Here is a 110,843-nt window from a genome sequence, read left to right as displayed (position 1 = left end):
GGTCAAGTAACTTTTGTTATGGTGATATCGCGTAGGGGACCGCTCTCGACTTGGCCGTCCGCGCGCGCCTATGCCGGAGGGCTGAAAGAGAGGTGACGGATGAAACTAGCGAGTCTGAAGCATGGCCGTGACGGCAAGCTCGTCGTGGTATCGAACGATCTCGCCTGGTGCGCCGATGCCGGCCACATTGCGCCGACGCTGCAGGCGGCGCTGGACGATTGGGACCGGCTGTTGCCGGACCTGCAGAACCTCGCGACCGATCTTGAGCATGAAGTGATCCCGCGACTGCGTTTTCACGAGCATGAGGCGGCATCGCCGCTGCCGCGCGCGTATCAATGGGCGGATGGCTCCGCCTATGTGAACCATGTCGCTTTGGTGCGGCAGGCGCGCGGGGCGGAGATGCCGGAGACGTTCTGGCACGATCCGCTGATGTATCAGGGCGGGTCCGACGGCTTCCTTGGCCCGCGTGACGCGATCCCGCTGGGGGACGAAAGCTGGGGCTGCGACCTGGAGGCCGAAGTGGTCGTGGTCACCGGCGACGTGCCGATGGGGGCGAGCCGTGAGGAGGCGCTGGCGGCGGTGCGGCTCGTCGGGCTGACCAATGACGTGTCGCTGCGCAACCTGATCCCGGGTGAGCTGGCCAAGGGTTTCGGCTTCTTCCAGTCGAAGCCGGCGTCGGCCTTCTCGCCCGTGTTCGTGACGCCGGACGCGCTGGGCGACTGGTGGCAGGACGGCAAGCTGCATCGCAAGCTGATGGTCGACCTGAACGGTGAGCCGTTCGGGCGCGCCGAGGCGGGTGAGGACATGACGTTCGATTTCGGCACGCTGATCGCGCATGCGGCGAAGACCCGCGCGCTCGGGGCGGGGACGATCGTAGGGTCGGGTACGGTATCGAACCGAGATGCCGATGGCGGGCCGGGCAAGCCGATCGCGCAGGGCGGGGTCGGGTATTCCTGCATCGCGGAGGTGCGCACGATCGAGACGATCGCGGGTGGCAAGCCGGTGACGCCGTTCCTGAAGAAGGGCGATACCGTCCGCATCTGGGCCGAGGATGACCGGCATCATCCGATCTTCGGCGTGATCGAACAGACGGTGGGTTGATCGATCCGGCATGGGGCGGGGAGGACCCACCCCATGCTGGTCGCGCCGCGTCAGCCGCGCGGCAGATCGTGGCGGACGGGATCGCCGGCAGGATCGGTGATCGCCAGCATCCGCCCGATTGCGACGGGGCGGTTGGGATCGCCCTGATGCGCCTCCAGATCGAGGGTGATCGCGCGGCGGCCGATGCGGCGGGGCACGACCCGCGCGATCAGCGGCAGCGTGGCGAGCGCCGGCGCGAGAAAGCGGATTTCGATATCGAGCGGGCGGAACGCTGCATCGACCGACGACACGCCGGCATGTTCGAGCAGGCCGGCGATGACGCCGCCATGATAGGCGGGCAGCGGCGCGCCGACATGTTCGACCCGCGGCTGCATGACCAGGCCATCGGGCGTCGCCTCTGCACCGAGATAATCGGCGAAGCAGGGCGCGGGCGATGGCGGCAGCACGTCGTGCCGTTCATCCATCCGGCCAGGCGTGCCGCCGGGCATCGACCCGATCAGATAGCGCGCGACGGCGGCACCGATCGGCCTGCCTTCGGCAACCAATCGGCCGCGCGACAAGGCGAGATCGCCCTCGCGGGTCACTTCGTCGATGACGCAGCTGATGGCGGCGGCGGGGAGCGGGCCGAACCAGTCGACGCGAAGGTCCAGCGTCATCATCGGCGTGGGGCGTGACAGCGTGGTGAAGACGCCGCCGGCGGTCGCCTGATCGGCCAGCACCAGCGCGGCGCCGCGCGAGACGCGCCCGTCGGGATCGAACGCCGCCGGCAGAGCGGCGTCGAGCGACGTCGACACCGGCTCGCCCACGGTGGCGTGTTGCCACATGCCAAGCGCGGCACAGGCCGGAATGGTGCGCAGGTGCTGGTTCGGCTCGGTCCCCGGAAAGCCGGGGTAAAGTTTCTCGGGGTCGTGTCGGCTCACTTGGCGCGGTACCGTATGGGAAGGTGTTTCATGCCGCTGACGAAGCTGGCGCGGGTCCAGGACGGGTCGCCGGCAAGCTCGAAATCATCGAAGCGGGCGAGGAGTTCTTCGAACAGGATACGCATCTCCAGCTTGGCGAGGTGCTGGCCCAGGCACAGGTGCGGGCCATAGCCGAACGCCAGGTGCTGCCGCACGTTCGCGCGGTCAACCCGGAAGGTGAAGGGATCGTCGAAGACGGCGGTGTCGCGGTTGGCCGACGGATAAGCCATGACGAGGCCGTCGCCGGCCTTGATCGGCACGCCGCCGACCTCGGCATCCTTGGCGGCGGTGCGGAAGAAATGTTTCACCGGGCTTGCCCAGCGGATCATCTCCTCGACCGCGTTGGGCAGCAGGGAGGGATCGTCGCGCAGCTTCTGCATTTCCGCGGGGTTACGGATTAGTTCCAGCAGCCCCGCGGAAGTGGAAGAGCTGGTCGTGTCATGCCCTGCAGCGGCGATGATGAGGTAGTAGCTCATCGCCTCCATATTCCCCATCGGCGAGCCATCGGTGAGCGTCGCATTGGCGATGATGGTGGAGACGTCTTCGCGGGGGTTGGCCTTGCGGTCGGCGGTGATTCGATCGCACCAGGCGTTGAATTCGGCGATGGTGGCGAACAGCCCGCCCATCTCCTCGGGGCGCATGTGATCGAAATCCTGCGCGCCGAACACTTCCTGCGTAATCTTCATCAGGAACTGTTCGTCCTCGCGCGGGGCGCCCAGCGTCAGCATGATGACGCGCAAGGGAAACCAGATCGCGACTTCCGCGGCGAAATCGCATCGATCGCCGAGCGCGGCCATATGCTCCACGCTGTCGCGGGCGAGGGCGCGGATATCCTCTTCCAGCTGCTTCATGTGCTTGGGCGAGAAATAGCCCTGTGTCATGGCGCGGAAGTGCTTGTGGTCGGGATTGTCCATGCTGACGAGGTTGCGCGTCAGCTTGTTGCCGCCGGTCAGCGCCATGATGCGCTCCTCATCTGCGATGGTGGCGAGCGTCAGGCGCGGATCGTTGAGGAAGGTTTCGTTGTCGAGTTCGACGCGGCGGATGTCGGCGTGGCGAGACACCGTCCAGAACGGGCGATAGCCTTCCGGTTCGCACCAATAGACCGGGGCTTCCTCGCGCAGATATTTGAAGATCGCATGGTAGCGTTCCTCGTTGGCGTAGCTGTCGGGATCGACGATCGCGGCGTCGAACGCGGCCTTGTCGGTCGGCAGCGGGACGTGCGCGGTCACGCCGATCTGGGGCTCGCGGCTGAGGGCGGCGGTGGCCATGCGGTCTCTCCTATCCATCGCCGGTCGGTCGCCGGCTGGGGGCAAGCCTAAGCCGATCGCTTTACCAAGATCAATGGAAGTCGTGGCTGCGGATCGGAATCACGTCCTCCGGCCAGTCCCGATAGTGCCCGTCTCTGTAATGATAGTCGGTGCGGTTGCGCGGCTTCCACCCGGCGTCGCCGCGATCGGGCGCGCCGGGGTGGGTCGCGCCATCGCCGCGGGCCACGAGAGAGGGTAGGTCGATCTCCCCCACTTTGCGCAGCATCCAGGTAAGATCGGTGATCAGATCGGCGACGACATGGATCACGATCCCTTCCTTTTGCACGCGGCCGCGGATGCTGACCATCGCGGAGGACATGACGGTGCGGCGCTGCGCCTCGAACCGGTCGGGCCAAAGGATGCCGTTGGCGACGCCGGTCTCGTCCTCGATGGTGATGAACAGCACGCCCTTCGCGCTGCCCGGCCGCTGGCGGACGAGGATGATGCCGGCGACGTCGACCAGCGTGCCTTCCTTGATGGTTTTCAATTCTTCACAGCAGACGCAGCGGCGTTCACGCAGGCGATCGCGCAGGAAGGTGAGCGGGTGCTGGCGCAGCGTCAGCTGGGTGGCGCGATAATCCTCCACGACTTCGCGGCCCGCAGTGAGCGCGCGCAGGTGGACAGGATCCTCCTTCGTCTCGATGGCGGCGAGCAAAGGGAGCGGGGTGTCGCCGAGGCCGCGGATCGCCCACAGCGCCTGTCGCCGGTCGAGCCCCATGCCGGCAAAGGCATCCGCCTTGGCGAGTTTCTCCAGCGCGGCGAGCGGTACGCCCGAGCGGCGCCATACATCCTCGACCGAGGTGAAGGGGCGGGCAGCACGGGCGGTGATGATCTTGCCGGCATCGGCGGCGGAAAGGCCGTGGACGATGCGCAGGCCGAGGCGGAGCGGCTTTTGCGCCCTGCGATCCTCCAGCAGCGCCGTGTCCCACTCGCTGGCCATGATGCACACCGGCAGGATCTCGACGCCATGCGCGCGGGCATCGCGGACGATCTGTGCCGGGGCGTAGAATCCCATCGGCTGGGCATTGAGCAATGCTGCGCAGAACACGTCGGGATGATGGCATTTCATCCATGACGAGGCGTAGGCGATCTTGGCGAAGCTGGCCGCGTGGCTTTCGGGGAAGCCGTAGCTGCCGAACCCCTCGATCTGCTTCACCAGCCGTTCGGCAAAGGCCTGCGAGATGCCGTTGGTGCGCATGCCGGCGATCAGCTTTTCGCGAAACTCGCCCACGCCGCCGGTCATCTTGAATGTCGCCATCGCGCGGCGCAGCAAGTCCGCCTCACCCGGGGTAAAGCCGGCACCGATGATCGCGACCTGCATCGCCTGTTCCTGGAATAGCGGCACGCCAAGCGTCTTCTGCAACACCGCTTTCAAGGCATCATTGGGATATTCGACCAGCTCCTTGCCCTCTCGGCGCTTCAGATACGGATGCACCATGTCGCCCTGGATCGGGCCGGGACGGACGATCGCGACCTGGATGGCGATGTCGTAGAAATTCCTCGGCTTCATCCGCGGCAACATGCTCATCTGCGCGCGGCTCTCGATCTGGAAGACGCCGAGCGTATCGGCCCGGCGGATCATCTCGAACGTCGGTTCATCATCGTCCTGCAAGGGCTCGCTCGCCATCGTCATCGCGATCCCCTTGTGCTGACCCAGCAGATCGAACCCGCGCCGCATGCAGCCGAGCATGCCGAGGCCGAGGATATCGACCTTCATGAAGCCAAGATGCTCGATATCCTCCTTTTCCCATTCGATGACGTGGCGATCGACCATCGCGGCCGGCTCGATCGGGACAAGATCGTGGAGCGGATCGCGCGTCAGGACGAAGCCGCCGGGGTGCTGCGACAAATGGCGGGGCGTGCCGATCAGCTCCTTGGCGAGCTCAAGCGCGAGCGCGAGGCGTGGTTCGCCGGCGTCCAGGTTAAGCGCCTGTACGTGGCTGTCGGGAACGCCCTCGTTCGACCAGCCCCACACCTGGCCGGCGAGCGCGGAGGTCATGTCCTCGGGCAGGCCGAGCACCTTGCCCACTTCGCGGATCGCGCCGCGGGTGCGGAAGCGGCTGACCACCGCGGTCAGCGCGGCATGATCCCGGCCATAGGTTTCGTAGATCCACTGGATCACTTCCTCGCGCCGCTCATGCTCGAAATCGATGTCGATATCGGGCGGTTCGCGGCGTTCCTCCGAGACGAAGCGTTCGAAGAGGAGCTGGTGCTTGACCGGATCGATCGAGGTGATGCCGAGGACGAAGCAGATGACCGAATTGGCCGCCGAGCCGCGGCCCTGGCACAGGATCTCGATCGAGCGGGCGTAGCTGACGATCGAGTTTACGGTGAGGAAATAAGGCGCGTAGCCCATCTTCGCGACGAGCGAGAGTTCGTGTTCGAGCTGCCGGGTATAGGGCTCCGGCGGCGCGCCATCGAAGCGATCGGCGAGTGCGTTGCGCGACAGGCGTTCCAGCGCCTCCTGCGCGGTGCGGCCGGACATGATGATCTCGTCGGGATATTGATAGTCGAGGTCGCGCAGCGAGAAGGTGCAGCGTTCGACGATCGCCTCCACCGCGGCGAGCGCATCGGGGTAAGCGGCGAAGCGGCGCGCCATTTCGTCGGGCGGCTGGAGATGGCGATCGGCATGGCGTTCGCGGCGGAAACCGAGCTCGTCGACCGTGCATTTCTCGCGGATCGCGGTGACGACGTCCTGCAACATCCGGCGATCGGGCTTGTGGTACAGCACGTCGCCGGTGGCGAGCGGGGTGAGGCCGTAGGCGGCGGCGGCCTGCGCGGTCTCGGCAAAGCGCCGCCGTTCGCCCGGGCGGCGCCAGGGGGTGAGGCAGAGGTGGCCGCGCCGGCCGAAGATGTCGGTAGTGGCGGCCAGCGCGGTCGGCGCCGCGCCACTGCGCCCCGGCACCAGCGCGGCGACGAGGCCGTCCCCATGCGCGGCGACATCCTCCCAGTGGAGGAAGCATTGGCCTTTCTCGCCGCGCCGCGCGTCAGCGCGCGACTTGCCGAGCGTGAGGAGGAGGGTGAGCCGGCTCCAGGCGGCGCGATCCTCCGGCCAGACGAGGAGGGATTCGCCGGTGACCAGATCGAGCCGGCAGCCGGGGATGGAGCGGATGAGGAGGCCGTGCTTCGCCTTCAGCTGCTCGCACGCATAGAGCGCGCGGACCACGCCGGCGACCGAGTTGCGATCGGTGATGCCGAGCGCCGGCATCCCCATCAGTGCGGCGGTGGCGAACAGCTCCTCGCAGGAGGACGCGCCGCGCAGGAACGAGAAGTGGGTCGTGACCTGAAGCTCGCTGTAGGTCACGCGGCACCATGCGGATCATGCAAAGGTGCCATGGATGTACCAGCTGAGATCGCCCGTTTCCGCGCGCTCGCCATCACCGCGGCGGAACAGCCAGAAGCGGTGGCCCTGTTCGTCCTCGACGCGGAAATAATCGCGCACCCCGTCGCGTTCGCCCCGGCGCCGCCACCATTCGCCGGTGATCCGCTCCGGCCCGTCGGAATGGGTGACTCGGTGCGGGCGGCCGCGCCAGGTGAAGCGGCGCGGCGCATGATCGGGCATTTCGGCCATGACGTGGTCGATCGGCTCGGGACGGCGCAGCAATCGTGCGGGGCGCGGCCAGCGCGGGTGCCAGGGGTGATCGGGCGTGCGGCCGTCGAGCTGGCGCACATCGTCGCGCTTCAGGCGGGTGGCGGCGGTGGCGGGGGGATCGAGGGGCGGCAGCGGGGCGACCGAGCGTTCGGGGACGTCGCTTTCGATCGGCTGGTGCCGCCACAAACGCGTCGGGCCGATGCGGTTGGCGAGCGTGTCGACCAAAGGGGCAAGATCGGGCGCCTGCTGTTCGGCAAGCGCCGCGCCCAGCGTTTCGGGACCGAGCGGGTCGGCGCGGACGAGGTGAAGCGTCAGCGCGTCGAGGCCGTAGCCGACGTCGATTTCCTCGATCCGGCGGGCGATGAGACGCAGCAGGTGCGACGGTTCGCGGCTGGCGCGCGCGAGACCGATGCGGATCACCTGATCGGTCGAATCGACACGCGCGGCGACGAAGGCGAGCGCGCGGGCGCCGACCCCTGCGTTGGCCAGCGCTGCCGCCAGATCATCAACGAGGCCGGCGAGCCAATGGCCGATCGTATCGGCGGTGGCGATCGGTTCGGCGAAGCGGCGGGTGACGGCGATCGGCTGCACCGGGATGATCGGATCGAGCGGTTCGGGCAGGGCGCCGGTCGCCTGGTCGAGCCGCTGCGCGATCGTCTTGCCGAAGCGGCGGACGAGCGGGGCGCGGGGCATCGCCATGAGCTCGCCGATCGTCTCCACGCCGAGCCGGGCGAGCAATTCGCGCGCGCCATCGGCGAGGCGGAGCGCGGTGACCGGCAGCGGGACGAGCGCGGCGACATGCGCGCCGGGGGGGGTGATCGCAGCGGGCGCAGCCTGACGGGCGAAGGCCCAGGCGGCGCCCGCGGTGTCGGCGATCGCCAGCTGCGCGGTGATGCCGAGCCGGGCGAGCAGGCGCAGCAGGCGGCGCGCCATCGCTTCCTCGCCACCGTGGAGGTGCGCGGTGCCGCTGATCTCCAGGAACAGGCCATCGCTGTCTGACAGTGCGACCACCGGGCACCAGCGACGGGCGAGCGCAGTGGCGAGGCGGTGCAGATCGGCGAGGTCGCCGGCGGCATCCGCATCACGCACGTCGATGTCTGGGACGGCGGCGCGCGCCTGAGTCAGCGCCATGCCCGGCGTGAGGCCGAGGGCGCGTGCCTCGGGCGAGGCGGCGGCGATTTCGATGCGGCTGCCGATCTTGTGGACGGTGATCAAGGGCGGCGGAAGTTCTCGAACATTGCGCTTGTGAGGTTTGGGGGCGGGATGTTGGAGATTGCTGGCGCGGGCGACGGTGTTGGCGAGGGTGCGGCCGGTGTCGAAAAAGGGTGCGACGCCGGGGACCCGCGCGCCGGCATCATTGGAGCCGCAGCGGGCGTATTTGTCGGGGTGGGGTCCCTCGCCGGGGTAGCGGACGCTGGGCATGGCGTTCCACCGTGCGAGCGCGGCGGCGGCGCGGTCGTCGGCGTTGGGATCGAGGCCGTCGAAGCCGCGCCAGCGGGTGTTGGGCACGTCCTCCGGATCGGGACGCACGGGTAGCGTCGTGGGCACGGGGCGCGCGCCTTCGTCCGGCGGCATGGCGCGGAAGGGATGGTCGGCGGCCTCGCTGCGGCGGCCCATTTCGCGCATTGGCGGGCGCTGATGCGCGGGCATCGCCTCCACCTGGCGTGCGACATCGGCGCGCGTCGATTGCGACCAGCGCTTCTCAACAGGCGCAGACGCATCGCTGCGCGCCCAGCGCGCGCCGGGGCGCCAGCCGGTGTTCTTCGGCGCGTCGCATTGCAGCACCTGTTCCTCGGCCACCGCCGCCGTTAGCGGCGCGAGATCGAGCGGCCCTGAATCGAGCGAATTGCCCGGTTCAGGCCGCGGCGTTGGTGCGCGGCGACGCTCGGCCCGGCGCACGCGATCGATCGCCCAGTGCGGCAGGTAGAGCGAGACGACCCGTGTCATCGCAGGCCTCCAGCAAAGTGTCGAAAGGGTCGCCGCCGCGTTGCCGCACCAGCGAGACGGCCCAGCGCGGGCGGCCCATGCTGCCGCAGCGCAGGGGAACGGAGGGGGCGGAAGCGATCCGCCAGCGGGTGAGCGCCGCGGAGGGCGGGGCCAGCGGATCGGCATCCTCGCGCGCATGGCGGCGCAGGAGGAGCGCGATCGTGCGGCCCCCTTCGGCGGCGAGTTGCAGCCGGCGGGTGGCAGGCATGGCAGCGCGCTTCACCTCGCCGATCACCGCGCCAAGACCGCGGTGGCGCAGCCCTTCCTCCATCAGCGCGAGCACTTCGGCATCGTCGCGCGCCTCGGCATAAAGGACGCGTTCGGGGGAGAGGCCCGCCTGGTAGAGGCCGGGGGCGAACAGATCGCGCCGGCGCACGACCCACAGGATCGGACCCCAGGCGCGCGCGGCAATCCCCGCCATGAACAAGGTGGCGGCCGAATCATCGCACATGTCGGCGCCCTTCGCCGCGACCTCGTGCAGCCCATCGAGCCGCAGCCCGCCGTCGGCGAGCCGCGAATCCATATCCGCCACGCCGAAGGGCAGCGTCTCGCGCCGGCGATGGCCGTCGCCCTCAATGGCGCGGAGCGTTTCTCTCAGCTCGGCAATGGTGGCAGGGGATGGCACGGGCACGACTCACTCAAAACTCACGTTCCTCTTTTGTTCCTACAACCGGCGGAGTCAATCGTGCGACTCGAAACCATGATCCATGGCGGTTTCGGCGGACGAAAAGGTCGTGTCACATTTCCTTGCATCGCAGACGCTGGCGCTGTGCGTTGAAATTTTATAACAAGGATTCGATCTGCTCACCGGCGCGTTGTCCGGTGCAACAAGTAACCGGAGAAACTATGGCGGACGCCGCCCGCAGCAATCTGCCCCCGCTCGCGCTGCATGTGCCCGAGCCCAAGTTCCGCCCCGGCGACACGGTCGATTTTTCGGATGTGGAGATCCCCGCCGCGGGATCGGTGCGCCGCCCGGACACTGCCGAGGACGCGCGCGGGTTCACCGACCTCGTCTATACGATGGTCCGCGTGCTCGATGACGACAATCGCGCGGTCGGCCCGTGGGATCCCAAGCTGTCGCCCGATACGCTGCGCCGCATGCTGCGCCATATGGCGACGGTGCGCGCGTTCGACGAACGCATGTTCCGCGCGCAGCGGCAGGGCAAGACGAGCTTCTACATGAAGTCGCTGGGCGAGGAGGCGGTGGCCGTGCCGCAGGCCTATGCGCTCGACGCCGACGACATGTGCTTTCCGTCCTATCGCCAGCAGGGCCTGCTGATCGCGCGCGGGTGCCCGCTGGTCGACATGATGAACCAGATCTATTCGAATGCGGGTGACAAGCTGCAGGGCAAGCAGCTGCCGATCATGTATTCGGAGAAGCGCTTCAGCTTCTTCTCGATCTCCGGCAACCTCACGACGCAATATCCGCAGGCGGTGGGCTGGGCGATGGCGTCCGCATCGAAGGGCGACACGCGCATTGCCGCCACCTGGTGCGGCGAGGGATCGACCGCGGAGGGCGACTTCCACTCCGCGTTGACCTTTGCCACCGTCTATCGCGCACCGGTGATCTTCAACGTCGTCAACAACCAATGGGCGATTTCGAGCTTTTCCGGCTTTGCCGGCGCGGAGGCGACGACCTTTGCCGCGCGCGCGGTTGGCTATGGCATCGCTGGCCTGCGGGTCGACGGCAATGACGCGCTGGCGGTCTATGCCGCCACGCAGTGGGCGGCGGAGCGTGCGCGGACCAACCAGGGCCCCACGCTGATCGAGCATTTCACCTATCGCGCCGAAGGGCATTCCACGTCCGACGACCCGTCGCAATATCGCAGCGCGGGCGAGCCGACCGCATGGCCGCTGGGCGACCCGATCCGCCGGCTGAAGGATCACCTGATCACCATCGGCGAATGGGACGAGGAGCGCCAGGCGGCGATGGACAAGGAAGTCGCCAACGAGGTGAAGGCCGCGCAGAAGGAAGCCGAGAAGAACGGCATCCTTGGCCATGGCCTGCACCAGCCGCTCGACACGCTGTTCGACGGCGTGTTCGAGGAGATGCCGTGGCATCTGCGCGAACAGCAGGCGCAGATGATCGCCGAGGAAGAGGAAAGCGGGCGACCGTGGGCGCGCAAGAAGTGAGCGCTGCGACGGTGAGTGCCGCCGCCCCGACGGCGAACAGCCACGGCCGCGCCCCCGGCGGCTCTTTCGACATGATGCGTTTATGGATCCCCGCCTGCGCTGGGATGACGGAGTTGGCCTGGTGAGTGACGTGATCGAGACGAACGCGGAAAATACGGCGGTGGAGACTGACGCCGCCGGCGCCACCCAGCGCATGAACATGATCCAGGCGATCAATTCCGCCATGGACGTGTTGATGGCGCGCGACCCCGACGTCGTGGTGATGGGCGAGGACGTGGGCTATTTCGGCGGCGTGTTCCGCGCGACGGCCGGCCTGCAGGCGAAATATGGCAAGACGCGCGTGTTCGACACGCCGATCACCGAGATCGGCATCATCGGCGTCGCGATCGGCATGGGCGCGTACGGGCTGCGCCCGGTGCCCGAGATCCAGTTTGCCGATTACATCTACCCCGCGCTCGACCAATTGGTGAGCGAGGCGGCACGGCTGCGCTATCGCTCGGACGGGGAATTCACCGCGCCGATCACGGTGCGCTCGCCGTTCGGCGGCGGCATTTTCGGCGGGCAGACCCATTCGCAGAGCCCGGAGGGGATCTTCACCCACGTCTCCGGCCTGAAGACGGTGATTCCGTCGACGCCCTATGACGCCAAGGGGCTGCTGATCTCCGCGATCGAGGACAATGATCCGGTCATCTTCTTCGAGCCCAAGCGAATCTACAACGGCCCGTTCAACGGCCATTGGGATCGCCCGGCGGCGAACTGGTCCAAGCATCCCGCAGGCGAGGTGCCGACCGGCTATTACAAGATCCCGCTGGGCAAGGCGGCGGTCGTGCGCGAGGGCCAGGCGGTGACGATGCTGGCCTATGGCACCATGGTTCACGTCTGTGCCCAAGTGGTCGAGGATACCGGTATTGACGCCGAGATCATCGACCTGCGCACGCTGGTGCCGCTCGACATCGAGACGATCGAGGAGAGCGTGAAGAAGACCGGGCGCTGCCTGATCGTCCATGAGGCGACGCGCACCGGCGGGTTCGGCGCGGAGCTGTCGGCGCTGGTGCAGGAGCGGTGTTTCTATCACCTGGAGGCGCCGGTGGAGCGCGTGACCGGGTTCGACACGCCGTATCCGCACAGCCTGGAATGGGCGTATTTCCCCGGCCCCGTGCGCATCGGCATGGCGCTGAAGAAGATCATGAAGGACTGACACCCAGTCCCACCCGCCCCGTCCGTCCCGCGCGAAGTCGAGGGGCGGGGCTTCGCGAGACAGTGTCTCGACTTCGCTCGACACGAACGGATTTGGATCAGGCTATGGCGCGTTTCACCTTTAAGCTGCCCGATATCGGCGAAGGCATTGCCGAGGCGGAGATCGTCGGCTGGCATGTCGCGGTGGGCGACCGGATCGAGGAAGACCAGAATATCGCCGACATGATGACCGACAAGGCGACGGTCGAGATGGAATCGCCGGTGTCGGGCGTGGTGGTCGAACTGGCCGGGGAGGTCGGCGACCAGATCGCGATCGGCGCGATGCTGGTGGTGATCGAAACCGACGCCGATGCGTCGGTCGAGCCGGAGGGCGAGACCGCGGCGGAGGTCGAGCAGAAGCTGGGCGGCGCGCACGAAGCCGCGGCATTCGAGGCGGAGAATCCCGGCGTCGAGGACGTGGTGGAAGCGGCGCCGGCCACTCCGGCTCCGGCTCCGGCTCCGGCTCCGGCTGCATCGGTGGCTGCTGCGCCGGTTGCCGAGGTGGCGCCTGCCGCGGCGTCGGCGGCTCCTGTTCTGGCCTCCCCGGCGGTGCGCGCGCGGGCGAAGGATCTGGGCGTCGACCTCTCGCAGGTGAAGGTGTCGGAGGGTGACCGCATCCGCCACGCCGACCTGGACGCCTATCTGCGCTATGCCGGTGGGCAGGGCTATCATGCGCCGCATGCCAGCCGCGCGCGCGAGGACGAGCAGGTCAAGGTGATCGGGATGCGTCGCCGCATCGCCGAGAACATGGCCGCGTCGAAGCGCAACATCCCGCACTTCACCTATGTCGACGAAATCGACGTGACCGCGCTGGAGGAGATGCGCGCCGACCTGAACGACAATCGTGGCGGGCGGCCGAAGCTGACCATGCTGCCGTTCCTGATCGTCGCGATCTGCCGCACCTTGCCGCAGTTCCCGATGCTCAACGCGCGCTACGATGACGAGGCGGGCGTGGTGACTCGGTCGGGCCGGGTGCACCTGGGCATGGCGGCGCAGACCGATGCTGGCCTCACCGTGCCGGTGATCCGCGATGCGCAGGACAAGAATGTCTGGCAGCTGGCAACCGAGATCGGGCGTCTCGCGGAAGCGGCGCGCACGCAGAAGCTGAAGCCGGAGGAACTGGGCGGCGGGACGATCACCGTCACCTCGCTGGGGCCGCTGGGCGGGATTGCGACGACTCCGGTGATCAACCGGCCGGAAGTGGCGATCATCGGGCCGAACAAGATCGTCGAGCGGCCTGTATTCCGCCCTAATGGTTTTGGGGGCGACGACATCGTCCGCGCCAAGCTGATGAACCTGTCGATCAGCTGCGACCATCGCGTCGTCGATGGCTGGGATGCGGCAAGCTATGTCCAGGCGGTCAAGAAGCTGCTCGAGACGCCGGTGATGTTGTTCGCCGACTGAGGCGGGGACGCGTCACCCCGGGACGGATCCCGGGGTGATGCCACCGGATCTAGACGCGGCGGCCGGTGAAGAGCTGCACCAGCCCGACGATCAGCGCGATCACCAGCAGGATGTGGATCAGGCCGCCAGCGACATGCAGGCTGAAGCCGAGGAGCCATAGGACCAGCAGGATGACAACGATCGTCCAGAGCAAAGCGCGTTCCTTTCCCAAGTGATATATGGTGAACGATGCCGCGGGCGGCCCGTTCCGACCTTCTTGGCAACATTTTGAAACATTGCCGGCGCGACTGATCAGGGAAGGGCAGGGGGGGATTGCCCCTCATCGCATCCCGATCTATATTGACCGTGCTTTCTCTTACATCGCCAGATGCAAGGGGTCGCGGGGCAGGGCTCCGCGGCGGCAACAACCTGTGTGTATGTGGAGACCCGATGGCGGATTTGGCCGCACTGACCCAGATGATCGAGACCGAGGCCAAGGCACTCGGGTTCGACCTCGTGCGTGTCGCGCTGTTCGGCAAGGGTGACGAACGCACGCTGCAGGTGATGGCGGAGCGGCCCGACACGCGGCAGCTGACGATCGACGATTGCGCCGACCTGTCGCGCCGGATCTCCGACGTGCTCGACGCGCTGGAAGAGGAAGGGCGTGACCCGATCGAGGGCGCCTATCGCCTGGAAGTGTCGAGCCCCGGCATCGATCGCCCGCTGACGCGCCTGTCGGATTACACCGACTGGGCCGGACATGAGGCGAAGCTGACGCTGGACGCGCCGCTCGACGGGCAAAAGCAGTTCCGCGGCGAGATCGTCGGCGTCGAGGGTGAGGAAATCACCATCCGCAATCGTACCGGCTCGGTGGCCAACGTTCCCTTCGCGCGGATCACTGACGCGAAGCTGGTGCTGACCGACAAATTGATCGCTGCAACCGTCCCGCTCTCCGTCGAGGGCGCGGAAGAAGAAGAAATCGAAGCAGAGGAAACCGAGTAATGGCTACCGGCGTCACCGCGAACCGTGCGGAACTGATCGCGATCGCCAACAGCGTCGCCAGCGAGAAGATGATCGACAAGGCGATCGTCATCGAGGCGATGGAGGATGCGATCCAGCGTGCGGCGCGTACCCGCTACGGCCAGGAAATGGACATCCGCGCAAAGCTGGACCCCAATAACGGTGACCTTCGCCTGTGGCGTGTCGTCGAAGTGGTCGAGCAGGTCGACGACATCTACAAGCAGGTCGACGTCAATGGCGCGCAGAAGCTGCAGAAGGGCGCGACCGTCGGCGACTTCCTGGTCGATCCGCTGCCGCCGATCGAATTCGGCCGCATCCAGGCGCAGGCTGCCAAGCAGACGATCTTCCAGAAGGTTCGCGATGCCGAGCGCGAGCGCCAGTATGAGGAATTCAAGGACCGCGCCGGCGAGATCATCACCGGCGTCGTGAAGCGCGTCGAGTTCGGCCACATCGTCGTCGACCTGGGCCGCGCCGAGGGCGTCATCCGCCGCGACCAGCAGATCCCGCGCGAAGTGGTGCGTGTGAACGACCGTATCCGGTCGCTGATCCTGAAGGTGGTGCGCGAGAACCGCGGGCCGCAAATCTTCCTCTCGCGCGCACATCCGGACTTCATGAAGAAGCTGTTCGCGCAGGAAGTGCCGGAGATCTACGACGGCATCATCGAGATCAAGGCTGCCGCCCGCGACCCGGGCAGCCGCGCGAAGATCGGCGTCATCAGCCACGATTCGTCGATCGATCCGGTCGGCGCATGCGTCGGCATGAAGGGTAGCCGCGTTCAGGCCGTCGTGCAGGAAATGCAGGGCGAGAAGATCGACATCATCCCGTGGTCGCCGGACATCGCGACCTTCGTCGTTAACGCGCTGCAGCCGGCGAACGTCAGCCGCGTGATCATCGACGAGGAAGAGGAGCGGATCGAGGTGGTCGTTCCCGACGACCAGCTGAGCCTTGCCATCGGGCGTCGCGGTCAGAACGTGCGCCTGGCGTCGCAGCTGACCGCCAAGGCGATCGACATCATGACCGAGACCGATTCGTCGGAGAAGCGTCAGCAGGAATTCGTCAGCCGGTCGGAAGCGTTCCAGAACGAGCTGGACGTCGACGAGACGCTGGCCCAGCTGCTGGTGGCCGAAGGCTTCACCGAGCTGGAAGAGGTCGCCTATGTCGAGCTGGACGAGCTGGCGGCGATCGAAGGGTTCGACGAGGATCTGGCGCAGGAGCTGCAGAGCCGTGCGGCCGAGGCGATCGAGCGCCGCGAGCAGGCCAATCGCGAAGCGCGCCAGGCGCTGGGCGTGGAGGATGCGGTGGCGCAGCTGCCGCACCTGACCGAAGCGATGCTGGTCACGCTGGGCAAGGCCGGGATCAAGACGCTGGACGATGTTGCCGACCTCGCCACCGACGAACTGATCGAGAAGAAGCGTGCCGAGCCGCGCCGCCGCAACGAGGACGCACCGCGCCGTCCCGAGCACAAGGGCGGTGTGCTGGGCGAATATGGCCTGACCGAAGAGCAGGGCAATGAGATCATCATGGCTGCCCGTGCGCATTGGTTCGATGATGAGGAGGCCGCGGCGGCCGATGTTGCGACGGAGGAGTCGGAGGCCTGATGCCGTTCGTGTCGATCAGACTGGCAGGCTCCGCATCCAAGGAGCAGAAGGCGGGGATCGTGGCTGACGTCACGTCCTCGCTGGTCACGCGGCTGGGCAAGAATCCGGCCGCGGTCCAGATCGTGATCGAGGAAGTTTCGACGGAGAATTACGGTGCCGGCGGCGTGCTGATCGTTGATCGCGACTCGCCTGCCGCACCGAAAGAGGGAGACGCGCATGCGGAACCCTCACAATGATCGGCTAACGATCCGCAGCGCCAACCAACATCAGGCCGGCAGCCACCAGGTTGCCGGGCGGGAGGCGCGCATGAGCGATCCTGTCCGTACCTGCATCCTGTCGCGCGAGGAAGCGCCGCGCGACGGCCTGGTCCGGCTGGTGCTGGCGCCTGACGGACGCGTGCTGCCCGATGTGCGTGCCAAGGCGCCGGGGCGCGGGGCGTGGATCGGCGTGACCGCGGCAGAGCTTTCCGCCGCCCAGGCGAAGGGCAAGCTGCGCGGGGCGCTGGCGCGGGCGTTCAAGGCCGGCGAGATGATCATTCCCGATGATCTGCCCGCGATGATCGCCGCCGCGCTGGAGCGCCAGGCGCTCGACCGGCTGGGGCTGGAATCGCGCGCGGGCACCGTGCTGACCGGATCGGACCGCATTGCCGAGGCGGCGCGCGCCGGCCGGCTACACGCATTGTACCATGCCGCGGACGCGAGCGAGGACGGGCGGCGCAAGCTGGCCCAGGCGTGGCGAGTCGGATCGAACCGCGAGGGCAGCGGACTGGGGGGCTTGGTTCTGCCGATACCACGCCCCATATTGTCGATGGCGCTGGGCCGCGAAAACGTGGTACATATCGGCGTCACCGACCGCATGGCGGCCGGCAGGTTGAGCGACGCGCTCGATCGCTGGCGCCGCTTTATCGGCCCTGATAGCCCAGAAGCTCATCAAAGTGATACTTTGGTGGGTGGTCTGACCTCCGCACCTTGCGCAACGGCCGCGCAAGGCGCATCGGCGCCCGAGCTTTCCGGGCATGTACCGGCCGTGACGACACACGAGGAATTTGAGTGAGCGAGACCGACAACGATAAGCCGAAACTTGGCATGCGCGCGCCTCTGGGCGTCCGACGCACCGTCGAGACCGGCAAGGTGAAGCAAAGCTTCAGCCACGGCCGCTCCAATACGGTGATCGTGGAAACCAAGAAGGCCCGCACCTTCCGCAAGCCGGGTGACCCCGCGCCGACGGAGCAGGTTGCCGCGCCGGCACCGGCGGAAGCCGAGGCGCCCGCCGCGCCCGCACCGCGCGCTGAGCCGCCCGCACCGCCGCGCGCCCCGTCCAACGAGACCCCGCAGGAGCGGCAGGCCCGCCTGCTGCGCGAGGCCGAGGAGCAGCGCATGCGTGCGCTGGAGGAACAGCGGCACCGCGAGGAGGCCGAGCGTGCCCGCGCGGCGGAGGAAGAAAAGCGCCGCGCCGAGGAGCGTGCCGCTGCTGCGGCCGAGGCTGCGCCTGCGCCCGGGCCTGCTCCGGCGGCACCCGAGCAGGTGGCTGAAACCCCGGCGGCTGCACCGCCCGCGCCCCCGGCCGAAGAGCCGCTGATGGTGCGCACGGGTGCGCCGATCATGTTCCGTCCGGTGGCCCCGCCGCCGCCGCCTCCCGCGCCCGAGCCCAAGGCACCAGTCGTCGAGGCGCCGGCTGCGCCGACGCCGGCACCGGCCGCGCCGGTAGCGGCCCCGCCGCCGCCGCCCGCGCCCAAGCCGACCCCTGCGCCGCCGCCTGCACCCCCGGTGCTGGGCCGCGACCCGTCGATGCCGGCGCCGCGCCGCTTCTCGCCGGTGGCACGTCCTGAGATTCCGAAGCCGCAGCCAAAGCCCGAGCCGAAGCCAGCGCCGGTCGCGGCAGCAGCCTCGACAGCCAGCGGATCGTCGGCCGGATCGTCCTCGCCGCAGCAGCGCAACCTGCCGTCGGGGCAGGCGACGCCGCGCAACAATGCGGCGCCGGCGCGTCCGCAGCAGCGCGACCGCAAGGGCGACGAGCGTCGTGGCGGCAAGCTGACGGTCACCCGCGCGCTGAACGAGGATGGCGCACGCGCCCGCTCGCTCGCCGCGCTGAAGCGTGCGCGCGAAAAGGAAAAGCGTGGCTGGACCGGCCCGCGCGAACCGCAGGCCAAGCAGGTCCGCGACGTTCAGGTGCCGGAGGCGATCACCGTCCAGGAGCTGGCGAACCGCATGGCGGAACGCGGCGCTGACCTGGTGAAGGCGCTGTTCAAGATGGGTTCGCCCGTCACCATGACACAGACGATCGACCAGGATACGGCCGAGCTGCTGGTCACCGAATTCGGCCACAATGTCGTGCGCGTCAGCGACAGCGACATCGATCTGGTGCTGGATACCGCGCCGGACGCCGAGGCCGATCTGAAGCCGCGTCCGCCGGTCGTGACGATCATGGGCCACGTTGACCATGGCAAGACCAGCCTGCTCGACGCGCTGCGCGGCACCGACGTGGTGCGCGGCGAGGCCGGTGGCATCACGCAGCATATCGGCGCCTATCAGGTGACGCTGAAGGACAAGTCGAAGATCACCTTCCTCGACACGCCGGGCCACGAGGCGTTCAGCGCCATGCGTGCGCGTGGTGCCGACGTCACCGATATCGTGGTGCTGGTGGTTGCCGCAGACGACGGGCTGATGCCGCAGACGATCGAGGCGATCAATCACACCAAGGCGGCCGGCAAGCCGATGATCGTGGCGATCAACAAGATCGACAAGCACGATGCCAATGCCCAGCGCGTGCGCGAGCGCCTGCTGGAGCATGACATCCAGGTCGAGGCGATGGGCGGCGAGACGCAGGACGTCGAGGTCTCCGCGCTGAAGAAGACCGGCCTCGACGAGCTGATCGAGAAGATCCAGCTGCAGGCCGAGCTGATGGACCTGAAGGCCAACCCCGACCGCGATGCCGAAGGCAGCGTGATCGAGGCGAAGCTGGACAAGGGCCGTGGCCCGGTTGCCACCGTGCTCGTCACCCGCGGCACGCTGAAGGTCGGCGACGTGTTCGTCGTCGGCGCGGAAAGCGGCAAGGTGCGTGCGATGGTCGACGACAAGGGTCGCCAGCTGAAGGAAGCGGGCCCGTCGACGCCGGTCGAGGTGCTCGGCATTTCGGGCACGCCGTCGGCTGGTGACCAGCTGCAGGTGGTCGAGAGCGAAGCGCGGGCACGCGAAGTTGCGGAATATCGCCAGGGCGTGCTGACGCAGAAGCGCACGACGGCTGCGCCGGCGAGCCTCGAGAGCATGTTCTCTGCGCTGGCAGCGAACAAGGCGATCGAATATCCGCTGGTGGTGAAGGCGGATACGCAAGGGACCGTCGAGGCGATCGTCGCCGCGATCAACAAGATCTCGACCGACGACATCCGCGCGCGCATCCTGCATTCGGGCGTCGGCGGCATCACCGAGAGCGACGTGAACGCGGCTGCGGCCTCGGGCGCGCCGATCATCGGCTTCCACGTCCGTGCCAATGCCAAGGCGCGCGAAATCGCCGAGCGGCACAAGGTGGCGTTGAAATATTATGACGTCATCTATGACCTGATCGACGAGATCCGCGCCGGCATGGCGGGCGAGCTTGGCCCCGAGGCGTTCGAGACGGTCGTTGGCCGCGCGGAAATCCGCGAGGTCTTCTCGGCCGGCAAGCACGGCAAGGCGGCCGGTCTGCTGGTGGTCGAGGGTGTCATCCGCAAGGCGCTCAAGGCCCGCATCACGCGCAACGACGTCATTATCTACAATGGCGAAATCGCTTCGCTGCGGCGCTTCAAGGACGACGTTCCCGAGGTTCGCGCGGGTCTGGAATGCGGTGTGACGTTCACGCAGAACTTCACCGACATCCGCCCGGGCGACTTCCTCGAAACGTTCGAGGTCGAGCTGCGCGAACGCACGCTGTAAGGACATGAACCCTCTCCCCCATGCGGGGAGAGGGGAGTCTCACGATGACCGATCAACCAGAAAAATCCGTCCGTACCCTGCGCGTTGGCGAACAGGTGCGTCATATCCTGTCGGAGATCCTGCAACGCGGCGACGTGCATGACGACGTGCTGACGACTCACCTGGTGAGCATCACCGAAGTGCGCATGTCCCCCGACCTGCGCCATGCGACGGTGTTCGTGAAGCCGCTGCTGGGCAAGGACGAGGAAGCGGTGCTGAAGGCGCTGCGTACCAACACCGCCTATCTGCAGCGCGAGGTCGCGCGGCGGGTGAAGATGAAATATGCCGCGCGCCTGAAGTTCCTGAGCGACGAGAGCTTCGACGAGGGCAGCCATATCGACCAGCTGCTACGATCGCCCACCGTGGCGCGCGATCTGGACGCCGGCGGGGAATAAACCGCCGGCTGCCGCTCAGCAGCCGAGCTTCTCCGCCAGGTCGATGAGGCTGTCGGCGGACCATTCCCAATCCTGCGCCAGCTTCGCATCGGGGGCGGGGCGGCCGCCATATTCCATCGGGCGTGACACGAAGGCGGTCTTGAGCCCGCAGGCGCGCGCGGCCGCGAGGTCGCTGTGGTGGGCAGCGACGAGGCACACCTCCTGCGGCGACAGGCCGAGGATCTCGGCAGTGCCGAGATAGGCGCGCGGATCGGGTTTGTAGGCGCGAGTGACTTCGGCACCCATGATCGCATCCCAGGGCAGGCCGCCGCGCCGCGCCATGTCGAGCATCAGCGCGATATTGCCGTTCGACAAGGTGACGATCGGGAAGCGGCCCTTGAGGCGCGTCAGCCCCTCAACCGAGTCGGGCCACGGCGTGAGGCGGCGCCAGGCGAAGGTCCAGTCCTGCAGCAATGCCTCGTCGAGCGTGGCGGGATCGACGCCCGCATCGTTCAGCGTTTCGTCCAGCATCTCGCGGTGGAGCACATCGAGGATGGTGAAGTCGCGGCCCGACTTGGCATAGGCCGCCATGCCGGTGAGATAGCGGCGGCGCCAATTGTCGGTGAAGGTGGCGGGATCGAGGTCGGCGCGGCCGATGCGCGCGAGGAAATCGGCGGATTCGGCGGTGATGCTGGTGCGCCAGTCGACTACCGTTCCGAACACGTCGAACGCAAGCACCTTCGGCAAATCGGACCCGGCCATGTATCCTCCCGTCTGTTTCGCCGGGTGCTACGAGTGATGCCCCCCGTGGACAAGCCGCGTTGATCGGGCCACTCACGCGACCGGCAACAGCAAGGCGGTGCGGCATGGCGTTCACGGCAACAATCCTTCTGCTCGGTTCGGGCGAGCTTGGGCGCGAGTTCGTGATCTCGGCCAAGCGGCTGGGCTGCTATGTCATCGCCTGCGACAGCTATGACGGCGCGCCGGCGATGCAGGTGGCGGATGCGCGCGAGATATTCTCGATGCTCGACGCGGACCTGCTGCGGGCGGCCGTGGAGAAGCACCGGCCCGATTTCGTCGTTCCCGAAGTGGAGGCGATCCGTACCGAAGTGCTGGCCGAGCTGGAGGCGGCGGGGACGACGATCGTTCCGTCGGCGCGCGCGACGATGATGACGATGAACCGCGACGGCATCCGCGAGGTCGCGGCGGTCGATCTGGGGCTGCGCACGTCGCGTTATCGCTATGCCGAGACGCTGGACGAGGTGCGCGCGGGGGCGGCGCACACCGGGCTGCCGTGCGTGATCAAGCCGGTCATGTCCTCATCGGGCAAGGGCCAGAGCACGGTGCGCGAGGAGGGCTCGCTGGAGGCGGCGTGGGATTATGCCGTGGCCAATATGCGCGGTGACCGGGCGCGGGTGATCGTCGAGGAGTTCGTCAATTTCGACTATGAGATCACGCTGCTGACGGTGCGCACGCGCGACGGCGTCGTGTTTTGCCCGCCGATCGGGCACCGGCAGGAACGCGGCGATTATCAGGAAAGCTGGCAGCCGGCCGCCATGTCGGACAAGGCGATTGCTGACGCGCAGGACATGGCGCGCAAGGTGGTGGACGATCTGGGCGGTTATGGCCTGTTCGGCGTGGAGTTCTTCGTCAAGGATGACGAGGTGATCTTTTCCGAATTGTCACCGCGCCCGCATGACACGGGCATGGTGACGCTGATCTCGCAATCGCTGAGCGAGTTCGACCTGCACGCCCGCGCGATCCTTGGCCTGCCGATCCCGACGCTGACCAGCTACGGCCCGTCCGCCTCCGCAGTGATCCTGGCGGATCGCGCGTCGGACACGGTGCGCTATGACGGCATCGCCGAGGCGCTGGCTACACCGGGGGGCGACGTGGACGTGCGGATTTTCGCCAAGCCGACGACACGGCCCTATCGCCGCATGGGCGTGGCGCTGGCGCGCGCCGCGACCACCGACGACGCCCGGCGCATTGCGGCCGAGGCGGCGTCGAAGGTTCAGCTTAGCTACGATCCGGCTTAGGCGGCGCGCTTGACGAGGCGCGGGTCGGCGGCGGCGACGCCGGTGGCGAGCACCAGCGCATCCTCGACGAAGCCAGTGGCGGTCTGGCCGTAGCGGCGAAGCGCGGCCATGCGGATGCGCCAGCCGACGTAGGAACTGGCGAGCGCGGTGCCGAGCGCGACCGCGGCGCCGGTCACCCGCTGCCCCTTGGGCGCCAGCGCCGCGCCGGCATAGGCGGAGGTGACGCTGCGCACGGCAAGGCCGATCGGCACGATCCGGTCGGGTGCGGTCTTCTGCTTGTCGCCCGCCATTTCCGCGGCGCTGAAGGCGACGGCGCCCCAGGCGATCAACGGGTTCTTGAACAATTTGGCGAGCGGCATGTCATCGGGCAGCGCGCCGCGACGGCCAGCGGCGGCAAGCGCGGCGAGCGGCACGATGCCGCGCTGACCCGCGGCCAGCCCGATGAGGTAGGAACGAAGCATCGGCGAATTCCTCGTGTGGTTCGCGCGAACAATCGTTGGGGGCGGCTTCGTATCCCGCGGGGGCCGTAAAACGGGGCGGCAGGAAAATAGTGGCGCGGCGCGCGCCGATGGGGAACAGCAACGCGATGGCCAAGCTCTATTTCTATTACGCCAGCATGAATGCGGGGAAATCGACCAACCTGCTGCAGGCCGATTTCAACTATCGCGAGCGCGGCATGGCGACGATGCTGTTCACCGCGGCGATCGACGATCGCTTTGCGGCGGGCACGATTACCTCGCGCATCGGCCTGTCGGCGCCGGCGACGATGTTCGACGCGAGCACCAACATCGCCGCCTGCGTGCTCGATCGCCATGCCGAGGAAACGGTGGCGTGCGTGCTGGTGGACGAGGCGCAGTTCCTGACCGCGGCGCAGGTCGACCAATTGGCGCGGCTGGCGGATGTCGATGGCATTCCGGTGCTGGCCTATGGCCTGCGCACCGATTTCCGGGGGGCATTGTTCGAGGGATCGGCGCGGCTGCTGGCGCTGGCCGATGCGCTGATCGAGATAAAGTCGGTCTGTGAATGCGGGCGAAAGGCGACGATGAACCTGCGCGTCGACGCCGAGGGGCGGCCGGTGGCGGCGGGCGCGCAGACCGAGATCGGCGGCAACGACCGTTATGTCGCGCTGTGCCGGCGGCATTTCACCGCCGCGCTGGAGCGTGGTGCGACGGGGGATGCCTGAGGTCCGGGACCGCTGGCGCTCGCTCGCCCGCCCCCCTATCTGGCCGGCATCATGACACCCGACAATCCCATCTACGCCGCGGCGGTGTGGATCATTCCGCTGATCATCGCGATCGTCTTTCACGAGGTGGCGCATGGCCTGATGGCGCGTGCGCTCGGCGATCCGACCGCGGCGCAGCTCAACCGGCTGTCGTTCAACCCGATCCGCCATGTCGATCCGATCGGAACCGTGATCCTGCCGCTGGGCCTTGCGCTCGCCAAGGCGCCGGTGTTTGGATGGGCCAAGCCGGTGCCGGTGGATGCGCGGCGGCTGCGCAATCCGCGCTGGGGCATGGTGGCGGTGGCGCTCGCCGGGCCGGGGATGAACTTCCTGCTGGCGGCGGTCGCGGCGATCGCGATCGGCGTGCTTTATGGGCAAATGAGCGGGCCGCCGGAGGGCGTCAGCCAGTTCATCTTCGCCAATCTCGTCAACTTCCTGCTGATCAACATCTTCCTCGCGGTGTTCAACCTGCTGCCGCTGCCGCCGTTTGACGGCGGGCACGTGGTGGAAGGCGTGCTGCCGCGTCGGCTGGCGGTGGAATGGGCGAAGCTGGCGCGTTTCGGCTTTCCGCTGATCATCGTCCTCCTGGTGGTGGTGCCGATGATCTGGCCGAGCGCGAGCATCGTGGGCAAGATCGTCGGCCCGCCCGCCGACTGGCTCGTGCGCCAGTATCTCGCCTTTGCGCAGCTGTTCGCCTGAGGACCCCTGACATGCATGGATGGCTGATCCTCGACAAGCCGCTGGGGCTTGGATCGACTCAGGGCGTGAGCGCGGTGAAGCGGGCGCTGCGCGAGGGCGGATATGGCAAGGCGAAAGTGGGGCACGGCGGCACGCTGGACCCGCTGGCGTCGGGCGTGCTGCCGATCGCGCTGGGCGAGGCGACGAAGCTTGCCGGGCGGATGCTCGACAGCGACAAGGTGTACGACTTCACCATCCGCTTCGGGGAGCAGACCGATACGCTGGATGCAGAGGGGAAGGTGATCGCGACCAGCGATGTGCGCCCGACGCGCGAGGCGCTGGCCGCCGTGCTGGCGGACTTCACCGGGCCGATCGAGCAGATGCCGCCGGCCTTCTCCGCGCTGAAGGTCGACGGGCAGCGTGCCTATGACCTGGCGCGGGCGGGCGAGGAGGTAGTGCTCAAGACCCGGGCGGTGACGGTATTCGCGCTGAGCGTCACCGAGGCGGCCGACGCAGGCGCGCTGGAGGAGGCGACGCTGAGCGCGCATGTCTCCAAGGGCACCTATATCCGCAGCCTCGCGCGGGACATTGCGCTGGCCCTTGGATCGGTGGGGCATGTCACCTATCTCAGAAGGACGAAGGCGGGGCCGTTCGGCCTTTCGCAGGCGATATCGCTGGACAATTTGAGCGAAGCCGCTAAGGGGCGCACCCTTGAACATATTCTCCTGCCGTTGAGGGCGGGGCTGGACGACATCCCGGCTCTACCCCTCACGCCCGACCAGGCAGGGGCGCTCCGCCAGGGGCGTGTTCTGGCCGGGATCGTTGCCGACGATGGCCAGTATTTTGCCTGCCTGCACGATGTGCCGGTAGCGCTGATCGAGGTCCAGGCCCGCGAGGGTCGTGTCGTCCGCGGCTTCAACCTGTAAAGATGTCGAAGGAAAACACATGTCGATCACTGCGGAACGCCGCCAGGAACTCATCAAGGATCACGCCCGCGCCGAAGGCGACACCGGTTCGCCGGAAGTTCAGGTCGCGATCCTGACCGAGCGGATCCGGAACCTGACCGAGCACTTCAAGGGCCACGCCAAGGACAACCATTCGCGTCGCGGCCTGCTGATGATGGTCAACAAGCGTCGTTCGCTTCTCGACTATCTCCGCAAGAAGGACGGGGATCGCTACCTCGCCCTCATCGCGAAGCTCGGTCTTCGCAAGTAATAACGGAAGGGCGCCCTTGCGGCGCCCTTCTCGCATATGCGCTTCGCGTGTGACGCGAGCGTCCAACGCCAGCGGGCAATAAGGCCCGACTGGCACGAGCCAAGACTGGCTCAAGCAGGCCCCGGCTGCATAGGGCGGCCGGAGTGAAGGAAACGAAATGTTCGACAAGAAAACGGTAAGCATCGAGTGGGGCGGCAAGACCCTGACGCTCGAGACGGGCAAGGTTGCCCGCCAGGCCGACGGCGCGGTGATCGCGATGCTCGGCGAGACGGTGGTGCTGTGCGCCGTCACCGCGGCCAAGACGGTCAAGGAAGGGCAGGATTTCTTCCCGCTCACCGTCCACTATCAGGAAAAGTTCTCCGCCGCCGGTCGTATCCCGGGCGGCTTCTTCAAGCGTGAGCGCGGCGCGACCGAGAAGGAGACGCTGGTCTCTCGTCTCATCGATCGCCCGATCCGCCCGCTGTTCCCGGAAGGCTTCTACAACGAGATCAACGCCATCGCTCAGGTGCTGAGCTATGACGGCGAGAACGAGCCGGACATCCTGGCGATGGTTGCGGCGTCGGCCGCGCTCACCATCTCGGGCGTGCCGTTCATGGGCCCGATCGGCGCCGCGCGCGTCGGTTATGTCGATGGCGAGTATATCCTGAACCCGACCGACAAGCAGGTCGAAGAGGGTCAGCTCGACCTGGTCGTCGCCGCCACCTACGACGCGGTGATGATGGTCGAATCCGAAGCCAAGGAGCTGTCGGAAGAGATCATGCTGGGCGCCGTGCTGTTCGCGCACGACGCCTGCCGCGAGGTCGTCAAGGCGATCGTCAAGCTCGCCGAGCAGGCCGCCAAGGATCCGTGGGAGCTGGCGCCGGTCGACGACAAGTCGGCGACGCTCAAGAAGCTCGAGAAGGCGATCGGCAAGGATATCGCCGCCGCCTACAAGCTGACCGACAAGCAGCAGCGCCAGAATGCGCTGAACGAGGCGCGCGCCAAGGCGCGTGAGGCATTCGCTGACCTGAAGGAAAGCGATCCCGCCCAGTATCTCGGCACGCTGAAGCTGGTGAAGAAGCTGGAGGCGAACATCGTCCGTCAGGCAATCCTGAAGGACGGCAAGCGCATCGACGGCCGCAGCACCACGCAGATCCGCCCGATCGAGGCGGAAACGCACTTCCTGCCGCGCGCGCATGGCTCGGCGCTGTTCACGCGTGGCGAGACGCAGACGATCGCAACCGCGACGCTGGGTACCCGCGATGCGGAGCAGATGATCGACGGCCTGAACGGCCTGTCGTACCAGCACTTCATGCTGCACTATAACTTCCCGCCGTACTCGGTCGGTGAAGTGGGCCGCTTCGGCGCGCCGGGCCGCCGCGAAGTCGGCCATGGCAAGCTGGCGTGGCGTGCGCTGCACCCGGTGCTGCCGACCAAGGAAGAGTTCCCCTACACGATCCGTCTGACCAGCGACATCACCGAGTCCAACGGTTCGTCGTCGATGGCGTCGGTGTGCGGCGGTTCGCTGGCGCTCATGGACGCCGGCGTGCCGATCAAGCGCCCCGTCTCGGGCATCGCGATGGGTCTGATCCTGGAAGGCAAGGATTTCGCGATCCTGTCCGACATCCTGGGTGACGAGGATCACCTCGGCGACATGGACTTCAAGGTGGCCGGCACGTCCGAAGGCATCACCACGATGCAGATGGACATCAAGATCGCCGGCATCACCAAGGAGATCTTCGAGGCGGCGCTGCACCAGGCCAAGGAAGGCCGTGCGCACATCCTGGGCGAGATGAACAAGGCGCTGGGTGAAACCCGCACCGAGCTCAGCGCGCACGCACCGCGCATCGAGACGATCACGGTCGACAAGTCGAAGATCCGCGACATCATCGGCACCGGCGGCAAGGTGATCCGCGAGATCGTCGCCACCACCGGCGCCAAGGTCGACATCGACGACGAGGGCGTGGTGAAGATCAGCTCGTCCGATCACTCGCAGATCGAAGCCGCGATCAACTGGATCAAGGGCATCGTCGAAGAGGCGGAAGTCGGCAAGATCTACACCGGCAAGGTCGTCAACATCGTCGACTTCGGTGCGTTCGTGAACTTCATGGGTGGCAAGGACGGCCTCGTCCACGTCTCCGAAATGAAGAACGAGCGGGTCGAGAAGCCGGGCGACGTCGTGTCCGAAGGCCAGGAAGTGAAGGTCAAGGTCCTCGAGATCGATCCGCGCGGCAAGGTTCGCCTGTCGATGCGTGTCGTGGACCAGGAGACCGGCGCCGAGCTGGAGGACACCCGTCCGGCCCGCGAACCGCGCGAGCCGCGTGGTGACCGTGGTCCGCGTCGCGACGGCGGCGGTGATCGCGGTGGCCGTGGTGGCGACCGCGGCGGCGACCGTGGCGATCGCGGCCCGCGCCGCGACCGTGGCCCGCGTCGTGATCGTCCGGAAGGCGGCAACGGCGGTGGCAACGATGACGGCCCCGCGCCCGAGTTCGCCCCGGCGTTCCTGACGAACGACCGCGATCGCGACTAAGCGATCCGTCGGCTTCGGGTGATACAGGAAGGGCCCCGGCAGTGATGCCGGGGCCCTTTCTCTTTGTCCGTGCGGGCGGATGGCCGGTAAGGGAGCCGCCGCTATCGTCCCCGGTGCCCCAAACGACATCACCCCGGAGCATGGCCCCGGGGTGACGGTAGATCAGCGCTGCTGGCGCGTATCGATGCGGCTGGCGCGTCAGGCGCCAACAGGATGGATCAGGCGGCGGCCTTCACCTTTTCGACCGCCAGCGCCATGCGGTTCGACACCGGCTGGGCGACCTCGCCCGCCAGCTTCAGCGCCGATTCGGTCGAGCGCGAGGCATGCGCCATGAACGCGTCGAACGAGGTGCGCGCGAATTCGTTCTGCAGCTTGAAGAAGTCGGCCGGCGAGGTCACCGAACCGAGCGAGCGGACCGCGCCGGTCGCCTGTTCGTAGGACGACTTCACATAGGCCGCGGCGTCCTGGCCCATCTGCTCCAGGCCCTTCGCAGCGATCTTCGAGGATTCCACGACGGCATCGACATTGTCGCGCTGAAAGACGTGCATGTCCTCGAACGCCTTGGAGCCCTTTTCAAACTGCGTGCGGGCATGGTCGTTGGCCTCGGCAAACAGGGCGCGGGTCTTTTCGGTCATCGCAGAGATCGCGTCGATCATCGTCGGCTCCTTGGCGGTGCACGGCATATCCACAGACATGGTGCATGCTCATCTTATGCTGCACTGCAAAATAAGGGCCGCAGTAGGCTGTTGCAAGGACTTTGTGCGCCGCAGCAAAAGGTCTCTGCTGTTACCTTATCGCGCGCGAACATAACGACCGGGCGCATCGTCAAGCGCCGGCAGCTTGCCTGCGCCGGGGATGCGCGCACCCGCCGCTTCGACCATCGTGTCGTCGTGACCGCGCAGCCAGGCCAGCCAGTCCGGCCACCAGCTGCCCTCATGCTCGGTTGCGCCCGCCACGAATTCGGCGAAGGATCCGGCCGGCGCATCATTCGTCCAGTGACGATATTTGCGCGCCGCGGGCGGGTTGACGACGCCTGCTATGTGCCCCGACCCGGCGAGCACGAAGCGCAACGGGCCGCGGAAGTAGCGGGTGATTTCCCAGACGCTTTCTGCCGGCGCGATATGATCCTCCCGCCCAGCCTGGACGAAGGTGGGCGTTTCCACCTTGGCGAGATCGAGCGGAACGCCGTCGATGGTGATGGCGCCGGGCTTCACCAGCAGATTGTCGCGGTAGAGATCCGCCAGATAGCTGCGGTGCCAGCCGGCCGGCAGGTTGGTGACGTCGCCGTTCCAGTGAAGAAGGTCGAACGGCGTGTATTCTTCCCCCAACAGGTAATTGTTGGTGACGTAATTCCAGACAAGGTCGCGGCTGCGGAGCATGTTGAAGGTCGCCGCCATGTAGCGACCGTCGAGGAACCCTTCGGGCGAAAGCGTGTCGATCCGGTCGAGTAGTTCGTCGGTGATCAGCGCGGAAAGATCGCCTGCGCGAGCGAAATCGACCTGGGCGGTGAAGAAGGTGGCGCTGGCGACCTTGTCCGCCTCGCCGCGCGCGGCGAGCAGCGCGAGCGTCGCGGCCAGCGTGGTGCCCGCCACGCAATAGCCGATGGCGTGGACAGCGGGCACGTCGAGCAGGTCGCGCACGGTGTCGATCGCCTCGACCTGCGCCGCGATGTAGTCGCGCCAGCCAATGTCCTTCATGCTGGCGTCGGCCGACTTCCACGACACCATGAACACGCTGATCCCCTGATCGAGGCACCAGCGGATGAAGCTTTTCTCCGCGGTCAGATCGAGGATGTAGAAGCGGTTGATCCACGGCGGGAAGATGACCAGCGGGGTTTGCAGCACCTGCGGCGTCGTCGGCGCATAGTGGATCAGTTCAAAGAGCGGGGTGCGCAGCACGACCTTGCCGGGGGTGGTGGCGAGGTTGTGGCCGAGCTCGAACGCGCCGAGCGGCGTGTGGGTCATCTGCCCGCGCGCCATGTCGTCGAGCATGTGCTGCAGCCCCTTGCGCAGATTGTCGCCGCGCGTCTGGAGCGTCCGTTCGATCACCTGCGGATTGGTGAAGGCAAAATTGGTCGGGCTGAGCGCGTCGACGAAATTGCGCATCGCGAAGCGGAATTGCGCGCGCTGGCGATCGTCGACGCCCGGCATCGTTTCCACGCTGCGCATGAGCTGTTCGCCGATGAAATCATAGGCCTGGCGCAGCGCGGCGAAGAAGGGGTTTTGCTGCCACGCCGGGGCGGCGAAGCGCTTGTCCTGCGAGGGCTGCTGCTGCTCGGGCGGCAGGGTGGCGGCGATGAATTGCTGCCAGGCGGACAGTCCTTCGGCCCACGGATCGCGCGGGGCGGCGTCAGTGCCAGGGGTCGCCCCTGTGCCCTTTTCCTTGCCGGCATCCAGCGCCGCCACGCTCTGTTCGAGCATCATCTGCTGGGCGCGACCGATCATCGCCGTCCATTGCTGCAGATCGGCCAGGCTTGGCGGCAGGGGACTGTCGGTCATTCATTGCTCTCCGCCCGTCAGCATAGCGTGGCTATGGGCGCGCGAAAGCCCCGCCTGCCTTTCGCCGGGTGCGCGCCCGGTCTATGTTGCGCCGTTCCACCATCGAGGTTCGCATGTCCGAAGAGTTCTACCGCATCAAGCGCCTGCCGCCCTATGTCATCGCCGAGGTGAATGCGATGCGGGCCGCGGCGCGCGCGGCCGGCGAGGACATCATTGACCTTGGCATGGGCAATCCCGACCTGCCGCCGCCGCCGCACGTCATCGACAAGCTGGTCGAGGTGGCGAAGAAGCCCGATGCGCATGGCTATTCGGCGTCCAAGGGCATCCCCGGGCTGCGCCGGGCGCAGGCCAATTACTACGGCCGGCGCTTCGGCGTGGAGGTCGATCCCGAGACCGAAGTCGTCGTGACGATGGGGTCGAAGGAAGGGCTGGCGAGCCTCGCCACCGCGATCACTGCGCCGGGCGACGTGATTCTGGCGCCCAATCCCAGTTATCCCATCCACACCTTTGGCTTCATCATCGCCGGGGCGACGATCCGCGCGGTGCCGACGACGCCGGACGAGCGCTATTTCGAGAGCCTGGAGCGGGCGATGGCGTTCACCGTGCCGCGGCCGAGCATCCTCGTCGTCAATTACCCGTCCAACCCGACGGCGGAGTCGGTCGATCTTGCTTTTTACGAACGGTTGGTCGCCTGGGCGCGCGAGAACCAGGTCTGGATCATCTCCGACCTCGCCTATTCGGAGCTGTATTACGACGGCAACCCGACGCCCTCGATCATGCAGGTGAAGGGCGCGAAGGACGTTGCGATCGAGTTCACCTCGCTCAGCAAGACCTATTCGATGGCCGGCTGGCGGATCGGCTTTGCGGTCGGCAACAAGACGCTGATCGCGGCGATGACGCGGGTGAAATCCTATCTGGATTACGGCGCCTTCACGCCGATCCAGGCGGCGGCGTGCGCCGCGCTCAACGGCCCGCAGGACATCGTCGAGCAGAACCGCAAGCTGTATCACAAGCGCCGCGACGTGATGGTTGAGAGCTTTGGCCGGGCCGGGTGGGGGATCCCAAGCCCCAAGGCGAGCATGTTCGCCTGGGCACCGTTGCCTCCCGCGCTGGCGCATCTGGGGAGCCTGGAATTCTCCAAGCAATTGCTGACCCAGGCCAAGGTCGCGGTCGCGCCGGGCGTCGGCTATGGCGAAAATGGCGAGGGCTATGTGCGCATCGCCATGGTCGAGAACGAGCAGCGGCTGCGCCAGGCGGCGCGCAATGTGAAGAAGTATCTGGCCAGCATGGGTGTGAACGTGCCGGCCCGGAACGCTGGTTGAACCAGCCGCACGGTTCATCGCGGGGGGTGTTCGTTGGACGCCTATAACCCGCTCTATTCGCTCGCCGGCGTGCTGGTGGGGATATTGGTCGGCCTGACCGGCGTCGGTGGCGGATCGCTGATGACGCCGCTGCTGGTGCTGGCGTTCGGCTTCCACCCCGCCACCGCCGTCGGCACCGACCTGCTCTACGCATCGGCGACCAAGACGGTGGGCGGCGCGGTGCACGGCCTGCGCGGAACGGTGGACTGGCGGGTGGTGCGCCGGCTGGCGCTCGGCAGCATTCCCGCAGCGCTGGTGACGCTGCTCGCGCTCAGCCGCATGAGCGTCCATGGCGCGGATACCGGCGGGCGCATCGCGCTGGCGCTGGGCGTGACGCTGGTGGCGACCGCGATCGCCACCTTCTTCCGTGCGCGGATCGTGGCGCGGGTAGAGCCGTTCTTCGAAGGGATGCGGCCGCGCACGCTGGCGCTGCTCACCGTCGGATTAGGCGCAATCCTGGGCGTGCTCGTCTCGCTGACCTCGGTCGGGGCGGGTGCGCTCGGCATGACGGCGCTGCTCGTGCTGTATCCACTGACACCGGTGAACCGGCTGGTCGGATCGGACATTGCCCATGCCGTGCCGCTGACGCTGATCGCCGGGATCGGCCATTGGTGGCTGGGGTCGGTCGACGTGATCCTGCTCGCCTCGCTGCTGGCCGGATCGATCCCGGGTATCGTGATGGGCAGTATCATTGCCTCGCGCGTGACCGACCGGCTGTTGACCCCGATCCTCGCCACCACGCTGGCGGTAGTCGGACTGAAGCTGATATTCTAAGCGCCTGTCGCTTGTGCATCCGCGTTCAAGGACATCGACGTGACTCGTCCCGGTTTCAGTTTTTCCACCAGCTTCAAGGTCCGCTACGCCGAGATTGACGGCCAGCGGGTCGTCTTCAACTCGCGCTATCTCGAATATGCCGATGTTGCGGTGAGCGAATTCTGGGAATGGACCGGGATCGGCGAGGCGCTGAAGGACGCATGGCTCGACATGGAATTCCATGTGCGCCGCGCGACGGTGGACTATCTGAAGCCGCTGATGCTCGGCGACACCGTGGAAGCATCGGTGCGGATCGAGCGGATCGGCAATTCCAGCCTGACCAAGCGGTTCGAGCTGGCCAATCAGGACGGTGATCTGTGCGCGGTGATCGACATGGTCAGCGTCAACGTTCACCTGCCGACCGGCCGCCCGGTGCCGATCGCCACCGACGTGCGCCAGTTCCTGGAAGCGCTGATGGTGGCGCAGCCGGACCGCGTGGCCTAAGGATCGACCATGCTGGAGATGCGCCCCGATTGCGAGCGTTGCGGAACCGATCTTCCCGCCGATGAGGGCGGGGCGTTCATCTGCTCGTTCGAATGTACCTTCTGCGCGGATTGCGCCGATGCGATGGATGAGCGCTGCCCCAATTGCGGGGGTGAGTTGCTCGACCGTCCGGCGCGGGTCGGAGACGCGCTGAAGAAGCATCCCGCATCGACCAGGCGGCATTTCGTGCCGTCCGATGCCAAGCGCTGACGCGCAGTGACGGGCGCAGCGGCGGCGGGGTGGCGATGACCCCGCGTATCCTGATCGTGGCCGGGTCCGATTCGGGCGGCGGCGCGGGCATTCAGGCGGATATCCGCGCCGTCACGATGCTGGGCGGCCATCCCATGACCGCGATCACCGCGATCACCGCGCAGAACACGCTGGGCGTGTCGGGTGTCCACCCGATCCCGCCGGAGATGGTCGCGCAGCAGATGCAGGTGTGCATCGACGACATTGGCGTCGATGCGGTGAAGATCGGCATGATCGGCAGCGCTGCGACCGCGCACGCCATCGCCGATGTGATCGAGACGTTGCGCAACGTGCCGATCGTGTTCGATCCGGTGATGATCGCGAGTTCAGGGGCGGTCCTCGCCGACGATGATACGACGGCGGCGTTCGGGCGGCTGATGCGGCTCGCCACGCTGGTCACGCCCAATTGCCCCGAACTGGTGGCGCTGGGCGGCGAGCAGGCGGTGCTGGCGACCGGAGCGACGCTGCTGGCCAAGGGCGGCCATGCGGAAGGCGATATCATCACCGATCGGCTGATCGGCCCCGACGGCGAGATTGCGCGATGGTCCGGCACACGGATCGAGACGCGGCATACCCATGGCACGGGGTGCACGCTGGCGAGCGCTATCGCGGAAGGTCTGGGTCGCGGGCTGGCGCTGCCGCCGGCGGTCGAGCGTGCGCGGCTGTTCGTTCGCGAGGCGTTGACCAAGGCGCCGGGGCTGGGCGCCGGGCACGGGCCGATGGGGCATCATCTGGTGCGCCCCAAGGACTGGCCGGGCGTCTGACGCGGCATACCGGTTGCCGCGACAGGCCTGCCGCGGCGGTCAGTAGGCGTTCAGCGCATCCTGAAGATGGTCGCGGATCGCCAGCAGGGCGCCCATCGGCACGCTCTTGCCGGCTGGTGTCGGGGCCGCCGCCGCCGCAGGCTCGGCGCTGCCGCCGCGCGTTTCGCTGGCGAGCAGTTTCTGCACTCCCTTCACCGTATAGCCCTCCGTACCCAGCAGGCGCTGGATCCGCTGGACGAGTGCAACATCCGCCGGCCGGTAGTAGCGCCGGTTACCGGCACGTGTGACCGGGCGGAGTTGCGGAAAACGGGTTTCCCAATAGCGCAGGACATGCGGCGCGACGCCGGTCGCGCTGGCGACCTCGCCGATCGTGCGGAACGCGCCCTCAGCCTTTTGGGAGTTGCTCACGCCTGGGCAGCGACGATGCGATCGCGCATCATCTGGCTGGCGCGGAAGGTGAGCACACGGCGCGGTGCAATTGGCACTTCGACCCCAGTCTTGGGATTGCGCCCGATCCGCTCGCCCTTGTCGCGCAGGACGAAGGTGCCAAAGCCGGAGATCTTCACATTCTCCCCGCGGGCAAGCGCGCCGCACAGGGATTCCAGGATCTGCTCGACCAGGCGTGCCGAGTCAGCCCGCGACAGACCTACCTGGCGATGCAGCGATTCCGCCAGATCCGCCCTAGTTAACGTCCCCGCATCACTCATTTGCACTACAACTCCCCACTCCGATTGCTGCAGGTTAGCATCCGCGAGGGCGTGGTGAAAGATTGATGTGGCGGCTTGCCGTGTTTCAGTACCGGACGACGGCGGCGCCCCAGGTGAACCCGCCACCCATCGCTTCCAGCACGACAATCTGCCCGCGCTGGATGCGCCCGTCGCGCACCGCGGCATCGAGCGCCAGCGGCACCGATGCGGCGGAGGTGTTGGCATGCTGATCGACGGTCAGCACGACCTTCTCCGCCGGAAGGCCCAGCTTGCGCGCGGTAGCATCGAGAATGCGGGCATTCGCCTGATGCGGCACGACCCAGTCGACCTGGTCGGCGGTGAGGCCGGCGGTTTCCAGCGATTCCTGCATCACGGTGGCGAGGTTGACGACCGCGTGGCGAAACACCTCGCGTCCCTTCATCCGAAGCTTGCCCACCGTGCCGGTGGTCGACGGGCCGCCATCGACATAGAGCAGTTCGTTGTGCCGCCCGTCGGCGTGCAGCTTCGACGCGAGGATGCCGCGGCCCTCGGGGCCCTCGCTTTCCTGCGCCTCTAGTACGATTGCGCCAGCACCATCGCCGAAAAGAACGCAGGTGGTGCGATCTTCCCAGTCGAGGATTCGGCTGAACGTCTCGGCGCCGATCACCAGCGCGCGGCGGTGGGCGCCGGCGCGGATCATGCTGTCCGCCACCTGCACCGCGTAGAGGAAACCCGAGCAGACGGCGGCGACGTCGAACGCGACGCAATCGTCGATGCCCAGCATCGCCTGCACCTTGGTGGCGCTGGACGGGAAGGTCTGGTCAGGCGTCGCGGTGGCGAGCACGATCAGGTCGATGTCCTGCGCCGACACGTCGGCCGCAGTCAGCGCCGCCTTGGCCGCGTCACGGGCGAGCGTGGCGGTGGTTTCCTCCGGCCCGGCGATGTGGCGGAAGCGGATGCCGGTGCGCTCGACGATCCACTCATCGGTGGTGTCGACCATCTCGGCCAGTTCGGCATTGGACACGCGCCGCGCCGGCAGCGCCGATCCGGTGCCGGTGATAACGCTGCGAATCATGCCGTCTCCCTCTCGAACCGGGTGAGATCATCCGCAATGCGTCGCGCGAGATCCGCCTTCACCATCTTTGCTGCAACGCCAATCGCCGTTGCGACGCCGACCTCGTTGGCGCCGCCGTGGCTCTTCAGCACGAGGCCGTTCAAGCCGAGGAATACGGCGCCATTGTGGTTGTTGGGATCAAGATGGTCGCGCAGCAGCTGCGTCGCCGGCCGCGAGATCAGGAAGCCGATTTTCGAGCGGACCGAGCTGGTGAAGGCGCGCTTCAACAGGTCGGCGACGAATCGGGCGGTGCCCTCGGCGGTCTTGAGCGCGATATTGCCGGAGAAGCCGTCGCACACGATCACGTCATGGTCGCCGCGCGAGAGCCGGTCGCCCTCGATGAAGCCGGTGAACTCCATCGGCAGGTGCGGCGCAGCGCGCAGCGCGGCAGCGGCATCGCGGATCTCCTCGGTGCCCTTCTGATCCTCGCTGCCGATGTTGAGCAGCGCGACGCGCGGATTTTCCAGATCCATGGCCACGCGAGCATAAGCCGCGCCCATGACCGCGAACTGAACGAGGTTCTTGGCCTCGACCTCGGTATTGGCGCCGAGATCCAGCACGACGACGTCATTGGTGCCAAGCGTCGGCAGCAGCGCGGCAAGGGCAGGGCGATCGATGCCCGGCATGGTGCGCAGCGCGAGCTTCGCCATCGCCATCAGGGCGCCGGTGTTGCCCGACGAGACGGCGGCGCCGGCACGACCCTGCTTCACGCAATCGATGGCGATACCCATCGACGTCGTCTTGGCACGGCGCAGCGCCTGGCCGGCCTTTTCGTCGCCGGCGATGACGTCGGGCGCATGCACGATCTCGGCATGCTGGCTGAGGTTCGGATGCTTTTTCAGGCCTTCGCGAATCGCCGATTCGTCACCGACGAGAAGGAATTTCATCCCCTCGAAGCGATGACGCGCGCGTGCGACGCCCGCCAGCATGACCGCCAGCCCCTCGTCGCCGCCCATCGCATCGACGGCGATCCAGGAACTGTCGGCCATGATAAGACGGACTCCGTAAACCTAATCTGCAATGCCGAAGCGGCAGCGGCGCGCGTCCGCGCGCCGTGCCGGCAGCTGAATCAGCCTTCGACCGAAAGGACTTCGCGGCCGTTGTAGTGACCGCATGCCGTGCACAGGTTGTGCGGGCGACGCAGTTCGCCGCAGTTCGGGCATTCCTGGAACGCCTCGACCGACAGAGCGTCGTGTGCGCGGCGCATGCCACGGCGGGAGGGGGAAGTCTTTCGCTTGGGGACGGCCATCGCGGCACCTTGATCTTTTATTGTTCGAAATAAATGCGATTAGCCCGACGACGATCGATGCGAACCGGATCACCGGTCGCACCGGGTAGCCGGGCGCATCGCGAAGCCCCGCGCCTATAGCTGATCGGGCGGCCGTTGCAACCCGAATGGCGCGCTGGCAGGCTTCTCCATCAACGAAAAGGGGGAGGAACCATGGTTCTGCCGGTGACCCTGACGATTGCTGCGGCCTGTGCGGTGATCAACATCTGGCTCGCGATCCGGCTGGTGCGCGGGCGCGTCAGGGGCAAGGTGATGGTCGGCGACGGGGGCGATCCGGGCATGCTGGCAGGGATGCGCGCGCACGCCAATTTCGGCGAATATGCGCCGATCGTCCTCATCCTGATGGCGCTGATCGAGCTGGCGCGCGGATCCCTGGTGGCGCTGTGGGTGATCGGGGTATTGTTCGTGCTGGCGCGGCTGGCGCATCCGCTGGGCATGACACGGGCGGCGCCCAATCCGCTGCGGGCAGGCGGGGCGGTGGTAACGTGGATCGTCACGCTGATCCTCGCCGGATGGGCGCTGGCAATCGCGGTGGAGCGGACCAGCAGCGGCACGATGACGATCGTGCCGGTCGAGGGGGCGCCGCGCGCCTGAGCCGATTCGCGGCGCCGCGGGGGATCAATCCTCGCGGCGGGTTGCGTCCAGATGTCGTTCCAGCCGGGCAGTTTCGGCCTTGATCGCGTCACGTTCGGCCCGGGTGCGGCCGAACGCCAGCCTGTTGGCGGCCGCCTGTTCGGCGGCGGCGGCCCGTACGCGCGCCTTGCGTGCGCGGTTGAGGTTGATCAGGTCGCCCACGTCAATGGCCCCGTCTCAGGGGCGAACCTCGCGCGCGATCGCGTCGAGCAGGCCGTTGACGAAGCCAGCCTCGCGCCGTTCGTAAAAGGCGTGGGCGACATCGACATATTCGCTGATCACCGCGCCCTTCGGCACATCGACACGCGACAGCAGTTCGTAGGTGCCGGCGCGCAGGATCGCCTTCATCGGCTTGTCGAGACGGTCGAGCGTCCAGCCGCTGGCCAGCTTGCTTTCGATCAGGCGGTCGATCTCGCCCGCGCGGGCATGCGCGCCAGTGACGATATCGTCGAAGAAGGCGACATCGGCCTCGGCATATTCGGCGCCCTCGATCGTCGCGCCGATACGGTGGGCGTGAAATTCGTGCAGGAGGGCGGACATGGCAATGCCCTCCATCTCATGCTGATAAAGCGCCTGGGTGGCGGCGAGACGCGCGGCAGCGCGCGCCTTGGTACGAGCAGCGGTACGGGACATGGCGGCGCCCCATACGCGCATAGGCTCGGAACGGCCAGCCCCCGCGGCGTGCGGGGGCGGCGCGGTCAGAGCCGGCGGGCGACCGACTGGGCGTGCGCCGGCAGCCCCTCCGCCTCCGCCAGCGCGACCGTCGCCGGGCCAAGCTTCGCCAGCGCGGCGGCATCGAGCTGGAGGAAGCTGGTGCGCTTCATGAAGTCCGTGACGCCAAGCCCGCTGGCAAAGCGCGCGCGCCGACCGGTGGGGAGAACGTGGTTCGGACCCGCGACATAATCGCCGATCGCCTCCGGCGTGTAGCGCCCGAGGAAAGCGGAGCCGGCGTGGCGCATCATGTCGAACAGCGGCTGCGGATCATCGACGGCGATCTCGACATGTTCGGGCGCGAGCGCATCGACCAGCGGCATCGCCTGTTCGAGCGTGTCGACCAGCACGATCGCGCCATTCGCCTCCCACGCGATCCGTGCGGTGTCGCGTGTCGGGAGCTCGACCAACTGGCGCTCCACGGCCGCTACGACCGAATCGGCGAAGTCGGCCGAATCGGTGAACAGGATCGACTGGGTCGTCACGTCATGTTCGGCCTGGCTGAGCAGGTCGGCGGCGATCCAGTCCGGATCATTGGCCCCATCGGCGACGACGACGATCTCGCTGGGGCCGGCGACCATGTCGATGCCGACCACACCATAGACCTGCCGCTTCGCCTCCGCGACCCAGGCGTTGCCGGGGCCGGTGACGACATCGACGCGGGCGATCCGGTCGGTGCCCCAGGCGAGCGCGGCGATCGCCTGCGCGCCGCCGATCCGCCACACCTCGTCAGCACCGGCGAGATGCGCCGCGGCGAGGACCAGCGGGTTGATCGCGCCCTTGGGCGTCGGCGTCACGACGACGAGCCGCTCCACGCCCGCAACCTTGGCGGGAATGGCGTTCATCAGCAGCGTCGAGGGGTAAGCTGCGCGCCCGCCGGGGACGTAGATGCCGGCGGCATCGACCGGGCGCCAGCGCGCACCGAGTCGCACGCCCGCCTCATCGGTGAAGTCGCTGCCGGCCGGGCGCTGTTTCTCGTGATAGGCGCGGATGCGTGCGGCGGCGAGTTCGAGCGCGTCGCGCAGCACCGGATCGAGCGCGTCGAACGCGGCGGCGCAATCGGCAAGCGGGATCGACCAGCCGCCGTCATCGAGATCATGGCCGTCGAGCTTCTGCGTCAAGGCACGCAGTGCCGCATCGCCTTCTTCACGCACGCTGCGCAGGATGTTGGACACGTCGCGCAAGACATCGGCGTCCGATTCGCGGCGGGCATCGACCAGCGCGGCGAAATCGCGCGTGAAGGACGCGTCGTGGGTGGACAGGCGAATCATGCCGCCTTCGCCTCGGCCACGGCGCGGCGGAACGCCTCCACCAGCGGGACGACGCGGCCGGCGCGCATCTTCATCGCCGCCCGGTTGACGATCAGGCGCGAGGATACCTCGACGATCGTTTCCACCTCGACCAGGCCATTTTCCTTCAGCGTGCGGCCGGAGGAGACGAGGTCGACGATGCGCGGCGCGAGGCCGAGCATCGGGGCAAGCTCCATCGCGCCGTTCAGCTTGATGCACTCGGCCTGGACGCCGCGGCGGGCGAAATGCTCCGCCGTCAGGTGCGGATATTTGGTGGCGACGCGCACATGGCTCCAGCCGCGCGGATCATCGTGCGCGGCCAGTTCTGCCGGCTCGGCGACCGAGAGGCGGCAATAGCCGATGCCGAGATCGACCGGGGCATAAAGCTCCGGGTAAGCAAACTCCCCCAGCACGTCCGAGCCGACGATGCCGAGCTGCGCCGCGCCATGTGCCACGAACGTCGCGACGTCGAAGGCGCGCACGCGAATGAGCGCGATGTCCGGATCCTGGGTCGCGAAACGCAGCGCGCGGCTGTCCTCATCGAAAAAGGCGGCCTCCGGCACGACGCCGGCGCTGGCGAGCAGCGGCTGCACCTCGGCGAGAATACGTCCCTTTGGGACGGCAATAACGAGCGGTTCGGCCATGGGCGCGGCTTTACCAGTGCGCCGCGCAGGCGCAACATCGGCCCACACGCAATATCCTGTGCAAAGGGGAAATCGGGTGGCTGACGAAGCGACGAACCGCGGCGCATTCCTGATCCAGCACCATTATTGCACCACGATGGATGCGCCGATCACGGCGCGCGTGTGCCGGGCACTGACCACCGCGATCACCCGCGACAGCGCCGCGGGACGCCGCGTGCTGGACTGGCCGGGCGAGCCGACCGTTGACGCGCTGCCGCTGCGGCTGGTGGGCGGATTGCATGCGCTGCACCGTGCCGGTGCCGACGCGGGGCTGACGCGGGTGTTTCGCGGCGAGGTGGTGGACGAGGGGGCGGTGGCGGCGATCATCGCGCAAGTGCTGGTGGCGCATGATGCGGCGCTGCTGCCGTGGCTGGACGGGCCGCCGCAGACCAACGAGCCGGGGCGATCGGCGGCGCTGATGACGGGACTGCTTCAGGTCGTGCAGCGCTTCGGCCAGCCGATCGAGCTGCTGGAGATCGGATCGAGCGCCGGGCTGAACCTGCTGATCGGCCGCTATCGTTTCGACCTGGGTGGGACGATCGTAGGGCCGGATGCGTCGCCGGTCACGATCCGGCCCGAGTGGCGCGGGGCGGCGCCGGCGCCCGAAGCGGTGCGCTTTGCGTCGGTGCGGGGGGTCGATATCAACCCGATCGACGTGCGTGATCCGGCGGCGGCGCAGCGGCTGATCGCCTATAGCTGGGTCGATGTGCCCGAGCGTGCCGCCCGGCTGGAGGCAGCGTTCGCGATGTTCGCCGCCGATCCGCCGCGGCTGGACGCCGGCGACGCGGTGGCCTGGATCGAGGAGCGGCTGGCCGAGCCACAACCGCGCGGCGTGACCCGCGTGCTGATGCATTCGGTGGTGTGGCAATATCTGGGGCCGGAGCGGCAGGCGCGGATCCGCGCGGCGATGCTGGCCGCAGCGCAGGCAGCGGATGAGGAGCGGCCGCTCGCCTGGGTGCGGATGGAGCCCACCACACAAAGCGCGGTGCAGGAAGTGTGGGTGCAGGCCTGGCCGGGCGCGGCGACGCCGGTGCGAGTCGCGCAGACCCATGCGCATGGTGCGTGGGTCGCGCCGACCGGCCCCGCCGAGACGCCGGAGGGCGGCGATTTCGTCGAGGGCGGGGAGGGATATTGGGCGAACGAGGCCACGCGCCGCCTGGCCGGGGCGTGACCGCGCCCCCGGCCAGCGACGTGCGCCGTCAGGGGTAGCTGACGGTATTGGGCTGGCCGGGGATCGGGATCCATTCAATCTCGTCGCCCGGCACGACGGGGAATTCGCGTGCCATCCATGCGCGCTTCGCCTCCTGGATGCGTTCGCGCGAGGAGCTGACGAAATTCCACCACACATGGCGCGGGGTGGCAAAGGCGTCGCCCCCCGCCAGCATCGCACGCGCGCCGCTGGCGCTGCGCAATGTCGCGGCGATGCCGGGGCGAAGGACGTAGAGCCGCTGCGGTTCGAGGGCCACGCCCTCCAGCATGGCTTCCCCCTCGACCAGATAGATGGCGCGTTCGTCGGCGGCGGCGTCGATGGGCACGCTGGCGCCGGGGGCGAGCGCGATGTCGGCGTAGATCGTGCCGGCATAGGTGGTGGTCGGCGCACGCTTGCCCCACAGGTCGCCCATGATGACGCGGGCGGTGACGCCGTCGCCCTCGATCACGGGCAGGCCGGCGGCGGGGACATGCTCAAAGGCCGGATCGATTTCCTCCTGTCCGTCGGGCAGCGCGAGCCAGGTCTGGATGCCCGACAGCGCCGGGCCGTCGCGCCGCGCCTCCTCCGGCGAGCGTTCCGAATGGACGATGCCACGCCCGGCGGTCATCAGATTGACCGCGCCGGGGCGGATCACCGTCTGCGTGCCCAGCGAATCGCGGTGGCCGATCGCGCCGTCGAACAGATAGGTGACGGTGGCGAGGTTGATGTGCGGATGCGGGCGCACGTCCATCCCCTCGCCGGGGGGCAGGTGCGCCGGGCCCATCTGATCGAAGAACAGGAACGGCCCCACCATCGTGCGTTCGCGATGCGGCAGGGTGCGGTGGACCTTGAACCCGCCGATATCGTGGGTGGCGGGCAGCAGGGTCAGCTCGATCAGGTCATCACGCGTCATCGGTCGCTTCCAGCAAAAGGAGAAGGTCGTCGGGGAAGATCGTTTCGGGCCAGCCGGCGATCTCGTCGCGGCGGAACCAGCGCCACTGCGTCATCACGCGGCGTTCGAGATCGGTGTGGCCGAAGGTGTCGACCGCGTCCGCATCGACGTTGATGCGGAACCAGCGTTCGTCGGCGGTGACCTCGACCCGTTCGATGGTGAGGAAATCGACCCAGCGTTGCGCCACTTCCGGGCCGGGATCGGCGCGGATGCCGGTTTCCTCGAACAATTCGCGGCGCGCGGCATCGGGGTAGCTTTCGCCCGGATCGCAGGCGCCGCCGGGCGTGCACCAGAAGGGCGCGCGATCATCGGGCGTGAAGCGGAACAGCAGCACGCGCGATTCGCGGTCGACCAGCAGGATGCGCGCGGCGGGGCGAAGCGCGCGGCCGATGCGGGCGGTCGCCGCCTCAGTCACCGTCGAGCTCGGGATAATGGCGGAAGATGCCGGTGGTGTTGAACGGCACGCGACGATCGCTTGCGAGATAGGCGGCGATACCGGGCAGCGCGGCCACCGCATCGCGGATGGCGACGACGCCGGGATAGTCGCGCTCCAGCGCCGCCATGCGCCGCGGGAACATGTAGCGCAGCCCCTCGACCAGCTGGAACAGCGAGGTGTCGGCATAGCTCCAGCGATCGTCGATCAGCCAGACGCCCGGATTGGCCCCGGCCGCCTGTTCGAAATGGTCGAGGAACTTGGGCAGCCGCTCGGTACGAAATTGCTGGGCGGCGCGCGCGGCCTCGGGCTTCTGATCCTCGTAATAGGCGCCGAGCTCCACCGGATGGTGGATGTTGTGCACCTCCGCGACGATGTCGGCGATGGTCAGCTGCAGTTGCAGGATCCAGTGGCGGTCGGCCGGCGCGGTGGGCGCGAGATCGTGCCGATCACCCAGATAGAGGAGGATGTTGGCGACCTGCGCGATGCGGACGCTGTCATGCTCCAGATAGGGCGGGGCGAAGGGCGCGCGATCGCCGGCGGCCATATTTTCCACCAGTGCATCGACCGAACGGGTGCGGGCGCTATCCTCATAGGCGATCCCGGCCGCCTCCAGCGGCAGGCGGACGAATTCGCCGCGACCCTGCAGGCCGGGCCAGTACCAGAGGCGATAGGTCATCGTGGCTCCCCTGGGGCGACCGTCTTCATCGCCAGTGCATGGACGTGATCGCGCAGCAGATCGGCCAGCGCCTGGTTCACCAGCCGCTGCCGCGCGACGCGGGTGAGGCCGGCGAAAGCGGGGCTTTCCACCACCACGCGGAAGTGCGATTCGCCCGAGCCGTCGTCGCCGGCATGGCCGCGATGCTGCGCGCTTTCGTTGATCACGTCGAGGTGCGTCGGGCTGAGCGCGTCGGTCAGACGAGCGGCGATTGCGTGCTGGATCGGGCCGGTGGCAGGCTGGGTCATGCCGCCTATATAGTCCGTTTTGCTGGGGATGTTCTGATTTTGGCGAAGGATCGGCCGAACGCACGGTTTCATGGAAGGATCGAAGGGGACCGGCCGTGCGAGGCGCCGGGCTGCGATGCGGCCGGGGAATTTCGCGCGCCGCCGCTGGACGGGCCAGCGCGCGATGGCCCGCCGCGGTTCCGCTGGTTCTGCCTCGACCATGTCCGCGCGTTCAATTCGAGCTACAATTATTTCGACGGGATGAGCGCGGAGGAAATCCACCATGCGCAGCGGCCGATGGCGGGGTGGGAACGCGAGACTCGCGCCTTCGCCCGTGCCGGTGGCGGCGACCAGGGGCCGCGCTGGGCCGATTTTTCCGACCCGCTGGACGCGATCGGTGCGCGCTATCGCCGCGAACGGGCGCCCGAGCGGAGCGACGGCAAGCCATTGTCGGGGCAGGACCGCGCGAGCCTGAAGGTGCTGGGGCTGGCCCCCGATGCGGACCGCATGGCGCTGCGCAAGCGCTACAGCGAATTGGTGCGCCGTTATCACCCCGACCGAAACGGCGGTGACCGCAGCCATGAAGCAATGCTACAGAAGGTCATCGCGGCCTATCAGCAGTTGCGGCAGGCACCGGCCTTTGCGTGAGGGGCGGGCGGCGCGGGTGCGGGCATGTTCGGCCCTTGCCCTTGATCCAAGGCTTGCCATATTTCGGCGGAAACAATGACCAGCATCCTGACCATGGCAGAACGTCGAGACAATGACGGCGAGGGCACCGGCGTGGGCGTGGCCACCCGCACGCGCGCCAAGATCAAGGAGCCGACGCCGTACCGCGTGCTGATGCTGAACGACGATTATACCCCGATGGAATTCGTCGTTCTATGCCTGCAGCGGTTCTTCCGCATGAACGCGGAGGAGGCGACCCGCGTCATGCTCCACGTCCACCAGAAGGGCGTCGGCGTGTGCGGTACCTTCAGCTATGAAGTGGCGGAGACGAAGGTCGGGCAGGTGATGGATTTCGCCCGCGCCAACCAGCATCCGCTGCAATGCACGCTGGAAAAGGCCTGAGCCTTTTCCCGACGCCGGCGATCAGCCGGCGACGACCCGCCAGCCCAGAGTTTCGCCGGCATGGAACGGCACAACCGACTCGGTATCGTTGCCGATCTGGTCGGGCACCGTCTGGTCGACACGCTCCAGCGTGATCGTCCCTTCGTTCAGCGGCAGGCCGTAGAAGCGCGCCCCATTTTCGCTGACGAACGCCTCGAACCGGTCGAGCGCGCCTTCCTCGTCGAACACGCGGATGTAGCTTTCCAGCGCATAGGGCGCGTTGAAGATGCCGGCGCAGCCGCAGGAGGTTTCCTTCGCGGCGACGACGTGCGGCGCGCTGTCCGTCCCCAGGAAGAACTTGGCCGAGCCTGACACCGCCGCCTTGCGCACGGCGAGGCGATGCTGCTCGCGCTTTGCCACCGGCAGGCAATAAGCATGCGGGCGGATGCCGCCGTCGAAGATCGCGTTGCGGTTGATCAGCAAATGCTGCGGGGTGATCGTCGCGGCGACGGTATCCGGCGCCTCCGCGACATAGTCCGCCGCCTCGCGCGTGGTGATATGTTCCATCACGATCTTGAGCGCGGGAAAATCGTCGACCAGCCGGCGCAGCGTGCGATCGATGAACACCGCCTCACGATCGAAGATGTCGATGTCCTTGTCGGTGACCTCGCCATGGATCAGCAGCGGCATGCCGATCGCCTGCATCCGTTCCAGCACCGGCGCGAGCGCGAAAATGTCGGTCACGCCATGCGCGGAATTGGTCGTGGCGTGCGCGGGATAGAGCTTGCACGCGGTGAACACGCCCTCGGCATGCGCGGCGGCGATCGCGTCGGGATCGGCGCCGTCGGTGAGGTAGCAGGTCATCAGCGGCGTGAAATCGGTTCCCGCGGGCAGCGCGGCCATGATCCGGTCGCGATAGGCGCGCGCGGCGTCGGCGGTGGTCACCGGCGGGGTCAGATTGGGCATGATGATCGCGCGGGCGAACTGCCGCGCGGTGTAGGGCGCGACCAGCTGAAGCATCGCGCCGTCGCGCAGGTGAACGTGCCAGTCGTCGGGGCGGCGGATGGTGAGGCGGTCGGTCATCGGACAATCCGGGAGCTTGGAATAGGGCCGGAACGCCCTAGCTTGTCGGCATGACCAACGCCACCATGCTCACCGATCGCGCCGTCCTACGCCTCAGCGGGGAGGATGTTCGCGGATTCCTGCAGGGGCTGGTGACCAATGATGTCACGGGGCCGCTGCCGGTGTGGACGGCGCTGCTGACCCCGCAAGGCAAGGCATTGTTCGATTTCCTGGTGTGGGCCGATGGCGAGGACCTGCTGCTCGATTGCGAGGGGGAGCAGGCCGACGCGCTGGCCAAGCGGCTGACGCTGTATCGGCTGCGGCGCAAGATCGCGATCGCGCGCGACGATTCGCTGGCGGTGCATTGGGCCGTGGACGGCAGCGAGGGCGTGCCCGACCCGCGGCTCGCCGCGCTGGGGCAGCGGTGGATCGCCGCGCCCGGCGAGGCGGCGGAGGGCTGGCTGGCCCACCGCCTGTCGCTGGGCGTGACCGAGGGGGTCGGCGAGCTGGGCAGCGGCGAGACATTGTGGCTGGAATGCAATGCGCGCGAGCTGAACGGCGTCACTTTCGGCAAGGGATGTTATGTCGGGCAGGAGAATACCGCGCGGATGAATTACCGCTCCAAGGTCAATCGCCGGCTGGTCGTCGCGCCGCTGACCGAAGCGGGGGACCGGACGCGAGCGACCTATCCCGCACTGGGGCTGATGGTGGAGCATCGCCGGGTCGAGTCGCTGGGCGATGCGATCATCCCGCCGTGGCTGGCCGACGCGCTCGCCACGGCACCGGCCGACTGACCGGCAGGTAACGGCTCAGGCGAGGCCGAACGGCACGACGCGGTTGGTCTGGGTATGGCCGACCTCCGCCGGGCCGAGGAACGGCACCCCCATGTCGCGGCACCAGCGGCGGATCATCGTGTCCAGCGTCTCGCCCCAGCGCGGATTATTGTCCTTGATCGCGGTGACGGCGCCGAGGCGCACACCGGCGATGCCACGCAGCTGCGTCGCGTTGGCCATGGTGAACAGCAGCCGGTCGACATTGTAGAGCGGCTCCGCGACTTCCTCGATCAGCAATTCGTGGTCGGTGAGATCGGGCAGCCAGGGCGTGCCGATCAGTGCGCCGAGGATGGCGAGGTTGAAGGCGGCAGCGGGGCGGCGGCCGAGGCCGGGCTCCAGCCCCTGCCGCTCGCCGCGCGCGATCCAGCCGAGCGAGCGGGCGACCGTGGCGTCGCCGCCGCCCGAACTGCGCAGCACGTCGACCGGCATCGGCCCGTGCGCGACCTGGCCGATGCGGCGGGCGTAAAGCGCGGCGAGCATGAAGCCCATGTCCGAATAGCCGACATATTTCTTGCGCCGTGCCGCGTCGTTGAGCTGCGGCATGACGGCGTCGAGGATTCGGTTGGAGCCATAGCCGCCGCGCGCGAACCAGATCGCGGCGAAACCGGGATCATTGGCGAATTCGAGGAAGGCGGCGGCGCGGCGCGCGTCCGGGCCGGCGAAATGACCGTCGCTTTCCCAGCATTGCGGATGGAAGACGAGCTCCACCTCCGGATAGGCGAGCGCGGCATAAGCGGTGAGCGGGGCGACCATGTCGGGGCTGGCGCTGTTCGCGGGCGCGACGATGCCGATCCTCACGCCTGCACCCTTCGTATCGGCCGCAATGTCATGTGCCTCGTCGCCTTCGCCTTGCCCAAGCCCCGCGGCGGCGATAGCCCGCGGCCATGCAGGACGGCAACATCGCAGGAAAACGCTTCTTCTTCGTCGGTGTCGGCGGATCGGGGATGATGCCGCTGGCGATGATCCTCGCCGGGCGCGGCGCGAGCGTTGCGGGATCGGACCGGGGCCTCGACCAGGGGCGGGTGCCGGCCAAGTTCGCCGACCTTGAGGCGAAGGGCGTCGCGCTGTTCCCGCAGGACGGCAGCGGGATTACCTCGACCGAGCAGATCGTCGTCGCCTCCGCCGCGGTCGAGGATACGGTCGCGGACATTGTCGCGGCGACGCGGCTGGGCTGCCCGCGGATGAGCCGTGCCGAGCTCAACGCGGCGCTGTTCAACGCCAGCCGGCTGCCGATCGGGGTGGCGGGGACGAGCGGAAAATCGACGGTTACCGGGATGATCGCGCGGATCCTGCACGATGCGGGGATGGATCCGACGGTGATGAACGGCGCGGTGATGAAGGATTTCGCCGGCGCCGACCGGCCGTTCGCCAGCGCCTTGGTGGGCGAGGGGGCGCCGTACGTCAGCGAGGTGGATGAGAGCGACGGGTCGATCGCGCTCTACACGCCGCGGATCGCGGTGCTGAACAACGTCAGCCTTGACCACAAGTCACTGGAAGAATTGAACAATCTGTTCGGCGACTTCATTGCCAAGGCGGGCCACGCGATCGTCAATGCCGACAATCCCGATGCCGCGGCGCTGGCGATGCGGGTGCCGCGGGAGCGGGTGACGACATTCTCGCTGGGCGGCGAGGCGGATCTGGTGGCGCGCGATGTGGTGGAGGAGCCGTTCGCGGTGTCCTTCACGCTGAACGGTGAAAGCGTCCGCCTGGGTGTTCCGGGGCGGCATAATGTCGCCAACGCGCTGGCCGCTATCGGAGCCGCTTTGGCCGCGGGCGTCACGCTGCCGGCCGCTCTCCGGGGAATTTCGGCCTACACCGGTTTGAAGCGCCGGTTCGACGTCATCGGCACCGCTGACGGGGTCACGGTGATCGATGATTTCGGGCACAACCCTGACAAGATCGCCGCCACGCTTGCCACGCTTCACGCCTTTCCGGGCCGGCTGCTCGTCCTGTTCCAGCCGCATGGCTATGGTCCGTTGAAGACGATGCGGCGCGAACTGGTGCAGACGTTCGTCGACGGGCTGGGCGTCGATGACCTGCTGGTGCTGCCCGACCCGGTCTATCAGGGCGGGACGGTGAGCCGCGAGGTGACCAGCGCCGATATCGCCAATGACATAACGATCAGCGGCGGCAATGCGCGCCATATCGCCGAGCGGGCGGCGGCGGCGGCGCATCTGGTGGCCAATGCCCGGCCGGGTGATCGGATCGTGGTGATGGGCGCGCGCGACGATACGCTGCCGCTGCTCGCCGCGGAGATGCTGACGCAGATCGACAGGCGTGATAAGGTCTCATGATGCGCACGACCAATCCGACCCTGTTCCGCCGCCTGTTCCTGGATCACCCCGCGTCGGTCGGGGAAAGCTATGCCGAGCATTTCGGCGTCGCGACCCGGTTCGGAATGCGGATGCTGGCGGGCGGCGTGGGCGCAGTGATCCACGGCGTGCTGCCGTTCGCGTTCAAGACCACCGGCAGCCGCACGATCGCCGAGCTGCATGCCGAGATGGTCGCCAAGCGCACCGCGAAGCGCGATGCGGAAACGCAGTTGAAGACGGTCGAATATGTGATCTGATCGCGGCGGCGCGGCGTCGCATCGCGATGCTGTCGCCTTTCGCAATCGGGCGATCGCCCCTACAGCGCGCGCGATGACCGAAGCCCAGCGCCCCCGCCTCGCCTATCACCTGACCGAGGGCGACGGCCCGACGATCGTGTTCCTGCCCGGCTATGCCAGCGACATGAGCGGCACCAAGGCGCTGGCGCTGGAGGCCTGGGCACGCGAGAACGGCCGCGCGTTCCTGCGGTTCGACTATGCCGGTTGCGGCGAGAGCGAGGGCAAGTTCGAGGATCAGTCGCTGACCGACTGGCGCGACGATGCGCTGGCGATGATCGACCATGCCGTCGAGGGCCCGGTGGTGCTGGTGGGATCGTCGATGGGCGGATGGATCATGCTGCTGGTCGCGCTGGCGCGCCCCGACCGCGTGGTCGGCATGGTCGGCATCGCCGCCGCGCCCGATTTCACCGACTGGGGATTCAGCCAGCCCGAAAAGCTCTACATCCTGCAATATAACAAGCTGGAGCGGGCCAACCCCTATGGCCCTGCGCCGACCGTCTATACACGGCGTTTCTGGCAGGCGGGCGAGGCGAGCCGGCTGATGCATGGGCCGATCGCGATCGATTGCCCGGTGCGGCTGATCCATGGCCAGCGTGACCCCGACGTGCCCTGGGCACAATCGGTGCGGCTGGCCGAGCTGATCCGGTCCGACGACGTGCAGGTGATTTTGGTGAAGGACGGCGATCATCGCCTGTCGCGCGAGGCGGACATTGCGCTGCTGACCCGAACCGTCGGGGACCTGCTGCCATGATCCTGCTTCTTGCCGCGCTTCAGGCCGCGACCCCTTCGGTGGCGCCGCCTCCGGTTGCTGCGCCATCGGTCGCGGCGCCATCCGCGACGAGCTGTGTCGCGCTGGCTGCGGAGGATCCGGTTGCGGCGGAGCGGCGAGCGTCGCTTGATCGCAGCGCGGCCGGGCGCGGCTGCCTGGGCCTGGCGCTCGCCGGGCAGAACCGTTTCCCGGCGGCGGCCGCCGCGTTCGAGGAAGCGGCGCGGGCGGCGGAACTGGCGCAGGACGAGGCGGCGGCGCGTTACTGGGCGCAGGCCGGCAATGCCTGGCTCGCCGGGCAGGATGCGGCGAAGGCGCGATCCGCGCTCGACGCGGCGCTGGCGGCGGGCACGCTGACCGGCATGGAGCGCGGCGAGGCGGCGCTCGACCGCGCCCGCGCCTTGGTGGCGATCGGCGACAGCAAGGCGGCGCGCGCGGACCTCGACATGGCGGTCAAGGATGCGGCGGACGATCCGCTCGCCTGGCTGCTGTCGGCGACGCTGGCGCGGCGCGACGGCGACCTGGGCCGGGCGCGCGCCGATATCGCGCAGGCGCTCCGACGATCGGCCGACGACGCGCAGGTGCAGCTGGAGGCCGGCAATATCGCCGCCGCGGCGGGCGACGAGGCCGGCGCCAAGGCGGCGTGGGGCGAAGCGGTGCGACTGGCGCCCGATCGGCCCGCGGGACAATCGGCGGCGCGCGCGCTGGCGCAGTTCGGCGCTGACGAACAGAAAGGCGGCGAACAGAAATGAGCATGGAGGATTGATGCGCTATCTGCACACCATGATCCGGGTCACCAACCCGGAAGAGACGATCAAATTCTTCGAGGTGCTGGGCCTGAAGGAAGTGCGCCGTACCGAGAGTGAGGCGGGGCGGTTCACGCTGATCTTCCTCGCCACGCCGGACGACATGCGCGGGCCGGGCGAGCGCGCCCATGCCGAGGTGGAGCTGACCTATAACTGGCCGCCGGAGGATGGCAGCGCGCCGGAGGAATATACCGGCGGGCGCAATTTCGGGCACCTCGCTTATGATTGCGACGATATCTACGCGACGTGCCAGGCGGTGCTCGACGCCGGCTATACCGTCCACCGCCCCCCGAGGGACGGTTACATGGCGTTCGTGAAGACGCCCGACGGCATCTCGATCGAGCTGCTGCAGCTGAACGGGCCGAAGCCGCCGCAGGAACCCTGGGCGTCGATGCCGAATACCGGGACCTGGTGATGCCCGCGCCCGCGCGACTGATCGTGAACCTCGACGTTCCCGATCTCGCGCGGGCAGAGGCTTTCTATTGCCGCGCGCTCGGCCTTCGGGTCGGGCGGCGGATCGGGGCAGGCGCGGTCGAGCTGCTCGGGCTGGAAGCGCCGCTCTATCTGCTGGAACAGGCCGACGGCAGCGTGGCGAGCGATGCCTCGCCAGCGCGCCGCGATTATCGCCGGCACTGGACGCCGGTGCATTTCGACATTGCGGTGGATGACCTCGACACGGCGCGCGCGGCCGCCATCGCGGCGGGGGCGGTGGACGAGACGGGGGTGCGTGCGGCACCCTATGGCCGGATCGCGGGCTTTGCCGATCCGTTCGGCCACGGTTTCTGCCTGATCGAATTCAATGAAAGGGGCTATGATGCCATTGTCACAGGAGAGGGTGCCGGCTGAAGCAGCGACGGGGGCGCTGGAAATCGTGCGCGTGCCGGTGCTGAGCGACAATTACAGCTGGCTGGTCCACGACCCCGCATCGGGCGCGACGATGGTGATCGATCCGGGCGAGGCGCAGCCGGTGCTGGATGCGGCGGCGGCGCGCGGGTGGACGATCACCGACATCTGGAACACGCACTGGCACCCCGATCATGTCGGCGGCAATGGTGCGATCGTCGCGGCGACCGGTGCGCGGATCACCGGGCCGGAGGCGGAGCGCGAGAAGATCGGGCAGATCGACCATGGCGTGGGCGAAGGCGATGTGGTGACGCTGGGCGCGCATCGCGCGGCGGTGATGCGGGTGCCCGGGCATACGCAGGGACATGTCGCCTTCCACTTTGCCGATGACGCTGCGATCTTCACTGGCGACACATTGTTCGCGATGGGCTGTGGCCGGTTGTTCGAGGGCACGCCGGACGACATGTTCGGCAACATGCAGCGTTATGCCACGCTGCCGCCGGCGACGCGCGTCTATTGCGGGCATGAATATACCCAGTCGAACGGCCGCTATGCGCTGGTCGCCGAGCCCGACAATGAGGCGATCCGTGAACGGATGGGCCGGGTGGATGCGGCGCGTGCGGCGGGCGAGGCGACGATCCCGACCACCATCGGCGAGGAGCTGGCGACCAATCCCTTCCTGCGCGCGGACAGCGCCGCGCGACTGGGTGAACTACGAGCGGCGAAGGATAGTTTTCGCGGGTAGAAACGTTGGTGGCGCGACAGGACAAACCTGCGCGCGAGCATGGAGGGATGACGATGGCCAGGGTGCTGACAACCTTTGCGCTTGCCGCGATGGCCGGGGCCGCCGCCGTTTCCGCCACTGGCTGTGCGACCGGGGCCGCCGCCGACCGCCCCGGCCCGCAGGAGCGCGATCGTGCGCAATTGGAACGCGACCTCGCGCGGCTGACCCCGCAGCCGCAGGTCGATTGCATCGACACGCGGTTCCGCACCATCTCGCTGCGCGCGATCGGCGACAAGCTGGTCTATCGCGAAGGGCGCAACCGCATCTATGTCAGCAATACCAACGGCGGGTGCGAGGGCGTGGCGCGCGGCGACATGCTGGTCACGCGCCAGTTCGGCCCCCGGCTGTGCCGCGGTGACATTGCGGAAACGGTCGATCGCACGGCGCGTTTCCCGACCGGCAGCTGCGTCATCGGCGCCTTCACCCCTTACGTCGCCAAATGATGGCGGGATGAGGCCACCGGCCGTAAGACTGCCGGCAAGGTGGCGATCAACCTGCCACCGACCGGAGTTACTGAATGACCAAGGAAACCGAAGCCGACCTGACCGGCGTCGCCCCGCGCGTCTCACCCAAGGCGGCGGTCGAGGAGATCGGCGGGCGCAAGCTGAAGCCGGCGACGCTGATGATGGGCCACGGCTATGATCCGGCGCTGTCCGAAGGCGCGCTGAAGCCGCCGATCTTCCTCACCTCCACCTTCGTCTTCCCCAATGCCGCTGCCGGCAAGCGCCATTTCGAGGGTGTGACGGGCAAGCGCCCGGGCGGGGCCGAGGGCCTCGTCTATTCGCGGTTCAACGGGCCGAACCAGGAGATCCTGGAAGACCGGCTGAGCGTGTGGGAAGATGCCGAGGATGCGCTGACCTTCTCCAGCGGCATGTCCGCCATCGCCACGCTGTTCCTGTCGATGACCAAGCCGGGCGACACGATCGTCCATTCGGGGCCCCTCTATGCGGCGACCGAGACGCTGATCGCGCGAATCCTGGGCAAGTTCGGCGTGAAGTGGCTCGACTTCCCGGCCGGTGCGACGCGCGAGGAGATCGACGCGGTGCTGACCGAGGCTGCGACCGGCAATGTCGCGCTGATCTATCTCGAAAGCCCGGCCAACCCGACCAACGCGCTGGTCGACGTGGAAGCGGTCGCGGCGAGCCGTGACGCGATCTTCACCGGCGAGAACAAGCCGCCGATCGCGATCGACAACACGTTCCTGGGGCCGCTGTGGGCCAAGCCGCTGCAGCAGGGCGCGGACATCGTCGTCTATTCGCTGACCAAATATGCCGGCGGCCATTCGGACCTGGTGGCGGGCGGCGTGCTGGGATCGAAGGAGCACATCAACACCATCCGGCTGATGCGCAACACGATCGGCACGATCTGCGACCCGAATACGGCGTGGATGCTGCTGCGCAGCCTCGAGACGCTGGAACTGCGCATGAGCCGGGCGGGCGAGAATGCCGCCAAGGTGTGCGAATTCCTGGCCGCGCATCCCAAGGTCGAGAAGGTCGGCTACCTCGGCTTCCTGGAGCGGGGCGAGGACAAGCGCCAGGCCGACATCTATCGCCGCCATTGCAGCGGCGCGGGTTCGACCTTCTCGCTGTACCTGAAGGGCGGCGAGCCGGAGGCGTTCGCGTTCCTCGACGCGCTGAAGATCGCCAAGCTGGCGGTGAGCCTGGGCGGCACCGAGACGCTGGCGAGCCACCCGGCGGGGATGACTCACCTGTCGGTCGCCGATGATCGCAAGGCGGCGCTGGGCATCACCGACAATCTGGTGCGCATCTCGATCGGCGTCGAGGATGCCGATGACCTGATCGCCGATTTCGACCAGGCACTGGCCGCGATCAAGGCGTAAGCCAGAAGGGCGTCGCCCCGGCCGCGGCCGGGGCGGCGCCCGAATGGTTTCAGGCGGCGGCGATTGCGGGGCGCAGCGTCATCAGGTCGCGCTGATAGCCCATCAGCTTTTCCTCGATTGCGGCTCTATATTCGGGCGTCGCCGCGCCGCGCAGCACCAGCGCATAGCCGTAGCTGACATGCGCCTCAATCTCCTGCACCTCGATCGCGCCGAGCACCCAGGCGAGCATCGCGGCGACATAGACGCCGTCGAGCGCGTGGAGCAGCGGATCAAGCTCCAGCCCCGGCAGCAGCGCGCCTTCGTTGCGCGCCTCCCCCAGGAGCGAGAACCAGAAACCGTAGCGCTGCGGCGACTGAAGCTCACCGCGCAATTCCTTGCTGTCGAAGCGCAGCGCCTCGGTCCACAGGGTGCGGTAGAAATCGGGGTCGTCGGCGAGATAGGCGATGGTGATCGACACTGCCTGGAAGATGCGGTCGACCGGGCCGACGCTGCGCAATTGCGAGAAGCGTTCGTGGAATTCGCGCACGTCCTCCAGCAAGGCGATGACGATCGCGCGTTTCGAGCCGAACAGATTGTAGGGCGTGGTGAGCGACACGCCGGCGCGCGCCGCGATGGCGCGCATCGACAGCCCGGTGTCGCCGGTTTCCTTGATCAGATCGCGCGCGGCCGCGATGATGCGGTGGCGACGCTCAGCCTTCGCCTCCTCGCGGCGGCTCATCCGTAATTCCTCTGCATGGCATCGACCCTAGGCACCCCGACCCTTAGCCGCAACGCCGCGCCGGGGCAAATTATCATAACATGTTGCAGAATCCATTTGGCTTCCGCCGGTGGCGCGGCGTAGCATCGCCGCCAAACAGGGCAGGAGGAGAGAAGAGATGGCGGGAGAGAGGATTCGCTTCGGGGCGTTCATTGCGCCCTTCCACCCGTTGAACGAGAACCCGACGCTGGCGCTGGAGCGCGACCTGGATCTCGTCGTCCACATGGACAAACTGGGTTATGATGAGGCGTGGCTGGGCGAGCATCATTCGGCCGGCTACGAACTGATCGCCAGCCCCGAATTGTTCATCGCCACCGTGGCGGAGCGTACGCGGCACATCCGGCTGGGGACCGGCGTGTCGTCGCTGCCGTATCACCACCCCCTGATGCTGGCGGACCGGATCAACCAGCTGGACCATATCACCCGCGGGCGCGTGATGTTCGGCGTCGGGCCGGGCGCGCTGCCGTCGGACGCGTTCATGATGGGCATTCCCGTCGCCAAGCAGCGCGACCGGATGGACGAGGCGATCGACGTGCTCGTCCCGCTGCTGCGCGGTGAGCAGGTGACGAAGAAGACCGACTGGTTCGAGCTGAACGAGGCGCGGTTGCAGATGCTGCCGTACAGCCGCCCGTCGGTGGAGATCAGCGTCGCGAGCCAGGTGTCGCCATCGGGCGCGACGGCGGCGGGGCGGCATGGCCTGGGGCTGCTGTCGATCGGCGCCACGCAAAGCGGCGGGTTCAATGCGCTGGCGTCCAACTGGGCGATCGCGGAGCAGCAGGCGACCGATAGCGGCACGCGCGTCGAGCGCAGCCAGTGGCGGCTGGTTGGTCCGATGCATGTCGCCGCGACGCGCGAGGAGGCGCGTGCGCAGGTGCGCTTCGGCCTCGACAAATGGCTGTACTATTTCCGTGAGGTGGCCGCGCTGCCGCTCGCCCCGGCGGATGGCAGCGACCCGGTCGACGCCTTGGTCAATTCGGGCATGGCGGTGATCGGCACGCCCGAGGATGCGGTGAAGCAGATCGAACGGCTGCGCGAGCAATCGGGCGGGTTCGGCGCGTTCCTGATGATGGACCACAATTGGGCCGAATGGGATAACAAGAAGAAATCCTATGAGCTGATCGCGCGCTACGTCATGCCGGCGGTGAACGGGGTGAATGCCAATCGCGAGGCGTCGATCGAATGGGCGGCGGCGAACCGCCCGCGCTTCATCGGCGAGGCGCAGGCGGCGGTCGGCGCGCGGCTGGCGGACCATATCCAGAAGAAGGGGACGGAGAATATCCGCCCCGAAATCCTGGCCGCGATGGGCCTCGACAAGAAATCGGAGGCGGCGGAATGAGCGGCGCGAGCGAGGGCGCGCGCGCCAATGGGCGCAAGGCGATCTTCATCACCGGGGCGGCATCGGGCATGGGGCTGGAGACCGCCCGGCTGTTCGCCCGCGAAGGCTGGTTCGTCGGCGGGGTGGACGTCAACGAGGCGGGGCTGGCGCGGCTGAAGGAAGAGCTGGGCGCGGACAATTGCCTCGTCCAGCGGCTCGATGTCACTGATCGCGCGGCGTATCGCGCGGCGCTCGACGCCTTTGCCGCGTGCACCGACGGCAAGCTCGACCTGCTCTACAACAATGCCGGGATCGGGCGGGGCGGGCCGTTCGCCGACCAGCCGTGGGATGATGTGCTGGCGGTGGTACAGGTCAATTTCATTGGCGTGCTGACCGGCATCCATCTGGCGATCCCGCTGCTGAAGGCGACGCCGGGGTCGCTGTGCTTCACCACATCCTCCTCGTCGGCGACCTATGGCATGCCGATGATCGCGGTCTATTCGGCGACGAAGCATGCGGTGAAGGGGCTGACCGAGGCGCTGGCGATCGAGCTGAAGCCCTATGGCGTGCGCGTCGCCGACGTGTTGCCGGCGCTGATCGATACGCCGATCCTGCCGGAAGGCGCGGCGGCGAGCGCGCCCAAGGCCGGCGTGTTCCGCGCCATTCCGCCACGCGAGGTCGCCGAGACGGTGTGGGAGGCGTATCACAGCGACACATTGCACTGGTACGTGCCGCGAGAGCTGGTGCGGCTGGACCATATGGCGACGCTGGAGCCGGAGCGGACGCGCGACGAGATGGCGGCGGGCAAAGTGTTTGCGACGATCGACGCCGAGGTTGCTGCCGCGACACCGATCCCGATCGGCGCCACCGCCGGATGAGGCGTGGGGCGCGCGGGCAGGCCGCGCGCCCGTGCTGCCGTCAGGCGGCGAGCATGTCCGCCTGTGGATCGAGCCCCAGCCGCGCCATCAGTTCGGGGCGGTCCGGGCCGGGGACGGGCGCATAGGCCGCGGCATTGCGCCGTCGCCCGCGCGCCCAATAGCTCAGTACCTTGCTGAGGTTGGCGGGGCGTTTCAGCCATGCCTCGGGATGTTCGAGCATGTGGAAGCCGCGCATCATCGCGCGCATCAGATTGATGTCGGATCGCGCCGCGATGGTGATACCGTCGTCGAGGAAGCTCTTGGCGAGGCGCGCCTTGACGCGCGGGCGATGGCCGGGCGTCAGCGTCGCGCGCGCGCGGCGGATGGCGGAGCGATCCTGTTTCAGCATCAGGTCGTAATAGGGCTTCACCTCCGCCCGGATGCCGCCGTCATAGACCAGCAGGCGCGCCGCCGGATCGCTGCCCGAATCGAGCGCGCGGCGCAGCACGCCAGCGCTGACCGCGGCGAGCGAACAGCCGCGGCCGTAGAGCGGGTTGGTGCGCACCAAGGCGTCGCCAATCGCGAAATAGCCGAGCACGGCCGGTCGCCCGTCCGTGACGAGGCTGCGCCACCGGCTGTGCAGGTCGCCCATGCCGATGACCTTGCCGACCGGTTCCGATTTCGCCGGATCGACCCAGGGCGCCATGCCCGGCATCGCCATGCAGATGCGCTGGAACATGTCGCCGTCCATCACCGCGCGGCGCAGGCCGTGTTCGATCTCCGGCACGCACAGCGTGATCGAGAAACGATGGTTGTCGGCCGGAAAGACGCCGAACTTCAGATAGCCAAGGTCGCCCGAGGCAGCGATCTCGCCGCGCGGCGGCTCCTCCTGCCCGTCGTGGAGGCGGTAGTGGCGCGTGAAATAGAGCACGCCCGCGGTCTCCGCCGCCTCGCCGATCGGTGCGCCGGCCTTGATCAACTGCTCGATCAGATTGGCCGCCTTGCCGCCAGCGTCGACCACCACGTCGGCGCGGATTTCCTCGCGCCCGTTGACGGTATCGGCGATTACCCCGGTGACGTGGATCAGGCCCGAGGCGTCGCGATCCTGGATCAGCTCGCGCACCTTCACCCCGCTGCGGATCGTGACGCCGGGAAGCTGCTCCACATAGCGGCGGATGACGAGTTCGATCGTCGTGCGCCGGCTGGTGATGATGGTCAGATCCTCATCCCCCGGCGCGGGCACGTAGCGCGCGCGCAGTGCGGGCGGCAGCATGTCCGGGAAGGCGATGTCGCGGCACCCGGCGGCGTAGAGATCGGCGAGCAGCTGGGGATGTTCGTCGCGGATGATGTTGCGCAGCCGGGCGAGGAAGGCGTGGCTCTGCCGCAGCTGGCCGACGCCGCGGCGCTGCCACTGGTCGAACGCCACGTCAGGGCCACCCTCCGGCGGGGCGTCGTCACGTTCCAGCAGCAGCAGCCGGCGGGTGCCGCCGCCCAGCCGCAGCGCAGTGCACAGCCCGGCAATCCCCGCGCCGACCACGATAACCTGTTCCTGCAGCCTGCCGGGCACGCTGTTGCCGACCATTCGTCCCTCCGACCATGATTGGCGGCGGGATACGCCAAATACCGATCACGTGCAATAAATACGAACATGTTATGATTATAAGGGTTGCGCCGGACGAGGGCGCGCGCCACCATGCGACGCATGATCCGCCGGAACAGGCCGGACGACAGGAGAGGGTGGCTCGCGATGCGCGCAGTGGTGAGACGCAACAAGCAATTGGTGTGTGACGAGGTACCCGATCCGACGCCGGGCCAGGGCGAGGTGCTGGTCAAGACGCTGGCCTGCGGCATCTGCGGTTCCGACCTTCATGCCGTCCATTCGTTCGAGAACATGCTGGAGCTGGGCGAGCGGACCGGCGAGAAATCGCGCACCGACCCGTCGAAGGACATGATCTTCGGCCATGAATTCTCCGCCGAGATCCTCGACCATGGCCCGGGATCGGCGAAGACGCTGAAGGCGGGGACTCGGGTCGTTTCCATGCCGATCGCGATGAAGCCGCAGGGCTATGAGGCGATCGGTTATTCGAACAATTATCCCGGTGGCTACAGCGAGCAGATGGTGCTGAGCGAGGCGATGCTGATCGCGGTGCCCAACGGGCTCAGCGACGTGCAGGCCGCGATGACCGAGCCGTTCGCGGTGGGCGAACATGCCGTCGCTATGTCGGCGGCGGGGCCGGACACGGTGAACCTCGTCATCGGGTGCGGGCCGGTGGGCCTGGCGGTGATCGCGGCGCTGAAATCGCGCGGGCTGGGCCCGGTGGTGGCGGCCGATTTCTCGCCCGCGCGGCGCGCCGTGGCGGAGAAGATGGGCGCCGACATCATCGTCGATCCGGCAAAGGAATCGCCGCATACCAAGTGGAGCGAGCTGGGCGTGCCGCGCACCTCGTCCGAGCGGATGGCCGCGATGATGAGCGGTCAGGCCGGCAAGAAGGCGATCGTGTTCGAATGCGTCGGCGTGCCCGGCGTGCTGCAGAACATCATCGAATCGGTGCCGGTGGGCACGCAGGTGATCGTGGTCGGCGTGTGCATGGAAACCGACAAGATCGAGCCGTTCCTGTGCATCAACAAGCAGATCGATTTCCGTTTCGTGCTTGGCTACACCGCGGGCGAATTTGCCGCGACGCTGGTCAATATCGCGGATGGCAGGATCGACGTGCTGCCGGCGATCACCGACGAGGTCGGGCTGGATGACGTCGCCGCCGCCTTTGCCGCGCTGGCCGACCCGGAGAAACAGTGCAAGGTCGTCGTCCGGCCGGAGTTGCGGGCATGAGCGCCGCGATGAACGATGCGATGGAAGCGCCGCGCGCGCTCGCCGAGGCGATGCCGCCGGTGCAATATGCCGACACCAACGGCATCCGCATGGCCTATTATGAGGTCGGGCCACGGGGCGAGGGCGTGCCCGTCATCTTCTGCCACGGCTTTCCCGAACTGGCGTTTTCGTGGCGGCACCAGCTGGCGGCGTTCGAGAAGGCGGGGCGCTGGGCGATCGCGCCCGACCAGCGCGGCTATGGGCTGACCAGCCGGCCGGAGAAGGTCGAGGATTATGACCTCGAGCACCTGACCGCCGACATCGCCGGGTTGATGGACGCGCTGGGCATCGAAAAAGCGATTCCCTGCGGCCATGACTGGGGCGGGATGGTCGTGTGGCAATTCGCGCTGCGTTATCCGGAGCGCTGCGCCGGCGTGATCGGGGTCAACACGCCGTTCCTGCCGCGCGGCGAGAATGATCCGATCGCCGCGATGCGCCACGTCTATGGCGATGACATGTACATCGTCTGGTTCCAGAAGCCGGGCGAGGCGGATGCCGCGCTGGGCGCCGACCCGGAACGGTCGATGCGCTATTTCATGCGCAAGCCGATGCTGACGCTGAAGGTATATGAGAAGCTGCCGGCCGAGCAGCGCACGCTGGCGCTCGGCGAGGGGCTGAAGCTGTACGACCCGGCGACCGACCAGCAGCAATTCCTGAGCGACGACGAGATTGCGGCCTTTGCGCAGACCTTTGCCGCGACCGGCTTCACCGGCGGGATCAACTGGTACCGCAATTTCACACGCAACTGGCAGGCCTCGGCGGACCTCGTCGAGAAGGTCGAGGTGCCGTCATTGATGGTGATGGCGGAAAATGACGTGGTGCTGAGCCCGGCGATGGCCGAGGGGATGGAACGCTACGTGCCGGATCTGGACAAGGTGCTGGTCGAGAAATCGGGCCATTGGACGCAGCAGGAATATCCCGACGAGGTGAACCGCGCGATCCTGGGCTGGATGGACAAGCGCTTTCCGCGCTGAACGACGGCGGGAGGAGGGGCTCCCGCCCGTTCATCTGGGCCTGTCGGCGCCGAACCGCGGCACTCCACGTCGGTTCGGATCGCCGGCAGGCTCTTTCTTGTTTTGCGCCCGGTTCTGACCGCGTCTGAGCGTCAGTCGGCGAAGCCGACGAAGCGGGCCGCCTCGCTCACCGGCTTGCGGCGCGACACGACCGCATTGGCGGGGAAGCTGTCATCGGGCCAGCCCATGGCGACACAGGTCTGAATTACCTGATCGTCGGGGATGCCGGCATGTTCGCGCACTACCGGTGATTGCATGATCCCCTGGCTGTTAATGACGCAGCCTAGCCCCCGCGACCAGGCGGCGTTGACCAATGCGGTGGTGACCGCGCCGCAATCGAACGGCGCGATGTCACTGCCCAGCAGCACGCGATCATAGGTGATGACGATCGAGACGGGGGCGTCGAACTGGCGGAAGCCGCGCAGCACCCAATCGTGCCGCTTCGCCTTGTCCTCGCGCGCGATGTCCATCGCGCCGAACAATTGCTTGGCGATTTCGATCTGCCGCTCGCGGTGGACGCCGCCATAATCCTCGCCCAGCCGGAATTCGCGCGAATGGGGCACGCCGGCGAGGTTGCGCTCGGTATTGCCCTGGCGGATGCGGTCGAGCGGTTCGCCGGTGACGACGGTGAAGTTCCACGGCTGCGTGTTGAGCGAGGAGGGGGAGCGCATGGCGAGCGCCAGCACTTCCTCGATCAGCGCGCGGGGGACGGGATCGGGCTTGAACCCGCGAATGCTGCGGCGGCCGTTCACGACGTCGTCATAGGTCTGCATTGGTGCCTCTCCCGTATGTGCCCCGACCCCTAACACAAACGCCACCGCCGCAAAGGCGCAGGATCGACGGGATCCTGCCTCCTTAGCGAGGGTGGCGTAGGTGGCGGCGCAGATGGCGGCCCGGAAAGGCCGGGCGGCGTTACGCCTTCAGCATCCGCTCTGTCACCATGCGTTCCAGGATGGTCAGCGGCATCGCGCCGTCGAGCAGCACCGCGTGGAACTTGCGCGGATCAAAGGCGGCGCCCTGCTTCTGCTTCACCGCGTCGCGCAGGCGCGCCCAGACGGTGTGGCCGATCTTGTAGCTGCACGCCTGGCCCGGCCAGACGGTGTAGCGGTCGATCTCATTCTGGCTGCGGCCGCGCGCGATGCCGGTGGTGGCGATGAAGTAATCGGTCGCCTTCTCGCGGCTCCAGCGCTTGTGATGCATGCCGGAGTCGACGACGAGGCGGGTCGCGCGGAACAGCAGCGACTGGAGATAGCCGACCTGGCCGAGGGGATCGCCCTCGTACATGCCCATTTCGTCTGCCAGCTGCTCCGAATAGAGCGCCCAGCCCTCGGTATAGCCGCTGAAGCCGCCGCGGCGGCGGATGAGCGGAATGTCCTGCGATTCGAGCGCGGTCATCACCTGCAGGTGATGGCCCGGCACCGCCTCGTGATAGGACAGGGTGGCGAGGCCGAACTTCGGGCGATCGAAGCTGTCGCGCAGGTTGATGTAGTAGATGCCCGGGCGCGAGCCATCGAGCGAGGCGTTCTGGTAATAGCCGCCAGGTGCGCCCGCCTCGATCGACTTGGGCACGCGGCGGACCTCGACCGGCGCCTTCGGGATGAAGGAGAATTGCTCGGGCAGGCGCTTCTGCATCGCGACGACCTGCGCGCTGAGCTGCGCGACCAGCTGCTTCTTGCCGGCGTCGGTATTGGGATAGACTTGATCCGGGCGCTTGTTGAGCGCGACCAGCCGCTCGCCGACGCTGCCCTGCGTCATGCCCTGCGCCTTCAGGATGCCGTCGATCCGGTTGCTGATCTCGGCCACCTGGGCAAGGCCGAGGCGATGCACTTCCTCGCCCGACATGGCGACCGTCGTCGCGGCCTCGACCGCGGCGGCGTAATAGGCCTCGCCATCGGGCAGACGCCATGCGCCCGCGTCATGGACCGCACGACCGCGCAGTTGGGTAATCAAGGCGCGCTGGCGATCGAGCGCCGGGAACACCTGCTCATTCATGATCTTCGTCGCTTCGGCGACGCGCGCGTCGGGGAGGTTCGCAGCCTTCAGCTTGCCCGCCAGCGCCGTCACCGGGACGGTCGAGGCGGCCGGCTGATCGCGCAGCCCGCCCATCAGCTTCAGCGTGGTGTCGAGGACATAATCGGGCGCGAACACACCGCGCGCGGCGTCGGCGCGCTGCCGCTCGCTATCCTGATCGATCGCCGTGGCGAAGGCGGCGACGCGCGCGACATAGGCGTCGGCGTCGGCGGCATCCTTGATACGGTGCTGCGCATCGAGGAAATCGGGCACCTCGCGATAGGCGCCGGTCAGATGGGTGAGGACGTAGGGCGTGAACCGGCCCATGCTGGCGCCGTAGGTGAACTTCTCGGCACCGGCGATGCCGCGCTGGAGCTGGTAGGAGACGACCTCGTAATCCAGCCGGGCGGCGGGGGAGAGCGAGGCGGGGTTGATCTGGCGCAGCGCGGCCAGTTCACGCTTCGCGCGCGCCAGATCCTTCTGCGCGCCGGCGGCCGAGCCGTCGTTCAGCTGCGACTTCAGCGCCGCACGCTCACCAGTGTCGAGGCCGAGCGCAGTGGCGCCCTCCGGGTTCTCGTCGATCCGCTCGTAGAAGATACGGTCGAGCAAGGTGCGCAGCTGCTGGTCGTTGGTGCCGGCGGCGGCGGGGGCGGCGGCCTTTTGCGCGGCGGCGGGAACGGCAGTCGCCAGTGCGGCAGCGCCGGTGCTGCCGAGGAAGGTGCGACGATCCATGATCATACTCCTGGGGGACGGACGTTCGCCGCCGGTGGGCGGCGAACACAAGGGGTTGCGGATGGGGTGGAGGAGGGCGCCGGGGTTACTCGGCGGCGCCATTCTCCCAGAAATAGCGGCCGCGCTTTGCCGTGCCGGTGGCGACCTCGTTGAGCGTCGCCGCATCGTACAGCCGCCCGCCGAGCATCACCTGGCGGACCTTGTCGCTGTTGCGGATGTCGGCCGTGGGATCGGCATCGAGCACCACCAGATCGGCGAGCTTCCCCACCTCCAGCGAGCCGATGTCCTTCGCCATGCCGAGCGACTGGGCCGAGACGATCGTGCCGGCACGAAGCGCCTCGAGCGGGGTCATCCCGCCGCGCACGAACGACCACAATTCCCAATGCGCGCCGATGCCGGCCTGCTGGCCATGCGCGCCGATCGACACGAGCACGCCGCGCTTGGCCAGCTTGTGCGCCTCGCGCGCATTGTCGTCGTCGACGAAATTGTTGTCGGGCGCCTTGATGCGGCGGGCGTTGTCGGCGAGCAGCCGCGTCGGCGGGGTATGCGCCTTCAGCAGCGGATGCGCGAACACATCCGTCGCCTGGCGCCAGTACGGATCGCCGGCGAGGCCGCCGTAGCTGACCACCAGCGTCGGCGTGTAATTGGTCTTCGACGCCGAGAAGAACTGAAGCACGTCATCGTAGAAGGTTTCGAGCGGGATATTGTGTTCCAGCGTCGAATTGCCGTCGGCGATGTGAGTCATGTCGAGGCCGAAGAGCGAGCCGCCCTCCGCCACGACCTGCATGTTCTCACGCCGCGATGCTTCCACCACCTGCTGCCGCTGGTCACGGCGCGGCTGGTTGTAGTTCTTCACGCTGTGGCCGCCCTGCGCCTTCAGCCGGCGGACGTGCGCCAGCGCATCGTCGAGGCTGTCGATCTGCGCGTACACATCGGCGGCCTTCGCGCCATAGACGATCTCGCCGGTGGAGAAGATGCGCGGCGCGAGGATCAGGCCGGCGCGCTGCATCTCCGCCGCGGCGAAGATCTCGCTCGAGCGGTTGGACGGATCGTGCAGCGTGGTGGTGCCAAGCGCCAGGTTCTGCATCATCGACCAGTTGCGCTGCGGCACCAGCTCATCCGTGCCGGCCGGACCGTGCGCGTGCGCATCGATGAGACCGGGGATGATCGTCTTGCCCGCGGCATCGACGGTGGTCGCGCCGGCGGGGATGGCAGTGGAGGCGCGCGGGCCGACCGCGACGATGCGATCGCCGCGGATCACCACCACGCCATCGTCGATGATGCCGCCATCCTCGCCCGCCATGGTGACGAGCCGCGCACCGGTGATCGCGACGGTGCCGGTCGGCTTGGCCGCCGCCTGCTCCATGGCGAGGCTGATGCCGCTGGTCGGCGGGGTGAAGCCGGGCGTTCCTTCGCCGCGCGGCGCGGCGGGGAACAGGCTGGCGGTCGATGCGGTGTAGAGCGTCGGCCCCAGGCTCCAGTGCAGCTGCGTGCCGTCGGTGGACCAGTTGATATAGTCGGCGCCGCCCGCGCTGACCTTCGTCACCGGCAGCGTCTTGATGTCGGGCGACAGCGACACCGTCTGCCCGCCCGGCATCAGGGGGACGACATAAGCGGCGTAGTTCTGGCGGAAGGCGACATATTCGCCGGTCGGGGAGACGATGTAATCGGTCGCGAGTTCGCCATTGGCGTGAACGCGCTTGTCCTGCCCCGACAGGTCGGTGCTGACGAGCTGGCGCACCGACGTTCCGTCCTTGCGCTCATCCTCCAGCATGAAGATGCGGTCGTTGGCCGCGCCGAATTGCGGCGAGGCGGCACCGCGCAGCACGCGGGTGACCGCGCCACCACTGGTCGCGACACGGTACACGCCCGAATCCTCGGCCCATTTCGGGCTGGTCAGGCCACCATGGCCGCTGCGCTCGAACACGATCGTCTTGCCGTCGGGCGAGAAGCGCGGGCGCGCGTAATGGCCCGGCTGGCCCGTCACGTCGCGACCCGTGCCGCCACTGGCGCCGATCACGCGCAGCCGGCCGAGGCCATCGTCGGTCCAGCTGACATAGACCAGCGACTTGCCGTCGCGCGACCAGCTGGGGAACAGTTCGAAGGCGTCATTGTCGCGGGTCAGGCGGCGGGCGGCGCCGCCGGCGACCGGCTTTACCCACAATTTGCCGAGCGTTTCGAACACCACCTGACGCCCGTCGGGCGAGACGCTGGCGAAGCGCGGCATGGCGGTGGTGAAGCGATCGGGCGCGACCGCGATTTCCGGGTGCGGCGCATCGAGGATGCCGCGCGTGTCGTTGATCGTGAAGCGGATTTCGCGCGCGTTGCTGCCATCGGCGTTGATGCGGCGGATCTTGCCCTTGGCCCAGAAGACGAGGCCCGAATTGTCGGGGAGCCACGCCATGTTGGGATAGACGCCGGTCACCGCCCAGGTTTCCTGCGAATCCTGGTCGAGATCGTCGTAGATCTTGCGCTCCTCGCCCGAGGCGAGATCCTTGACGTAGAGCTTCGAGCGGGTCGCTTCGCGGCGAACGAAGGCGATCTTCTTGCCATCGGGGGACGGCGTCGGGCGCACCGCGCCGCCAGCGCCGGTCACTGCCTTGGTCACCTCGCCGGTGTCGAGGTCATAACGCTCGATATCGAACAGGTTGGTGTTCGAATCCTGCGCATATTCGAAGATCGGGCCGGGCGTGACGTTGCGGGTGTAGAACACCGACTTGCCGTCCGCCGCATACACCGGCTCGCCCAGTTCCTTCTGGTGGGTTTCGTTGGGGCGCTTGACCAGCAGCACCCCGCTGCCGCCGGAGACGTGGTACATCCACACTTCGCCGGTGCCGAGCGAGCGCCCGGTGGTGAAATGCTTCTTGGCGACGATGAAGCGGCCGTCCTTGCTCCAGCTCGGCTGGTTGAGGAGGCGGAAATCCTCCTTCGTCACCTGCCGCTTGTCGCTGCCGTCGACGTTCATCACCCAGATGTTGTCGCCACCGCCACGATCGGAGGTGAAGGCGATGCGCCGGCCATCGGGCGAGAAGCGCGGCTGCACCTCATAGGCGAGGCCATCGGCAATGCGCGTCGGCGTGCCGCCGGCGATCGGCATGGTGTAGATGTCGCCCAGCAGCGAGAAGGCGAGCGTGCGGCCGTCGGGGCTGACGTCCACGTCCATCCAGCTGCCCTCGCTGGTGCGGATCGGCACCTCGCGAATGGTGGCGCCGGCGGGGGCGTTCACGTCCCACTTGGGCTTGGCGGCCGGAGCCTGGGCGGATGCGCTGTGCGCAACAAGCGCGACGAGAGAGACGAGCGAAGCCGCCGTGAATTTCATGATGTCCCCGGATTGCGACAATAAGATTGCCGCACCTAATGCGCGAAGGCGTCCGGGTGCAATGGCTTAGGTGCGCGCAGGAGCAATCCCCGCGCGCACCCATGCCGGTCAGATGTCGAGCACGATCTTGCCGAAATGCTTGCCCGATTCCTGGTGGCGGAAGGCGTCGGCGATCTGTTCCAGCGGGAAGTGCTTGTCGATGATCGGGCGGATGCCGTTCGCCTCGATCGCGCGGACCATGTCCTGCTGGTGGCGGCGGGCGCCGACGGTGAGCCCGATGATACGCTGATTGCCCTGCATCACGTACATCGTCGGCACGTTGCCGGCGATGCCCGCGAGCACGCCGATCAGCGCGATATGGCCGCCGATCCGCGTCGCGGCGATCGATTGCGGCATGGTGCCCGACCCGCCGATCTCGACGACATGGTCGACGCCGCGCCCGCCGGTCAGGCCCCGCGCGACCTCGCCCCAATTCTCCTGGCTCTTGTAATTGATGAGGTGGTCGGCGCCCATGCTGCGCAGCCGCTCGAGCTTCTCGTCCGAGGAGGAGGTGGCAATGACGCGCGCGCCGGCCGCCTTGGCGAATTGCAGCGCGAAGATCGACACGCCGCCGGTGCCCTGCACCAGCACGGTATCACCGGCCTTCAGCTGGCCGTTGACGACCAATGCGCGCCACGCGGTGAGGCCGGCGCAGGTCAGCGTCGCCGCCTCCGCATCCGAATAGCCCTGCGGCGCGCGGGTGAAGGAGGTGGCGGGCGCCGTCACATATTCGCGCGCGAAGCCATCGGCGCCGTCGCCGGGGACGTCGAGCATGAATTCGAGCGCAGGTTCGCCATCCATCCAGTGCGGGAAGAAGGTGGAGACGACCTTGTCGCCGACCGCGAACTCGCGGACGCCTTCGCCCACCTCGACCACCTCGCCCGCGCCGTCCGACATCGGAATACGGCCATCGGGGGTCGGGATCATCCCCGTAACGACGGCATAATCGTGGAAGTTGAGCGAGCTGGCGCCGATGCGCACGACGATCTCGCCGTGGCCGGGCGCCACCCGCTCGCTATCGGCGACCTGCAGGCGGTCGAGCCCGCCGGGCTTCTGTAACTTTATGGTGCGCATCAATCTCTCCCCCGGCGCTCCTGGCCGTTGCGCCGGGGGTAATGGGCACCGCTGACGGGTGCAACGAGATTTAAGTCGATGCGCTTAAAGTGCAGCGATGCGCGCGCCGGTCAGGGGCGGCGCGGACCGCCGCCCGACGGCTTGGTGCGCGTCGCGGAATAACGCGCCGGGCCGCCTTGCGGGCTGCCACGACCCGGCCCACCGCGATCCGGGCCACCGCGTGCGGGGCCACGGCCCGGTCCCGCCCGACCTTCGGCACGATCCGCGCTGCCGGTACGCGGCCCGGAGGCCCCGCGCGAGGAGGGTGCCTGGTCCGACACCTCGAACAGCACGTCGTCCTCGGGGCTCGCGGTCTTTGCCACGGCCGACTGGAACTTCGCAGCCAGCGCACGGGGGATCTGGAAGGCCGTCTCGTTCGGCCCGATGCGGATTGCACCGACATCGTTCTTCGTCAGATTGCCGCGGCGGCAGATCAGCGGCAGGATCCAGCGCGGATCGGCGTTCTGGCGGCGGCCGAGGTTCATGCGGAACCACACCACATCGTCAAAGCCGGGGCGGTGCTTCTCGCGCTGGGCGGCGCGATGCGCCTCCGGCGTCGCGGCGACGATCTCCTCCGGCGCGGGCATGGCGGCGCGATAGGCGCGCACGAGGGCACCGGCGATTTCCTCCGGCGTCTTCTCGGCCATCAACCGCTCGGCGAGCGCCTGATCCTCTTCCTCCACCTCGACCGGGGCGAGCAGTTGTTCGAGCAGCCGCTCGCGATCCTTGGCGCGCACGTCCTCTGGCGTCGGCGCCGGCACCCATTCGACCGGGATCTTGGCGTTGCGCAGCATCGATTCGGCCCAGCGGCGGCGCTGATAGGGGACGATGAGCACCGCGGTGCCCTTTTTCCCCGCGCGCCCGGTGCGGCCCGAGCGGTGCTGCAGCGTCTCGCCGTCGCGCGGCAGCTCGACGTGAATGACGAGGCTGAGGCTCGGCAGATCGATGCCGCGCGCGGCGACGTCGGTCGCGACGCAGACGCGGGCGCGGCGATCGCGCAGCGCCTGAAGCGCGGCGTTACGCTCATTCTGGCTGTGCTCGCCCGACAGCGCCACGGCGGCAAAGCCGCGCTCGACAAGGCTGGCGTGAAGGTGGCGGACATTGTCGCGCGTGGCGCAGAACAGGATCGCCGTCTCCGCCTCGTACAGGCGCAGCAGGTTGATCACCGCATGTTCGATGTCCGACGGGCTGACCGCCACGGCCTGGTAGCTGATGTCGCCATGGCCGCGGTCTTCCTCGACCGTGGAGATGCGCAGCGCGTCCTTCTGGTAGCGCTTGGCCAGCTGAACGATCGGCTTGGGCATGGTGGCCGAGAACAGGAGCGTGCGGCGCGTCTCGGGCGTCGCGTCGAGGATTTCCTCGAGATCCTCGCGGAAGCCCATGTCGAGCATCTCGTCCGCCTCGTCGAGCACCGCGACCTTGAGCGCGGAAAGCTCCAGCGCGCCGCGCTCGAGATGGTCGCGCAGGCGGCCGGGCGTGCCGACGACGATATGCGCGCCGTGATTGAGGTTCCGGCGCTCCTTGGACGCGTCCATGCCGCCGACGCAGGTGACGATGCGCGCGCCGGTCGGACCGTAGAGCCAGATCAGCTCGCGGCTGACCTGAAGCGCGAGTTCGCGAGTCGGCGCGATGACGAGCGCGTGCGGCTCACGCGAGGGAATGATGCGATCGTCCTCGCCCAGCAGTTCGGATGCCATCGCCATGCCGAAGGCGACGGTCTTGCCGGAACCCGTCCGGGCGGAAACGATGAGGTCGCGGCCGGCGGCCTCCGGTTCGATTACGGCGGCCTGGACCGGCGTGGGCGCCTGATAGCCGCGCTCGGCGAGCGCGCCAGCGAGCGGCGCGGGAAGTGTGTCAAATGTCATGATTGGACGCTACATGGTCCGTTCCGCGCGCACTGCAAGGTTTGTTTGTCTGCGATCGTGCTTAATGTGCACGTCGTTGTTTTCGGGTCGCGATCCTGTGGCGCAATTGCCCCGGTTTTTTGGAGAAGCGCACAATCGTGCGGATCTGATGGTTCAAACGCGCATCTTGACGCCGGGAGAACGGCGATCGGCCGGCTTCCTGCTGGTTTTTGCGCTGGCCAATGTGGGCGGCGTCATCGCGTACCAGCCGCTGCTCGCGCTGCTGCTGCCGCTGAAGATCGAACCGATTGCGGGCGAGGCGCGGATCGGGCTGTTCAGTGCCATCGTGATCGTCGGCGCGATCGTCGCCAGCGCGTCCAACATCCTGTTCGGCTGGCTGAGCGACCGCTCCGTCGCGCGCGGCGGCGGGCGCCGGCGCTGGATCGCGTTCGGGCTGGTCGCGACGCCGGCATCCTTCGCCGGCATCGTGCTGGCCCAGACGCCGTGGGCGATCATGCTGGCGGTGGGATTGTTCCAGGCAGCGGTCAACGCGCTGCTCGGGCCGCTGCTGGCGATCATGGCGGACGAGGTGCCCGACGCGCAAAAGGGAGTTGCGGGCGGTTTGCTGGCGGCGGCGGTCCCGATCGCGTCCGCCGTGTCGGCGATGCTGGTCGGGCTGGCGTGGGCCAACGAGGGGATGCGGCTGGCGATCATCGCGGCGATCACCGGCGCGGCGGTCACCCCGCTGCTGGTGACCCGGGCGCGGATCGCCGCGCAGCCGCCACCGCCGGTCGGCGTGGTCATGATGCGGCGACAGGACATCGTCATTTCCTTTGCCGCGCGGCTGCTGGTGCAGGTCGCCGGCAATGCGCTGTCGCTTTACCTCCTTTACTACTTCCAGAGCATCATGCCGACGGTCCCCGCCGCGGCGCTGGCGCCAAGCGTCGGGCAATTGCTGACGGTGGGCTTCGTCCTGTCGCTGCCGGTGGCGTTGCTGGCGGGCCGTGCGTCGGACCGGTCGGCGCGGCGCAAGCCGGCGCTGGTGGGCGGCGCAGTGCTGGCAGCGATCGGGCTTGCCGGCATGGCGGTGGCGCCCGACTGGCGCTGGGCGGCGATCGCCTTTGTCGCTTATGCGATCGGGTCCGCGGTGTTCCTGGCGCTGCACGCCGCCTTTGCCATGCAGTTGCTGCCCACCCCGGCGCATCGCGGGCGTGACCTGGGGCTGCTCAACCTCACCAACACGCTTCCCGCGCTGCTCGGGCCGCTGCTCGCCTGGATGCTCGCCACCCCGCGCGATTTCAGCGCGGTGCTGCTGGTGCTGGCGGCGCTGACGCTTGCCGGCGGGCTGGCGATGCTGGGCGTGCGCAGCCGCCGCTGAGGCGAGGCTGGCGCTCGCCCCAGCCGGCGGCGCCTATTGGCGCGCCCAGTGGCGGACGTAATCCACGGTCATCCGCTGCGGAAAGACCGCGTCGTCGACGCCCATCTTGCCGCCCCAGTCGCCGCCGACCGCGAGGTTCAGGATCAGGTCGTACGGCGTGGTGAAGGGCCATGCCGCCGCGCCGCCGGGCTGGTCGTTGCGCACCTGCATCACCGCGCGTCCGTCGATGCCGATGGTGATCGTGTCGGGCTGCCAATCGAGCTGGTAGTTGTGAAAGGCGGTGCAGGCGTCGGGCACGGTCCGCTGTGCGCCGCGCTGCGTGCCCTTGTTGTGATTGAACGCGCCGGTGTGGAGCGTGGCGTGGATCACATTGGGATCCCAGCCGACCATTTCCATGATGTCGATCTCACCGCCGTCCGGCCATTTGTCGCCGATCGGCAGCATCCAGATCGCCGGCCACGCCCCGCGCCCGCACGGCAGCTTTGCGCGGATCTCGTAGAAGCCATAGCCGAGCCGCTCCTTCGCGATCAGCTTTGCCGAGGTGTAGCGCTGCCCGCCGGTATCGGGGAAGCGCGCCTTGTCCGCCACTTCGGCATGTGCCTCGATCACCAACGCGCCATCCTCGATCCGCGCGTTCTTGGTCCGATCGGCGGCATAATATTGCAGCTCGTTGTTGAACCAGCCCCTGGCATTGTACGAGGTGTCATAGGACCATTTGGCGGTATCGACCGTCTTGCCGTCGAATTCGTCGGCGAAGCTGGGCTGGCTGGTCGGCACCGTCATCGGCGCGTCGGCGGCATAGTTGGTGGCGCCGAGCGAGGCGGCCTGAAGCGTGATGGCGAGAAGGATCATGGATCAGCCGTCCAGGATCGAATCGATCGCGGTGGCGAGGTCGACGTCCCGCGCCGACAGCCCGCCCGCATCATGCGTGGTCAGCGTGATTTCGACGCGGTTCCACACGTTGGTCCACTCGGGATGGTGATCCGCGCGCTCCGCAATCAGCGCGACCTGGGTCATGAATCCGAACGCCTCGGCAAAATCGGTGAACACGATCGACCGGCTGATCGCATCGCGACCCTCGTCATAATCCCAGTCAGGCAGGGCATCGAGCGCCTCTGCGCGTTCGGCTTCGCTCAATTGATCGACCATCGCTGCGCTCCCAAAAGCTTGTCGCGTCCAAGGCGCAACGCCTATGGCGGGCGGCATGAGCGGACAAGAGCTTCCGGGCGAACCGCCCTCGCTGGCAGCGATCGAACACCATGCCCTTGGCGTGATCGATCGGCTGCCTCCTGCCTTTCGCGCGCATCTGGGCGATGTGGTGTTGCTGGTCGAGGAGGAGGCGGATGAGGAGACGCTCGCCAGCCTCGGGCTGGAGCATCCGCTGGAGCTGACCGGTGTGTACCATGGGCGGCCGGTCGGCGAGAAATCGGCGTTCGACAGCGGCGCGGCGCCCGATCGCATCCACCTCTACCGCCAGGCGATCCTGGCGGAATGGTGCGAGACGGGCGTGCGGCTCGACGATCTGGTGGCGCATGTCACGATCCATGAGATCGGACATCATTTCGGCCTCAGCGACGATGACATGCACGCGCTCGAGGACGCGGTGAGCGATTGAGCGCGTCGCTGGCGCTGGAGGATGTCGCCTGTCGCCGCGGCGGGCGGCTGTTGTTCGCGGGCGTATCGCTGAGCCTTGCGGCAGGCGGCGCGGCGCTGGTGACGGGGGCTAATGGCTGTGGCAAATCCAGCCTGCTGCGGCTCGCCGCCGGCCTGCTCCCGCCCTTTGCCGGATCGGTTGCGGCTGGCGGTCGGCTGGCGCTGCTCGGCGAGGCGAGCGCGCTCGATCCCGAGCGCCGGCTGAGCGAGGCGCTGTTGCTGTGGGCGCGGCTCGATGCCTTGCCAGCGCCTGGCGAGCGGGTCGCGCAGGCGCTGGCGATGGTGGCACTTGATGACCTGGCGGACATTCCGGTGCGGATGCTGTCGACCGGCCAGCGACGGCGCGCGGCGCTGGCGCGAGTGATCGCCACGCAGGCACCGATCTGGCTGCTCGATGAGCCCGCTACCGGCCTCGACACAAGATCGATCGCGCTGCTCGAAACCGCGATGGCACTCCATCGGGCGGGCGGCGGGATCGTGGTGGTCGCGACTCACCAGCCGCTCGACCTTGCCCATGCCGCCATGCTCGACCTCGCCGCACATTGCGAGATGGCGGCATGATCGCGCTGGTGTTGCGCGAGGCGCGGCGGGGCTATGCCGGCGGCGGGGCGGCGATGACGGTGGGTTTCTTCCTGCTGGTCGCGATCCTTTTCCCCTTCGCGATCGGGCCGGACGCTGCATTGCTGTCGCGCATCGGCGGCGGGGTGATCTGGGCGGCGGCGCTGCTGGCGGCGCTGCTGCCGGTCGACCGCCTGATCGCGCCCGATCTGGAGGCCGGCATATTCGATCAGCTCGCGGTGCGCGGCCAGTCGCTGGCCGCGGCAGCGGCGGCGAAGATGCTGGGGCATTGGCTCGCCTTTGCGCCGCCGGTGATGGTCGCCGCGCTGATCGTCGCCGGGCTGATGGGCGTGGACGGGGCGACGTTGTTGCTGGTCGAGGCGGGGCTGGTGATCGGCACGCCGGGGCTGGCGGCGCTGGCCGTGGCGACGGGTGCGCTGACGGCGGGGCTGCGCGGCGCGGGGGCGATCGCCGGGCTGGTGCTGCTGCCGCTCGCTATCCCGCTGCTGATCTTTGGCGCGGGGGCGATCGACGGCGGGGCGGGCGGGCTGAAGCTGCTCGGCGCGGTCAGCCTGCTGCTAGTTGCCGGTGCGCCCTTCGTGGCGGCCGCGGCGATCCGCATCGGGATGGAATAAGCGCGCTGCCGCTCAGCGCAGCGGCTTGCCGCTGTTCTTCCACCGGTCGAGGATCTGCGATTCGGGCGCGGGCGCCGGCGCCGCCTCAGGCTTCAGCGGCGTGCCGCTGTCGCGAAAGGCGGGCTGCACCTGCGTTGCCGGGATCGCCGCCGGTGTGAGCGGGGCCACCGCCACCGGATGGTTGAGCGCGATCACCGGCGTCGCGAGCCTGGGGGCAGGGCCCAGCGCCGGCTCGGACCCGGCATAACGCTGGTGAAAGGCCGCGGCGGTGCCCCAGAACCCCTTCCAGCGGTGAAAGAAATGCGCGCCGACCACGTCGGTCATCACCAGCGTCCGGTTCCACGCCGGGGTCACGGCATAGGTGTGGTAATGCGTCGCCAGGCCAACCGGCGCATAGACATAGCCGCCGAGCGCCGCCGCCGCGACCCGCGCCGCGCGCGCCCAGCCGGACCGCACCGGCACGCGCGTCGTTGCGCCGTCGCAGGCGAAGCTGAACTGGCAGCCGCCCTGGCCCCGCTCGACGCCCTGATAGACGACGCCGCACACGCTGGCCGGGAAGGCGGGGTGACGCACCCGGTTCAGCACCACCTGCGCGACGGCGCGCAGCCCGTCATCCGGCTCCGACACCGCCTCGTAATAAAGCGCGGCGGTGAGGCATTCGGTGGCGCGCGCGCGGTCAAGCGCGCTGGCGCTGCGCAGGCTGAACGGCGCGGCGGGGGTGACCCCGGTGGCAGCCGTGGAGGCGGGCATCAGGCGGCCGGCGGGTTCGGCGGGAAGCGGCGCCGTGCCGGTCGTCCCGCTGCCGGGGGAGGACTGTGCGGGGCTGCCAGCGGTGCGTGTCTGGGGCGGTGTGCCACCCCCCAGCGCGAACGCCCCCGACCAGGCGAGTGCCGCCGCCATCAGTGCTGCCAGGACCAGCGTGATCGGCACGGCGATCACCGCCGCCTCTCGCCACAGGCGCCATGGATCGGGTGCGCGCCGACGGCGCAGCGCCGCGCGCTCGCTCGGGTGCAGCGCGACGGTCATGATCAGTCTTGTCCGGTCCGATGGGGGAACGCCATGCGCGGGCTGTACCGGATCAGGTGGTCGTGCGCGCCTGCTGATTCAGTGCGCGGTCGGGGTCAGTGTCCGATGATCGAACACTTATTGGTTAACGCGGCTGGGTGCGGCGTTCCCCGGCGGCTTGGCCATGCAGTGGCGCGGGGACCGGTAGCGCTGCGGTGCGCGGCGCAGTGACTGCCGGGCTGGAAGCATGCTGGCGCGCCGGGTCGATCATCTGGGCCAGAGCGGCGGTGGAAAGGGCGATCAGCGTGACACTGACGGTCGCGGCAAGACGCATGAACGATGATCTCGCGGGGGAGGGGGAGACAAAGGGCGGAAGCCCCAAACGACTGGGGCCCGGCAGGGTTGCTGCCGGGCCCCGTCCGTAATGCGCCAAGTGGCGATTAGCCGCGCGGCGGCACCGTGGGTTGGGTGGTCGCCGGATCAGCGGTCGGGCTGGTCGTCGTGCCCGTCGGATCATTCGGATCCATCGTCGACTGCGTGGTCGATGGCGACGTCGGCGTTCGGGTCGACGGCGTCGTCGTGCTGTCTTCGGTCATTGTCGTGCCGGTGGTGTCACCCTGCGTGGTCGTGCTGCCCGGCGCCGACTGCGGCGCGGTGGGGGCGGTCTGCGCCATGGCGACCGTGGGGACGACAAGCGCAGCAGCGGCAACGAGGCCAAAATACTTCATGTCATACTCTCCTGCTGTTCTTAAGTGCTGAGAGTAGAATGCACGGGATCACGGAAAGTTCTTCGAGTCGTCGCAGGATTCGGCTCAATTCATCCCGGAGGCGCCGAATAATGGCGTTCGGCGACCATTGTCGGTGCTGGAAACTAAACTCAGATACCGGCGCCTGTTTGTCCCCGATGCATCAGGAACTGGTCGGCGAGGACCAGTGCCACCATCGCCTCCATCACCGGTACGCCGCGAATGCCGACGCATGGATCATGGCGGCCACGGGTGGCGATCTGCGCCGCTTCGCCGGCGCGGTTGATCGTATCCATGGGGGTGAGGATCGAACTGGTCGGCTTGAACGCGGCGCGCACCCGGATCGGTTGGCCGGTAGCGATCCCGCCGGCGATGCCGCCCGCATGGTTGGCCAGGAACAGAGGCGCGCCCTCGCCGGGACGCATCGGATCGGCGTTTTCCTCGCCCGAGAGCGCGGCGGCAGCGAAGCCGTCGCCGATTTCCACGCCTTTTACCGCATTGATCGACATGATCGCGGCGGCAAGCTCACTGTCGAGCTTGGCATAAAGTGGCGCGCCCCAGCCGGCGGGAACGCCGGTTGCCTCGCACGCCACCACCGCACCGAGCGAGGAGCCCGCCTTGCGCGCGGCATCGACCTTCTGCTCCCAGCGTGCGGCGGCGGCGGCATCGGGGCAGAAGAAGGGGTTAGCGTCGATCTGCGCATCATCGAATGCGGCGGGGTCGATCGCATCGCCGCCGATCGCTTCCACCCAGGCGCGGATCCGAACGCCGGGGATCACCGCGCGCGCCACTGCGCCCGCCGCCACCCGTGCCGCCGTCTCGCGGGCCGAGGACCGCCCACCGCCGCGATAATCGCGAAAGCCGTATTTGGCGTCATAGGCGTAATCGGCGTGGCCCGGACGATAGGCGAGCGCCACCTCCGAATAATCCTTCGACCGCTGGTCGACATTCTCGATCATCAGGCTGATCGGGGTGCCGGTGGTGCGGCCCTCGAACACGCCCGACAGGATACGGACCTGATCGGGCTCGCGCCGCTGGGTGGTGAAGCGCGAGGTGCCGGGGCGCCGCTTGTCGAGCCACGGCTGGATATCGCTTTCACTGAGCGCGATCCCCGGCGGGCAGCCGTCGACCACCGCGCCCAGCGCCGGCCCGTGCGATTCGCCCCAGGTGGTGAAGCGGAACATCCGGCCAAAGGTGTTGAAGCTCATTGCGCCCCCAGTCGCGCAAAGGCGGGGGCATGGTGCGCCGCCTCGCGCACGCCGCACGGCGTCAGCCCGCCCTGCAGCGGCAGCGCCATGAAATTGTCCCCTGCGTAAGGGGAATCGAAATTGCGCGCGACCGCGGCGTCATAGCCGAAGCGGTTGTAGAAGGCGGGATCGCCCAGCACGAAGCTCAACACCACGCCCGCGCTTTCCAGCTGTTCGTGTGCTGCCTGGACCAGCGCCTCCGCCACCCCTTGCCGGCGGTAGGCGGGCGCAACGGCGAGCGGGGCGAGGGCAACGGCGGGCACCTGCTTGCCCGCGACCGTCACGTCCATCCGGCTGAATACGATCGCGCCGGCGAGCGCGTCGGCATCCTCGTCATGCGCGATCAGCGTCAGCACCATGTCGCCCGCGATGCACAGGTCACGCACCAGATCGGCCTCCTCCGGATAGGGGAAGCTGGTGCGCAGCAGTGCATCGATCGCGGCGACATCGCCGCCGGCGGCCGGGCGGATCGCGATGGTCACGGCGTTACGACAGCGCGATGTCGGGCGCGTCCTCGGCCTTCATGCCGATCACATTATAGCCGGCGTCGACATGGTGGATCTCGCCCGTCACGCCGCTCGCCAGATCGGACAGTAGGTAGAGGCCGGCGCCGCCGACGTCGTCGATTGTGACGTTGCGACGCATCGGGGAATTCAGCTCGTTCCACTTCAGGATGTAGCGGAAATCGCCGATCCCGCTGGCCGCCAGCGTCTTGATCGGGCCGGCGCTGATCGCGTTGACGCGGATGTTCTCCGGCCCGAGATCGGTGGCGAGATATTTCACGCTCGTTTCCAGCGCCGCCTTGGCCACGCCCATCACGTTATAATGGGGGACGACCTTTTCCGCGCCATAATAGCTCAGCGTCAGCAGGCTGCCGCCCTCGGGCATCATCGCGCGTGCACGCTTCGCCACCGCGACGAAGCTGTAGGCGGAGATGTTCATGGTCATCAGGAAGTTTTCGAGGCTGGTGTCGACATATTTGCCGCGCAGCTCGTTCTTGTCCGAGAAGCCGATCGCGTGGACGACGAAATCGATCGTCGGCCAATCCTGCGCCAGTTCATCGAACGCCGCGTCGAGCGCCGCCATGTCGGACACGTCGCAATTGATCAGCCGGCTGAAGCCGAGCTGCTCGGCGAGCGGGCGCACCCGCTTCGCCAGCGATTCCCCCTGGTAGGAAAAGGCAAGGTCCGCGCCTGCCTGCGCCAGCTTCTGCGCAATCCCCCAGGCAAGCGACTTGTCATTGGCCAGGCCCATGATGAGCCCACGCTTGCCCGCCATCAATCCATTCACGTCGTTGCCCTTGCTTCCGAACCCGGGGGGACCCCCTCTAGCCCGTTCTCCGGTGGTTCCGCCAGCGCCGCGTTGAGATGCGCGCCGAACACGAGACCAAGACCGATCAGATAGAAGAACAGCAGCATGACTACCACCCCCGCCAGGCTGCCGTAGGTCAGGTCATAACCGCCAAGGTTGGACAAGACCAAGGGCAGGCCCGCCGTCATGCCCACCCACCAGGCGGTGGTGAACAGCGCGCCGGGCCACACGCGGTTGCCCGAATAGCGATATTTGGACGGCGTCACGAAGTAGAACAGCATCCACAAGGCGCCGAACATCACGACCCCCGGGATCGCGCGGCTGAGCCCGACCCAGCGGGCAATGTCCTGCGCGAAGGGCAGCAGATTGTAGATGAACTGTTCCGTCGCGGTCAGGATGCCCTGCACCAGGAAGGAGATCAGCGCGAGCAGTACGGATACGACGATGCCGAAGGTGAGGCCAAGGCGCGACCGCCACAGCGACTGCGAACTGCGCGTGCCATAGGCGCGGCGGAAGATCTCGCGGATCGCCTCGACGAAGCTGCCCACCGTCCACAGGCCGATCAGCGCGCCCAGCCACAGCAAGGCGCCGGTGCGCGCCGCCAGCACATCGGCTATCGGCTTGCGCAGGATGCTCGCGACGTCTGGCGGCAGGACATGGAGGAAGGATTCCACCGCCTGCCGCGTGCCCTGATCCTGCCCCAGCGCGCCGAGCACGGCGGCGGCGACGATGAAGAACGGGAACACCGTCATCAGCGCCAGATAGGCAAGGTTGCCAGCGTGGATGAACCCGTCATTGTAGACGCCCACGCAGGCGCGCTTCACCACTTCATAGGCGTAGCTGCCGGGCCGGACCTTGGCGAGCTGATGGTCGAGCTTGGTGCGGGCGGCGCCGTGATGCTTGCGATCTTCCGGCGTCAGTGATCCCGCTTCCTCGCTCAACCTATCGCCCCCGTTGCTGTACGACCCGATCCTGTAGGAAAGGTCAGACGCCCATGTCGGCGCGCGGGTTCCCGCCGCCGGACCAGCCCTCGACGAAGCTCGCGAGCGCGGCATCGTCGGCCGGAATCTGGATCATCAGCGTGACGAGCTGATCGCCGCGCGTCCCGTCCTTGCGGTGGAAGCCCTTGCCCTTCAGCCGCAGCGTGCGGCCCGAGGACGATCCCTTGGGCACGGTCAGCATCACCGGCTTCTGCACCGTCGGCACCTTGACCGGGCCGCCGTTCACCGCCTCCGCCAAGGTGATCGGCAGGTCGAGGCGAACGTCGTCGCCATCGCGGGTGAAGAAGCGGTGCGGCTGGATGTCGATCGTGACGATCGCATCGCCGGCGCCGCCCGGACCCTGCTCACCCTTGCCGGACAGGCGCATCTGCGTCCCCGTCTCGACGCCGGGCGGCAGTTTCAGGTCGATCGTCTTGCCATCGGCCAGCGTGATCCGCTGCGGCTCCAGCGCGGCGGCATCGACGAAGGGGACGCGCAGCCGATAGGCGACATTCTCGCCACGCGGCGCGGCGCGCTGCCGCCGGCCGAAGCCGCTGGAAAAGCCGCCGCCAGCCCCGCCGGCGCGGCCGCCGAACAGCCCTTCGAAGATGTCGGACATGTCGACGCCCTCGGCGCCGCCGAAATCCTCGCTGCGGAAACCGCCGCCGGCGGAGCGCCCGCCGGCAAAGCCGCCGCCAAAGCCCGCCCCGAAGGGCGAGGTGGGATTGCCGTCGGCATCGATCTCGCCGCGGTCGAACCGGGCGCGCTTGTCCTTGTCGCTCAGCAGGTCATAGGCATTGGTGACCTGGCTGAAGCGTTCCGCCGCCTTGGGATTGTCCTGATTACGGTCGGGATGCAGCTCCTTTGCGAGCTTGCGATATGCTTTCTTGATCTCGGCCTCGGAGGCGCCACGCGCTACGCCGAGCGTCGAATATGGATCAGCCATTATTGCCCCGTTGGTGTGTTACCCGGCTATGTGGGGCAGCGCCCGAGCGAGTGCAATGCAGGTTATCCGTCATCCGCATCCGTGAGGGGAGGGCTTTGATGCGCGGGCGATCGAGCAGCCTGGCCGGTGGAACGTTCCGCCCGGCGGTATTTACCGCCCGCGGGGTTCCCGCGCCGTGCCGCCGCGGCTAGGGCGCGCGCCATGCAATCCGACCTACGCTCCCCTGACCTATATGCCGATGCCGGCCGGCCGTTGATCGATGTCATCCGCGAGGCGCTGCGCATGGCGGACATGCTGGGGCTGTCGACCACCAGCCTTCACCTGAACGCCGCGCTGGTGACGCTGGACGGCGAGGGCGTGCCGCCGATGGCGAAACAGGTCTGCGCACGCTGCTGATCGTGCCGCCGCCGGCCTGTCGATGGTCAGCGTGCGTTCAGCAAGCCGGGCGCAGCCTTCCCGCATGAAGATGTTTGCACCCGCCCTTCTCGCCGCGGCCGTGCTGGCCGCTCCCGCCACCGCAGCCCCGCGCGACACGCCGGAGGTGCAATTGCAAAAGGCGCTCGCCGGGCGCGTCGCTGGGGAGCCGGTGCGCTGCATCAGCACCACCGCGATCACGTCGACCCAGATCATCGACAAGAAAGCGATCATCTACCGCGTCGGCAGCACCCTGTATGTCAACGAGCCGCAGACCGGCGCTGACCAGCTCAACGATTTCGACGCGCTGCTGAACCGCTGGGCCGGCCCGCAATTGTGCCGGACCGATTCGCTCCAGCTGCTCGATCGTACGTCGCGCATCCCGCGCGGCTTCGTCGTGCTCGGCGATTTCGTGCCCTACAAGAAGGCGCCTGCCGCGGCGAAATGAGCCGCCGGTTGCCAGCCGCGCGGCACATGACGATAGCGCGCGGATGACCGACGCACCCGACGATCACGCCCGCCACAATGAACGGATGCGCCGCATGAAGGTGGCGCGCGAAAAGATGCAGGCGCGCCGCACGCTCGAGCGCGGGCTGCTGATCGTCCACACCGGCAACGGCAAGGGGAAGTCCTCCGCCGCCTTCGGCATGGCGATCCGCTCGATCGGCTGGGGGATGCGCGTGGCGATCCTGCAGTTCGTGAAGGGCACGTGGGAAACCGGCGAGCGCCATTTCTTCACCGACCACCCGTCCGACCTCGTCAGCTTCGAAAGCATGGGGGAGGGGTTCACCTGGGACACGCAGGATCGTGCGCGCGACATCGCCGCGGCGCGCCGCGGCTGGGAGCGGGCGAAGGAACTGATCCTCGATTCCGAGATCGACTTCGTGATCCTCGACGAACTCAACATCGTGCTTGCCGACGATACGCTGCCGTCGGCGGAGGTGCTGGCGTTCCTGAAGGAGCGGCCGCTGACCAAGCATATCTGCATCACCGGGCGCGGCGCGCGGGCAGAGCTGGTCGAGATCGCCGACCTCGTCACCGAGTTCGGCGAGGTGAAGCATCCCTTCAACGCCGGCTTCAACGCGCAAAAGGGCGTCGAATATTGACGCGCCCCGGCCGCTGATCCTAGGGGCGCGCCCGCGAACGGTTCCCGGAGACGGGATGAAAAGGGAAGTCGGGAAGGGCCAACGGCCTGATCCCGCGCTGCCCCCGCAACTGTGATCGGCGAGTGTCGCCCATCCGCGCCACTGGAAGCTTGAGGCTTCCGGGAAGGCCGGGCGGCACGGTGAACCGAGAGCCAGGAGACCTGCCGGTCGCACGTCGATCCATCGCGCGGACGGGGTGTGCCGGGCGGACGAGGCCGAAACCCTCGAGCGAACGACAAGAGGGATCGGCTGACGGACGGCGCTGTGCAAGGCGCCGGCCGCAGCCCTTTTGTTGGGGCAAGAACAATGAAGACCATCCAATGGCTGGCGGCATCCGCCACCCTGATCGCCGCGCCCGCGCTCGCACAGGAGGGGGCGCAGGAAGCGCCGCCGCGCGGCGATATCGTGGTGACGGCCAGCGGCGTGCCGCAGGATGTCGACACCACCGGGCAGGCGGTGACGATCATCGACCGCGAGACGATCGAACAGCGGCAGACGGTGATGCTGAGCGACCTGTTGCAGACGACGCCGGGCGTGACGATGACCCGCAACGGCGGGGTTGGCACGGTCAATTACGTGCGGATCCGCGGCGCGGAGGCGGACCAGACGCTGACGCTGATCGACGGCGTTCGCGTCAACGATCCCTCATCACCGGGCGGCGCGTTCGATTTCGCCAATCTGCTCACCGCCTCGGTCGAGCGGGTCGAGGTGGTGCGCGGTCCCAATTCGGTGCCCTGGGGCAGCCAGGCGATCGGCGGTGTCGTCAACGTGATCACCCAGGCGCCGACGCAGCAGCTGCGCGCGCGCGGCAATGTCGAATATGGCGCGATGGACACATTGTTCGCCAGCGGCGGCATTTCGGGCGGCAGCGGGATCGTCTCCGGTGCGCTCACCGGCGGTTACCTGCGCACCGACGGCATTTCCGCTTATGATCGCGGCATCGAGCGGGACGGCTATCGCCAATATGGCGCCAGTGGCCGGGTGGAAGTGGCGTTCGCGCCCAACATCCGGCTCGACCTGCGTGGATATTGGGCGGACAGCCGTACCGACCTCGACGGCTTTCCCGCGCCCGCCTTCGCCTTTGCCGATACGCGCGAATATTCCACCGCGCAGGAATTGTACGGCTATGCCGGGCTGAACGCCGATTTTCTCGAGGGCCGGTTCCGCAACGTGCTGGCGTTCCAGATCGCCGATATCGACCGCGACAATTACGATCCCGATGTCGGCGCCGCGCCGCTGTTCCTGTCGCGCGGGCGCAGCGAACGCTACACCTACAAGGGCGATCTGCAGGCGACCGACCAGATCCGCGTCGTGCTCGGCGCGGAGCATGAGACGACCCGCCTTGCCGATGGCACCGACCGGTTCAGCCGCGGCACGACGAGCGTGTGGGGCGAGGTGATCCTGACGCCGGTCGCGGGACTCGCCATCACCGGGGGCGTGCGCCACGACGATGACGATGCCTTTGGCGGGCGCACCACCTTTGCCGCCAATGCCGCCTATACGCTGCCGACCGGCACGACGCTGCGCGCCAGCTATGCCGAGGGGTTCAAGGCGCCGACCTTGTACCAGCTGTATGCGCCCTTCTACGGCACGCCTACGCTCGACCCGGAAACCGCGAAGAGCTGGGACGCAGGGATCGAGCAGCGGCTGATCGACGACCGGCTGGTTGCCAGCGCGACCTATTTCAATCGCCACACGCGCAACCAGATCGATTTCGACGCGCTGACCTTTACCTACAGCAACATCGCGCGCACGCGCGCCAAGGGCGCCGAGTTCGCGCTGCTGATGCGCCCGGTCGATCGCTTCACCATCAACGCCGCCTATACCCATGTCGACAGCGAGAACCGCAGCGCCGGGCTGGTCGGCAACGATCTGGCGCGCCGGCCGGCGGACAGCGTCAGCGTGTCGGCCGATTATCGTTTCCCCTTCGGGCTGGCGCTGGGCGCGACCGTGCTGACCGTAGGCGACAGTTTCGACGATGCGGCCAACCGGGTGCGGCTCGACGGCTATACGCTGGCGAACCTGCGGGCCGAGCTGCCGCTGAACGACCGCCTGTCGATCTATGGCCGGGTCGAGAATGTGTTCGACGCCGATTACCGCGTGGTCGCCAATTACGGCACGATCGGGCGCGCGGCCTATGGCGGCCTTCGCGTGAAGCTGGACTGAGGCGTCACCGCGCCCGCCGCCGCCCCCTCGCGTTCATTTTGATCGCGACGGGGCGGGGACGGGAGCGGTAGGCTGACGATCGATGCGGCTGATCCTGCTCCTTGTGCTGTTGCTCGCCGGCTGTTCCGGCGCGGCGCCGGCGCGCGTCGGCGAGCGGGGTGGCGGGATCGTCTCGCTTAACCCGTGCGCGGACCAGTTGCTGCTCGCGCTGGTGCCGCCGCAGCGGATCGCCGCGATCAGCCATTATTCGCAGGATCCCCGCGCCACCTCGCTCCCGCTCGACGTGGCGCGCCAGTTCCGCGCCACGGCAGGCACCGCGGAGGAGGTGATCGCGCTCGCGCCCGATCTGGTGATCGCGAGCAGCTTCACGCCGCCCGCGACCCGCGCGGCGTTTGAGCGCGCGGGGCTGCGGACCCTGTACCTCGATTCCCCCACGACGATCGCCGCCAGCCGCGCGCAGATCGCCGAGGTCGCCGCCGCTGTCGGCGCAACGCGGCGGGGCGGAGCGCTCGACGCGCGAATCGCCGGCGCGCTGGCAGCGACACGTGGCGACGGGCCCGGCCCGTCCGCCTTGCTGTTCATCGGCGGCGACCTTGCCAATGGTGACGGCACGCTGCTGCACGAGATGATGGGCCACGTCGGGATGCGCGATGCCGCCGCCGATTACGGCCTGGCGATGACCGGGCGGTTGCCGGTGGAGACGATCATCGCCGATCCACCCGCGGCGATCCTGTCCCCCGACGCTGGCGGGCGCACCGCGACGATGCGTCGCCGGTTGCTCGCGGCGAGCGGCGCAGCGACCCGCGAGGCTTCCTTCCCCCGCACGCTCGTCAATTGCGGCGGGCCGACGATCCCGCCCGCGCTGGAGCGGCTGGCCGCGATCCGCCGGAGCCTTGGCGCATGAGCCGCGTGCCGCTGAACGCCGCGCTGCTGCTGCTCGTCCTCTTGCTGTTCGCCGGCTCGCTGATGGCGGGCAAGGCGTGGGTGCCGCTGGACGCCTGGTGGTCGGGCGATCCGCGCTGGATGATCATCGCCGAACTGCGGCTGCCGCGCGCGTTGCTGGCGACGGTGCTTGGCGCGGTGCTTGGCCTGTCGGGCGCGGTGCTTCAGGGATGGCTGCGCAACCCGCTCGCCGACCCCGGCGTGCTGGGCGTGTCCTCCGCCGCGGCGCTGGGCGCGGTCGCCGCGCTGGTGCTGGGGGTGGCGAGCCAATGGGGCGTGTTCGCTGCGGCAATGGCGGCGGCGATCGGGGCGATGGCGTTGCTCGCCGCGCTCACCTGGCGCGCCGAGAGCCCGGCCGCCTTCGTGCTGGCGGGATCGGTGCTGGCCAGCCTCGCTGCGGCGCTTACCGCCTTTCTCATCTCGATCGCGCCCAATCCTTATGTCGTGGCCGAGGTGCTCGACTGGCTGATGGGCGCGCTGACCGATCGCAGCTTCGCCGATCTGGCCCATGCCGCACCCTTCATGCTGGCCGGCGCGGTGTTGCTGCTCCTGACCGGGCGCAGCCTCGACGCGCTCACGCTGGGCAGCCACGCCGCGCGGTCGCTGGGGGTGGATCTCAGGCGCTTGCAGGCGCTGGTGATCGCCGGAACCGGGCTCGCGGTCGGCGCGGGCGTCGCGGTGACCGGGGTGATCGGCTTTGTCGGGCTGGTCGTGCCGCATCTGTTGCGCCCGCTGGTCGGGGCGCGGCCTTCTGCGCTGCTGGTGCCGAGCGCCTTGGGCGGCGCGGCGCTGGTGCTCGGCGCGGACACGCTCTGCCGGCTGGTGCCCGGGGCGGGCGAGGTGCGGCTGGGTGTCGCCATGGCGCTGATCGGCGCGCCTTTCTTCTTCGCCCTACTGCTGGGTGAGCGGGGGCGGTCATGGGGCTGATCTCCCGCGATCTGGCCGTCACGCTCGGGCGGCGGCGAATCCTTCACGGCGTCGACGCTGCCTTCGCGTTCGGCCGGGTGACGGTGGTGCTGGGCGCCAATGGCGCGGGCAAGAGCACGCTGCTGCGCGCCGCCGCCGCGCTGGTGCAGGTGGCGGGTGGCGCGGTCAGCATCGACGGCGTCGATGTCGCCGCGCTGTCGCCGCGCGAGCGCGCCAAGGCGATCGGCTACCTGCCGCAGGATTCGGTGGTGCATTGGAACATGCGTGTGCGCGATCTGGTCGCGCTCGGCCGCCTGCCGCACGGCGACGGCGACGCGGCGGCCGTGAAGCGGGCGCTTGCGGCCACGCACACCATCGATCTGGCCGAGCGCGCGGTGCGCAGCCTGTCGGGTGGGGAACGCGCGCGTGTATTGCTCGCGCGGGTGCTGGCCGGCGAGCCGCGCTGGCTGCTCGCCGATGAGCCGCTCGCCAGCCTCGATCCGCTGCACCAACTCGAGACGCTGGCGCTGCTGCGGGATGCGGCGACGCGCGGGATGGGCGTCGTCGTCGTGCTGCACGACCTGACCCAGGCCGCCGCGATCGCCGACGAGGTGCTGCTGCTGAAGGACGGCCGCGTGCTCGCGCATGGCGCCACCGACAGGGTGATGACGCATGCGCACCTCGCCGCGGCTTATGGGGTTGGGGTGGAGGTGCTCGCACGCGCCGACGGCCGCCGCGTGATCGTGCCTGATGAAAGGCTCTGACCACCTGGCTTGAACATATAAAGATATCTTTATATGCTGCGCTTCATGCCCAGCCACGCCAGTCTTGCGCCCGAGGGCGCCCGTGAAGCCCTGCTCCTTGCCGCGCGCGAGCGTATCCTTGTCACCGACGGGGCATTCGGCACCGAGATCCAGAACTGGAAGCTGTCCGAGGCGGATTATGCCGGTTCGCTTGGCCTTGGCCATGACCAGAAGGGCAACAACGACATCCTCGCGCTGACCAAGCCGGAGGTGCCCGAATCGATCCACCGCGCCTATTTCGAGGCGGGGGCCGATATCGCGGAAACCAACACCTTCTCGGCCAATCGCATCAGCCAGGCCGATTATGGCGCCGAGAATCTGGTGCGCGAGATCAACGTCGAAAGCGCCGCCATGGCGCGCTGTATCGCTGACGAATATGCCGCGCGTGACGGCCGCCGCCGCTTCGTCGCCGGCGCGATCGGGCCGACCAACAAGACGCTGTCGCTGTCGCCCGACGTCAACGATCCCGGCTTTCGCGAGATCGACTTCGACTATCTGAAGCAGGTCTATCGCGAACAGGCGGATGCGCTGATCGAGGGCGGGGCGGACTTCGTCCTGATCGAGACGGTGTTCGACACGCTGAACGCCAAGGCCGGCGTGATGGCCGCGCAGGAGGCGGGCGCCGCGATCGGGCGCGACGTGCCGATCATGCTGTCGATGACGCTGACCGATCTATCGGGTCGCAATCTGTCGGGCCATACGGTCGAGGCGTTCTGGCACGCCGTGCGCCATGCGAAGCCAGTGACGATCGGGCTGAATTGCTCGTTCGGCGCGCAGCAGCTTCGCCCGCATGTGAAGACGCTGAGCGAGATCTGCGACACGCTGATCATGGTCTATCCCAACGCCGGCCTGCCCAACGAACTGGGCGCCTATGACGAGGCGCCGGAGACGACCGCCGGGCTGGTCCGGGAATGGGCCGACGCGGGGCAGGTCAACGTGCTGGGCGGCTGCTGCGGTTCGACGCCGGCGCATATCAAGGCGATTGCCGACGCCGTGCGCGGTCTGGCCCCGCGGGCGATCCCGGTGCCGCCGGTGCGCACGCGGCTCGCCGGGCTCGAACCGTTCACCATGGCCGCGTAGGCGCGGCTTCCCTGTTGCCGGCCGCCCCCGCGCGGCCGTGTCGCGGGCACGCCCGGCACGCACGGAAAATACTGGATATCATGGCCTCCCAACCCACCTCCTCCACCCAGTTCGTCAACATCGGTGAGCGGACCAACGTCACCGGATCGGCGGCGTTCAAGAAGCTGATCATGGCCGGCGACTATGACGCCGCCGTCACCGTCGCGCTCAACCAGGTCGAGAACGGCGCCCAGATCATCGACGTCAACATGGACGAAGGCCTGCTCGACGCGGTCGAGGCGATGACCACCTTCCTGAAGCGGATCGCGGCCGAACCCGACATCGCGCGCGTGCCGGTGATGATCGACAGCTCGAAATGGGAAGTGATCGAGGCCGGGCTGAAATGCGTGTCGGGCAAGCCGATCGTCAATTCGATCAGCATGAAGGAAGGCGAGGAGAAATTCCTCGCCGAGGCCAGGAAGTGCATGGCCTATGGCGCCGCCGTGGTCGTCATGGCGTTCGACGAGGTGGGGCAGGCCGATACCGAGGATCGCAAGGTCGAGATCTGCCAGCGCGCCTACAAGCTGCTGACCGGAATCGGCTTCCCGCCCGAAGACATCATCTTCGACCCCAATGTGTTCGCGGTGGCGACCGGGATCGAGGAGCACAACAATTACGGCGTCGATTTCATCAATGCGGTGAAGCGGATCAAGGCGAGCTGCCCGCACGTCCATTTCTCGGGCGGGCTCTCCAACCTGTCGTTCAGTTTCCGCGGCAACGAGCCGGTGCGCCGCGCGATGCATTCGGTGTTCCTCTATCATGCGATTCCCGCGGGCCTCGACATGGCGATCGTCAACGCCGGCCAGCTCGACGTCTATGACCAGATCGACCCCGAATTGCGCGAGGCGTGCGAGGATGTGATCCTCAACCGTCCGGCGCGCTCGGCGGACGAGACGCCGACCGAGCGGCTGATCGCGATCGCCGAGCGGTTCCGCGGGCAGAAGGGCGCTGTCGCCGACGACAGCGCCGCGCTGGAATGGCGCAGCTGGCCGGTCGCCAAGCGGCTGGAACATGCGCTGGTGCGCGGCATCGACGCCTTCGTGGTCGAGGATACCGAGGAGGCGCGGCAGCAGGCGGCAAAGCCGATCGAGGTGATCGAAGGCCCGCTGATGGACGGCATGAACGTCGTCGGCGACCTATTCGGATCGGGCAAGATGTTCCTGCCGCAGGTGGTGAAATCCGCCCGCGTGATGAAGAAGGCGGTGGCGCATCTGTTGCCGTATATCGAGGCGTCGAAGGAGCCGGGGGCCAAGGGCAAGGGCAAGATTGTGCTCGCGACCGTGAAGGGCGACGTCCACGATATCGGCAAGAACATCGTCGGCGTGGTGCTCCAGTGCAACGGCTTCGAGATCGTCGACCTTGGCGTGATGGTGCCGTGGACCCGGATCCTCGAGGCGGCGGTGGAGCATGATGCCGACATGATCGGGCTGTCCGGCCTCATCACCCCCTCGCTCGACGAGATGGTGACGGTGGCGGAGGAAATGCAGCGCGCCGGCATGACGATGCCGCTCCTGATCGGCGGCGCGACGACCAGCCGCGTCCATACCGCGCTGAAGATCGACCCCGCCTACAAGGGCGCGGTGGTCCATGTGCTCGACGCCAGCCGTGCGGTCGGCGTGTGCACGCAATTGGTCTCCGACACGCAATCGACCGAGTTAGTCGCCAAGACGAAGGCCGAATATGACGAGGTGCGCGTCAAGCGCGCCAACGCCAGCGGATCGAACCTGGTGTCGCTGGAGAAGGCGCGCGAGAATGCGTTCGTGGCGGACATGGCGCTGAAGCCTGCCGCACCGCTCCAGCCCGGCGTGCACCGGTTCGACGACTGGGATCTCGCCGACCTGCGCGAGGTGATCGACTGGACGCCCTTCTTCCGCTCGTGGGAACTGGCGGGCAATTTCCCCGCGATCCTCGATGACGCGATCGTTGGCGAAAGCGCGCGATCGCTTTACGCCGATGCGCAGGCGATGCTCGACACGATCGTCGCGGAGAAGTGGCTCACCGCGCGCGGCGTCGTCGGGCTGTGGCCGTGTCACCGCCATGGCGACGACGTGTTCGTCCAGCATCGCCATTCGGACGACCATCGCACCCCCGATGGCGGCAGCGTGCCCGAATATATCCGCGTGCCTGACCTCAATCGCAGCAACGAGGACAGCCGCCGGCTGTGCTTCCTTCGCCAGCAGGTCGCGAAGCGGGAAGGGCGCGCCAACATGTGCCTCGCCGATTTCATCGATACGCATGGCGACTGGATGGGCGGCTTCGCGGTCGCCATCCACGGCATCGATCCGCATCTGACGCGGTTCAAGGCCGATACCGACGATTACAACGACATCCTGCTGAAGGCGCTGGCCGACCGTTTTGCCGAGGCCTTTGCCGAGCGGCTGCACCAGCATGTCCGCACCACCCTATGGGGTTATGCGCCAGACGAGCAGCTGACCAACGAGGCGCTGATCCGTGAGCAATATCGCGGCATCCGCCCGGCGCCGGGCTATCCCGCCTGCCCCGATCACACGCTGAAGCCGGAATTGTTCGCAATGCTGGCTGACGGGTCGGGCGATGTCGCGGGAATCACGCTGACCGAAAGCATGGCGATGCTGCCGACCGCGGCAGTCTCCGGCTTCTACTTCGGCCATCCCGACGCAGCTTACTTTGGCGTGGCGCAGATCGGGCAGGACCAGGTGGCCGATTATGCCGCGCGTCGTGGCCGGCCGAAGGATGAGGTCGAACGCTGGCTGCGGCCGAACCTCAGCTAGACGTTCTGTTCGGGCGGGCGGGTCAGCAGCAGCGCCCGCCGCCGCTGCCGTACCGCGCCTGCTGCCGGTCGCGGAAGAATTCCGCGCGGGTCATCGGTGTGCGCTCCGGGTGGCGATCGGCCATGTGCCGGCAATAGGTGTCATAGTCGGGCAGGCCGACCATCAGCCGTGCGGTCTCGGCTACGCGCCCGAGGAAGCTCATCGTGCGATCTCCAGCGCGGGCGGGATTTCGCTCACGCTTGGGGAGGCGATGCGCCGCGCCGCCACGCAGGTGCGCACGGTGTAGAACAGGATCGCCGCCACCACGACGAGGAACAGCGCGCACAATGCCGCGTCGATCCGGTCGTTGAACACGATCCGCCCCATCTCCGCCATCGACGCCGCCGGCTTCAGCACCTCGCCGCGCGCGATCGCGTCCGAAAAGACCTGAGCGTGCGCGAGGAAGCCGATCTTGGGATCGGGGTGGAACAGCTTCATCAGCCCCGCCGTGCCGGTGCACAGCACCAGCCATCCGGCGGGAACGATCGTCACCCAGGCGAAGCGATCGCGCTTCATACGGAACAGCACCACCGTCGCCAGCATCAGCGCAACGGCCGCCAGCATCTGGTTGGAGATACCGAACAGCGGCCACAGCGTGTTCACCCCGCCCAGCGGGTCGGTGACCCCCTGATAGAGGAAGAAGCCCCAGGCACCGACGCACAGCAGGGTGGCGATAAGCCCGGGCAGGAAGCTGGAGGTTTCCTTGAAGCGCGGCGCGGCGAGGCCGAGCAGGTCCTGAAGCATGAAGCGGCCGGCGCGCGTCCCCGCATCGACCGCGGTCAGGATGAACAGCGCCTCGAACAGGATGGCGAAATGGTACCAGAAGGCCTTCATGCCCGGCCCGCCGAGGATCGCGCTGAAGATTTCCGCCATCGCGACCGCCAGCGTCGGCGCGCCGCCCGCCCGGCTGACGATCGTCGTCTCGCCCACCTCGCGCGCGGTGTTCGCCAGCGTTTCCGCCGACACCGGGAAGCCCATCGCCGTTACCGCGGCGGCTGCGGTGACGGGGTCGCCGCCGGTGATCGCGGTCGGCGCGTTCATCGCGAAATAGATGCCGGGATCGAGGATCGACGCCGCGATCAGCGCCATGATCGCGACCGCGCTTTCCATCAGCATCGCACCATAGCCGATGAAGGGCGCATCGCGCTCATTGGCGATCAGCTTGGGCGTGGTGCCGCTGGAAATCAGCGCGTGGAAGCCGGAGACGGCCCCGCAGGCGATGGTGATGAACAGGAACGGGAACAGCGGCCCGGCCCAGACCGGGCCGGTCCCGGAGAAGGCGAACTCGGTCAGCGCCGGCATGCGCAGCGGCGGGGCGAGCACGACGATGCCGATCGCCAGCGCGGCGATCGCGCCGATTTTCAAAAAGGTCGACAGATAATCACGCGGCGCGAGCAGCAGCCACACCGGCAGCAACGAGGCGATGGCGCCATAAGCGATGAGGCCGAAGCACAATTGCACCGGCGTCAGCGTGAAGATCGGGCCCCAGACAGCGCTTTCCGCGACCGACTGGCCCAGGATGATCGCCGCGATCAGCCCGACGAGGCCGATCACCGATACCTCGCCGATCGCGCCGGGGCGGATCCAGCGGGTATAGGCGCCCATCAGCATGGCGAGCGGCACGGTGGCGACGACGGTGAACAGCCCCCAGGGGCTTTCGGCCAGCGCGCGCACCACGATCAATGCCAGCACGGCAAGGATGATGACCATGATCATGAAGGCGCCGACCAGCGCGATCGTGCCCGGGATCGCGCCCATCTCCATCCGCACCAGTTCGCCGAGCGAGCGGCCGTCGCGGCGCATGGAGATGAACAGGATCATGAAATCCTGCACCGCCCCGGCAATCACCACGCCGGCGAGGATCCACAAGGTGCCGGGCAGATAGCCCATCTGCGCCGCCAGCACCGGGCCGACCAATGGCCCGGCGCCCGCGATGGCCGCGAAATGATGGCCGAACAGGACGCGCCGGTCGGTGGGGATGAAATCCAGCCCGTCCGCGCGCCGCTCCGCCGGGGTCGGGCGCGACGGGTCGATCCCGACCACTGCGCGCGCGATGAACAGCGCATAATAACGATAGGCGATGAGATAGACGGAAATCGCTGCCGCGACGATCCACAGCGCGTTGATCGGCTCGCCCCGGACGGTGGCGACCACGCCCAGGCTGACGGCACCGACGATGGCCAGCGCAATCCAGGGAAGATGCCGCGTCATGATCGATCCTCTCTTGCGCGCCTGACCGTCAACGCCTGCCGGGCGGTTTCGATCGCGCCCTAGTCGATGCGCGTTGCCATCTCCAGTGCGACCGCGCGGGAACCGTGCCGCCGTCTCCGGCGATAAGGCAATTGGAAAGAAACCGCAGCGAGCCGGAGACTGGAATGGCCGAAGCAACCTGGGGCGAGGCGACACCCCCGCCGATCGACTGGAAGATGAGCGCCTCGCTGGAAAATGTGCCGCGCGGCGACGCGGCGGTGCCCGAAGTCACCAGCCTCGAGACGGCGGTACGTGCCTGGCAGGATCTCGACCCAGCAATGCGCGCCGACGCGGTGCTGAAGCTGGAGCGTCCGGTGTGGCTGATCCCCGAAATGCCGCTGGACAGGTTCGAAGGGGATGGCATCGGCGATCTGGTGCGGGTGCTGCCGGCCTGACCGCGTGCCCGCAACGGACATGGACATCGACCCACGGAAGGATGGACTAGGATGGCGCAAGGCCAGATTGAAATCGACAACAACAGCATTCTCGACAACATCGATGCCGAACTGGTGGAATTCACCGCGGAGGTCGACGGCGACGATTACGAGTTCGCCGTGCAATATGACCTGCTCGAGGCGCTGAGCGGCGACCGGCCCGATGGCGACGGGGTGGAAATGCTCAATCGCTTCATCGACCAGGTGAGCGACGCTGCGCTGTCGGCGCTGTCGCGCAATGCCGACGCCAACCCGATCGTCGTCAGCGAAGCGGACCTCGAATAGCGCGGCGTTCCCGGCGGCGGCGCGGCTAGGCTGCGCCGCCGCCTCGCTGTACGGTCGTGCGATGCCCCTCCGCCCCGAGCACCTGCCCGCGCACGATGCAATCCAGCCATGACCAATATCAACGCGCCGGCAGGGGGCTTCGCGGGCCCGGTCAAGCGATCGATCACCATCGCCGGCCACGCCACGTCGATTAGCCTCGAACCGATGTTCTGGCAGGCGCTGGAGCGCGCCGCCGTCCGCCGCGCGTTGCCCTTGTCGGCACTCGTGGCGCAGGTCGATGCGTTGCGCATCGCGGCCGACGACCCCCCCAACCTAGCGAGCGCGCTGCGGAGCTGGATCCTGTCGGAAGCGGACAATAAGTAATAATCAGTCGCATTATCGTTGACACTGCGAACGACTCTCAATAGCTGCCCGGACACAATTTGATACAGTTCAGGGGGCATGAGAGATGATGGAACGGGTGGGTTCGGCGGGGGCGCCGTCATTCCTCGCATTGGCAGCGGTCGGCTTCATTGCCAGCGCGCCGGCGCAGGCGGCAGCGGGCACGGCAGCACCAGGCGCAGGCACGCCCGCGCCGCAGCAGGTCACGACCGAGGATCGCCGCCGCGACGACATCATCGTCACCGGGCAGCAGGTGACCTCCGAACAGGCCAGCGCCAAGGCGACGCGCCCCGTGCGCGACACGCCGCAGACGGTCACCATCCTCACCAACAAGACGATCGAGGAGCAGAACCTGCTCACGCTGCGCGACGTGCTGTCGACCGTGCCGGGGATCACCTTTGGCGCGGCGGAAGGCGGCGTGGCGCCGTCCGACCAGATCACGCTGCGCGGCTATTCGGCGTCGAGCGACATCACCGTCGATAACGTGCGCGACAGCGGGCAATATACCCGCGGCGACCCGTTCGTGATCGAACAGGTGGAGGTCGTGAACGGCGCCAATTCGGTCTATTCGGGCGCCGGTTCGGTCGGCGGCTCGATCAACCTCGTCACGAAGCTGCCGCAGGCGGAGACCGCGATCCGCGTCGATGGGGGGATCGGCACCGACGATTATTACCGCACCACGATCGACGCGAACGTGCGCGCCACCGATACGCTGGCGTTGCGGTTGAACGCCATGGCACATCGCAATGACGTGCCGGGCCGCGATGTCGAGTATAACAAGCGCTGGGGCATCGCGCCGTCCGCCACGCTCGGCCTGGGCGGGCCGACGCGGCTGACGCTGCATTACTTCCACGAGGAAGACGACAATATCCCGCAATATGGCGTCCCTTATTACAAGAACGCCTTCAACAACGGGCCTTTGCCCGGCGTCGATCGCAGCGACTATTTCGGCTATCGCAACGTCGACACGCAGGACATCACGATCGACCGTGCGACGCTGATCTTCGAACATGAGTTCAGCGACCGGGTCTCGCTGCGCAATCTCGCGCGCTGGCAGAATGTGCAGCAGCTCTCGATCGTCGGCCCGCCGCAGGGCACCTATTGCCTGCCGGGCAACGTCCAGCCGACCGGCGCGGCCTGCCCGACGACGACACCCGTCGGCTATTATCTGATCGGCGGCCCGCGCGGCAATTACCGCGATGTCACCAACCTGTTGATGTATGACCAGCTCGATCTGCGCGCGACGGTCAGCACCGGCGCGATCGAACATACGCTGGTGCTCGGCGGATCGTACAGCTGGGAGGAGTTCACGCTGTCGACCGGCAACGTGTACCGCAATCCGAACGGCACCGCGGCCTATGCCTCCTTCCCGCTGATCAACTACACCAATCCCAATGTCGTGGTGCCCGGTCCCGCCGGCCGCGTATACGGCAGCAACGTCTATACCGGTCCGATCAACCGGCTGGAATCGGGCCGCCAGCGGGGTGAGCTCAGCAACTGGGCGGTCTACCTCTTCGACACGATGAAGCTCGGCAAGGTCGAGCTGAACGGCGGGCTGCGGCTGGAGGACAATCGCGGCAATTACCGGACCGACGCGCTGGCCGCGAACACCGGCGCAACGGCGACGACACCGCAAGGGCCGATCATCCCCGGCCCGCGCCTCACCAACAATGCGACCTTGTTCTCCTATCGCGTCGGGCTGGTGTACAAGCCGGTCGAGGCGGTCAGCCTTTACGCCGCTTATGGCAATGCGATGACGCCGTCGCAGAACGCCGTGAACGGCGCCTGCACCATTGCGACCTGCAACGTCGATCCCGAAACCGCCAAGAATTACGAGATCGGCGCCAAGGCGGAGCTGTTCGGCGGCCGGCTGCTGCTGACCGCGGCGGCGTTCCGCAACGAACGCGATAAATACCGTGTCGCCTCCAACGATCCGACCGTACCCGATCAGGCGCTGGACGGCCGCTCACGCGTCGATGGTATCGCGCTCGGTGCGACCGGCAAGATCACGCCCGCCTGGGATATCACCGCCAATTACACCTATCTGAAGCCCAAGCTGCTCCAGTCGGTGTCCGATTACTGCCTTGCCAATCCCGGCGCGGCATGTGGCAACACGCCCGCCAATCCCGATCCTGCGCGCGGTGCGCCGCTGCAGAACACGCCCGATCATTCGGGCAGCCTGTTCACCACCTATCGCCTGCCGTTCGGGCTGACGATCGGCTATGGCGTCACCTATCAGGGGACGTTCGCGTTCAACCTGCCGACCGCGACCGCGCCGACGATCTATCGCTCGGACGATTATTGGGTGCACAACGGCTATCTGGCCTATGATATCTCGCCCAGGCTGACCGCGCAGCTGAACGTGAAGAACATTGGTGACGAACTGTATTTCACGCGGATCCGCAACAATGGCTGGGCGACGCCGGGCGACGCGCGCTCGGCGGTGCTGACCGTCGCCTACCGCTATTGATCGCGCGGGCGGGGGGAGGGCGCGTCCTTCCTCCGCCCGCCGACCGCCAAGGATGAACGCCACGCCATGCTGATCGCGATCCCCGACCTGCTCGATGCCGCCGCGGTCGCGCGGCTGCGCGGCATCATCGACGCCGCGCAATGGGTCGATGGCAATGTGACGTCAGGCCATCAGTCGGCGCTGGCCAAGCGCAACGAGCAATTGCCCGAGGACAGCGCGGCGGCGCGCGAGGCGGGGCAGATGGTGCTCGACGCGCTCGGCCGCTCGCCCTTGTTCTTCGCGGCGACGCTGCCGCTGAAGGTATTTCCGCCGCTGTTCAACCGCTACGGCATTGGCCAGACGTTCGGCACGCATGTCGACAATGCGATCCGTATCCAGCGCGGCACCGATTTCCGCATCCGCGCCGACATTTCCTGCACCCTCTTCCTGGCGGATCCGGCCGACTATGACGGCGGCGAGCTGGTGATCGAGGATCTGTTCGGGGTGCAGCGGGTGAAGCTGCCCGCCGGCCATGCGGTGGTCTATCCCTCGTCCAGCCTCCATCACGTGACGCCGGTCACGCGCGGCACGCGGGTCGCGTCCTTCTTCTGGCTGCAATCCATGGTGCGCGACGATGGCGACCGGCGGATCCTGTTCGATCTCGACCGCGCGGTGCAGACGATCGGCGCCGACCGGGGGCAGGGCGATCCGGCAGTGATTCAGCTGACCGGCGTCTATCACAACCTGCTGCGCCGCTGGGCCGACGCCTGATCGCGCCATCTGGCCAGCCGTAGCGGGCGCGCGGACGCGCCCGGTCGATGCGTAAGTCATTCCCCTCCGCCGCGTTTCCCGCTAGCGATACAGGATAAGCTGTCGATCCGTTCAGGAACCCGACAGCGAACGAAGTTACGCACCGGCGGTGACGCGCCTGCCGGTGCGCGCGCACAGGAAGAAGGAAGCCGCGATGTCGCAGACCGATCCGTTGATTGAGGCGCCGCAGGCGTCCGGCGCTGCGGGGGTGCACCGCCGCGGTTTCTTCACTGCCGTGGCCGGCGCCGCTGCGGTCGGGGCGGGCGCGCTGGCGCTCGGCACCAAGGCGAGCGCCCAGTCGCTGGGAGAGGTCGATCCGATCAACTTTGCGCTGAACCTCGAATATCTGCAGGCCAATTTCCTGTCCGTCGCCACCACCGGCAAGACGCTGGTGGCGGCCGATACCTCGGGCACCGGCACGGCGGGCGCTGCGAACGGCGGCCGGCAGAAGACCTTTGCCGATCCCGCGCTCGCCTCCATCGCGCAGGAAATGGCTGCCGATGCGCTGGCGCATGTGAAGTTCCTGCGCGCGCAGGCCAGCACGGTCTATGCCGTCGCGCAGCCGGCGATCGACCTTGGCACCGGGGCGACCAGCGCGTTCAGCACGCTCGCGCGCGCGGCCGGCCTCGTCGGCGCCGGGGCAGGCTTCGATCCCTATGGCACCGACAATGATTTCCTGCTCGGCCTCTACATGCTGAAGGACGTCAGCGTCACCGCTTATGCCGGCGTGCTCGGCTTCCTCGGCACCCCGACCACGGCGGAGGCAGTGGCCGGCATCCTGCAGGTGGAGGCGGAACATGCCGCCACCGTGCGCCTCGCCCTTTATCGTCGCGGGCTGACGCTGCCGTCGCTGATCGACGCGACGGAGGCGATCTCCAATTATCGCGACACGCTGGACGGCACGACCAGCGATTTCGACCAGGGGGTCCGACCGACCACCAACGCCTCGGGCGCGACGGTCGCCAATGTGGCGCCGCTCAACGGCAAGGGGCAGGTGTTTGTGCGCACCCCGTCGCAGGTGCTCAACATCCTGTATCTCAACGCCGCCACGTCGATCTCCACCGGCGGGTTCTTCCCGGCCGGGCTGAACGGCACGATCAAGACGACGGCCGCGCCGACCCCGACCCCGACCCCGACCCCGACGCCCTCGGCCTCGCCGACCGCCGGCTGAGGCCGCGCGCGCCGCGCCCGTCTGTATTCGATTCCAGGATCCCATCGCCATGACCGATCAGGACACCATTCCCCCGATGCTCGACGCTGCCGCCGCGCGCCGCGCCGAACGCCGCCGTTTCCTCCAGCTTGCCGGGGGCGCCTCGATCGCCGCCGGGGGCCTTGCGCTGCTGTCGGCCTGCGGCGGCGATGACGACGACGACAACGGCCCCGCGCCCAATCCGTCGCCCAGCCCGACGCCGACCCCGACGTCGACCAGCAACGCCGATCGCGCGGCGCTGAACTTCGCGCTGCAGCTCGAATATCTCCAGGCGCAATATTTCTCCTATGCGACCACCGGCGCGGGCCTTGATGCGGCGCTGCTGACCGGCACGGGCACGCCGGGCGCCGTCACCGGTGGGTCGACCGTGCCCTTCACCGATGCCGTGATCGCCGCCTGCGCGCGCGAGATCGCGCAGGATGCCCGCGCCCGCGTCGTGGCGCTGCGCACCCTGATCGCGGCGGAGGGGGTCGCGCAGCCGGCGATCAACATTTCCGGCGCTGCCGACGGCGCCTTCACCACCGCGGCGCGCAATGCCACCACGGTCGGCGCAGGGGAGTTGTTCAACCCTTATGCCAATGAGGACAATTTCCTCCTCGGCGCCTTCTTCCTGCAGGACGTGATCGTCACCGCCTACAAGGGGCTGGTCGCGCTCGCCAACCTCAACGCCACGCGTGAGGCGTTCACGGGGATCGCCGGTGCGCAGGCCTATCACGCCGGCTTCATCCGCACCGCGATCTACGAACGGCCCGCGATCCGCGCACAGACCGTGACGCTCAGCAACTATCGCGACTCGCTCGATGGCGGGGCCGATCTCGACCAGGGCGTGGTCGGCACGAACGGCGCGGCGAACATCACGCCGGCGGACGGCAACGGCATCACCTTCAGCCGCTCGGCGCCGCAGGTGCTGAACGTGCTCTACCTCAACAAGGCCGCGGTCTCGTCGGGCGGCTTCTTCCCCGCCGGGCTGAACGGCGACGTGAAGACCAGCGCGGCCAATTGACCTGCTTCCGGGCGCGGTACCGATCGCGCCCGGCTTTACCGCGTCCCGCAAGGCGCGTAGAACGGCCATATCCCCGGGGGACCGCTGACGGCGGTTGAGAGGGGGGCACGAGCCCCCGACCCGCTGAACCTGATCCGGTTGACACCGGCGGAGGGAGGGAGCGGCGCGCCACCACCGGCAATCCGTCTTTCGCTCTTCGGCTATTGGAGAGTGAGACATGGCCGACGTAGATTCCCCCATCGAAGCAGCACGCGGCGCCATCGGCGTCACCACCGGCCCGATCCGCGGCAGCCGCAAGATCCACGTTGCGGTCCCCGGAAACCCGAAGGTGCAGGTCGCGATGCGCGCGATCGATCTGGAGCCGGGCTGCGGGGAACCCCCGCTCAACGTCTATGACACGTCGGGCCCCTACACCGACCCGACCGTCCGCATCGACATCAACGCCGGCCTCGCGCCGCTGCGCCGCGAGTGGATCATGGCCCGCGGCGACGTCGAGGCCTATGAGGCGCGCGAGATCCGCCCGGAGGATAACGGCCAGCTCGGGCCCGACCGCTCGGGCGGGGTCCAGCCCTTCCCCAACGTCGTGAAGCGCCCGCTGCGCGCAAAGCCCGGCCAGAACGTCAGCCAGATGCACTACGCCCGCCGCGGCATCATCACGCCCGAGATGGAATATGTCGCCACGCGCGAAAACCTCGGCCGCGAGATGCTGCGCGAGTACCACCGCGACGGCGAAAGCTTCGGCGCCGCCATCCCCGATTACGTGACGCCCGAGTTCGTCCGTGACGAGGTCGCCCGCGGCCGCGCGATCATCCCCAACAACATCAACCACCCCGAATCCGAGCCGATGGCGATCGGTCGCAACTTCCTGGTCAAGATCAACGCCAACATCGGCAACAGCGCCGTCGCCAGCAACGTGGCGACCGAGGTCGACAAGCTCGTCTGGGCGATCCGCTGGGGCGCGGACACGGTGATGGACCTCAGCACTGGGCGCAACATCCACGACACGCGCGAATGGATCATCCGCAACTCGCCCGTGCCGATCGGCACCGTGCCGATCTACCAGGCGCTGGAGAAGGTCGGCGGCATCGCCGAGGATCTGACATGGGAGATTTTCCGCGACACGCTGATCGAGCAGGCCGAACAGGGGGTCGACTATTTCACCATCCACGCCGGCGTCCGCCTGCCCTACGTGCCGCTCACCGCCAAGCGCGTCACCGGCATCGTCAGCCGCGGCGGCTCGATCATGGCGAAATGGTGCCTCGCGCACCACAAGGAGAGCTTCCTCTACGAGCGGTTCGACGAGATCACCGAGATCATGAAGGCCTATGACATCGCCTATTCGCTGGGCGATGGCCTGCGCCCCGGCTCGATCGCCGACGCCAATGACGAGGCGCAGTTCGCCGAACTCTACACGCTGGGCGAACTCACCAAGCGCGCCTGGGCGCAGGACGTTCAGGTGATGATCGAGGGGCCCGGCCACGTGCCGATGCACAAGATCAAGGAGAATATGGACAAGCAGCTGGAGGCGTGCGGTGAGGCACCCTTCTACACGCTCGGGCCGCTGACCACCGATATCGCGCCGGGTTATGACCATATCACCAGCGGCATCGGTGCGGCTATGATCGGTTGGTATGGCACGGCGATGCTCTGCTACGTCACGCCCAAGGAGCATCTCGGCCTGCCCGATCGTGACGACGTGAAGGTCGGCGTCGTCACCTACAAGCTCGCCGCCCACGCCGCCGATCTGGCCAAGGGGCACCCCGCGGCCAAGATGCGCGACGATGCCCTGTCGCGCGCCCGCTTCGAATTCCGCTGGCGCGATCAGTTCAACCTCAGCCTCGATCCCGACACGGCGGAAAAGTACCACGACCAGACGCTGCCGGCGGAAGGCGCCAAGACCGCGCACTTCTGCTCCATGTGCGGCCCCAAATTCTGCTCGATGAAGATCACGCAGGAAGTGCGCGACTTCGCCCGGCTGCAGAACCAGGGCAGCGAAGGCTTCATCGCCACCGAAGAGGCGGAAGCCGGCATGGCAAAGATGAGCAACGTCTACGAGGAAACCGGCCGCGAACTCTACATGGGCGCCGGTGACCGCGAACACGATTGACACTGCCGACGCGCGATCGTTTCTCCCGTACCCGCGGCCCACCAGCCGCGGGTACAATCGTTTTGGGGGTCACGCCTGTCGGTCGCTCCGCTAGCCTCAGTGTCAGGATCAGGTGGGACAGCGTGAGGTTTGATGGCTCCCGGAGTTGAGGCGCTGACGGAAAAGGAGAAGGAGACGCTTCGCCTGCTCCTCGTCGGGCACGACGCCAAGTCGATGGCGCGGCACTTCGATCTGTCGGTCCATACGATCAACGAGCGGTTGCGCGACGCACGCCGAAAGCTCGCCGTCTCCAGCAGCAAGGAAGCCGCACGGCTGCTCCGCGAGGCGGAAGGCACGACCCCCGAAATCCTCGGGGACACCGGATTACGGGGTGCGCAGCCCGGCCACGATCAACACCATGAGCCTCTATCCCCACCAACGCCGCGATCGTCGCGAGCGACTGGCTGGGCGATCGGAGGAGTTGCCATGATCACCATCGCCGCTGCCCTGCTGGCCTTGACCAGTCCCATCACCCAGCCCGCCGACCAATCCCCGTCAGCCGCCACCGTGCCCCTGACCGAAAGCGAGGGCGCGAAGGCCGCACGGGAATGGCTGGAGCTTGGTGACGCTGCCAACTGGCGGGACAGCTATGCCGCCACCGCCCAGTCCTTCCGCACCGCCAACACACTCGAAAACTGGCAATCCGCCGCGCAGAAGGTGCGCCTGCCGCTCGGCAAGGTCGTGTCCCGCACCTTGATCAGCGATATCGACACGCCCGCGCCGCCCAATGGCAATCGCACCGTCCAGTTCCGCACCGATTTCGCCAACAGGAAAGGCGCCATCGAAACGGTTGCGCTCAATCGCGAAGGCGGGACCTGGAAGGTCGCCGGCATCTACGTCGAATAAGACGCCAGCTGTCTGCCGATCGGAGGTGCAGAAGGGCCGCTGCCCGCGCCGCGGCCCCGCGCCATCCTCAATAATGATACCGGCACTGCGCGATCTCCAGCGTCTGCGCGTCGCCACTGCCGCTCACCCGGTACACCAGCCGATGTTCGCGATTGATCCGGCGGGACCACCAGCCGGTCAGGTTCCCGCCGAGCGGCTCGGGCTTGCCGGTGCCGCGAAACGCGTCACGCTGGCATTCCTTGATCAGCGCATTGACGCGCTCCAGCCCGCGCCGATCGTCGCCCTGCCAGTGCAGATACTGGTTCCAGGCGCGGTCGGAAAACACCAGCCTCACGGCTCGATCAGGTCGCGCTCGCTGCCCTTGCCCGCATCCAGCTCGGCGATGCTCGCCAGCAACTCACGCGCGTTCGCCGGCGATTGCAGTAGGTAGAGCGTCTCCTCGATCGAGGCCCATTCGCTTTCGGAGATCAGCACCGCGCCTTCGCCCTTCTGGCGTGTGATCGCGATCGGCGCCTTGTCCGCCACGACGCGATCGACCAGCGACTTCATGTTGGCGCGCGCCTCGGAAATGCTGATCGACTGCATGGGCGCAATGTACGCATTTATGTACATTGTTCAAGCGGTGTGGCCATGCCCCCGGAGGCGTCCGGCTGCAAAGCCCCGCCGCCACGCCCGCCTAACAAGGGGACTGCGCACCCGGCTTTCCCTGCTACACCCCCCGGCATGGCTCCCGAATCCTCGCTCGCGCATCTTGCCGACACGCCCGCCACGCCGGATCAGACCGCGCCGCAAGGGATCACCCATCCGCCTTATGCCTTTATCGCGCTTGCGGCGCTGGCGGGGGCGGTGCTGATCGTCGCGCTGCTCGGCGGGACGATCGCGCGCGGCACGCAGTTCGATTTCGACCATGCGATCATGCTGGCGCTGCGCACATCGGGCGATCTTTCCACCCCGATCGGCCCGTCATGGCTGCAATCGGCGATGATCGACATCACCGCGCTGGGCGGCGGCACCGTGCTGACGCTGATCGTCATCCTGACAGTCGGCTTTCTTCTCACCTGCCGCCATTATCTCACCGCCGCGCTGGTCCTGGGGGGCACCATATCGGGGTCGCTCGCGATTTCGCTGGGCAAGCAACTCGTCGGGCGCGATCGCCCCGCGCTGGTCGATCATCTGGTGGAGGTCGCCTCCGCCAGTTTCCCCAGCGGTCATGCCGGGAACAGTGCGATCATCTATTTCACCATTGCCCTGATGGTGATGCAGATCGTGCCGCGCGCCGCCGCGCGCCGGTACATCTTCGGTGCGGCACTCGCGCTGGTCGGCCTGATCGGGTTCAGCCGCGTCTATCTGGGGGTGCATTGGCCAAGCGACGTGCTGGCGGGGTGGAGCGCGGGCGCGCTGTGGGCGCTCGCCTGGTGGGCGCTCGGTTCCTGGCTACGGCTTCGGCGCCACGCCTGACGCCGTTCCCCGCGTGTCGCGCGTGCGCCGATCGTCTCCGCTGTCCTACAGGCGCCGCCCCGTGGCACGAGCTTGTGCGGAACACAAGGAGAACATTGCCGATGCGGATGCTGGAGGAGCGCGGGATCGCGCCGGACGGGCGGCTGGTGGCGCGCCGCCGCGGCGGGCGAAGCGTCACCGTCAATGTCGCTGAATCGCCGCTGTCCTGGCTCAGCGCGCGCGGCCTGGTCGATCCGCGGCAGGTGGAGGCGGGTGAGCGGCTGCGCACTGATTATGAGCGGGCCGCGATCCCGCCGTCGGTCACCATGCGCTGGTCCGCGCGCGTCGATGGCGGGGCAGGGACGGGGCTCGATCCGACCAGCGCGCATCTCGCCGCGCGCGGGCGGTTCGATGCGGCGATGGCCGGCGTCGGACGCGGCCTCTCCGACGTGCTGTGGCGGGTGGTGTGCGCAGGCGAGGGGCTGCCGGTCGCCGAAAAGGCGCTCGGCTGGCCGGCGCGCTCGGGCCGGCTGGTGCTCACCATGGCGCTCGATCGCCTCGCCGATCATTATCGGCTGCCATAGCCACAGCGCCCGGCAGCGGCGGTGTGTCCCCCACCGCTGCTTGCGTCGCGGGGGCGGGCGGCCGATATGCCGCCGCCATGCGCTTCGACATCATCAAATGCCACGGCTCGGGTAACGATTTCGCGTTGATCGACGCGCGTGGCCTGGACCTCCCCGACACCGCCTGGGCCGATGTCGCCCGCGCGCTCGCCGATCGCGCGGGGCCGGTCGGCGGCGACGGCATCCTCCTGCTCACCGACGGCGCCGGCGCGGCTGCCTTCGGCATGCGGATCTTCAACGCTGACGGGTCGGAGCCCGAAACCTGCCTCAACGGCCTGCGCTGCGTCGCGCGTGCGGGGCTGGAGGCGCTTGGGCTGGATACGGCGACCGTCCGTCTGAAGACCAGCGAGGCAGAGGTCGCGCGCGACGCCGATCTGGCGCCCGGCGTCTATACCGTGCGCGAAACCGCCGGCCCCGCGACGCTCGCCGTCGCCGATTGGCCGCTTCATGGCGAGGGGGAACAGATCATCGACCGCCCGATCGCGCGCCTGTCCCCGACGCTCGCGTTCACCGCGGTCGCCATCCCCAATCCGCACCTCATCGCCTTCGTCGACGAGGTGGACGAGGCGGAGCTGGTCCGTATCGGCGCGATCTGCGAGGCCGCGCCCGACTGGCTCCCCAACCGCGCGAACGTGTCATTCGTTCACATGCGCAATGATCGAGAAGTTTACGTCCGCACCTTCGAACGCGGCGTCGGCCTCACCAACGCCTGCGGCAGCGCGATGGGCGCGTCGACCTTTGTCGCGGGGCTCACCGGTCGTCTGCCGTTCGACCAGCCGATCACCGTGCGCAACCGCGGCGGGCTGGTCCGCGCCTCCGCCTCGGCGGACGGCATGGTCACGCTCAGCGGCAATGCGACCTTCGAATGGTCGGGGTCGGTGACGGTAGAGGACGGCCGCGCACGCGACCTGATCGTCACGGAGCGCCGGGCGGACGAGATCGACGCCTGGGCGCGCATCTGATCCCGCCGCCGCCCCGCGGGCGGCAGCGGGAGCGAATGATCGGTTAAGCGCCGGCGGCCTTAAGCGCCTGCTCGACCTGCGGCCAGGACGCGCCGTCGATCTTCTCGCCGTTCAGGAAGAAGGTCGGCGTGCCGGTGACCTGCTTGTCGCGCATCGCGACTTCGGAAACCTTGGCCAGATCTTCGATCCCCTTCGTGTCGGCCAGACACTGGCGCGCCTGCGCCTCGGTCAGCCCGCGCTGCTTCACGAAATCGAGATAGCCGAGATGCTCGACCCAGGCCGCGGCCTGCTGCGCCGGCGTCATGCTCTGCAGGCGCTGCTGGAAGTCCTGCGGCACGCTTTCCAGCTTGGACAGGAACTGGTCCTGGTCGACGAACATCTGCTCCAGCATGCCGAAGAACGGTGCCGGGCCGGCGCACTGGCCGAGCAGCGCGACGCCAAGGTCCGGCGCATGGACCAGGAAGTCGCGGAACTCGTACGAAACCTTGCCGCTCTTGATGTAATTGTCTTCCAGCGGGCGAGTCGCGGTCCGGCCGAAATTGCCGCAGGTCGGGCAGGTACGCGAACCATATTCGACCAGCTTCAGCGGCGCGTTGGGATTGCCCATCACATAGCCGCCGTCCGCCGTCTTCGACACCGTCTGGGTCCAGTCCTGCCCGGCCGGCGCCGGCGCGGCGGCGATCGAATTGGGCGCTGCGGTGTTGGTGGTGTTGCCGTCGCCACAGGCAGCGAGCAGCGCCAGCATGGCGCCCATGATCGGCGCGGTGGCGGCAAGACGCAGGTTCATGCTTTTACTCCGTTGAACAGATGGTTCGGGTGTCGGGCGTCACTTGGCGCCCGCTTTGCGCAGCATCGGTTCGAGCGCCGCCCAATCGGCGTTCTCGATCAGCTTGCCGTTCAGTTCAAAGGTCGGCGTGCCCTTGATCTTGCCCTGCATCGCCTGCGCCACCTTCAGCGTGGCGTTGACGTTCGCCTCGTTGCTGAAACAGGCGTTGATCGCAGGATCGGTCATGCCGGCCGCCTTGGCGATGTCGATCAGCCCGGCGCCCTTGGCCAGCGTGCGCATCTTTTCGCCCTGGTTGTTGCCAGCCGGATTCTGCCCACCGACCGGATCGAAGGCGACGGCCTTGTTCAGCCATTCCTCCTGCCGGTCGAACAGCATCTCGTGCATCTTGGGGAACAGCCGGGGGCCGGAACAGCGCGCCAGCGTCGCGGCGACCAGATCGTAGCGATCATGCACCGAACTGCGGATCTCCACGCTGGTGGAGCCCGACGCGATCATCTGCCCCTTCAGCACCTTGGCCGAATCGCGGGTGAAATGGCCGCAATGCGGGCAGGTGTAGCTGACATATTCGATCAGCTTCACCTTCGCGGCGGGATTGCCGATGACATAGCTGCCATGCGGTGCACGGGTGGCGACATCGGCCCAGGGGCGCTGCGTGGCGGCAGACAGGGGCGCCGTGACGGCGATGGCGGCGAGCAGGGCAAGCTTCTTCATCTGATGCTGGGCAATCCACTGGTGGCGCCGATCCCGGCGGCAAGCGCCTCCAGTACGGCCTTCAATTCAGGATCTTCGATCGTCTTCAGGCTGTTGCCCAGTTCCGCCGGCACCGGCCGCGGTTCGGGCACCGCGCGCGGCTTCGGCCGGGCGGCCACGTCGCCCTGGCGGATCGCGACCTTGGCAACGGCGGGATAGCCGAAGAATAGGTTCACCCGCTCCATGATCTCGGGGGTCACGTGCTGGATCATCACCGCATGGGCGCTGCGCGCCACCAGCGTCAGTGTGCCGTCCTGCTTCTTGCCGACGGGGAATTTGATCGATTCGGGGGCGCTTGCCGCGGCCAGCTTCTCGCCGACGATTTCCGGCCACCGCGTGACGATCGACGACTGGACGAAGCCGAAGCGACGGAACGCCGCGCCGCCGACGGCGGGCAGCAGTTCGGAAACCTGGCGCGAACGGTTGGATCGTGCCGGTTCGGCTTCGGAGGCGCGGACCCGCTTGCTCATCCCGCGTCCCATGCCATAGCCGGTACGTGGACGCCAAGCGCTCGATCGCCGACAAGTTGCTCGATTGGTACGATCGTCATCGCCGCACGCTGCCGTGGCGCGCGGCGCCGGGCGAGCGGCCCGACCCTTATCGCGTGTGGCTGTCCGAGGTGATGCTGCAGCAGACGACGGTGGCGACGGTGCGTCCGCGATTCGAGGCGTGGGTGGCGCGCTGGCCCGACGCGGCGAGCTTGGCCGCGGCCGACGAGGCGGAGGTGATGGCCGCCTGGGCAGGGCTCGGCTATTATGCCCGCGCCCGCAACCTGGTACGTGCGGCCCGCGCGATCGCGACCGATCATGGCGGCGCGCTGCCCGATACCGAGGAGGCGCTGCGCGCGCTGCCGGGGCTGGGCGATTATACCGCGGCGGCGGTGGCGGCGATCGCTTTTGGCCGCCGCGCGGTGGTGGTGGACGCCAATGTCGAACGGGTGGTGGCGCGGCTGTTCCGCACCGCCGGGAAGCCCGCCGTGCGTGCCGCGGCGGAGACGGTGACGCCTGACAGGCGCTCGGGCGATTTCGCGCAGGCCATGATGGACCTCGGCTCGGCGATCTGCACGCCCAGGCGCCCGAAATGCCTGCTCTGCCCGCTGGCGTCGGATTGCGCCGCGCATGCCGCGGGCGAGGAAGAAGCGTACCCCGTGAAGCCGGCGAAGAAGCCGCGACCGGCGCGGTTCGGCACGATCTTCTGGCTGGAGCGCGAGAGCGCAGGCGGCAGGCGCGAGGTGCTGCTGGTGCGCCGCCCGGCAAAGGGCCTGCTCGGCGGGATGCGCGCGCTGCCGACCGGTCCGTGGGAGGACAGCCAGCCCGGCCTCCGCGGCGCGCCGACGGCGGCCGACTGGGTGCTGCTGAACCAGATTGTCGCCCATGGATTCACCCACTTCACATTGGAACTCGCGCTTGCCGTGGCGCGGCTGGACGCGCATTCAGCGTCGGCCGATGGCGAATGGTGGCCGGTCGATGAACTCGCCGGCGCTGGATTGCCGACGGTGTTCGCCAAGGCGGCGACCGCGATAGGGAGGATAGGATGAGGGGCAAGTGGCTGTTCGGAACGGTGGCGGCGGTGGCGCTGGCGGCGGGGGTCGGCTCCGCCCGGCAAGCGCAGCCCGCACCCCAGCTGAAGCCGCAACCCATGCCGCAGGCCGGGGCGCCGCGCGGCAATCCGCTGCTGGCGGAGACGCAGGCGCTGTTCGACGGGCTGGTCGCGTCGAACAAGATGCCCGGCATCGTCGGCGCGTTCGGCATTGGTGATCTCCCCACGCAGTTCGTCTCAGCCGGGAAGATCGCGGACGGCGCCAATGCGCCCGCCGCCGGCCCGGACAGCCTGTGGCGCATCTATTCGATGACGAAGCCGATCACCGGCATCGCCGCGATGCTGCTGGTGGAGGACGGCAAGATCAGCCTAGACGATCCGGTCAGCAAATACATTCCCGGCTTTGCCAACATGCGGGTGCTGACCAGCCCCGACACGTCGCTGGACAGCGTGCCGGCAAAGAACCCGATCCTGATCCGCAACCTCCTCACCCACACGGCGGGCCTCGGCTACAATATCTCGGCCAAGGGCCCGCTGCTGAAGGAATATGAGCGGCTCGGCATCCTGCCGGCGCAGGTGAACACGCAGCTGGAGGCGAAGGCACGCACCACGCGCCCCGCCACGCTGGCGGAGTTCGCGAACCGCGTCGCCAGCGTGCCACTGATCGCGGAGCCGGGCACCAAATGGGTCTATTCGATCGGCCTCGACGTGATGGGCGCGGTGATCGAGAAAGCGAGCGGCATGCCGTTCGACCGCTTCGTCCAGACGCGGCTGCTCGATCCGCTCGGCATGACCTCCACCTATTGGAGCGTGCCGGCGAGCGAGATGGGGCGGTTGTCGACCAATTACGTGTTCGTTGGCGACAATCGCACCCCGATCGATCCGGGTGCGACCTCGGTCTACCTCCAGCCGCCGAGCTTTCCCTATGGCGGCGCGGGCCTGGTATCGAGCGCGCGCGATTATGACCGCTTCCTCCACATGCTCAGCAACGGCGGCACGCTGGACGGCAAGCAGGTGATGAAGCAGGAGACGGCGGCGCTGGCGATGTCCAACCTGTTGCCGGCGGGCGTTGCCTTTGGTGGCATCGGCGGCGGCACCGGCGGCGCCATGTCGGCCAAGATGGGCTTTGGCGCTGGCGGATCGGTCTATCTGGAGGACGCGCCCAACGGTGGTCCGTCGAAGGGCACCTACGGCTGGGGCGGCGCGGCGGGCACGATCGCCTGGGTCGATCCGGCGCGAAAGATGCGCGGCACGGTGATGGTGCAATATTTTCCGGCCGAGAAATGGGGCCTGCGGCAGAGCATCCCTGCGGCGCTTGCCCGCGACACGATGCGGATGCGC

General features: G+C 67.8%; 114 protein-coding genes and 2 riboswitches (1 of these 116 only partly in view). Of the genes, 66 read left to right on the top strand and 48 right to left on the bottom strand.

Annotated features, from left to right (window positions below; genetic code table 11):
- Positions 1–99: 99 nt before the first annotated feature.
- Positions 100–1,101, top strand: a complete 1,002-nt coding sequence (locus L8F96_RS06040; protein ID WP_145117938.1) for a fumarylacetoacetate hydrolase family protein — start codon at positions 100–102, stop codon at positions 1,099–1,101.
- A gap of 50 nt (positions 1,102–1,151) precedes the next feature.
- Here L8F96_RS06040 and L8F96_RS06035 read toward each other — a convergent pair whose 3' ends face one another.
- From L8F96_RS06035 to L8F96_RS06015, 5 genes are all read right to left on the bottom strand, one after another.
- Positions 1,152–2,021: a PaaI family thioesterase gene (locus tag L8F96_RS06035; protein WP_334655515.1), complete on the bottom strand. Its 870-nt coding sequence runs from the start codon at positions 2,019–2,021 to the stop codon at positions 1,152–1,154.
- On the bottom strand, positions 2,018–3,328 hold the full coding sequence (locus L8F96_RS06030) for a cytochrome P450 (RefSeq protein WP_136452163.1): 1,311 nt from the start codon (positions 3,326–3,328) through the stop codon (positions 2,018–2,020). Before L8F96_RS06030 ends, L8F96_RS06035 begins: the two co-directional genes overlap by 4 nt.
- Positions 3,329–3,398: 70 nt before the next feature.
- The gene (locus L8F96_RS06025) at positions 3,399–6,671 is read right to left on the bottom strand and encodes an error-prone DNA polymerase (RefSeq protein ID WP_334655514.1); all 3,273 of its coding nucleotides are present in this window, start codon (positions 6,669–6,671) and stop codon (positions 3,399–3,401) included.
- A 15-nt stretch (positions 6,672–6,686) separates the two neighbouring features.
- On the bottom strand, positions 6,687–8,906 hold the full coding sequence (locus L8F96_RS06020) for a DUF6504 family protein (protein WP_334655513.1): 2,220 nt from the start codon (positions 8,904–8,906) through the stop codon (positions 6,687–6,689).
- Positions 8,815–9,570 (bottom strand): ImuA family protein, encoded by a 756-nt coding sequence (locus tag L8F96_RS06015; protein ID WP_241212641.1) that lies wholly within the window; start codon positions 9,568–9,570, stop codon positions 8,815–8,817. The genes L8F96_RS06020 and L8F96_RS06015 overlap by 92 nt, the downstream gene beginning before the upstream one ends.
- A 221-nt stretch (positions 9,571–9,791) precedes the next feature.
- On the opposite strand from L8F96_RS06015, the gene L8F96_RS06010 reads away from it, so the two are divergent.
- The 3 genes from L8F96_RS06010 (at position 9,792) to L8F96_RS06000 (ending at position 13,718) form a co-directional block, all read left to right on the top strand.
- Positions 9,792–11,078 (top strand): 3-methyl-2-oxobutanoate dehydrogenase (2-methylpropanoyl-transferring) subunit alpha, encoded by a 1,287-nt coding sequence (locus L8F96_RS06010; RefSeq protein ID WP_046407296.1) that lies wholly within the window; start codon positions 9,792–9,794, stop codon positions 11,076–11,078.
- A gap of 193 nt (positions 11,079–11,271) precedes the next feature.
- A complete protein-coding gene (locus L8F96_RS06005) occupies positions 11,272–12,276 on the top strand; it encodes an alpha-ketoacid dehydrogenase subunit beta (protein ID WP_046407317.1) in 1,005 nt (334 codons plus the stop codon).
- Between the two features lie 104 nt (positions 12,277–12,380).
- Positions 12,381–13,718 carry a dihydrolipoamide acetyltransferase family protein gene (locus tag L8F96_RS06000; protein ID WP_334655512.1) on the top strand — a complete coding sequence of 446 codons (1,338 nt, stop codon included), beginning with the start codon at positions 12,381–12,383 and terminating at the stop codon, positions 13,716–13,718.
- Positions 13,719–13,767: 49 nt separating this feature from the next.
- On the opposite strand, the gene L8F96_RS05995 is transcribed toward L8F96_RS06000, so the two are convergent.
- Positions 13,768–13,911, bottom strand: a complete 144-nt coding sequence (locus L8F96_RS05995; protein ID WP_125945859.1) for a lmo0937 family membrane protein — start codon at positions 13,909–13,911, stop codon at positions 13,768–13,770.
- 236 nt (positions 13,912–14,147) lie between these two features.
- Between L8F96_RS05995 and rimP the strand changes: the two genes are divergently transcribed.
- From rimP to rbfA, 6 genes are all read left to right on the top strand, one after another.
- Positions 14,148–14,699 carry a ribosome maturation protein RimP gene (gene rimP / locus L8F96_RS05990; RefSeq protein WP_136452159.1) on the top strand — a complete coding sequence of 184 codons (552 nt, stop codon included), beginning with the start codon at positions 14,148–14,150 and terminating at the stop codon, positions 14,697–14,699.
- Complete coding sequence (nusA, locus tag L8F96_RS05985) at positions 14,699–16,315, top strand: transcription termination factor NusA (RefSeq protein ID WP_136452158.1); 1,617 nt, start codon at positions 14,699–14,701, stop codon at positions 16,313–16,315. Before rimP ends, nusA begins: the two co-directional genes overlap by 1 nt.
- Positions 16,315–16,551 carry a tautomerase family protein gene (locus L8F96_RS05980; protein ID WP_046407304.1) on the top strand — a complete coding sequence of 79 codons (237 nt, stop codon included), beginning with the start codon at positions 16,315–16,317 and terminating at the stop codon, positions 16,549–16,551. Before nusA ends, L8F96_RS05980 begins: the two co-directional genes overlap by 1 nt.
- 70 nt (positions 16,552–16,621) lie before the next feature.
- Positions 16,622–17,368: a DUF448 domain-containing protein gene (locus L8F96_RS05975; protein ID WP_334655511.1), complete on the top strand. Its 747-nt coding sequence runs from the start codon at positions 16,622–16,624 to the stop codon at positions 17,366–17,368.
- Positions 17,365–20,223 (top strand): translation initiation factor IF-2, encoded by a 2,859-nt coding sequence (gene infB, locus L8F96_RS05970; RefSeq protein ID WP_125945864.1) that lies wholly within the window; start codon positions 17,365–17,367, stop codon positions 20,221–20,223. Before L8F96_RS05975 ends, infB begins: the two co-directional genes overlap by 4 nt.
- A 44-nt stretch (positions 20,224–20,267) precedes the next feature.
- Positions 20,268–20,657 (top strand): 30S ribosome-binding factor RbfA, encoded by a 390-nt coding sequence (gene rbfA, locus L8F96_RS05965; protein WP_136452155.1) that lies wholly within the window; start codon positions 20,268–20,270, stop codon positions 20,655–20,657.
- Between the two features lie 15 nt (positions 20,658–20,672).
- Here rbfA and L8F96_RS05960 read toward each other — a convergent pair whose 3' ends face one another.
- Complete coding sequence (locus L8F96_RS05960; RefSeq protein ID WP_334655510.1) at positions 20,673–21,398, bottom strand: haloacid dehalogenase type II; 726 nt, start codon at positions 21,396–21,398, stop codon at positions 20,673–20,675.
- Between the two features lie 104 nt (positions 21,399–21,502).
- Between L8F96_RS05960 and purT the strand changes: the two genes are divergently transcribed.
- On the top strand, positions 21,503–22,675 hold the full coding sequence (purT, locus tag L8F96_RS05955; RefSeq protein WP_334655509.1) for a formate-dependent phosphoribosylglycinamide formyltransferase: 1,173 nt from the start codon (positions 21,503–21,505) through the stop codon (positions 22,673–22,675).
- Here purT and L8F96_RS05950 read toward each other — a convergent pair.
- Complete coding sequence (locus L8F96_RS05950) at positions 22,672–23,136, bottom strand: DUF4126 domain-containing protein (protein ID WP_145117960.1); 465 nt, start codon at positions 23,134–23,136, stop codon at positions 22,672–22,674. The genes purT and L8F96_RS05950 overlap by 4 nt on opposite strands.
- 125 nt (positions 23,137–23,261) lie before the next feature.
- Between L8F96_RS05950 and L8F96_RS05945 the strand changes: the two genes are divergently transcribed.
- The 5 genes from L8F96_RS05945 (at position 23,262) to pnp (ending at position 28,299) form a co-directional block, all read left to right on the top strand.
- The gene (locus tag L8F96_RS05945; RefSeq protein WP_334655639.1) at positions 23,262–23,858 is read left to right on the top strand and encodes a thymidine kinase; all 597 of its coding nucleotides are present in this window, start codon (positions 23,262–23,264) and stop codon (positions 23,856–23,858) included.
- A gap of 51 nt (positions 23,859–23,909) precedes the next feature.
- Positions 23,910–24,596: a site-2 protease family protein gene (locus L8F96_RS05940; RefSeq protein ID WP_046409692.1), complete on the top strand. Its 687-nt coding sequence runs from the start codon at positions 23,910–23,912 to the stop codon at positions 24,594–24,596.
- Between the two features lie 11 nt (positions 24,597–24,607).
- Complete coding sequence (truB, locus tag L8F96_RS05935) at positions 24,608–25,501, top strand: tRNA pseudouridine(55) synthase TruB (protein WP_334655508.1); 894 nt, start codon at positions 24,608–24,610, stop codon at positions 25,499–25,501.
- 19 nt (positions 25,502–25,520) lie between these two features.
- Entirely contained in the window at positions 25,521–25,790 is a 270-nt protein-coding gene (gene rpsO, locus L8F96_RS05930; RefSeq protein ID WP_046409695.1) for a 30S ribosomal protein S15, read from the top strand.
- 157 nt (positions 25,791–25,947) lie between these two features.
- Positions 25,948–28,299, top strand: coding sequence for a polyribonucleotide nucleotidyltransferase (pnp, locus tag L8F96_RS05925; protein WP_334655507.1), 2,352 nt, complete (start codon positions 25,948–25,950; stop codon positions 28,297–28,299).
- A 218-nt stretch (positions 28,300–28,517) separates the two neighbouring features.
- Here the strand turns inward: pnp and L8F96_RS05920 are convergent, their stop codons facing one another.
- Positions 28,518–28,955 (bottom strand): phasin family protein, encoded by a 438-nt coding sequence (locus L8F96_RS05920; protein WP_168770740.1) that lies wholly within the window; start codon positions 28,953–28,955, stop codon positions 28,518–28,520.
- Positions 28,956–29,090: 135 nt separating this feature from the next.
- Positions 29,091–30,797 carry a PHA/PHB synthase family protein gene (locus tag L8F96_RS05915; protein ID WP_334655506.1) on the bottom strand — a complete coding sequence of 569 codons (1,707 nt, stop codon included), beginning with the start codon at positions 30,795–30,797 and terminating at the stop codon, positions 29,091–29,093.
- A 113-nt stretch (positions 30,798–30,910) separates the two neighbouring features.
- On the opposite strand from L8F96_RS05915, the gene L8F96_RS05910 reads away from it, so the two are divergent.
- Genes L8F96_RS05910 through thiD form a run of 5 tightly spaced genes read left to right on the top strand, consistent with a single transcriptional unit; the run spans position 30,911 to position 34,467 of the window.
- Positions 30,911–32,119 (top strand): LL-diaminopimelate aminotransferase, encoded by a 1,209-nt coding sequence (locus L8F96_RS05910; protein ID WP_334655505.1) that lies wholly within the window; start codon positions 30,911–30,913, stop codon positions 32,117–32,119.
- 33 nt (positions 32,120–32,152) lie between these two features.
- The gene (locus tag L8F96_RS05905) at positions 32,153–32,932 is read left to right on the top strand and encodes a sulfite exporter TauE/SafE family protein (RefSeq protein WP_136452147.1); all 780 of its coding nucleotides are present in this window, start codon (positions 32,153–32,155) and stop codon (positions 32,930–32,932) included.
- Between the two features lie 39 nt (positions 32,933–32,971).
- Positions 32,972–33,415 carry an acyl-CoA thioesterase gene (locus L8F96_RS05900; RefSeq protein ID WP_046409703.1) on the top strand — a complete coding sequence of 148 codons (444 nt, stop codon included), beginning with the start codon at positions 32,972–32,974 and terminating at the stop codon, positions 33,413–33,415.
- A 9-nt stretch (positions 33,416–33,424) separates the two neighbouring features.
- Positions 33,425–33,664 (top strand): DUF1272 domain-containing protein, encoded by a 240-nt coding sequence (locus L8F96_RS05895; RefSeq protein ID WP_046409705.1) that lies wholly within the window; start codon positions 33,425–33,427, stop codon positions 33,662–33,664.
- A 35-nt stretch (positions 33,665–33,699) separates the two neighbouring features.
- Positions 33,700–34,467: a bifunctional hydroxymethylpyrimidine kinase/phosphomethylpyrimidine kinase gene (thiD, locus tag L8F96_RS05890; protein ID WP_334655504.1), complete on the top strand. Its 768-nt coding sequence runs from the start codon at positions 33,700–33,702 to the stop codon at positions 34,465–34,467.
- Positions 34,468–34,506: 39 nt separating this feature from the next.
- Here thiD and L8F96_RS05885 read toward each other — a convergent pair whose 3' ends face one another.
- The 5 genes from L8F96_RS05885 to rpmF all read right to left on the bottom strand — a co-directional run bounded on the left by L8F96_RS05885 (position 34,507) and on the right by rpmF (position 37,516).
- Entirely contained in the window at positions 34,507–34,875 is a 369-nt protein-coding gene (locus tag L8F96_RS05885) for a MerR family transcriptional regulator (protein ID WP_046409708.1), read from the bottom strand.
- A complete protein-coding gene (locus L8F96_RS05880) occupies positions 34,872–35,174 on the bottom strand; it encodes an integration host factor subunit alpha (RefSeq protein ID WP_046409710.1) in 303 nt (100 codons plus the stop codon). The genes L8F96_RS05885 and L8F96_RS05880 overlap by 4 nt, the downstream gene beginning before the upstream one ends.
- Positions 35,175–35,259: 85 nt before the next feature.
- Positions 35,260–36,228, bottom strand: a complete 969-nt coding sequence (locus L8F96_RS05875; RefSeq protein ID WP_046409712.1) for a beta-ketoacyl-ACP synthase III — start codon at positions 36,226–36,228, stop codon at positions 35,260–35,262.
- On the bottom strand, positions 36,225–37,256 hold the full coding sequence (plsX, locus tag L8F96_RS05870) for a phosphate acyltransferase PlsX (protein ID WP_046409714.1): 1,032 nt from the start codon (positions 37,254–37,256) through the stop codon (positions 36,225–36,227). Before plsX ends, L8F96_RS05875 begins: the two co-directional genes overlap by 4 nt.
- An 80-nt stretch (positions 37,257–37,336) precedes the next feature.
- Entirely contained in the window at positions 37,337–37,516 is a 180-nt protein-coding gene (gene rpmF / locus L8F96_RS05865) for a 50S ribosomal protein L32 (protein WP_046409716.1), read from the bottom strand.
- A 192-nt stretch (positions 37,517–37,708) separates the two neighbouring features.
- On the opposite strand from rpmF, the gene L8F96_RS05860 reads away from it, so the two are divergent.
- The gene (locus tag L8F96_RS05860; protein WP_145117970.1) at positions 37,709–38,149 is read left to right on the top strand and encodes an MAPEG family protein; all 441 of its coding nucleotides are present in this window, start codon (positions 37,709–37,711) and stop codon (positions 38,147–38,149) included.
- A gap of 24 nt (positions 38,150–38,173) precedes the next feature.
- Here L8F96_RS05860 and L8F96_RS05855 read toward each other — a convergent pair whose 3' ends face one another.
- From L8F96_RS05855 to hisG, 4 genes are all read right to left on the bottom strand, one after another.
- Positions 38,174–38,350, bottom strand: a complete 177-nt coding sequence (locus L8F96_RS05855; protein WP_125945877.1) for a DUF4169 family protein — start codon at positions 38,348–38,350, stop codon at positions 38,174–38,176.
- Between the two features lie 15 nt (positions 38,351–38,365).
- Positions 38,366–38,821: a transcription antitermination factor NusB gene (gene nusB / locus L8F96_RS05850; RefSeq protein WP_046409984.1), complete on the bottom strand. Its 456-nt coding sequence runs from the start codon at positions 38,819–38,821 to the stop codon at positions 38,366–38,368.
- A 65-nt stretch (positions 38,822–38,886) separates the two neighbouring features.
- A complete protein-coding gene (hisD, locus tag L8F96_RS05845; RefSeq protein WP_334655503.1) occupies positions 38,887–40,170 on the bottom strand; it encodes a histidinol dehydrogenase in 1,284 nt (427 codons plus the stop codon).
- On the bottom strand, positions 40,167–40,832 hold the full coding sequence (gene hisG / locus L8F96_RS05840; RefSeq protein ID WP_136452142.1) for an ATP phosphoribosyltransferase: 666 nt from the start codon (positions 40,830–40,832) through the stop codon (positions 40,167–40,169). Before hisG ends, hisD begins: the two co-directional genes overlap by 4 nt.
- Positions 40,833–40,908: 76 nt before the next feature.
- Here hisG and L8F96_RS05835 point away from each other — a divergent pair, with 76 nt between their 5' ends.
- Complete coding sequence (locus L8F96_RS05835; RefSeq protein ID WP_334655502.1) at positions 40,909–42,042, top strand: DUF2332 domain-containing protein; 1,134 nt, start codon at positions 40,909–40,911, stop codon at positions 42,040–42,042.
- 28 nt (positions 42,043–42,070) lie between these two features.
- On the opposite strand, the gene L8F96_RS05830 is transcribed toward L8F96_RS05835, so the two are convergent.
- Genes L8F96_RS05830 through L8F96_RS05815 form a run of 4 tightly spaced genes read right to left on the bottom strand, consistent with a single transcriptional unit; the run spans position 42,071 to position 44,411 of the window.
- Entirely contained in the window at positions 42,071–42,973 is a 903-nt protein-coding gene (locus L8F96_RS05830; RefSeq protein ID WP_334655501.1) for a pirin family protein, read from the bottom strand.
- Positions 42,963–43,427, bottom strand: a complete 465-nt coding sequence (locus L8F96_RS05825) for an NUDIX hydrolase (RefSeq protein WP_334655500.1) — start codon at positions 43,425–43,427, stop codon at positions 42,963–42,965. The genes L8F96_RS05830 and L8F96_RS05825 overlap by 11 nt, the downstream gene beginning before the upstream one ends.
- On the bottom strand, positions 43,420–44,124 hold the full coding sequence (locus L8F96_RS05820) for a glutathione S-transferase (protein WP_334655499.1): 705 nt from the start codon (positions 44,122–44,124) through the stop codon (positions 43,420–43,422). The genes L8F96_RS05825 and L8F96_RS05820 overlap by 8 nt, the downstream gene beginning before the upstream one ends.
- Positions 44,121–44,411, bottom strand: coding sequence for a BolA family protein (locus L8F96_RS05815; protein WP_046409729.1), 291 nt, complete (start codon positions 44,409–44,411; stop codon positions 44,121–44,123). The genes L8F96_RS05820 and L8F96_RS05815 overlap by 4 nt, the downstream gene beginning before the upstream one ends.
- A gap of 39 nt (positions 44,412–44,450) precedes the next feature.
- Here L8F96_RS05815 and L8F96_RS05810 point away from each other — a divergent pair, with 39 nt between their 5' ends.
- Positions 44,451–45,038: a DnaJ domain-containing protein gene (locus tag L8F96_RS05810; protein ID WP_417158933.1), complete on the top strand. Its 588-nt coding sequence runs from the start codon at positions 44,451–44,453 to the stop codon at positions 45,036–45,038.
- Between the two features lie 93 nt (positions 45,039–45,131).
- Positions 45,132–45,458, top strand: a complete 327-nt coding sequence (clpS, locus tag L8F96_RS05805; RefSeq protein ID WP_046409990.1) for an ATP-dependent Clp protease adapter ClpS — start codon at positions 45,132–45,134, stop codon at positions 45,456–45,458.
- Positions 45,459–45,479: 21 nt separating this feature from the next.
- On the opposite strand, the gene pyrC is transcribed toward clpS, so the two are convergent.
- A complete protein-coding gene (pyrC, locus tag L8F96_RS05800; protein ID WP_334655498.1) occupies positions 45,480–46,520 on the bottom strand; it encodes a dihydroorotase in 1,041 nt (346 codons plus the stop codon).
- A gap of 50 nt (positions 46,521–46,570) precedes the next feature.
- Between pyrC and ygfZ the strand changes: the two genes are divergently transcribed.
- Positions 46,571–47,293 carry a CAF17-like 4Fe-4S cluster assembly/insertion protein YgfZ gene (ygfZ, locus tag L8F96_RS05795; protein ID WP_125945885.1) on the top strand — a complete coding sequence of 241 codons (723 nt, stop codon included), beginning with the start codon at positions 46,571–46,573 and terminating at the stop codon, positions 47,291–47,293.
- Positions 47,294–47,308: 15 nt separating this feature from the next.
- On the opposite strand, the gene L8F96_RS05790 is transcribed toward ygfZ, so the two are convergent.
- Complete coding sequence (locus L8F96_RS05790) at positions 47,309–48,130, bottom strand: LD-carboxypeptidase (protein ID WP_046409735.1); 822 nt, start codon at positions 48,128–48,130, stop codon at positions 47,309–47,311.
- A gap of 86 nt (positions 48,131–48,216) precedes the next feature.
- Here L8F96_RS05790 and L8F96_RS05785 point away from each other — a divergent pair, with 86 nt between their 5' ends.
- The 9 genes from L8F96_RS05785 to L8F96_RS05745 all read left to right on the top strand — a co-directional run bounded on the left by L8F96_RS05785 (position 48,217) and on the right by L8F96_RS05745 (position 54,979).
- Positions 48,217–49,626, top strand: a complete 1,410-nt coding sequence (locus L8F96_RS05785) for a glutamate ligase domain-containing protein (protein ID WP_334655497.1) — start codon at positions 48,217–48,219, stop codon at positions 49,624–49,626.
- Entirely contained in the window at positions 49,623–49,901 is a 279-nt protein-coding gene (locus tag L8F96_RS05780; RefSeq protein WP_334655496.1) for a DUF6356 family protein, read from the top strand. Before L8F96_RS05785 ends, L8F96_RS05780 begins: the two co-directional genes overlap by 4 nt.
- A gap of 73 nt (positions 49,902–49,974) precedes the next feature.
- Positions 49,975–50,691, top strand: a complete 717-nt coding sequence (locus tag L8F96_RS05775; protein ID WP_334655495.1) for an alpha/beta fold hydrolase — start codon at positions 49,975–49,977, stop codon at positions 50,689–50,691.
- On the top strand, positions 50,688–51,458 hold the full coding sequence (locus L8F96_RS05770; RefSeq protein ID WP_046409741.1) for a tetratricopeptide repeat protein: 771 nt from the start codon (positions 50,688–50,690) through the stop codon (positions 51,456–51,458). Before L8F96_RS05775 ends, L8F96_RS05770 begins: the two co-directional genes overlap by 4 nt.
- Before the next feature lie 10 nt (positions 51,459–51,468).
- Positions 51,469–51,927 carry a VOC family protein gene (locus L8F96_RS05765; RefSeq protein WP_046409743.1) on the top strand — a complete coding sequence of 153 codons (459 nt, stop codon included), beginning with the start codon at positions 51,469–51,471 and terminating at the stop codon, positions 51,925–51,927.
- Complete coding sequence (locus L8F96_RS05760; RefSeq protein ID WP_046409745.1) at positions 51,927–52,358, top strand: VOC family protein; 432 nt, start codon at positions 51,927–51,929, stop codon at positions 52,356–52,358. Before L8F96_RS05765 ends, L8F96_RS05760 begins: the two co-directional genes overlap by 1 nt.
- On the top strand, positions 52,348–53,100 hold the full coding sequence (gene gloB, locus L8F96_RS05755; protein WP_334655494.1) for a hydroxyacylglutathione hydrolase: 753 nt from the start codon (positions 52,348–52,350) through the stop codon (positions 53,098–53,100). The genes L8F96_RS05760 and gloB overlap by 11 nt, the downstream gene beginning before the upstream one ends.
- A gap of 47 nt (positions 53,101–53,147) precedes the next feature.
- On the top strand, positions 53,148–53,582 hold the full coding sequence (locus L8F96_RS05750) for a hypothetical protein (RefSeq protein WP_334655493.1): 435 nt from the start codon (positions 53,148–53,150) through the stop codon (positions 53,580–53,582).
- 74 nt (positions 53,583–53,656) lie between these two features.
- A complete protein-coding gene (locus L8F96_RS05745; protein ID WP_046409749.1) occupies positions 53,657–54,979 on the top strand; it encodes a cystathionine gamma-synthase family protein in 1,323 nt (440 codons plus the stop codon).
- A 49-nt stretch (positions 54,980–55,028) separates the two neighbouring features.
- Here L8F96_RS05745 and L8F96_RS05740 read toward each other — a convergent pair whose 3' ends face one another.
- Positions 55,029–55,697 carry a TetR/AcrR family transcriptional regulator gene (locus L8F96_RS05740; protein ID WP_334655492.1) on the bottom strand — a complete coding sequence of 223 codons (669 nt, stop codon included), beginning with the start codon at positions 55,695–55,697 and terminating at the stop codon, positions 55,029–55,031.
- Positions 55,698–55,854: 157 nt separating this feature from the next.
- Between L8F96_RS05740 and L8F96_RS05735 the strand changes: the two genes are divergently transcribed.
- Complete coding sequence (locus L8F96_RS05735; RefSeq protein WP_334655491.1) at positions 55,855–57,072, top strand: LLM class flavin-dependent oxidoreductase; 1,218 nt, start codon at positions 55,855–55,857, stop codon at positions 57,070–57,072.
- Complete coding sequence (locus tag L8F96_RS05730) at positions 57,069–57,929, top strand: SDR family oxidoreductase (RefSeq protein ID WP_334655490.1); 861 nt, start codon at positions 57,069–57,071, stop codon at positions 57,927–57,929. Before L8F96_RS05735 ends, L8F96_RS05730 begins: the two co-directional genes overlap by 4 nt.
- 40 nt (positions 57,930–57,969) lie before the next feature.
- Here the strand turns inward: L8F96_RS05730 and L8F96_RS05725 are convergent, their stop codons facing one another.
- Positions 57,970–59,490, bottom strand: coding sequence for an NAD(P)/FAD-dependent oxidoreductase (locus tag L8F96_RS05725; RefSeq protein WP_334655489.1), 1,521 nt, complete (start codon positions 59,488–59,490; stop codon positions 57,970–57,972).
- A gap of 177 nt (positions 59,491–59,667) precedes the next feature.
- Between L8F96_RS05725 and L8F96_RS05720 the strand changes: the two genes are divergently transcribed.
- On the top strand, positions 59,668–60,738 hold the full coding sequence (locus tag L8F96_RS05720) for a zinc-binding dehydrogenase (protein ID WP_334655488.1): 1,071 nt from the start codon (positions 59,668–59,670) through the stop codon (positions 60,736–60,738).
- Positions 60,735–61,751, top strand: a complete 1,017-nt coding sequence (locus L8F96_RS05715; protein WP_334655487.1) for an alpha/beta fold hydrolase — start codon at positions 60,735–60,737, stop codon at positions 61,749–61,751. Before L8F96_RS05720 ends, L8F96_RS05715 begins: the two co-directional genes overlap by 4 nt.
- A gap of 131 nt (positions 61,752–61,882) precedes the next feature.
- On the opposite strand, the gene L8F96_RS05710 is transcribed toward L8F96_RS05715, so the two are convergent.
- The 5 genes from L8F96_RS05710 to L8F96_RS05690 all read right to left on the bottom strand — a co-directional run bounded on the left by L8F96_RS05710 (position 61,883) and on the right by L8F96_RS05690 (position 70,868).
- The gene (locus L8F96_RS05710; protein WP_136452126.1) at positions 61,883–62,563 is read right to left on the bottom strand and encodes a nitroreductase family protein; all 681 of its coding nucleotides are present in this window, start codon (positions 62,561–62,563) and stop codon (positions 61,883–61,885) included.
- 139 nt (positions 62,564–62,702) lie between these two features.
- Complete coding sequence (locus L8F96_RS05705; RefSeq protein WP_334655486.1) at positions 62,703–64,532, bottom strand: DUF885 domain-containing protein; 1,830 nt, start codon at positions 64,530–64,532, stop codon at positions 62,703–62,705.
- An 85-nt stretch (positions 64,533–64,617) separates the two neighbouring features.
- On the bottom strand, positions 64,618–67,851 hold the full coding sequence (locus L8F96_RS05700) for an amidohydrolase family protein (protein ID WP_334655485.1): 3,234 nt from the start codon (positions 67,849–67,851) through the stop codon (positions 64,618–64,620).
- A 108-nt stretch (positions 67,852–67,959) separates the two neighbouring features.
- Positions 67,960–68,964 carry a zinc-dependent alcohol dehydrogenase family protein gene (locus tag L8F96_RS05695; RefSeq protein ID WP_334655484.1) on the bottom strand — a complete coding sequence of 335 codons (1,005 nt, stop codon included), beginning with the start codon at positions 68,962–68,964 and terminating at the stop codon, positions 67,960–67,962.
- Between the two features lie 110 nt (positions 68,965–69,074).
- Complete coding sequence (locus tag L8F96_RS05690; RefSeq protein ID WP_136452123.1) at positions 69,075–70,868, bottom strand: DEAD/DEAH box helicase; 1,794 nt, start codon at positions 70,866–70,868, stop codon at positions 69,075–69,077.
- 148 nt (positions 70,869–71,016) lie between these two features.
- Between L8F96_RS05690 and L8F96_RS05685 the strand changes: the two genes are divergently transcribed.
- A complete protein-coding gene (locus tag L8F96_RS05685; protein ID WP_334655483.1) occupies positions 71,017–72,225 on the top strand; it encodes an MFS transporter in 1,209 nt (402 codons plus the stop codon).
- A gap of 33 nt (positions 72,226–72,258) precedes the next feature.
- Here the strand turns inward: L8F96_RS05685 and L8F96_RS05680 are convergent, their stop codons facing one another.
- Together L8F96_RS05680 and L8F96_RS05675 are read right to left on the bottom strand one after the other, a co-directional pair.
- The gene (locus L8F96_RS05680) at positions 72,259–73,077 is read right to left on the bottom strand and encodes a glycoside hydrolase family 16 protein (RefSeq protein ID WP_334655482.1); all 819 of its coding nucleotides are present in this window, start codon (positions 73,075–73,077) and stop codon (positions 72,259–72,261) included.
- A 3-nt stretch (positions 73,078–73,080) separates the two neighbouring features.
- On the bottom strand, positions 73,081–73,374 hold the full coding sequence (locus L8F96_RS05675; RefSeq protein ID WP_046409773.1) for a 4a-hydroxytetrahydrobiopterin dehydratase: 294 nt from the start codon (positions 73,372–73,374) through the stop codon (positions 73,081–73,083).
- Positions 73,375–73,429: 55 nt separating this feature from the next.
- On the opposite strand from L8F96_RS05675, the gene L8F96_RS05670 reads away from it, so the two are divergent.
- From L8F96_RS05670 to L8F96_RS05660, 3 genes are read left to right on the top strand one after another with little or no spacing between them, the layout of a single operon-like run.
- Entirely contained in the window at positions 73,430–73,840 is a 411-nt protein-coding gene (locus L8F96_RS05670) for a metallopeptidase family protein (protein WP_241212646.1), read from the top strand.
- Positions 73,837–74,439, top strand: coding sequence for a heme ABC exporter ATP-binding protein CcmA (gene ccmA / locus L8F96_RS05665; RefSeq protein WP_296218183.1), 603 nt, complete (start codon positions 73,837–73,839; stop codon positions 74,437–74,439). Before L8F96_RS05670 ends, ccmA begins: the two co-directional genes overlap by 4 nt.
- The gene (locus L8F96_RS05660) at positions 74,436–75,071 is read left to right on the top strand and encodes a heme exporter protein CcmB (protein ID WP_334655481.1); all 636 of its coding nucleotides are present in this window, start codon (positions 74,436–74,438) and stop codon (positions 75,069–75,071) included. Before ccmA ends, L8F96_RS05660 begins: the two co-directional genes overlap by 4 nt.
- 12 nt (positions 75,072–75,083) lie before the next feature.
- On the opposite strand, the gene L8F96_RS05655 is transcribed toward L8F96_RS05660, so the two are convergent.
- The 7 genes from L8F96_RS05655 to L8F96_RS05625 all read right to left on the bottom strand — a co-directional run bounded on the left by L8F96_RS05655 (position 75,084) and on the right by L8F96_RS05625 (position 81,306).
- Positions 75,084–76,097, bottom strand: coding sequence for a cell wall hydrolase (locus tag L8F96_RS05655; RefSeq protein WP_125945904.1), 1,014 nt, complete (start codon positions 76,095–76,097; stop codon positions 75,084–75,086).
- 419 nt (positions 76,098–76,516) lie between these two features.
- The gene (locus L8F96_RS05650) at positions 76,517–76,804 is read right to left on the bottom strand and encodes a hypothetical protein (RefSeq protein ID WP_334655480.1); all 288 of its coding nucleotides are present in this window, start codon (positions 76,802–76,804) and stop codon (positions 76,517–76,519) included.
- Between the two features lie 149 nt (positions 76,805–76,953).
- Positions 76,954–78,030: a chorismate synthase gene (gene aroC / locus L8F96_RS05645; protein WP_334655479.1), complete on the bottom strand. Its 1,077-nt coding sequence runs from the start codon at positions 78,028–78,030 to the stop codon at positions 76,954–76,956.
- On the bottom strand, positions 78,027–78,551 hold the full coding sequence (locus tag L8F96_RS05640) for a GNAT family N-acetyltransferase (RefSeq protein WP_052742560.1): 525 nt from the start codon (positions 78,549–78,551) through the stop codon (positions 78,027–78,029). Before L8F96_RS05640 ends, aroC begins: the two co-directional genes overlap by 4 nt.
- A 4-nt stretch (positions 78,552–78,555) precedes the next feature.
- Positions 78,556–79,347: an enoyl-ACP reductase FabI gene (fabI, locus tag L8F96_RS05635; protein ID WP_334655476.1), complete on the bottom strand. Its 792-nt coding sequence runs from the start codon at positions 79,345–79,347 to the stop codon at positions 78,556–78,558.
- Positions 79,348–79,355: 8 nt separating this feature from the next.
- Positions 79,356–80,321, bottom strand: a complete 966-nt coding sequence (locus L8F96_RS05630; RefSeq protein WP_241212647.1) for a YihY/virulence factor BrkB family protein — start codon at positions 80,319–80,321, stop codon at positions 79,356–79,358.
- A gap of 43 nt (positions 80,322–80,364) precedes the next feature.
- Positions 80,365–81,306: a DnaJ C-terminal domain-containing protein gene (locus L8F96_RS05625; RefSeq protein WP_334655474.1), complete on the bottom strand. Its 942-nt coding sequence runs from the start codon at positions 81,304–81,306 to the stop codon at positions 80,365–80,367.
- 201 nt (positions 81,307–81,507) lie between these two features.
- Between L8F96_RS05625 and L8F96_RS05620 the strand changes: the two genes are divergently transcribed.
- From L8F96_RS05620 to metH, 9 genes are all read left to right on the top strand, one after another.
- Complete coding sequence (locus L8F96_RS05620; protein WP_334655472.1) at positions 81,508–81,702, top strand: hypothetical protein; 195 nt, start codon at positions 81,508–81,510, stop codon at positions 81,700–81,702.
- Positions 81,703–81,766: 64 nt separating this feature from the next.
- A complete protein-coding gene (locus L8F96_RS05615; RefSeq protein ID WP_334655470.1) occupies positions 81,767–82,168 on the top strand; it encodes a hypothetical protein in 402 nt (133 codons plus the stop codon).
- A gap of 43 nt (positions 82,169–82,211) precedes the next feature.
- Entirely contained in the window at positions 82,212–82,826 is a 615-nt protein-coding gene (gene cobO, locus L8F96_RS05610) for a cob(I)yrinic acid a,c-diamide adenosyltransferase (protein WP_334655468.1), read from the top strand.
- Positions 82,827–82,847: 21 nt separating this feature from the next.
- Positions 82,848–83,048: riboswitch (cobalamin riboswitch) on the top strand.
- Positions 83,049–83,171: 123 nt separating this feature from the next.
- Positions 83,172–85,031, top strand: a complete 1,860-nt coding sequence (locus tag L8F96_RS05605; protein ID WP_334655467.1) for a TonB-dependent receptor plug domain-containing protein — start codon at positions 83,172–83,174, stop codon at positions 85,029–85,031.
- A gap of 82 nt (positions 85,032–85,113) precedes the next feature.
- Positions 85,114–85,935: an ABC transporter substrate-binding protein gene (locus L8F96_RS05600; protein ID WP_334655465.1), complete on the top strand. Its 822-nt coding sequence runs from the start codon at positions 85,114–85,116 to the stop codon at positions 85,933–85,935.
- Complete coding sequence (locus L8F96_RS05595; RefSeq protein WP_334655463.1) at positions 85,932–86,900, top strand: FecCD family ABC transporter permease; 969 nt, start codon at positions 85,932–85,934, stop codon at positions 86,898–86,900. The genes L8F96_RS05600 and L8F96_RS05595 overlap by 4 nt, the downstream gene beginning before the upstream one ends.
- Complete coding sequence (locus L8F96_RS05590; protein ID WP_334655461.1) at positions 86,891–87,643, top strand: ABC transporter ATP-binding protein; 753 nt, start codon at positions 86,891–86,893, stop codon at positions 87,641–87,643. Before L8F96_RS05595 ends, L8F96_RS05590 begins: the two co-directional genes overlap by 10 nt.
- Positions 87,644–87,688: 45 nt before the next feature.
- Positions 87,689–88,762: a homocysteine S-methyltransferase family protein gene (locus L8F96_RS05585; RefSeq protein WP_417158948.1), complete on the top strand. Its 1,074-nt coding sequence runs from the start codon at positions 87,689–87,691 to the stop codon at positions 88,760–88,762.
- Between the two features lie 80 nt (positions 88,763–88,842).
- Positions 88,843–91,551, top strand: a complete 2,709-nt coding sequence (gene metH / locus L8F96_RS05580) for a methionine synthase (protein WP_334655457.1) — start codon at positions 88,843–88,845, stop codon at positions 91,549–91,551.
- Positions 91,552–91,573: 22 nt separating this feature from the next.
- On the opposite strand, the gene L8F96_RS05575 is transcribed toward metH, so the two are convergent.
- Both L8F96_RS05575 and L8F96_RS05570 read right to left on the bottom strand, forming a co-directional pair.
- Positions 91,574–91,753 (bottom strand): YbdD/YjiX family protein, encoded by a 180-nt coding sequence (locus L8F96_RS05575; RefSeq protein WP_046409807.1) that lies wholly within the window; start codon positions 91,751–91,753, stop codon positions 91,574–91,576.
- Positions 91,750–93,801: a carbon starvation CstA family protein gene (locus L8F96_RS05570; RefSeq protein WP_334655455.1), complete on the bottom strand. Its 2,052-nt coding sequence runs from the start codon at positions 93,799–93,801 to the stop codon at positions 91,750–91,752. Before L8F96_RS05570 ends, L8F96_RS05575 begins: the two co-directional genes overlap by 4 nt.
- 164 nt (positions 93,802–93,965) lie before the next feature.
- Between L8F96_RS05570 and L8F96_RS05565 the strand changes: the two genes are divergently transcribed.
- From L8F96_RS05565 to L8F96_RS05525, 9 genes are all read left to right on the top strand, one after another.
- The gene (locus L8F96_RS05565; RefSeq protein ID WP_046409809.1) at positions 93,966–94,235 is read left to right on the top strand and encodes a hypothetical protein; all 270 of its coding nucleotides are present in this window, start codon (positions 93,966–93,968) and stop codon (positions 94,233–94,235) included.
- Between the two features lie 51 nt (positions 94,236–94,286).
- On the top strand, positions 94,287–94,559 hold the full coding sequence (locus L8F96_RS05560; protein ID WP_334655453.1) for a hypothetical protein: 273 nt from the start codon (positions 94,287–94,289) through the stop codon (positions 94,557–94,559).
- 108 nt (positions 94,560–94,667) lie between these two features.
- Positions 94,668–94,922: a ribbon-helix-helix domain-containing protein gene (locus L8F96_RS05555; protein ID WP_046409811.1), complete on the top strand. Its 255-nt coding sequence runs from the start codon at positions 94,668–94,670 to the stop codon at positions 94,920–94,922.
- Between the two features lie 88 nt (positions 94,923–95,010).
- The gene (locus tag L8F96_RS05550; RefSeq protein ID WP_417158947.1) at positions 95,011–97,410 is read left to right on the top strand and encodes a TonB-dependent receptor; all 2,400 of its coding nucleotides are present in this window, start codon (positions 95,011–95,013) and stop codon (positions 97,408–97,410) included.
- 66 nt (positions 97,411–97,476) lie between these two features.
- Positions 97,477–98,160: a Fe2+-dependent dioxygenase gene (locus L8F96_RS05545; protein ID WP_046409812.1), complete on the top strand. Its 684-nt coding sequence runs from the start codon at positions 97,477–97,479 to the stop codon at positions 98,158–98,160.
- A 193-nt stretch (positions 98,161–98,353) separates the two neighbouring features.
- Positions 98,354–99,370: a ferritin-like domain-containing protein gene (locus L8F96_RS05540; RefSeq protein ID WP_334655448.1), complete on the top strand. Its 1,017-nt coding sequence runs from the start codon at positions 98,354–98,356 to the stop codon at positions 99,368–99,370.
- Between the two features lie 49 nt (positions 99,371–99,419).
- Positions 99,420–100,412, top strand: a complete 993-nt coding sequence (locus L8F96_RS05535) for a ferritin-like domain-containing protein (protein ID WP_125945921.1) — start codon at positions 99,420–99,422, stop codon at positions 100,410–100,412.
- A gap of 64 nt (positions 100,413–100,476) precedes the next feature.
- Positions 100,477–100,585, top strand: a riboswitch (TPP riboswitch).
- A gap of 44 nt (positions 100,586–100,629) precedes the next feature.
- Positions 100,630–102,519, top strand: a complete 1,890-nt coding sequence (gene thiC / locus L8F96_RS05530; RefSeq protein WP_334655447.1) for a phosphomethylpyrimidine synthase ThiC — start codon at positions 100,630–100,632, stop codon at positions 102,517–102,519.
- 132 nt (positions 102,520–102,651) lie between these two features.
- Positions 102,652–103,404 (top strand): DUF4019 domain-containing protein, encoded by a 753-nt coding sequence (locus L8F96_RS05525; protein ID WP_145118049.1) that lies wholly within the window; start codon positions 102,652–102,654, stop codon positions 103,402–103,404.
- Between the two features lie 67 nt (positions 103,405–103,471).
- Here L8F96_RS05525 and L8F96_RS05520 read toward each other — a convergent pair whose 3' ends face one another.
- Both L8F96_RS05520 and L8F96_RS05515 read right to left on the bottom strand, forming a co-directional pair.
- Entirely contained in the window at positions 103,472–103,738 is a 267-nt protein-coding gene (locus L8F96_RS05520; RefSeq protein ID WP_334655445.1) for a Txe/YoeB family addiction module toxin, read from the bottom strand.
- Complete coding sequence (locus L8F96_RS05515) at positions 103,735–103,989, bottom strand: type II toxin-antitoxin system Phd/YefM family antitoxin (RefSeq protein ID WP_301091106.1); 255 nt, start codon at positions 103,987–103,989, stop codon at positions 103,735–103,737. The genes L8F96_RS05520 and L8F96_RS05515 overlap by 4 nt, the downstream gene beginning before the upstream one ends.
- Before the next feature lie 138 nt (positions 103,990–104,127).
- Here L8F96_RS05515 and L8F96_RS05510 point away from each other — a divergent pair, with 138 nt between their 5' ends.
- The 3 genes from L8F96_RS05510 (at position 104,128) to dapF (ending at position 106,426) form a co-directional block, all read left to right on the top strand.
- Positions 104,128–104,862: a phosphatase PAP2 family protein gene (locus tag L8F96_RS05510; RefSeq protein WP_334655442.1), complete on the top strand. Its 735-nt coding sequence runs from the start codon at positions 104,128–104,130 to the stop codon at positions 104,860–104,862.
- Between the two features lie 101 nt (positions 104,863–104,963).
- A complete protein-coding gene (locus L8F96_RS05505) occupies positions 104,964–105,425 on the top strand; it encodes a DUF6456 domain-containing protein (RefSeq protein ID WP_417158932.1) in 462 nt (153 codons plus the stop codon).
- 77 nt (positions 105,426–105,502) lie between these two features.
- Entirely contained in the window at positions 105,503–106,426 is a 924-nt protein-coding gene (gene dapF, locus L8F96_RS05500; RefSeq protein WP_334655441.1) for a diaminopimelate epimerase, read from the top strand.
- A gap of 43 nt (positions 106,427–106,469) precedes the next feature.
- Here the strand turns inward: dapF and L8F96_RS05495 are convergent, their stop codons facing one another.
- The 3 genes from L8F96_RS05495 to L8F96_RS05485 are packed head-to-tail and all read right to left on the bottom strand — an operon-like array spanning position 106,470 to position 108,433.
- A complete protein-coding gene (locus L8F96_RS05495) occupies positions 106,470–107,213 on the bottom strand; it encodes a thioredoxin domain-containing protein (RefSeq protein ID WP_046409825.1) in 744 nt (247 codons plus the stop codon).
- Between the two features lie 39 nt (positions 107,214–107,252).
- Positions 107,253–107,924 carry a DsbA family protein gene (locus L8F96_RS05490; RefSeq protein WP_334655437.1) on the bottom strand — a complete coding sequence of 224 codons (672 nt, stop codon included), beginning with the start codon at positions 107,922–107,924 and terminating at the stop codon, positions 107,253–107,255.
- A complete protein-coding gene (locus tag L8F96_RS05485) occupies positions 107,921–108,433 on the bottom strand; it encodes a DUF721 domain-containing protein (protein WP_231621964.1) in 513 nt (170 codons plus the stop codon). Before L8F96_RS05485 ends, L8F96_RS05490 begins: the two co-directional genes overlap by 4 nt.
- A gap of 26 nt (positions 108,434–108,459) precedes the next feature.
- Here L8F96_RS05485 and L8F96_RS05480 point away from each other — a divergent pair, with 26 nt between their 5' ends.
- Complete coding sequence (locus L8F96_RS05480; RefSeq protein ID WP_417158931.1) at positions 108,460–109,500, top strand: A/G-specific adenine glycosylase; 1,041 nt, start codon at positions 108,460–108,462, stop codon at positions 109,498–109,500.
- On the top strand, positions 109,497–110,843 hold the 5' portion of the coding sequence (locus L8F96_RS05475; RefSeq protein ID WP_334655435.1) for a serine hydrolase domain-containing protein. Its footprint extends 9 nt past the window's final position; 1,347 of the gene's 1,356 nt are visible here — the first part of the coding sequence; the start codon lies at positions 109,497–109,499; the stop codon falls past the right edge of the window. Before L8F96_RS05480 ends, L8F96_RS05475 begins: the two co-directional genes overlap by 4 nt.

The organism is Sphingomonas panaciterrae (assembly GCF_036890205.1).
Classification (GTDB): Bacteria; Pseudomonadota; Alphaproteobacteria; order Sphingomonadales; family Sphingomonadaceae; genus Sphingomonas; species Sphingomonas panaciterrae.
This window is presented reverse-complemented; position numbering and strand designations above follow the sequence as displayed.

What these genes read in the sequence shown, in the direction of transcription:
- L8F96_RS05815 (WP_046409729.1), bottom strand. Translation starts at nt 44,411, where the DNA reads ATGACCCAGCCTGCCACCGGCCCGATCCAGCACGCAATCGCCGCTCGT.
- L8F96_RS05510 (WP_334655442.1), top strand. Translation starts at nt 104,128, where the DNA reads ATGGCTCCCGAATCCTCGCTCGCGCATCTTGCCGACACGCCCGCCACG.
- L8F96_RS06020 (WP_334655513.1), bottom strand. Translation starts at nt 8,906, where the DNA reads ATGACACGGGTCGTCTCGCTCTACCTGCCGCACTGGGCGATCGATCGC.
- nusB (WP_046409984.1), bottom strand. Translation starts at nt 38,821, where the DNA reads ATGTCCCGTACCGCTGCTCGTACCAAGGCGCGCGCTGCCGCGCGTCTC.
- L8F96_RS06030 (WP_136452163.1), bottom strand. Translation starts at nt 3,328, where the DNA reads ATGGCCACCGCCGCCCTCAGCCGCGAGCCCCAGATCGGCGTGACCGCG.
- L8F96_RS05960 (WP_334655510.1), bottom strand. Translation starts at nt 21,398, where the DNA reads ATGGCCGGGTCCGATTTGCCGAAGGTGCTTGCGTTCGACGTGTTCGGA.
- L8F96_RS05945 (WP_334655639.1), top strand. Translation starts at nt 23,262, where the DNA reads ATGGCCAAGCTCTATTTCTATTACGCCAGCATGAATGCGGGGAAATCG.
- L8F96_RS05880 (WP_046409710.1), bottom strand. Translation starts at nt 35,174, where the DNA reads ATGAGTGATGCGGGGACGTTAACTAGGGCGGATCTGGCGGAATCGCTG.
- aroC (WP_334655479.1), bottom strand. Translation starts at nt 78,030, where the DNA reads ATGAGCTTCAACACCTTTGGCCGGATGTTCCGCTTCACCACCTGGGGC.
- L8F96_RS06010 (WP_046407296.1), top strand. Translation starts at nt 9,792, where the DNA reads ATGGCGGACGCCGCCCGCAGCAATCTGCCCCCGCTCGCGCTGCATGTG.
- L8F96_RS05650 (WP_334655480.1), bottom strand. Translation starts at nt 76,804, where the DNA reads ATGAAGTATTTTGGCCTCGTTGCCGCTGCTGCGCTTGTCGTCCCCACG.
- L8F96_RS06000 (WP_334655512.1), top strand. Translation starts at nt 12,381, where the DNA reads ATGGCGCGTTTCACCTTTAAGCTGCCCGATATCGGCGAAGGCATTGCC.
- L8F96_RS05775 (WP_334655495.1), top strand. Translation starts at nt 49,975, where the DNA reads ATGACCGAAGCCCAGCGCCCCCGCCTCGCCTATCACCTGACCGAGGGC.
- L8F96_RS05875 (WP_046409712.1), bottom strand. Translation starts at nt 36,228, where the DNA reads ATGATTCGCAGCGTTATCACCGGCACCGGATCGGCGCTGCCGGCGCGG.
- L8F96_RS05750 (WP_334655493.1), top strand. Translation starts at nt 53,148, where the DNA reads ATGACGATGGCCAGGGTGCTGACAACCTTTGCGCTTGCCGCGATGGCC.
- L8F96_RS05940 (WP_046409692.1), top strand. Translation starts at nt 23,910, where the DNA reads ATGACACCCGACAATCCCATCTACGCCGCGGCGGTGTGGATCATTCCG.
- L8F96_RS05625 (WP_334655474.1), bottom strand. Translation starts at nt 81,306, where the DNA reads ATGGCTGATCCATATTCGACGCTCGGCGTAGCGCGTGGCGCCTCCGAG.
- pnp (WP_334655507.1), top strand. Translation starts at nt 25,948, where the DNA reads ATGTTCGACAAGAAAACGGTAAGCATCGAGTGGGGCGGCAAGACCCTG.
- L8F96_RS05740 (WP_334655492.1), bottom strand. Translation starts at nt 55,697, where the DNA reads ATGAGCCGCCGCGAGGAGGCGAAGGCTGAGCGTCGCCACCGCATCATC.
- cobO (WP_334655468.1), top strand. Translation starts at nt 82,212, where the DNA reads ATGACCGACGCACCCGACGATCACGCCCGCCACAATGAACGGATGCGC.
- L8F96_RS05820 (WP_334655499.1), bottom strand. Translation starts at nt 44,124, where the DNA reads ATGACCTATCGCCTCTGGTACTGGCCCGGCCTGCAGGGTCGCGGCGAA.
- fabI (WP_334655476.1), bottom strand. Translation starts at nt 79,347, where the DNA reads ATGGCGGGCAAGCGTGGGCTCATCATGGGCCTGGCCAATGACAAGTCG.
- L8F96_RS05660 (WP_334655481.1), top strand. Translation starts at nt 74,436, where the DNA reads ATGATCGCGCTGGTGTTGCGCGAGGCGCGGCGGGGCTATGCCGGCGGC.
- L8F96_RS05830 (WP_334655501.1), bottom strand. Translation starts at nt 42,973, where the DNA reads ATGACGCGTGATGACCTGATCGAGCTGACCCTGCTGCCCGCCACCCAC.
- L8F96_RS05555 (WP_046409811.1), top strand. Translation starts at nt 94,668, where the DNA reads ATGACCAATATCAACGCGCCGGCAGGGGGCTTCGCGGGCCCGGTCAAG.
- L8F96_RS05485 (WP_231621964.1), bottom strand. Translation starts at nt 108,433, where the DNA reads ATGAGCAAGCGGGTCCGCGCCTCCGAAGCCGAACCGGCACGATCCAAC.
- L8F96_RS05620 (WP_334655472.1), top strand. Translation starts at nt 81,508, where the DNA reads ATGCAATCCGACCTACGCTCCCCTGACCTATATGCCGATGCCGGCCGG.
- L8F96_RS05515 (WP_301091106.1), bottom strand. Translation starts at nt 103,989, where the DNA reads ATGCAGTCGATCAGCATTTCCGAGGCGCGCGCCAACATGAAGTCGCTG.
- L8F96_RS05595 (WP_334655463.1), top strand. Translation starts at nt 85,932, where the DNA reads ATGAGCCGCGTGCCGCTGAACGCCGCGCTGCTGCTGCTCGTCCTCTTG.
- L8F96_RS05525 (WP_145118049.1), top strand. Translation starts at nt 102,652, where the DNA reads ATGGCTCCCGGAGTTGAGGCGCTGACGGAAAAGGAGAAGGAGACGCTT.
- L8F96_RS06040 (WP_145117938.1), top strand. Translation starts at nt 100, where the DNA reads ATGAAACTAGCGAGTCTGAAGCATGGCCGTGACGGCAAGCTCGTCGTG.
- L8F96_RS05495 (WP_046409825.1), bottom strand. Translation starts at nt 107,213, where the DNA reads ATGAACCTGCGTCTTGCCGCCACCGCGCCGATCATGGGCGCCATGCTG.
- L8F96_RS05725 (WP_334655489.1), bottom strand. Translation starts at nt 59,490, where the DNA reads ATGGTCGGCAACAGCGTGCCCGGCAGGCTGCAGGAACAGGTTATCGTG.
- L8F96_RS05980 (WP_046407304.1), top strand. Translation starts at nt 16,315, where the DNA reads ATGCCGTTCGTGTCGATCAGACTGGCAGGCTCCGCATCCAAGGAGCAG.
- L8F96_RS05745 (WP_046409749.1), top strand. Translation starts at nt 53,657, where the DNA reads ATGACCAAGGAAACCGAAGCCGACCTGACCGGCGTCGCCCCGCGCGTC.
- L8F96_RS05680 (WP_334655482.1), bottom strand. Translation starts at nt 73,077, where the DNA reads ATGATCCTTCTCGCCATCACGCTTCAGGCCGCCTCGCTCGGCGCCACC.
- dapF (WP_334655441.1), top strand. Translation starts at nt 105,503, where the DNA reads ATGCGCTTCGACATCATCAAATGCCACGGCTCGGGTAACGATTTCGCG.
- L8F96_RS05690 (WP_136452123.1), bottom strand. Translation starts at nt 70,868, where the DNA reads ATGACATTTGACACACTTCCCGCGCCGCTCGCTGGCGCGCTCGCCGAG.
- L8F96_RS05585 (WP_417158948.1), top strand. Translation starts at nt 87,689, where the DNA reads ATGCCCAGCCACGCCAGTCTTGCGCCCGAGGGCGCCCGTGAAGCCCTG.
- rimP (WP_136452159.1), top strand. Translation starts at nt 14,148, where the DNA reads ATGGCGGATTTGGCCGCACTGACCCAGATGATCGAGACCGAGGCCAAG.
- rbfA (WP_136452155.1), top strand. Translation starts at nt 20,268, where the DNA reads ATGACCGATCAACCAGAAAAATCCGTCCGTACCCTGCGCGTTGGCGAA.
- L8F96_RS05540 (WP_334655448.1), top strand. Translation starts at nt 98,354, where the DNA reads ATGTCGCAGACCGATCCGTTGATTGAGGCGCCGCAGGCGTCCGGCGCT.
- L8F96_RS05735 (WP_334655491.1), top strand. Translation starts at nt 55,855, where the DNA reads ATGGCGGGAGAGAGGATTCGCTTCGGGGCGTTCATTGCGCCCTTCCAC.
- L8F96_RS05950 (WP_145117960.1), bottom strand. Translation starts at nt 23,136, where the DNA reads ATGCTTCGTTCCTACCTCATCGGGCTGGCCGCGGGTCAGCGCGGCATC.
- L8F96_RS05560 (WP_334655453.1), top strand. Translation starts at nt 94,287, where the DNA reads ATGGCGCAAGGCCAGATTGAAATCGACAACAACAGCATTCTCGACAAC.
- L8F96_RS05600 (WP_334655465.1), top strand. Translation starts at nt 85,114, where the DNA reads ATGCGGCTGATCCTGCTCCTTGTGCTGTTGCTCGCCGGCTGTTCCGGC.
- L8F96_RS05860 (WP_145117970.1), top strand. Translation starts at nt 37,709, where the DNA reads ATGGTTCTGCCGGTGACCCTGACGATTGCTGCGGCCTGTGCGGTGATC.
- L8F96_RS05915 (WP_334655506.1), bottom strand. Translation starts at nt 30,797, where the DNA reads ATGACCGACAGTCCCCTGCCGCCAAGCCTGGCCGATCTGCAGCAATGG.
- L8F96_RS05780 (WP_334655496.1), top strand. Translation starts at nt 49,623, where the DNA reads ATGATGCGCACGACCAATCCGACCCTGTTCCGCCGCCTGTTCCTGGAT.
- L8F96_RS05770 (WP_046409741.1), top strand. Translation starts at nt 50,688, where the DNA reads ATGATCCTGCTTCTTGCCGCGCTTCAGGCCGCGACCCCTTCGGTGGCG.
- truB (WP_334655508.1), top strand. Translation starts at nt 24,608, where the DNA reads ATGCATGGATGGCTGATCCTCGACAAGCCGCTGGGGCTTGGATCGACT.
- thiC (WP_334655447.1), top strand. Translation starts at nt 100,630, where the DNA reads ATGGCCGACGTAGATTCCCCCATCGAAGCAGCACGCGGCGCCATCGGC.
- L8F96_RS05710 (WP_136452126.1), bottom strand. Translation starts at nt 62,563, where the DNA reads ATGCAGACCTATGACGACGTCGTGAACGGCCGCCGCAGCATTCGCGGG.
- nusA (WP_136452158.1), top strand. Translation starts at nt 14,699, where the DNA reads ATGGCTACCGGCGTCACCGCGAACCGTGCGGAACTGATCGCGATCGCC.
- L8F96_RS05490 (WP_334655437.1), bottom strand. Translation starts at nt 107,924, where the DNA reads ATGAAGAAGCTTGCCCTGCTCGCCGCCATCGCCGTCACGGCGCCCCTG.
- L8F96_RS05705 (WP_334655486.1), bottom strand. Translation starts at nt 64,532, where the DNA reads ATGGATCGTCGCACCTTCCTCGGCAGCACCGGCGCTGCCGCACTGGCG.
- L8F96_RS05920 (WP_168770740.1), bottom strand. Translation starts at nt 28,955, where the DNA reads ATGATCGACGCGATCTCTGCGATGACCGAAAAGACCCGCGCCCTGTTT.
- L8F96_RS05605 (WP_334655467.1), top strand. Translation starts at nt 83,172, where the DNA reads ATGAAGACCATCCAATGGCTGGCGGCATCCGCCACCCTGATCGCCGCG.
- hisD (WP_334655503.1), bottom strand. Translation starts at nt 40,170, where the DNA reads ATGATTCGCCTGTCCACCCACGACGCGTCCTTCACGCGCGATTTCGCC.
- ygfZ (WP_125945885.1), top strand. Translation starts at nt 46,571, where the DNA reads ATGACCAACGCCACCATGCTCACCGATCGCGCCGTCCTACGCCTCAGC.
- L8F96_RS05675 (WP_046409773.1), bottom strand. Translation starts at nt 73,374, where the DNA reads ATGGTCGATCAATTGAGCGAAGCCGAACGCGCAGAGGCGCTCGATGCC.
- L8F96_RS05760 (WP_046409745.1), top strand. Translation starts at nt 51,927, where the DNA reads ATGCCCGCGCCCGCGCGACTGATCGTGAACCTCGACGTTCCCGATCTC.
- L8F96_RS05785 (WP_334655497.1), top strand. Translation starts at nt 48,217, where the DNA reads ATGCAGGACGGCAACATCGCAGGAAAACGCTTCTTCTTCGTCGGTGTC.
- L8F96_RS05615 (WP_334655470.1), top strand. Translation starts at nt 81,767, where the DNA reads ATGAAGATGTTTGCACCCGCCCTTCTCGCCGCGGCCGTGCTGGCCGCT.
- L8F96_RS05570 (WP_334655455.1), bottom strand. Translation starts at nt 93,801, where the DNA reads ATGACGCGGCATCTTCCCTGGATTGCGCTGGCCATCGTCGGTGCCGTC.
- rpsO (WP_046409695.1), top strand. Translation starts at nt 25,521, where the DNA reads ATGTCGATCACTGCGGAACGCCGCCAGGAACTCATCAAGGATCACGCC.
- pyrC (WP_334655498.1), bottom strand. Translation starts at nt 46,520, where the DNA reads ATGACCGACCGCCTCACCATCCGCCGCCCCGACGACTGGCACGTTCAC.
- L8F96_RS05975 (WP_334655511.1), top strand. Translation starts at nt 16,622, where the DNA reads ATGAGCGATCCTGTCCGTACCTGCATCCTGTCGCGCGAGGAAGCGCCG.
- rpmF (WP_046409716.1), bottom strand. Translation starts at nt 37,516, where the DNA reads ATGGCCGTCCCCAAGCGAAAGACTTCCCCCTCCCGCCGTGGCATGCGC.
- thiD (WP_334655504.1), top strand. Translation starts at nt 33,700, where the DNA reads ATGACCCCGCGTATCCTGATCGTGGCCGGGTCCGATTCGGGCGGCGGC.
- L8F96_RS05505 (WP_417158932.1), top strand. Translation starts at nt 104,964, where the DNA reads ATGCGGATGCTGGAGGAGCGCGGGATCGCGCCGGACGGGCGGCTGGTG.
- L8F96_RS05895 (WP_046409705.1), top strand. Translation starts at nt 33,425, where the DNA reads ATGCTGGAGATGCGCCCCGATTGCGAGCGTTGCGGAACCGATCTTCCC.
- L8F96_RS05550 (WP_417158947.1), top strand. Translation starts at nt 95,011, where the DNA reads ATGGAACGGGTGGGTTCGGCGGGGGCGCCGTCATTCCTCGCATTGGCA.
- L8F96_RS05575 (WP_046409807.1), bottom strand. Translation starts at nt 91,753, where the DNA reads ATGAGCTTCCTCGGGCGCGTAGCCGAGACCGCACGGCTGATGGTCGGC.
- L8F96_RS05590 (WP_334655461.1), top strand. Translation starts at nt 86,891, where the DNA reads ATGGGGCTGATCTCCCGCGATCTGGCCGTCACGCTCGGGCGGCGGCGA.
- plsX (WP_046409714.1), bottom strand. Translation starts at nt 37,256, where the DNA reads ATGGCCGACAGTTCCTGGATCGCCGTCGATGCGATGGGCGGCGACGAG.
- L8F96_RS05565 (WP_046409809.1), top strand. Translation starts at nt 93,966, where the DNA reads ATGGCCGAAGCAACCTGGGGCGAGGCGACACCCCCGCCGATCGACTGG.
- purT (WP_334655509.1), top strand. Translation starts at nt 21,503, where the DNA reads ATGGCGTTCACGGCAACAATCCTTCTGCTCGGTTCGGGCGAGCTTGGG.
- L8F96_RS05700 (WP_334655485.1), bottom strand. Translation starts at nt 67,851, where the DNA reads ATGAAATTCACGGCGGCTTCGCTCGTCTCTCTCGTCGCGCTTGTTGCG.
- L8F96_RS06005 (WP_046407317.1), top strand. Translation starts at nt 11,272, where the DNA reads ATGAACATGATCCAGGCGATCAATTCCGCCATGGACGTGTTGATGGCG.
- L8F96_RS05730 (WP_334655490.1), top strand. Translation starts at nt 57,069, where the DNA reads ATGAGCGGCGCGAGCGAGGGCGCGCGCGCCAATGGGCGCAAGGCGATC.
- L8F96_RS05715 (WP_334655487.1), top strand. Translation starts at nt 60,735, where the DNA reads ATGAGCGCCGCGATGAACGATGCGATGGAAGCGCCGCGCGCGCTCGCC.
- hisG (WP_136452142.1), bottom strand. Translation starts at nt 40,832, where the DNA reads ATGGCCGAACCGCTCGTTATTGCCGTCCCAAAGGGACGTATTCTCGCC.
- L8F96_RS05670 (WP_241212646.1), top strand. Translation starts at nt 73,430, where the DNA reads ATGAGCGGACAAGAGCTTCCGGGCGAACCGCCCTCGCTGGCAGCGATC.
- L8F96_RS05535 (WP_125945921.1), top strand. Translation starts at nt 99,420, where the DNA reads ATGACCGATCAGGACACCATTCCCCCGATGCTCGACGCTGCCGCCGCG.
- L8F96_RS05655 (WP_125945904.1), bottom strand. Translation starts at nt 76,097, where the DNA reads ATGACCGTCGCGCTGCACCCGAGCGAGCGCGCGGCGCTGCGCCGTCGG.
- L8F96_RS05695 (WP_334655484.1), bottom strand. Translation starts at nt 68,964, where the DNA reads ATGCGCACCATAAAGTTACAGAAGCCCGGCGGGCTCGACCGCCTGCAG.
- clpS (WP_046409990.1), top strand. Translation starts at nt 45,132, where the DNA reads ATGGCAGAACGTCGAGACAATGACGGCGAGGGCACCGGCGTGGGCGTG.
- L8F96_RS05910 (WP_334655505.1), top strand. Translation starts at nt 30,911, where the DNA reads ATGTCCGAAGAGTTCTACCGCATCAAGCGCCTGCCGCCCTATGTCATC.
- L8F96_RS05685 (WP_334655483.1), top strand. Translation starts at nt 71,017, where the DNA reads ATGGTTCAAACGCGCATCTTGACGCCGGGAGAACGGCGATCGGCCGGC.
- L8F96_RS05545 (WP_046409812.1), top strand. Translation starts at nt 97,477, where the DNA reads ATGCTGATCGCGATCCCCGACCTGCTCGATGCCGCCGCGGTCGCGCGG.
- metH (WP_334655457.1), top strand. Translation starts at nt 88,843, where the DNA reads ATGGCCTCCCAACCCACCTCCTCCACCCAGTTCGTCAACATCGGTGAG.